The sequence below is a fragment of the Neorhizobium sp. DAR64860/K0K1 genome, from assembly GCF_050500205.1.
Taxonomy (GTDB): domain Bacteria; phylum Pseudomonadota; class Alphaproteobacteria; order Rhizobiales; family Rhizobiaceae; genus Neorhizobium; species Neorhizobium soli.
In genome coordinates, this window is sequence record NZ_CP191458.1 from 778848 (window position 1) to 894190 (window position 115343).

98 protein-coding genes and 1 pseudogene (2 of these 99 cut by a window edge) are annotated in these 115343 nt (G+C 59.0%); 52 read left to right on the forward strand and 47 right to left on the reverse strand.

Annotated features, from left to right (window positions below):
- Together ACQY1J_RS03470 and ACQY1J_RS03475 are read right to left on the reverse strand one after the other, a co-directional pair.
- Positions 1–1361 carry the 5' portion of a sigma-54-dependent transcriptional regulator gene (locus ACQY1J_RS03470; protein ID WP_430249387.1) on the reverse strand. It extends 7 nt beyond the left edge of the window, so 1361 of the gene's 1368 nt are visible here — the first part of the coding sequence; its start codon is at positions 1359–1361; its stop codon lies beyond the left edge, outside the window.
- On the reverse strand, positions 1348–3237 hold the full coding sequence (locus ACQY1J_RS03475; RefSeq protein WP_430249389.1) for a sensor histidine kinase: 1890 nt from the start codon (positions 3235–3237) through the stop codon (positions 1348–1350). Before ACQY1J_RS03475 ends, ACQY1J_RS03470 begins: the two co-directional genes overlap by 14 nt.
- A 214-nt stretch (positions 3238–3451) precedes the next feature.
- On the opposite strand from ACQY1J_RS03475, the gene ACQY1J_RS03480 reads away from it, so the two are divergent.
- Positions 3452–4780, forward strand: a complete 1329-nt coding sequence (locus ACQY1J_RS03480) for a dicarboxylate/amino acid:cation symporter (RefSeq protein ID WP_062458822.1) — start codon at positions 3452–3454, stop codon at positions 4778–4780.
- A 63-nt stretch (positions 4781–4843) separates the two neighbouring features.
- Here the strand turns inward: ACQY1J_RS03480 and eutC are convergent, their stop codons facing one another.
- The 5 genes from eutC to ACQY1J_RS03505 all read right to left on the reverse strand — a co-directional run bounded on the left by eutC (position 4844) and on the right by ACQY1J_RS03505 (position 10536).
- Entirely contained in the window at positions 4844–5623 is a 780-nt protein-coding gene (gene eutC, locus ACQY1J_RS03485; protein ID WP_430249390.1) for an ethanolamine ammonia-lyase subunit EutC, read from the reverse strand.
- On the reverse strand, positions 5620–7017 hold the full coding sequence (locus ACQY1J_RS03490; RefSeq protein ID WP_430249392.1) for an ethanolamine ammonia-lyase subunit EutB: 1398 nt from the start codon (positions 7015–7017) through the stop codon (positions 5620–5622). The genes eutC and ACQY1J_RS03490 overlap by 4 nt, the downstream gene beginning before the upstream one ends.
- 74 nt (positions 7018–7091) lie before the next feature.
- Positions 7092–7346 carry a hypothetical protein gene (locus tag ACQY1J_RS03495; protein WP_244631534.1) on the reverse strand — a complete coding sequence of 85 codons (255 nt, stop codon included), beginning with the start codon at positions 7344–7346 and terminating at the stop codon, positions 7092–7094.
- Between the two features lie 608 nt (positions 7347–7954).
- On the reverse strand, positions 7955–8245 hold the full coding sequence (locus tag ACQY1J_RS03500) for a hypothetical protein (protein ID WP_430249393.1): 291 nt from the start codon (positions 8243–8245) through the stop codon (positions 7955–7957).
- Positions 8242–10536 carry an FdhF/YdeP family oxidoreductase gene (locus ACQY1J_RS03505; protein ID WP_430249394.1) on the reverse strand — a complete coding sequence of 765 codons (2295 nt, stop codon included), beginning with the start codon at positions 10534–10536 and terminating at the stop codon, positions 8242–8244. Before ACQY1J_RS03505 ends, ACQY1J_RS03500 begins: the two co-directional genes overlap by 4 nt.
- Positions 10537–10750: 214 nt before the next feature.
- Here ACQY1J_RS03505 and ACQY1J_RS03510 point away from each other — a divergent pair, with 214 nt between their 5' ends.
- The 3 genes from ACQY1J_RS03510 to ACQY1J_RS03520 all read left to right on the forward strand — a co-directional run bounded on the left by ACQY1J_RS03510 (position 10751) and on the right by ACQY1J_RS03520 (position 14200).
- On the forward strand, positions 10751–11770 hold the full coding sequence (locus ACQY1J_RS03510; protein ID WP_430249395.1) for an Ldh family oxidoreductase: 1020 nt from the start codon (positions 10751–10753) through the stop codon (positions 11768–11770).
- Positions 11771–12002: 232 nt separating this feature from the next.
- A complete protein-coding gene (locus tag ACQY1J_RS03515) occupies positions 12003–13307 on the forward strand; it encodes a UDP-glucose dehydrogenase family protein (protein ID WP_062458806.1) in 1305 nt (434 codons plus the stop codon).
- Positions 13308–13408: 101 nt separating this feature from the next.
- Entirely contained in the window at positions 13409–14200 is a 792-nt protein-coding gene (locus ACQY1J_RS03520) for a metallophosphoesterase family protein (RefSeq protein WP_430249396.1), read from the forward strand.
- 144 nt (positions 14201–14344) lie between these two features.
- Here ACQY1J_RS03520 and ACQY1J_RS03525 read toward each other — a convergent pair whose 3' ends face one another.
- Positions 14345–15256, reverse strand: coding sequence for a hypothetical protein (locus tag ACQY1J_RS03525; RefSeq protein ID WP_062576535.1), 912 nt, complete (start codon positions 15254–15256; stop codon positions 14345–14347).
- A gap of 216 nt (positions 15257–15472) precedes the next feature.
- Between ACQY1J_RS03525 and ACQY1J_RS03530 the strand changes: the two genes are divergently transcribed.
- Positions 15473–16399, forward strand: a complete 927-nt coding sequence (locus tag ACQY1J_RS03530) for a manganese catalase family protein (RefSeq protein ID WP_113110092.1) — start codon at positions 15473–15475, stop codon at positions 16397–16399.
- Positions 16400–16448: 49 nt separating this feature from the next.
- Here the strand turns inward: ACQY1J_RS03530 and ACQY1J_RS03535 are convergent, their stop codons facing one another.
- From ACQY1J_RS03535 to ACQY1J_RS03555, 5 genes are all read right to left on the reverse strand, one after another.
- A complete protein-coding gene (locus tag ACQY1J_RS03535; RefSeq protein WP_430249397.1) occupies positions 16449–17753 on the reverse strand; it encodes a glycoside hydrolase family 130 protein in 1305 nt (434 codons plus the stop codon).
- 33 nt (positions 17754–17786) lie between these two features.
- Positions 17787–20075, reverse strand: a complete 2289-nt coding sequence (locus tag ACQY1J_RS03540; RefSeq protein ID WP_430249398.1) for a glycosyltransferase family 4 protein — start codon at positions 20073–20075, stop codon at positions 17787–17789.
- Positions 20072–21019, reverse strand: a complete 948-nt coding sequence (locus ACQY1J_RS03545; RefSeq protein ID WP_430249399.1) for a class I mannose-6-phosphate isomerase — start codon at positions 21017–21019, stop codon at positions 20072–20074. Before ACQY1J_RS03545 ends, ACQY1J_RS03540 begins: the two co-directional genes overlap by 4 nt.
- 437 nt (positions 21020–21456) lie before the next feature.
- Positions 21457–21966 carry a recombination regulator RecX gene (gene recX / locus ACQY1J_RS03550; RefSeq protein ID WP_062576544.1) on the reverse strand — a complete coding sequence of 170 codons (510 nt, stop codon included), beginning with the start codon at positions 21964–21966 and terminating at the stop codon, positions 21457–21459.
- 142 nt (positions 21967–22108) lie between these two features.
- Complete coding sequence (locus ACQY1J_RS03555) at positions 22109–23119, reverse strand: HWE histidine kinase domain-containing protein (RefSeq protein WP_430250017.1); 1011 nt, start codon at positions 23117–23119, stop codon at positions 22109–22111.
- Positions 23120–23216: 97 nt separating this feature from the next.
- Here ACQY1J_RS03555 and ACQY1J_RS03560 point away from each other — a divergent pair, with 97 nt between their 5' ends.
- Positions 23217–23378 (forward strand): hypothetical protein, encoded by a 162-nt coding sequence (locus ACQY1J_RS03560; protein WP_430249400.1) that lies wholly within the window; start codon positions 23217–23219, stop codon positions 23376–23378.
- Here ACQY1J_RS03560 and ACQY1J_RS03565 read toward each other — a convergent pair.
- From ACQY1J_RS03565 to ACQY1J_RS03575, 3 genes are all read right to left on the reverse strand, one after another.
- Entirely contained in the window at positions 23363–24274 is a 912-nt protein-coding gene (locus ACQY1J_RS03565; protein ID WP_430249401.1) for a hypothetical protein, read from the reverse strand. The two genes, ACQY1J_RS03560 and ACQY1J_RS03565, sit on opposite strands and share 16 nt — an antisense overlap.
- Positions 24275–24436: 162 nt before the next feature.
- On the reverse strand, positions 24437–26260 hold the full coding sequence (gene malQ, locus ACQY1J_RS03570) for a 4-alpha-glucanotransferase (protein WP_430249403.1): 1824 nt from the start codon (positions 26258–26260) through the stop codon (positions 24437–24439).
- Between the two features lie 174 nt (positions 26261–26434).
- Complete coding sequence (locus tag ACQY1J_RS03575; protein WP_113110097.1) at positions 26435–26836, reverse strand: NUDIX hydrolase; 402 nt, start codon at positions 26834–26836, stop codon at positions 26435–26437.
- Positions 26837–26935: 99 nt separating this feature from the next.
- On the opposite strand from ACQY1J_RS03575, the gene ACQY1J_RS03580 reads away from it, so the two are divergent.
- Positions 26936–27667, forward strand: coding sequence for an MOSC domain-containing protein (locus tag ACQY1J_RS03580; protein ID WP_430249404.1), 732 nt, complete (start codon positions 26936–26938; stop codon positions 27665–27667).
- Positions 27668–27671: 4 nt separating this feature from the next.
- Here ACQY1J_RS03580 and ACQY1J_RS03585 read toward each other — a convergent pair whose 3' ends face one another.
- A complete protein-coding gene (locus ACQY1J_RS03585) occupies positions 27672–29345 on the reverse strand; it encodes an FAD/NAD(P)-binding protein (RefSeq protein WP_430249405.1) in 1674 nt (557 codons plus the stop codon).
- 216 nt (positions 29346–29561) lie between these two features.
- Between ACQY1J_RS03585 and ACQY1J_RS03590 the strand changes: the two genes are divergently transcribed.
- From ACQY1J_RS03590 to ACQY1J_RS03605, 4 genes and pseudogenes are all read left to right on the forward strand, one after another.
- Positions 29562–30704 carry a glycosyltransferase family 4 protein gene (locus ACQY1J_RS03590; RefSeq protein ID WP_209898448.1) on the forward strand — a complete coding sequence of 381 codons (1143 nt, stop codon included), beginning with the start codon at positions 29562–29564 and terminating at the stop codon, positions 30702–30704.
- 71 nt (positions 30705–30775) lie between these two features.
- Positions 30776–31942: pseudogene (locus ACQY1J_RS03595) on the forward strand (glycosyltransferase family 1 protein); the annotation flags it as partial.
- A 52-nt stretch (positions 31943–31994) separates the two neighbouring features.
- On the forward strand, positions 31995–35228 hold the full coding sequence (locus ACQY1J_RS03600) for a glycosyltransferase (RefSeq protein WP_430249407.1): 3234 nt from the start codon (positions 31995–31997) through the stop codon (positions 35226–35228).
- A complete protein-coding gene (locus ACQY1J_RS03605; protein ID WP_430249408.1) occupies positions 35225–37462 on the forward strand; it encodes a glycosyltransferase in 2238 nt (745 codons plus the stop codon). The genes ACQY1J_RS03600 and ACQY1J_RS03605 overlap by 4 nt, the downstream gene beginning before the upstream one ends.
- Positions 37463–37547: 85 nt before the next feature.
- Here ACQY1J_RS03605 and ACQY1J_RS03610 read toward each other — a convergent pair whose 3' ends face one another.
- Positions 37548–38210, reverse strand: coding sequence for a sugar transferase (locus ACQY1J_RS03610; RefSeq protein ID WP_430250020.1), 663 nt, complete (start codon positions 38208–38210; stop codon positions 37548–37550).
- Between the two features lie 1114 nt (positions 38211–39324).
- Between ACQY1J_RS03610 and ACQY1J_RS03615 the strand changes: the two genes are divergently transcribed.
- A complete protein-coding gene (locus tag ACQY1J_RS03615; protein WP_156461709.1) occupies positions 39325–39465 on the forward strand; it encodes a hypothetical protein in 141 nt (46 codons plus the stop codon).
- Between the two features lie 14 nt (positions 39466–39479).
- Here the strand turns inward: ACQY1J_RS03615 and ACQY1J_RS03620 are convergent, their stop codons facing one another.
- Positions 39480–40145 carry a DUF6030 family protein gene (locus ACQY1J_RS03620; protein WP_430250022.1) on the reverse strand — a complete coding sequence of 222 codons (666 nt, stop codon included), beginning with the start codon at positions 40143–40145 and terminating at the stop codon, positions 39480–39482.
- Positions 40146–40568: 423 nt separating this feature from the next.
- The gene (locus tag ACQY1J_RS03625; RefSeq protein WP_430249409.1) at positions 40569–40775 is read right to left on the reverse strand and encodes a hypothetical protein; all 207 of its coding nucleotides are present in this window, start codon (positions 40773–40775) and stop codon (positions 40569–40571) included.
- Between the two features lie 272 nt (positions 40776–41047).
- Here ACQY1J_RS03625 and ACQY1J_RS03630 point away from each other — a divergent pair, with 272 nt between their 5' ends.
- The 6 genes from ACQY1J_RS03630 (at position 41048) to ACQY1J_RS03655 (ending at position 45677) form a co-directional block, all read left to right on the forward strand.
- On the forward strand, positions 41048–41821 hold the full coding sequence (locus tag ACQY1J_RS03630) for an amino acid ABC transporter substrate-binding protein (protein ID WP_062460378.1): 774 nt from the start codon (positions 41048–41050) through the stop codon (positions 41819–41821).
- A 94-nt stretch (positions 41822–41915) separates the two neighbouring features.
- Positions 41916–42596 (forward strand): amino acid ABC transporter permease, encoded by a 681-nt coding sequence (locus ACQY1J_RS03635; RefSeq protein WP_430249410.1) that lies wholly within the window; start codon positions 41916–41918, stop codon positions 42594–42596.
- The gene (locus ACQY1J_RS03640; protein WP_113165070.1) at positions 42593–43354 is read left to right on the forward strand and encodes an amino acid ABC transporter ATP-binding protein; all 762 of its coding nucleotides are present in this window, start codon (positions 42593–42595) and stop codon (positions 43352–43354) included. The genes ACQY1J_RS03635 and ACQY1J_RS03640 overlap by 4 nt, the downstream gene beginning before the upstream one ends.
- A gap of 78 nt (positions 43355–43432) precedes the next feature.
- Entirely contained in the window at positions 43433–43969 is a 537-nt protein-coding gene (locus ACQY1J_RS03645) for a hypothetical protein (RefSeq protein ID WP_184655272.1), read from the forward strand.
- Between the two features lie 188 nt (positions 43970–44157).
- Positions 44158–45258, forward strand: coding sequence for a PAS domain-containing protein (locus ACQY1J_RS03650; RefSeq protein ID WP_430249412.1), 1101 nt, complete (start codon positions 44158–44160; stop codon positions 45256–45258).
- Between the two features lie 11 nt (positions 45259–45269).
- Positions 45270–45677 carry a response regulator gene (locus ACQY1J_RS03655; RefSeq protein ID WP_430249414.1) on the forward strand — a complete coding sequence of 136 codons (408 nt, stop codon included), beginning with the start codon at positions 45270–45272 and terminating at the stop codon, positions 45675–45677.
- A gap of 134 nt (positions 45678–45811) precedes the next feature.
- On the opposite strand, the gene ACQY1J_RS03660 is transcribed toward ACQY1J_RS03655, so the two are convergent.
- Together ACQY1J_RS03660 and ACQY1J_RS03665 are read right to left on the reverse strand one after the other, a co-directional pair.
- Positions 45812–46216 (reverse strand): host attachment family protein, encoded by a 405-nt coding sequence (locus ACQY1J_RS03660; protein WP_062576571.1) that lies wholly within the window; start codon positions 46214–46216, stop codon positions 45812–45814.
- Positions 46217–46415: 199 nt separating this feature from the next.
- Positions 46416–46751 carry a hypothetical protein gene (locus ACQY1J_RS03665; RefSeq protein WP_430249415.1) on the reverse strand — a complete coding sequence of 112 codons (336 nt, stop codon included), beginning with the start codon at positions 46749–46751 and terminating at the stop codon, positions 46416–46418.
- 276 nt (positions 46752–47027) lie between these two features.
- Between ACQY1J_RS03665 and ACQY1J_RS03670 the strand changes: the two genes are divergently transcribed.
- The 3 genes from ACQY1J_RS03670 to ACQY1J_RS03680 all read left to right on the forward strand — a co-directional run bounded on the left by ACQY1J_RS03670 (position 47028) and on the right by ACQY1J_RS03680 (position 48511).
- Complete coding sequence (locus ACQY1J_RS03670) at positions 47028–47228, forward strand: hypothetical protein (RefSeq protein ID WP_062576573.1); 201 nt, start codon at positions 47028–47030, stop codon at positions 47226–47228.
- 46 nt (positions 47229–47274) lie between these two features.
- Entirely contained in the window at positions 47275–48156 is an 882-nt protein-coding gene (locus ACQY1J_RS03675) for an MBL fold metallo-hydrolase (RefSeq protein ID WP_430249416.1), read from the forward strand.
- Positions 48157–48301: 145 nt separating this feature from the next.
- Positions 48302–48511, forward strand: coding sequence for a hypothetical protein (locus ACQY1J_RS03680; protein WP_062458716.1), 210 nt, complete (start codon positions 48302–48304; stop codon positions 48509–48511).
- A 32-nt stretch (positions 48512–48543) separates the two neighbouring features.
- Here the strand turns inward: ACQY1J_RS03680 and otnC are convergent, their stop codons facing one another.
- Genes otnC through ACQY1J_RS03695 form a run of 3 tightly spaced genes read right to left on the reverse strand, consistent with a single transcriptional unit; the run spans position 48544 to position 51491 of the window.
- A complete protein-coding gene (otnC, locus tag ACQY1J_RS03685; protein ID WP_062458713.1) occupies positions 48544–49191 on the reverse strand; it encodes a 3-oxo-tetronate 4-phosphate decarboxylase in 648 nt (215 codons plus the stop codon).
- Positions 49188–50450 carry a 3-oxo-tetronate kinase gene (gene otnK / locus ACQY1J_RS03690; RefSeq protein WP_430249417.1) on the reverse strand — a complete coding sequence of 421 codons (1263 nt, stop codon included), beginning with the start codon at positions 50448–50450 and terminating at the stop codon, positions 49188–49190. The genes otnC and otnK overlap by 4 nt, the downstream gene beginning before the upstream one ends.
- A gap of 33 nt (positions 50451–50483) precedes the next feature.
- Positions 50484–51491 carry a LacI family DNA-binding transcriptional regulator gene (locus ACQY1J_RS03695; protein WP_430249418.1) on the reverse strand — a complete coding sequence of 336 codons (1008 nt, stop codon included), beginning with the start codon at positions 51489–51491 and terminating at the stop codon, positions 50484–50486.
- Between the two features lie 159 nt (positions 51492–51650).
- Between ACQY1J_RS03695 and ltnD the strand changes: the two genes are divergently transcribed.
- Both ltnD and otnI read left to right on the forward strand, forming a co-directional pair.
- Positions 51651–52565 carry an L-threonate dehydrogenase gene (gene ltnD, locus ACQY1J_RS03700; RefSeq protein ID WP_325264411.1) on the forward strand — a complete coding sequence of 305 codons (915 nt, stop codon included), beginning with the start codon at positions 51651–51653 and terminating at the stop codon, positions 52563–52565.
- 4 nt (positions 52566–52569) lie between these two features.
- Entirely contained in the window at positions 52570–53337 is a 768-nt protein-coding gene (otnI, locus tag ACQY1J_RS03705) for a 2-oxo-tetronate isomerase (RefSeq protein WP_062576584.1), read from the forward strand.
- A gap of 41 nt (positions 53338–53378) precedes the next feature.
- On the opposite strand, the gene ACQY1J_RS03710 is transcribed toward otnI, so the two are convergent.
- Entirely contained in the window at positions 53379–54425 is a 1047-nt protein-coding gene (locus tag ACQY1J_RS03710; protein WP_062458703.1) for a LysR family transcriptional regulator, read from the reverse strand.
- A gap of 135 nt (positions 54426–54560) precedes the next feature.
- On the opposite strand from ACQY1J_RS03710, the gene ACQY1J_RS03715 reads away from it, so the two are divergent.
- From ACQY1J_RS03715 to ACQY1J_RS03745, 7 genes are all read left to right on the forward strand, one after another.
- Entirely contained in the window at positions 54561–55880 is a 1320-nt protein-coding gene (locus ACQY1J_RS03715; protein WP_430249419.1) for an MFS transporter, read from the forward strand.
- Positions 55881–56858, forward strand: coding sequence for an amidohydrolase family protein (locus tag ACQY1J_RS03720; RefSeq protein ID WP_184655277.1), 978 nt, complete (start codon positions 55881–55883; stop codon positions 56856–56858). It begins immediately after the preceding gene.
- A gap of 618 nt (positions 56859–57476) precedes the next feature.
- Positions 57477–58466 carry a Bug family tripartite tricarboxylate transporter substrate binding protein gene (locus tag ACQY1J_RS03725; RefSeq protein WP_113165061.1) on the forward strand — a complete coding sequence of 330 codons (990 nt, stop codon included), beginning with the start codon at positions 57477–57479 and terminating at the stop codon, positions 58464–58466.
- Between the two features lie 70 nt (positions 58467–58536).
- Complete coding sequence (locus ACQY1J_RS03730; protein WP_062458685.1) at positions 58537–59031, forward strand: tripartite tricarboxylate transporter TctB family protein; 495 nt, start codon at positions 58537–58539, stop codon at positions 59029–59031.
- A 17-nt stretch (positions 59032–59048) separates the two neighbouring features.
- Complete coding sequence (locus ACQY1J_RS03735) at positions 59049–60563, forward strand: tripartite tricarboxylate transporter permease (protein WP_430249421.1); 1515 nt, start codon at positions 59049–59051, stop codon at positions 60561–60563.
- 44 nt (positions 60564–60607) lie between these two features.
- The gene (locus ACQY1J_RS03740) at positions 60608–61990 is read left to right on the forward strand and encodes an NAD(P)H-dependent oxidoreductase (RefSeq protein WP_430249423.1); all 1383 of its coding nucleotides are present in this window, start codon (positions 60608–60610) and stop codon (positions 61988–61990) included.
- A gap of 86 nt (positions 61991–62076) precedes the next feature.
- Positions 62077–62805 (forward strand): sulfite exporter TauE/SafE family protein, encoded by a 729-nt coding sequence (locus tag ACQY1J_RS03745; RefSeq protein ID WP_430249424.1) that lies wholly within the window; start codon positions 62077–62079, stop codon positions 62803–62805.
- Between the two features lie 22 nt (positions 62806–62827).
- Here ACQY1J_RS03745 and ACQY1J_RS03750 read toward each other — a convergent pair whose 3' ends face one another.
- The 3 genes from ACQY1J_RS03750 to ACQY1J_RS03760 form a co-directional block, all read right to left on the reverse strand.
- Positions 62828–64540, reverse strand: coding sequence for a dihydroxyacetone kinase family protein (locus tag ACQY1J_RS03750; RefSeq protein WP_430249425.1), 1713 nt, complete (start codon positions 64538–64540; stop codon positions 62828–62830).
- A gap of 11 nt (positions 64541–64551) precedes the next feature.
- The gene (locus ACQY1J_RS03755; protein ID WP_430249426.1) at positions 64552–65490 is read right to left on the reverse strand and encodes a sugar phosphate isomerase/epimerase family protein; all 939 of its coding nucleotides are present in this window, start codon (positions 65488–65490) and stop codon (positions 64552–64554) included.
- Between the two features lie 164 nt (positions 65491–65654).
- On the reverse strand, positions 65655–66692 hold the full coding sequence (locus ACQY1J_RS03760; protein ID WP_430249427.1) for a 4-hydroxythreonine-4-phosphate dehydrogenase PdxA: 1038 nt from the start codon (positions 66690–66692) through the stop codon (positions 65655–65657).
- Positions 66693–66861: 169 nt separating this feature from the next.
- On the opposite strand from ACQY1J_RS03760, the gene ACQY1J_RS03765 reads away from it, so the two are divergent.
- From ACQY1J_RS03765 to ACQY1J_RS03805, 9 genes are all read left to right on the forward strand, one after another.
- Complete coding sequence (locus tag ACQY1J_RS03765; RefSeq protein WP_092664351.1) at positions 66862–67542, forward strand: GntR family transcriptional regulator; 681 nt, start codon at positions 66862–66864, stop codon at positions 67540–67542.
- A gap of 110 nt (positions 67543–67652) precedes the next feature.
- Positions 67653–68432, forward strand: coding sequence for a DeoR/GlpR family DNA-binding transcription regulator (locus tag ACQY1J_RS03770; protein WP_430249429.1), 780 nt, complete (start codon positions 67653–67655; stop codon positions 68430–68432).
- Complete coding sequence (locus tag ACQY1J_RS03775) at positions 68429–69199, forward strand: triose-phosphate isomerase (protein ID WP_430249430.1); 771 nt, start codon at positions 68429–68431, stop codon at positions 69197–69199. Before ACQY1J_RS03770 ends, ACQY1J_RS03775 begins: the two co-directional genes overlap by 4 nt.
- A 12-nt stretch (positions 69200–69211) precedes the next feature.
- Positions 69212–69667, forward strand: a complete 456-nt coding sequence (locus ACQY1J_RS03780) for an RpiB/LacA/LacB family sugar-phosphate isomerase (protein ID WP_062460374.1) — start codon at positions 69212–69214, stop codon at positions 69665–69667.
- Between the two features lie 254 nt (positions 69668–69921).
- A complete protein-coding gene (locus ACQY1J_RS03785; RefSeq protein ID WP_274604884.1) occupies positions 69922–70050 on the forward strand; it encodes a hypothetical protein in 129 nt (42 codons plus the stop codon).
- Positions 70051–70141: 91 nt separating this feature from the next.
- Positions 70142–72013 carry an ABC transporter ATP-binding protein/permease gene (locus ACQY1J_RS03790; protein WP_062458656.1) on the forward strand — a complete coding sequence of 624 codons (1872 nt, stop codon included), beginning with the start codon at positions 70142–70144 and terminating at the stop codon, positions 72011–72013.
- A 122-nt stretch (positions 72014–72135) separates the two neighbouring features.
- A complete protein-coding gene (locus ACQY1J_RS03795; protein WP_162237932.1) occupies positions 72136–72498 on the forward strand; it encodes a response regulator in 363 nt (120 codons plus the stop codon).
- A gap of 591 nt (positions 72499–73089) precedes the next feature.
- Entirely contained in the window at positions 73090–75525 is a 2436-nt protein-coding gene (locus ACQY1J_RS03800) for a PAS domain-containing protein (RefSeq protein ID WP_430249431.1), read from the forward strand.
- Positions 75526–75847: 322 nt separating this feature from the next.
- Positions 75848–77395, forward strand: coding sequence for a cryptochrome/photolyase family protein (locus ACQY1J_RS03805; RefSeq protein WP_430249432.1), 1548 nt, complete (start codon positions 75848–75850; stop codon positions 77393–77395).
- Positions 77396–77634: 239 nt separating this feature from the next.
- Here ACQY1J_RS03805 and ACQY1J_RS03810 read toward each other — a convergent pair whose 3' ends face one another.
- From ACQY1J_RS03810 to ACQY1J_RS03830, 5 genes are all read right to left on the reverse strand, one after another.
- Positions 77635–78330 (reverse strand): hypothetical protein, encoded by a 696-nt coding sequence (locus tag ACQY1J_RS03810; RefSeq protein WP_430249434.1) that lies wholly within the window; start codon positions 78328–78330, stop codon positions 77635–77637.
- Positions 78331–78332: 2 nt separating this feature from the next.
- Complete coding sequence (locus ACQY1J_RS03815; protein WP_430250024.1) at positions 78333–80591, reverse strand: polysaccharide biosynthesis tyrosine autokinase; 2259 nt, start codon at positions 80589–80591, stop codon at positions 78333–78335.
- A gap of 72 nt (positions 80592–80663) precedes the next feature.
- On the reverse strand, positions 80664–81215 hold the full coding sequence (locus tag ACQY1J_RS03820; protein WP_062458645.1) for a hypothetical protein: 552 nt from the start codon (positions 81213–81215) through the stop codon (positions 80664–80666).
- 241 nt (positions 81216–81456) lie between these two features.
- On the reverse strand, positions 81457–82659 hold the full coding sequence (locus ACQY1J_RS03825; RefSeq protein WP_174197882.1) for a polysaccharide biosynthesis/export family protein: 1203 nt from the start codon (positions 82657–82659) through the stop codon (positions 81457–81459).
- A gap of 225 nt (positions 82660–82884) precedes the next feature.
- Positions 82885–84420: an O-antigen ligase family protein gene (locus tag ACQY1J_RS03830; RefSeq protein WP_430249436.1), complete on the reverse strand. Its 1536-nt coding sequence runs from the start codon at positions 84418–84420 to the stop codon at positions 82885–82887.
- Between the two features lie 244 nt (positions 84421–84664).
- Here ACQY1J_RS03830 and ACQY1J_RS03835 point away from each other — a divergent pair, with 244 nt between their 5' ends.
- From ACQY1J_RS03835 to ACQY1J_RS03845, 3 genes are all read left to right on the forward strand, one after another.
- Positions 84665–86089 carry a phosphomannomutase gene (locus tag ACQY1J_RS03835; RefSeq protein WP_430249438.1) on the forward strand — a complete coding sequence of 475 codons (1425 nt, stop codon included), beginning with the start codon at positions 84665–84667 and terminating at the stop codon, positions 86087–86089.
- A gap of 39 nt (positions 86090–86128) precedes the next feature.
- Complete coding sequence (locus ACQY1J_RS03840; protein WP_184655292.1) at positions 86129–87556, forward strand: mannose-1-phosphate guanylyltransferase/mannose-6-phosphate isomerase; 1428 nt, start codon at positions 86129–86131, stop codon at positions 87554–87556.
- A gap of 178 nt (positions 87557–87734) precedes the next feature.
- Positions 87735–89453, forward strand: coding sequence for an ABC transporter ATP-binding protein (locus ACQY1J_RS03845; RefSeq protein ID WP_430249439.1), 1719 nt, complete (start codon positions 87735–87737; stop codon positions 89451–89453).
- Positions 89454–89491: 38 nt separating this feature from the next.
- On the opposite strand, the gene ACQY1J_RS03850 is transcribed toward ACQY1J_RS03845, so the two are convergent.
- The 5 genes from ACQY1J_RS03850 to ACQY1J_RS03870 form a co-directional block, all read right to left on the reverse strand.
- Positions 89492–90190, reverse strand: a complete 699-nt coding sequence (locus tag ACQY1J_RS03850) for an ABC transporter ATP-binding protein (protein ID WP_430249441.1) — start codon at positions 90188–90190, stop codon at positions 89492–89494.
- Between the two features lies 1 nt (position 90191).
- Positions 90192–90926: an ABC transporter ATP-binding protein gene (locus ACQY1J_RS03855; protein WP_430249442.1), complete on the reverse strand. Its 735-nt coding sequence runs from the start codon at positions 90924–90926 to the stop codon at positions 90192–90194.
- Complete coding sequence (locus ACQY1J_RS03860) at positions 90914–91876, reverse strand: branched-chain amino acid ABC transporter permease (protein WP_430249443.1); 963 nt, start codon at positions 91874–91876, stop codon at positions 90914–90916. The genes ACQY1J_RS03855 and ACQY1J_RS03860 overlap by 13 nt, the downstream gene beginning before the upstream one ends.
- Positions 91873–92754 (reverse strand): branched-chain amino acid ABC transporter permease, encoded by an 882-nt coding sequence (locus ACQY1J_RS03865; protein WP_062458623.1) that lies wholly within the window; start codon positions 92752–92754, stop codon positions 91873–91875. Before ACQY1J_RS03865 ends, ACQY1J_RS03860 begins: the two co-directional genes overlap by 4 nt.
- A gap of 122 nt (positions 92755–92876) precedes the next feature.
- A complete protein-coding gene (locus tag ACQY1J_RS03870; RefSeq protein ID WP_430249445.1) occupies positions 92877–94184 on the reverse strand; it encodes an ABC transporter substrate-binding protein in 1308 nt (435 codons plus the stop codon).
- Between the two features lie 314 nt (positions 94185–94498).
- On the opposite strand from ACQY1J_RS03870, the gene ACQY1J_RS03875 reads away from it, so the two are divergent.
- On the forward strand, positions 94499–95884 hold the full coding sequence (locus tag ACQY1J_RS03875) for a hypothetical protein (RefSeq protein ID WP_430249447.1): 1386 nt from the start codon (positions 94499–94501) through the stop codon (positions 95882–95884).
- Positions 95885–95900: 16 nt separating this feature from the next.
- Here the strand turns inward: ACQY1J_RS03875 and ACQY1J_RS03880 are convergent, their stop codons facing one another.
- From ACQY1J_RS03880 to mdoH, 5 genes are read right to left on the reverse strand one after another with little or no spacing between them, the layout of a single operon-like run.
- Entirely contained in the window at positions 95901–96686 is a 786-nt protein-coding gene (locus tag ACQY1J_RS03880) for a class I SAM-dependent methyltransferase (RefSeq protein ID WP_430249448.1), read from the reverse strand.
- Entirely contained in the window at positions 96683–97747 is a 1065-nt protein-coding gene (locus ACQY1J_RS03885; RefSeq protein ID WP_430249450.1) for a glycosyltransferase family 4 protein, read from the reverse strand. Before ACQY1J_RS03885 ends, ACQY1J_RS03880 begins: the two co-directional genes overlap by 4 nt.
- Positions 97744–98142: a 6-pyruvoyl trahydropterin synthase family protein gene (locus ACQY1J_RS03890; protein ID WP_062458601.1), complete on the reverse strand. Its 399-nt coding sequence runs from the start codon at positions 98140–98142 to the stop codon at positions 97744–97746. Before ACQY1J_RS03890 ends, ACQY1J_RS03885 begins: the two co-directional genes overlap by 4 nt.
- A gap of 20 nt (positions 98143–98162) precedes the next feature.
- On the reverse strand, positions 98163–99140 hold the full coding sequence (locus ACQY1J_RS03895; protein ID WP_430249451.1) for a zinc-dependent alcohol dehydrogenase: 978 nt from the start codon (positions 99138–99140) through the stop codon (positions 98163–98165).
- Positions 99137–101041, reverse strand: a complete 1905-nt coding sequence (gene mdoH, locus ACQY1J_RS03900; protein ID WP_430249453.1) for a glucans biosynthesis glucosyltransferase MdoH — start codon at positions 101039–101041, stop codon at positions 99137–99139. Before mdoH ends, ACQY1J_RS03895 begins: the two co-directional genes overlap by 4 nt.
- 397 nt (positions 101042–101438) lie before the next feature.
- Between mdoH and ACQY1J_RS03905 the strand changes: the two genes are divergently transcribed.
- The 4 genes from ACQY1J_RS03905 to ACQY1J_RS03920 are packed head-to-tail and all read left to right on the forward strand — an operon-like array spanning position 101439 to position 105495.
- Entirely contained in the window at positions 101439–102599 is a 1161-nt protein-coding gene (locus tag ACQY1J_RS03905; RefSeq protein ID WP_430249454.1) for a fumarylacetoacetate hydrolase family protein, read from the forward strand.
- Between the two features lie 29 nt (positions 102600–102628).
- Positions 102629–103162: a TRAP transporter small permease gene (locus tag ACQY1J_RS03910; RefSeq protein ID WP_062458592.1), complete on the forward strand. Its 534-nt coding sequence runs from the start codon at positions 102629–102631 to the stop codon at positions 103160–103162.
- The gene (locus tag ACQY1J_RS03915; protein ID WP_062458589.1) at positions 103163–104440 is read left to right on the forward strand and encodes a TRAP transporter large permease subunit; all 1278 of its coding nucleotides are present in this window, start codon (positions 103163–103165) and stop codon (positions 104438–104440) included.
- Between the two features lie 50 nt (positions 104441–104490).
- Positions 104491–105495 carry a TRAP transporter substrate-binding protein gene (locus ACQY1J_RS03920; RefSeq protein ID WP_062458586.1) on the forward strand — a complete coding sequence of 335 codons (1005 nt, stop codon included), beginning with the start codon at positions 104491–104493 and terminating at the stop codon, positions 105493–105495.
- Between the two features lie 56 nt (positions 105496–105551).
- Here ACQY1J_RS03920 and ACQY1J_RS03925 read toward each other — a convergent pair whose 3' ends face one another.
- The 3 genes from ACQY1J_RS03925 to ACQY1J_RS03935 form a co-directional block, all read right to left on the reverse strand.
- Positions 105552–106466: a DMT family transporter gene (locus ACQY1J_RS03925; RefSeq protein ID WP_062576646.1), complete on the reverse strand. Its 915-nt coding sequence runs from the start codon at positions 106464–106466 to the stop codon at positions 105552–105554.
- An 11-nt stretch (positions 106467–106477) separates the two neighbouring features.
- Positions 106478–107680: a mandelate racemase/muconate lactonizing enzyme family protein gene (locus ACQY1J_RS03930; protein ID WP_430249455.1), complete on the reverse strand. Its 1203-nt coding sequence runs from the start codon at positions 107678–107680 to the stop codon at positions 106478–106480.
- Between the two features lie 127 nt (positions 107681–107807).
- Positions 107808–108896: an RHE_PE00001 family protein gene (locus ACQY1J_RS03935; protein WP_430249456.1), complete on the reverse strand. Its 1089-nt coding sequence runs from the start codon at positions 108894–108896 to the stop codon at positions 107808–107810.
- A 385-nt stretch (positions 108897–109281) separates the two neighbouring features.
- Here ACQY1J_RS03935 and repA point away from each other — a divergent pair, with 385 nt between their 5' ends.
- The 5 genes from repA to ACQY1J_RS03960 all read left to right on the forward strand — a co-directional run.
- Positions 109282–110478: a plasmid partitioning protein RepA gene (gene repA, locus ACQY1J_RS03940; protein ID WP_430249457.1), complete on the forward strand. Its 1197-nt coding sequence runs from the start codon at positions 109282–109284 to the stop codon at positions 110476–110478.
- Between the two features lie 3 nt (positions 110479–110481).
- Positions 110482–111507 (forward strand): plasmid partitioning protein RepB, encoded by a 1026-nt coding sequence (gene repB, locus ACQY1J_RS03945; protein ID WP_430249458.1) that lies wholly within the window; start codon positions 110482–110484, stop codon positions 111505–111507.
- Between the two features lie 157 nt (positions 111508–111664).
- Complete coding sequence (gene repC / locus ACQY1J_RS03950; RefSeq protein ID WP_430249460.1) at positions 111665–112993, forward strand: plasmid replication protein RepC; 1329 nt, start codon at positions 111665–111667, stop codon at positions 112991–112993.
- Positions 112994–113325: 332 nt separating this feature from the next.
- Positions 113326–114960: an ABC transporter substrate-binding protein gene (locus ACQY1J_RS03955; protein WP_113110141.1), complete on the forward strand. Its 1635-nt coding sequence runs from the start codon at positions 113326–113328 to the stop codon at positions 114958–114960.
- A 72-nt stretch (positions 114961–115032) separates the two neighbouring features.
- Positions 115033–115343, forward strand: partial view of an ABC transporter ATP-binding protein gene (locus ACQY1J_RS03960; protein WP_092664640.1) — the 5' portion only. The gene runs 703 nt beyond the window's last position; only the first 311 of its 1014 coding nucleotides appear in the window; it begins with the start codon at positions 115033–115035; the stop codon falls past the right edge of the window.

A 115343-nucleotide genomic window follows, 5' to 3' on the forward strand; every position in this document is an offset into this window, starting at 1 on the left:
AGGCGCTTGTCCGCGAATTCGCTTCTGACGATGCCGTGCCGCTGCAGCTTGTCGTAGAAGGTCTTGCGGGGAATGCCGAGCGCTGCAATCGTCTGCTGCACATCGCCATCGCACGCCGTCAGCGTTTCACGAATGATCTCGGCTTCGTATCGCTCCAGCCGCTGGGGCAGCGAACCCGTTTCCGGATCGGCTGATTGCCGAGCGGGAGAGCTTGTCGGATCGAGCCCAAGAACCACACGCTCGGCAAAATGGGACAACTCGCGGACGTTGCCGGGCCAGTGATGGTCGCGCAGGTATTGGCCGATTGTTGGCGTGATCGAGGGCGCTTCCCGATTGAAGCGGGTTGCGGCACGGTCCGCGAAATAGCTGAATAACAGGGGAATATCGTCCCGCCGCTCCCGCAGGGGCGGAATGGCGATCGTGACGACGTTCAACCGGAAATAGAGGTCCTCCCGAAACGTCTCGCGCTGAGCCTGATCGCCCAGATCCACCTTGGACGCGGCGATGATCCGCAGATCCACGGGACGCACTTCGTTTGTCCCGAGCGGCATCACCTCGCGCATCTCCAGCACGCGCAGCATCTGCACCTGCGCAGACATCGGCATGCTCTCGATCTCATCGAGAAAAAGCGTGCCGCCGCTCGAGTGCTCGATGCGACCGATGCGCTTTTTTTGCGCGCCGGTGAAGGCGCCCGGTTCGTGACCGAACAGCTCGCTTTCGATCACCTGCTGCGGCAAGGCGCCGCAATTGAGCGCCACGAAGTTCCCGGCGGCACGGCGGCTCCATCCATGCAGAAGACCGGCAACGATTTCCTTGCCGCTTCCGGTCTCGCCGGTGACGAGGACATCGATATCGGTATCGGCGATCTGGCGAAGCATGTTGCGTAGTCGCTGCATGACGGGTGTCTGGCCGATCAACGGGGATTCCTGGCTGGAACTTTGAGCTGCTGCGCGCAGCCGGCGGTTTTCCAGTGTCAGACGTCGCTTTTCAGCAGCGCGCCGGACGCATTGCACAAGCCTGTCCGTCGCAAACGGCTTGGCAAGGAAGTCGTAGACGCCGCTTTGGATGGCCTTCACAGCCATTGGAATATCGCCGTGGCCGGTCATCAGAATGACCGGCAGCTCTTCGTCCAGACTGCGGAGGCGGTCGTAAAGTTCGAGACCATCGAGCCCCGGCATTCGAATGTCGGAGACGACGATGCCCGGGAAGTCTGCGGAAATTTTAGACAGGGCGTCCGTGGCCGAGGTGAACGCGATCGGCTCGAAACCGGCAAGCTCCAGCGTCTGGCCTGTGGCGCGCAGGAGATCGGCGTCGTCGTCTATCAGAATGACCGGCACCGCGCCCATGTCAGGCTCTGTCATGATCGTTTTCCTCATCAGCTCTCACGAGCGATATTGTAAAGCAGGTCCGTCCATCGCGGCTCTCGACCTCGATGCGCCCGCCGTAATCGGTGACGATGTCTTTGGAGATGACGAGGCCGAGCCCCAGCCCTTTTTCCTTCGACGAGTTGAAGGGCTCGAACAGGGCCTCGAGAATCTGCGGCGCGATGCCGGGACCGTTATCGCAGACATGCACCAGCACCCGATCGGGAGACACATCCGTCGTCACTTGGATCAACGCATCCGGCCGGCCCTCAACAGCCTCTAGCGCATTCTGGAACAGATTGATAAACACCTGTTCCAGCCGCAACCGGCTCCCCATCACGACCAGCCCGCTTGGCGGCGGCGTGATCTTCAGCGTATCCATTCGTCCGGTGAAGCGGCTGCGAACCAGCATGGTCGCACCGTCGAAGACTTCCTGCAGCAGGACCGGTTCCGGAGCCGGTCGACCTTTGCGCGCAAGTGCCTTCAGATCATCCGTAATCGCACCGATCCGTTCCGTGAGAGACGCGATGTGATCCAGATTTTCGACCGCAGTCTCGGCACTGCCCCGTTCGAGCAGTACCTTGGAATTGTCCGCATAGGCGCGGATCGTCGCGACAGGCTGGTTGATCTCGTGGGCGACACCGGCTGCAACCTGACCGAGGATGGCAAGCCTGTTGGCCTGCACCAGATCCTGCTGGACGGATTGCAGCCGGCTTTCGGTCTGCTTGTGATCCGTGATCTCCGCCTCCAGCCTGTCACGCGCCAGACTGAGATCGATCGTGCGCGCCGCAACCCGATTTTCGAGATCTTCCCGCGCAAGCCTCTGCTGTGCAATCGCCATCTCGGTCACCTGCCGACGTCGCAGCAGGAAGGCTGCCAGCGCGAATAGTGTCGTTACGGCCAGGATCGCCATCAGCCGTGTTTCGCGAAGCGCGTCGGACAGCGCCTTGGAAATTGGCAGAAGATATTCGAAGCGCCAGGGGGTCGACGGGATCGGGGTCGTGATCTCCAGGAAGTCTTCTGCTCCCGCGCCTCCCGGAAGAATAGCCTGCAGCGTCCGCGCGTTGTCTCCGACCGGCTGCTGGCGGATGAATGGCAGGGGAAGAAGCGGCGCATCGCCGAATTGCAGACTTTGGCGAATGGCGCCGAGATCGTCCGGATCAAGCGGCTCGGTCGTCATGAACCGCCAGGATGGGAGGCTGGTGATCAGTACGACGTTGCTGGAATCAACAACAAACGAAGGGCGCTGCGAGTTGCGCCAGTCCGCTTCCAGCTGATCGAACTCCATCTTTGCAACGACCACGCCGAGCGGCGCTTCGGCCGGACCGACGCGTTGCGAGATGTAGAGACCGGGCCGTTTGCTGACGCTTCCCAGTGCGAAATGTTCAGCCGCCCCCTCCTGCATCGCCCGCGTGAAATAGGCACGGAACGTATAGTCGTTGCCGACGAAGCTTGTTGGCTCCCGCCAATTGCTCGACGAGATCGCAATCCCGTCCGGGCCAACGACATAGATCACGCTGGCATTGGTCTTAACGACCAGGTCTTCGAGTTTGGCATCCAGTGCCTCTCTCTTCGCAATAGCCGCATCGGCGCTCAAGTCGACCAAAGCGTCGCGGACCTCGCGGTCACCGGCCAGAAGCAACGGTAGCGCCCGCGGTCGCTCGAGGACGGCCTGCAGGAGAGCAACCTTCAAGTCCGCATCCGTTCGAGCCTGCGCTTCCAGTCGCGTTAAAGCTGATGCACGGCCGTAGCGCTCGACCGCAAACCCTGCGGCGACCACGATGCTGATCGCAGCGACGCCAAACACGATCCAGGCCAGCCGAAATTTCCGAACCAGGTGCTCAGCAGGCTGAGGATCGTTTGTGTAGGACATCGCCCCTATGAGCATGATTTCGCACAAACATCAAGGATGGGTGCGGTAGTTCGCACAAATCGTTTTGCGTGACTCCGGGTTAGGATAGCGCCGTCAAGTTAATTCAATAACTTAGTCGATCCGTGCGGATCTGGCACGTCCCTTGCTCGCCTCAAGTTCGATTCTAAGAACATGCCCCGGGTGGGAACCTAGAGCGGGGCGACTGGAGGACTTTATGGATATCTCGACACCCGCAGCCGGCAAGCCGGCGGCACTGCCATTCTATCGCCACCTGTATTTCCAGGTTATCGTCGCGATCATCGCGGGCATGCTGATCGGCCACTTCTGGCCTGAATTCGGCGCCAGCCTGAAGCCGCTTGGCGACGCCTTCATCCGGCTGGTTAAGATGATCATCGCTCCCGTGATCTTCCTCACTGTGGCAACCGGCATCGCCGGCATGTCCGACCTGAAGAAGGTTGGCCGGGTCGCCGGCAAGGCGATGCTCTACTTCCTGACCTTCTCGACGCTCGCACTGATCGTCGGCCTGATTGTCGGCAACCTGCTGCACCCAGGTGCCGGAATGAACATCGATCCGTCCACGCTGGACGGCAAGGCCGTGGCGACCTACGCAACCAAGGCGCATGAGACGACGATCACCGGCTTCCTGATGAACATCATCCCGGAAACCATCGTTGGCGCGTTTGCCCAGGGTGACATTCTCCAGGTCCTGTTCTTCTCGGTCCTGTTCGGTATTTCGCTCGGCATGGTCGGCGAAAAGGGCAAGCCGGTCACCGACTTCCTGATCTCGCTCACTGCCCCGATCTTCCGTCTGGTCGCGATCCTGATGAAGGCCGCTCCGATCGGTGCCTTCGGCGCGATGGCATTTACCATCGGCAAATACGGCATCGGCTCGGTCGCCAACCTCGCCTACCTGATCCTGACATTCTACATCACCGCACTTCTGTTCGTGATCGTGGTGTTGGGCGCCGTGGCGAAGTATAACGGCTTCTCGATCTTCTCGCTGATCCGCTACATCAAAGAGGAACTGCTGCTCGTTCTCGGCACCTCGTCGTCGGAAGCAGCGCTTCCCGGCCTGATGCAGAAGATGGAACGTGCAGGCTGCAAGCGCTCGGTTGTCGGCCTGGTCATCCCGACCGGTTACTCGTTCAACCTCGACGGCACCAACATCTACATGACGCTGGCAGCGCTCTTCATCGCTCAGGCGACGGGAATCGACCTGTCACTTGGTGATCAGATCCTGCTTCTGCTCGTGGCCATGCTGAGTTCCAAGGGTGCAGCCGGCATCACCGGTGCAGGCTTCATCACGCTGGCTGCAACGCTATCGGTTGTTCCCTCCGTCCCGGTCGCCGGCATGGCGCTCATCCTCGGCATCGACCGCTTTATGTCGGAATGCCGCGCCCTGACCAACCTCGTCGGCAACGCGGTTGCGACCATTGTCGTCGCACGCTGGGAAAACGAGCTGGACAAGGACATGCTGGACAAGGCGATGGCCGGTGAGCTGACCGGCGATCCGGTAGCCCCGGTCCTGCAGCCGGCGGAATAAGATACGCTCCCAAGCGTCAAAAGGGCGGTACCTTTCTAAGGTGCCGCCCTTTTGATATGTGGCCTAACCCAGGAGCGCTGCTGCGTCGCGCAGCGCAACGCCGCTTATACCGGTCTGCAGCATTGCCTTGACCAGAGCCGAGATCGCATCGGCCGCGCTGGCAATCGACATCCCGCCGTCGCGGATGTTCGATATGCAGTTGCGTCGGGAATCGGGCGTGCCTGACCTCGGTTCGTAGGTGACATAGGCGCCGAGACTGTCGGCTGCCGAAAGCCCCGGTCGCTCCCCGATCAGAATGATCGATAGCTTGGCACCCAGTGCCTCGCCGACCGGGTCTGCCAGCGCAACCCGCGCATTTTCAGCCAGAACGATCGGCGCCAGGGAAAGATTGAATTCCTTCAAGCGTGTTTGAAGCGCCTCGATCAGCGGCGTTGCGTTGATTTCCACCGCATTGGACGACAACCCATCGGCGACAACGATGACCACATCGAAATTGTCGCCGCTTTCGGGTCTCACCGAACGAAGCAAATCGACAGACGGTCCGGAAAGTTGCCGGCCAAGATCCGGGCGACGGACGTATGTTCCGCGATCTTCCGCAAGGCTTGCGACCTCGATTGCGCCAAGGCCCATCGACTTCAGACGCTGCGAAAGGCCATGGCGATCCATCCCGCTCCACACCGCCTCGCGAGCCCGTGCGTGATCCATCAGGAACGCGAGTTGCACCTTTGTCGGCTGACCGGCGCCGAAGCGTCCGAGCGATACCCGGGCCGCGGTCATCGACCTGAGATCGAGGCTGCGCTTTTCGGTGTCTTCCACCGGGACAGGCTGATCGCGATCCGTCATGCCGAGGCTCCAAGAAGAGCAAGCTCGGACAGGTGCCGGGTCAGCCGCACCGGATCGTCCTTCAAATAGCCTGCCGGATCGGTGAGCCCCATCTCGTTCAACCATGCTTCGAATTCCGGTGCAGGCGGGCGTTTTAGAGTCTCGCGGCAGTAAACGGCGTCGTGGTGCGACAGAGACTGGTAATTGAGCATGATATCGTCAGCGCCTGGCACGGTGATGACGAAGTTCACATTGGCGGCACAGAGCAGGGTCAGGAGCGTATCCATGTCTTCCTGGTCAGCATCCGCATGGTTTGTGTAGCAGACGTCGACCCCCATCGGCAGACCCATGAGCTTGCCGCAGAAGTGGTCCTCCAACCCGGCGCGGATGATTTGCTTGCCGTTGAAGAGATATTCGGGTCCGATAAAGCCGACGACCGTGTTGACCAGAAGTGGATCGAACGCCCGAGCAACCGCATAGGCGCGCACTTCCATCGTCTGCTGATCCACACCGAAATGCGCATCGGCGGAAAGCGCCGCACCCTGTCCGGTTTCGAAATACATCAGGTTCGCATCAACAGGGCCGCGTTTGAGAGCCCGCGCCGCGTCATGGGCTTCCTTTAGCATCGCCAGATTGACACCGAAACCTTCGTTTGCCTTTTGCGAGCCGGCGATCGACTGGAATACCAGATCGACAGGAGCCTGTTGCTCGATTGCCCGGATGGCCGTCGTGACATGGCCGAGGCAGCAGGTCTGGGTAGGGATCGACAGACGGGAGCGCAACTCATCGAGCAGGGAGACGATCCGGACGTAATCCTCAATGCTATCGGTTGCAGGATTGACGCCGATCACTGCATCGCCCGACCCCATCAGTAGACCGTCGACGGCGGACGCTGCGATACCGCGCGAGTCATCCGTTGGATGATTGGGCTGGTTGCGGGTCGAAAGCCGGCCCGAAAGACCGATCGTCGAGCGAAAGCGTGTCACGACCTCGCGTTTGGCCGCAACCGAGATCAGGTCCTGAACACGCATGATCTTGGAGACCGCTGCCACCATTTCAGGCGTCAGGCCGAACGTGATTGCCTCCAGCTGACGCTGCCCCGTCTCGGGCTTCAACAGCCATTCGCGGAACTCGCCGACCGTCAGCGACGAGATCGGTGCGAATGCCGAAAGGTCGTGCTGGTCGGCAATCAGTTGCGAGACCTCGTCGGTCTCGGCCGCGATCAGCTCCTCGGAGAGGAATGCCTCAAGCGGCAGGTCTGCGAGTGTGATCTGCGCCGCAAGCCGCTCTACCGGACCCTCTGCCGCCACCCCCGCAAGCTGGTCACCAGACCGCTCGGGCGTCGCCTTGGCCAAGAGATCCTTCAGATCACGGAAACGAAAGACCGTCTGCTCGATCGTGGTCTGGTAGGGCATCAGGCGATTTACCGGCTCAGAGGAACATTACGTCCATCATCACGCCAGGCTCCGACCGATGCAAGCGGCAAGCGTCATGAAATGAGATCGGCGAGCGCTTTGTGGCCGGCAAGCGCTGTTTCCAGTTCCGGAATCGTGTGATTGCCTTCCCGGAAGAGGTTGATCATGACCGCAGCCGCGATACTGACGTCCGGATCGCTCCTCTCGAGATGATACTTCGCTCGCCAATTCTCGAGTACGATATCGAGGACTTCAAGTTCCGTGGGGCCGAAGGTCTTTTCCATAAATGCGGGCATGACAAACTCAAACTTCTCAGTGACGGCCATCATTTGGTCGATGCGATGCAAGCTTCAAGAGGCGGGTCATCACTTTCTTACAAATGAGATAAGTTCCAGGTCCCTGCGGAAAAACCTCTGCAACCGCAAGAAGTTAGTTGCAACGCACAATCCTCGCGGTCACGAGCAACGCACCATCGACAGCGCCGACAGCCCTTTCACTCGTTGCTGCAATGCACAGATCTGACTGTCACGACTTTCAGGAACACAACCTCAGTCAAGATCGCAACAGAAACGAAGCTAGACGCAGAAAGTGCCATTGCGGCGACAACAAGCGTCGCAAGGTCGAGACAACTCGCCAGCTAGCACAGCACTTAGGGAGAGCATCAGCAACGAGGTTGGCGAACGTCGGGGGATACAAGACGAACGAACTCAAAGTGCACGGCAGGGCAATGTCCCGCCATTGAGCGATGCGAGAGATGGAGGCGACGGACGTTGCCGTGTGGATACCAGTCACCGACGCACAGAAGCCCGGGCTCGATCACCCGGACTTCGATTGCAGCACCTTATTAGCAATGGGACCATGGTGAGACATGACGTCTTCATACCCGCACCGAAGGTCAGCGCGGGAAGGAGGTTGCAACCGCCTCCACCAAAGCTTTTTATTCGACGGGAACAGTCGCCCCGTCGTCAGGCCGGCGGTAAAATGTCCTGAGCGTGCGTTCGTCCTTGCTGGTGACCTGAAGCCAGGCACCCGGAATGTCCGTCAGTTCACGCAGCACGATCGAATGCTCGATGCCGAACAGCCGCGAAAAGCTGCGGCTGTCCCTGGCAACATCGAGATCGAGGGCAATGATCATCCCCGCCTGAATGCCGCTGAGGCGGGGATCCTGCTGCTGCAGCCTAGCAGTGAGCGCTATAAACCGGTCTGGATCCGGCGGGTTGCCCGTCACGCCGCCTCGCGACGGCGAACGGAGACCATCACCGATTTGGATGTGGGCGTATCGCTCTCTTCGCCCGCGCTTCCGATCGGCACGAGAACATTCAGTTCGGGGTAATAGCCGGCGATGCTGCCCCGCGGAATGTCGTAGGGAACAAGGCGGAAATCAGATGCAACGCGGGCGATGCCGTCAGTGTACTCGCAGACGACGTCGACGCGTTCCCCAGCCTTTGCGGACAGCGCCTTTACGTCATCAGGGTGCATGAAGATGACCTGTCTTTCGCCGTAAACGCCACGATAGCGATCGTCGAGACCGTAAACCGTCGTGTTGTACTGGTCATGCGAGCGGAACGTCTGCAGCGCAAAGTGATCGTGCCGCTTAAGGGCGGCCTGATTAACAGTCTCGGACGGCAGGGCGATATCAGAGAAGGATGCCTTGCCCGTCGGGGTGACCCACTCGCGATGGGCAGCCGTGTTGCGCAGGTGGAAGCCGCGCGGCTTGCGCAGACGCGCGTTGAAATCCTCAAAGCCCGGAATGGTCGCCTCGATATGCTTGCGGATCAGGTCGTAATCGTCGGCCAGAGCCGCCCAGTTGATCGTGTCCGAGCCGACGGTGGACGCGGCCATGCCGGCAACGATCGCGACTTCCGAGAGAAGATGCGGCGAGGCAGGCCTGTTGATGCCGGCCGAGCCATGCACCATGCTCATCGAATCCTCGACGCTGACGAGCTGCGAATTGCCGGCAGAGTTAAGATCGATCTCGGTGCGGCCAAGGCAGGGCAGGATGAACGAGACATCGCCCGGCATCAGATGAGAATGGTTGGGCTTGGTTGCGACATGCACGGTGAGTTTGAGCTTGCGAAGCGCCTGCTCGACCAATGCGCTATCGGGCGTGGCGCGGGCAAAATTGCCGCCGAGCCCGATGAACGCCTGTGCGGAACCATCCAGCATCGCGCCAATTGCGGCGATCACGTTATGACCATTGGCGCGCGGCACCGCGAACCCGAATTCTTTCTCGAGCGCGTCGAGGAAGGCAGCCGGAGGCTTTTCGTTGATACCGACCGTCCGGTCGCCCTGAACATTGGAATGACCGCGCACAGGGCACAGTCCGGCTCCCGGCTTGCCGACATTGCCGCGCAGGAACATGAAGTTCGAGATTTCGCGAATGGTCGCGACCGAGTGCAGATGCTGGGTAATACCCATGGCCCAGGTGCAGATGACGCGCTCTGCCTGCATGTAGACGTCTGCAGCGCGTTCGATCGCTTCGCGGGTCAGGCCAGACTGCGAGATGATCTCATCCCAGCTGGTTGCCTCGACCGCGGCCAGATAGGCGTCGAAGCCTTCGCAGTGTTCGGCGATAAACGCGTGATCGAGCACGGACGGACGGCCGGCTGCAACAGCTGCTGCTTCCGCGGCCAGAACCGCTTTCGACATCCCACGCACGGCGGCCATGTCGCCGCCCAGTTGCGGCTGAAGATAGTCGCTGGCGATATCGGTCGCGCCGCCACGCAGCATCTGCAGCTTGTCCTGCGGGTCCGAGAACCGCTCCAGACCGCGCTCCTTGACCGGGTTGAAGACGACGATCTGGGCACCGCGGACTGCGGCGCGCCTGAGGTCCCCCAGCATGCGCGGATGGTTGGTACCCGGGTTCTGGCCAATCACGAAGATCGCGTCGGCCTTCTCGAAATCCTCGAGCAGGACCGTTCCCTTGCCGACGCCGATCGACTGGCGAAGAGCCACGCCGCTCGCCTCATGGCACATGTTGGAACAGTCGGGGAAATTATTGGTGCCGTAGGCGCGCACGAACAGCTGGTAGAGGAATGCCGCTTCGTTGCTGGCGCGGCCGGACGTGTAGAATTCAGCGCGGTCTGGGCTGTCGAATCCCTTGAGAATGTCGCCGATCTCGGCGAACGCGTCCTGCCATGTGACCGGGAGGTAGCGATCGCTTGCCGCGTCGTAACGCATCGGATGAGTGAGACGACCGTTGAGCTCAAGCTCATAGTCGGACTGACGGCGCAGCTCGGAAACGGTATGGGCAGCAAAGAATGCCGGTGTTGCGCGTTTTTCGGTCGCCTCCCACGAGACGGCCTTCACGCCGTTCTCGCAAAATTCGAACGAGGAGCCATGCTCCGGATCGCCCCAGGCGCAGCCGGGACAGTCGAAACCGTCAGGCTGATTGGCCTTCAGCATTGCCCTTGCACCGGACAGCGGCGAGCCGCTGTTCAGAAGCTGCTTTCCGCAGCTTTTCAATGCGCCCCAGCCGCCTGCGGCCGACGATTTTTTACCGATAAATCCTGTATCCATGCTGCATCTATTTGTCGCGGGGACGATTTGATCAAGCGGCAGAACAGCATGGCTTGATAGGAAATATCTATCGTCGTGATAAGGGGCTCCGATTTATGGTGGTCCGTCGCGGAACTTCTCATCACCGGGATTGAAAGCGCGGCGTCTGCGGCTATTCTCGCGCCGACTGAAGCGACATCTAGATACCGAGCGGAACGGCTACGCAGGAGAGAACATGACAGAAAGTGCCGCCATCCATATCGGCTTTGACGATCTGGTCGCTTTGCTGAAGACGATTTTCGTTCGCAACGGCGTATCTGAGCCAAATGCCCAGATCCTTGCCGAAAACTGTGCCGGCTGTGAGCGGGATGGCTCTTTGAGTCACGGGATTTTCCGCATGCCGGGATATGTATCCTCTCTGAAGAGCGGCTGGGTCGATGGCAAAGCCGTGCCGGAGGTGGAGGACGTCGCCCCGGCCTTTCTCCGCGTCGATGCCAAGGGCGGATTTACCCAGCCGGCGTTCTTCGCCGCGCGGTCCCACCTGATCGAAAAAGTCAAAGCCAACGGCGTTGCGGTCCTTGCTATCCGTCGCTCGCATCACTTCAGCGCGCTTTGGCCGGATGTCGAACCGTTTGCGGATGAGGGGCTTGTCGCCCTGAGCGTCGTCAACAGCATGGCATGTGTTGTACCGCACGGTGGCCACAAGGCGGTGTTTGGCACCAACCCGATTGCCTTCGCCTCGCCGCGCGCGGGCTCTGCTCCATTCGTATTCGATCAGGCATCTTCTGCGATCGCTCACGGCGACGTGCAGATCGCGGCACGCGCCGGGCATGACCTGAAGCCCGGCATGGGTGTCGACCGCAACGGAGAACCGACAACCGACCCGAAGGCAATTCTTGACGGCGGTGCGCTGCTGCCATTCGGCGGGCATAAAGGCAATTCGATCGCGTTGATGATAGAAATCCTCAGTGCGGCCCTGACCGGCGGCTATTTTTCAGGTGAGTTCGACTGGAGTGGCCACAAGGGTGCGCAGACGCCATTCACGGGCCAGTTTTTTGTGGTTATCGATCCCGAGCGGGGCGGCAATCACGCCTTTGCCGACCGTGTTGCGCAGATCTGCGACCTTGTCCTCGATGCCGGTCAAGATCGTCTTCCCGGGGAGCGGAGACATAACACTCGAAAGGCTGCCCTCGCACATGGCATACCGCTCTCGCCCCAAAACCACGACATGCTGATGGCTCTCGCTACACCCTGATGCCTCGTATTTGCAGATGCAATTTCGCGAATATGAACTTCACTGCGCGGAAGAGAAAAAACTTGTCATCGGGGGTAACTATAACGCAGCAAACCCTTTGCCTTTTGCTTGCAAGAAAACATAAGGAGGCATGTAAGGAATGCTTGGAATCAATTTACATCGACAATCTTTAGCCTGACCTACTACATTTTAACTTGCGCAAATATAAGCGACCCAATTCTCAGGAGATTTCATGCGTATCGTAATGGTTGGATCGGGCTATGTCGGGCTTGTGTCCGGAGCGTGTTTTGCAGATTTCGGCCATGACGTGATCTGCGTCGACAAGGCCGCGGAAAAGATCGATGCCCTGAAGAATGGCGTCATCCCGATCTTCGAGCCCGGCCTTGATGCCTTGGTCGAAAGCAACGCCAGGTCCGGCCGTCTTTCCTTCACGACCGAGCTTGCGCCGGCTGTCAGCGAAGCCGACGTCATCTTCATCGCTGTTGGCACCCCCTCGCGTCGTGGCGATGGTCATGCCGACCTCGGTTACGTCTATGCTGCCGCAAAAGAGATCGCAGCTTCGATCAAGGGCTTTACCGTCGTCGTGACGAAGTCCACCGTGCCTGTCGGCACCGGCGACGAAGTCGAGCGGATCATCCGGGAAGCCAATCCGGATGCGGATGTCGCCGTTGTCTCCAACCCGGAATTCCTGCGCGAAGGGGCAGCGATCGATGACTTCAAACGTCCGGACCGCATCGTTGTCGGCCTCTCGGATGACCGTGCCAAGGCTGTGATGACCGAGGTCTACCGGCCGCTGTTCATCAACCAGTCGCCGCTGCTGTTTACATCACGCCGCACATCCGAACTGATCAAATATGCCGCCAATGGTTTTCTCGCCATGAAGATCACCTTCATCAACGAGATGGCGGACCTTTGCGAGAAGGTCGGAGCCGACGTTCAGGACGTCTCGCGCGGGATCGGCCTCGACGGTCGCATCGGATCGAAATTCCTGCACGCAGGTCCGGGCTATGGCGGATCCTGCTTTCCAAAGGACACGCTGGCGCTGGCAAAGACCGCACAGGACTTTGACGCACCCGTGCGTCTGATCGAGACCACGATTGCTGTCAACGACAGCCGCAAGCGTGCCATGGGCCGCAAGGTGATCGCCGCTGCCGGTGGCGATGTGCGCGGCAAGAAAGTCGCTCTGTTCGGCCTTACCTTCAAACCGAATACCGACGACATGCGCGACAGCCCGGCAATCGCCGTCGTTCAGGCTTTGCAGGATGCCGGCGCGATCGTGTCCGGCTATGACCCCGAAGGCATGGCAAATGCCAAGCAGATGATGGACATCGAGTTCGCAGCGGGACCCTATGAAGCAGCTGAAGGTGCCGATGTCGCCGTGCTCGTGACCGAGTGGAATGCGTTCCGAGCCCTCGACCTCGACCGCCTGAAGTCCATCATGAAAACGCCGGTTCTCGTCGACTTGCGCAATGTCTATCGCGCTCAGGAAGTTGAAGCACACGGCTTTGCCTATACGGGTGTGGGCAAGAGCATCTGAACCCGGGATCCGGCACATGGCGGTGTTGCCTTGAGCGGGACAAGCAAGAACCTTCAAAGCGACCGTAATCCCTGGCGGATTTCGAACGGGGATTACGGCGCATGCGAAAGATGATCCGCTGGTTGACCTTGCGCGCCTCACCGCAACTTGGCGAGCAGCGCAGGCGAAGGCTCGACCTTGGAAGCGAACCGTTACCCTACCCGCTCTACGCGATCGGCGATGTTCACGGCTGTCTTGACCTGCTGAAAAGGGCTGAAGCCGTCATCGCGGATGACATGAGGCGATTGGGACGCCCCGGGCTCGTTGTTCTCCTCGGCGATTACGTCGATCGTGGACCCGCATCGGCGCAGGTGCTCGAACATCTCTCGAGCCCCGGCGCTCTCGGTTTGAAACGCGTGACGCTTTGCGGCAACCACGACGATCTGTTCCTGCGCTTTCTGGAGCGTCCCGAAGCGTACATGCACTGGCTGGAAATGGGCGGCGACAAGACGCTCGCATCCTACGGCGTGGATCTGCAGCATCTGAGCCTCCGCCGCAAAGGTAGCGGCGCGTCTCTCATGCACGTCTTGCAGGAGGCGGTACCTGAAACGCACCGATCATTTCTTATGGATCTGCCTGTCAGCCTCAAGGCCGGCCAAGTCCTGTTCGTTCATGCGGGCGTGGCACCAGCCATACCCATCGAAGAGCAGCGCGATGAGGATATGATGTGGATCCGCGGGGCGTTCCTCAAGCAAGGGCCTGAACTTCCACATCTCATCGTCGTCCACGGGCATACGCCGCAGGAAGATCCTGATTATGGGATCGGTCGCATCGGGATCGATACCGGAGCAGTCTATTCCGGAAAACTGACAGTTCTGCGTATCGATGGTGAGGAGATCTCGATTCTGCAGTGAGGACCAAGCCTTCTGCACTCGTTACCAGCGGATGCGCTGGCGAGGACGATCTGCGCCACGACTTCGAGCAGACATTGTTCGCATGAAAAAACCCGCGCCATCGGCATCTACCGTTGGCGCGGGCTCGTTGTTTTGCTTGTCAGATCAGACCGTGCGGCGACCGACAGTCTCCGTTACGACCACGTTCTTCTTCGTACCGAAGCTGCCACCGACCCAGCCGGCGATTGCACCGAGTGCCAGGGCGATGAAGCCAAGGATTGCACCAGCAGATACGGCAGTTGCCGTGGCTTCTGCGGCTTCGAGTGCCTGCTGCTTTGCAGCTTCGACGTTCTCGCGGTACGTTGCCTCATACTGCTGAACCTGCTGGCGAGCCTGTTCGACCGGGATGTTCTGCGAGCGGGCAATTGCTTCAGCGGCACGGTTGCGGGCATCTTCTGCCTTTGCCTGGTCGCCGGTTACGGCTGCCTGAACAGCGGCAACTGCAGCGTTCTGGAGAGCCTGCGGATCGTTACCGGTTGTGCTGCGGATCTGCTGCTCGATACCGGCCATCGGGTTGGCGGAATTGGCAATTGCAGGCGCTGCGGTCGACGCAGCCGTTGCTGCCGTCTGGCCAACGCCACCGATGACGCTCGACAGGCCGCTGAATGCGCCGCCGACGAGAGCGCCGATCGAGGTTGTCAGCATGTAGAGGACCACGAGCGTTGTAACAGCCCAGGTCGTCAGACCATGGTAACCGCCCGTCGAGTTGCTCGGTCGGCCGGACAGGCGGCTCGAGACGTAGCCGCCGACGAAGGCCGCAATGATCCCGGCGATGACAAACCAGATGCCGCCGGCGATTGAGAAGGTGCTGGCAGTCGGGTTGTCGGAGGTGACCGGATCAAGCACCGCGGCACCAAGACCGACGCCGAGAAGATTGAGCAGGAACTGCACTGCAAGCGCGATGACGACGCCTGCAAAGATTGCTCCCCAGGATACTTTGTTCAGTGCCGACGTCGCATTGACTGAGACGCCATGAGTGGTTTCGTGCGGTAGATGGGTTGTGACTGGTGTTACCATGATGGTGATCCTTAAAGCGCCTCACAGACGCGTGAGTGCGCCGTTAACAGTTTCGCCTCATTCAAGTTCCGTCAAAATCGTCGGACAACACGAAATATTGGAACAAAAGCAACATAATCACCTTCGACGGTTAATTCTGAGCATGAGTAATATTTCCGGGGAACAAGCATCTTGCCCGGTGGTTGGGACGAGACCTACAACCAAAGGAATACCTCAATGTTCATGCGAGTTGATCAGCTGCAGGCAAACCTGCCGGCACCGAAACGTGCTGACCCCAATGCTGCCGCAGCACTCCAGGAATTGCTTGGCGGGAAATATGGAGAAATGTCGACGCTTGGAAACTACATGTTTCAGAGCTTCAACTTTCGGTCCAAGGAAAAACTGAAGCCGTTCTACAGCCTTGTTGCCAGTATCACTGCAGAAGAACTTGGCCATGTCGAGCTTGTCAGCAATGGCGTTGGAATGCTCAACAACGGCCCGGACATTCCAGGGGGCGACGAAGGCGACGGCGGCGATATTTCGGGCGCACCCTTCGAGGATATGAAGGATATGCGGTTGGCCGCGGCTTTTCTGTCCGGTGGCGGTGGAGCGGCTCCGATCAACAGCAACGGCGTATCGTGGAATAACGATTTCATCACCAGCACGGGCAATGTCGTCGTCGATCTCTTGCACAATTTCCATCTGGAATGCGGTGCCCGACTGCACAAGCTGCGCGTCTACGAAACGTTGACGGACCCGACGGGTCGCGAAGTCTGCGGCTATCTTCTCGTGCGCGGTTCGGTTCACGCCCATGCCTACGCATTGGCGCTGAAGAAAATCACCGGCGTTGAAATCGAAAAGTTCCTGCCGACGCCGAACATTCCGCTTTCCAAGATCCCGGAATGCCAGAAATACCTGGATGAGGGTTCGCATCGCCGGCTCTACACGTTCAGCCCGAACGACTACAAGGAAATGGCTGGCATCTGGGGGAATGGCGAAGTCGCTCTTCCGAACGATCCTCCGGGCGAACTCGAAGTGATCGATGGCATGCCCGACGGTGGCAAGATCCATCAGTTGACCGGCGTTCCCTCGGCATTCACACCGGATTACGCGCCGGAAGAAATGTTCGAGATCGCAGAAAAGCTTTACAAGAAGTCGCGTTAATTCAGTCGGCGGCGGGGACTTTGGTCCCCGCCGTTTTTCATTCAACGTGTCACCCGTCCAGAGTCTGCAGCAGCTCCGAAATCCTGATCGTCGAGAAGTTGGAAACCGTATCGCAGACTGCGTATGGCAAGATGATCAACTCACCGTGCCGCATTCCACCGCATGTGTAGACGACGTTCGGGACGTACCCCTCACGTTCCGACTTTTCCGGACGAACGAGCGGATCGCGTGACCGGGCGAGAACCTTCGAGGGATCCTTCTTGTCGAGAAGTGCGGCCCCGATCGCATACCGACGGACCGGGCCCACACCGTGTGTGAGCAGCAACCATCCTTCGTCGAGCTCGATTGGGGATCCGCAATTTCCCATCTGCACGAACTCCCAGGGAAATTTGGGGCGCAGGATCGCTTGGCCGCCGTTCCATTCGTGCAGGTCGTCGGAATAGATCAGGTAGAGATTTTCGTTGTCCTGCCGACCGATCATCGCGTAGCGACCATCAATCTTCCGCGGAAACAGCGCCATCCCTTTGTTCATCGCCGCCGTGCCGGTCAACGGCGTCATCTTGAACGAGATGAAGTCGCTGGTCTGCAGTAACTCCGACCGGATGGCCTTGCCGCTGTAAGCGGTATAGGTCGCATAGAACGTCTTTTCCTCATTCTCCTCCGTCTCGAATTCGACAAAGCGTGCATCTTCGATGCCGTTCGACTGAGCTGGTGTCACCGGAAAAATGACGCGTTCGCTGATATGCTGGTCGGCGCTGAAACTGAGTTCGACGCTCTCATCCGATGAGCCGGACAGCGGCGTTTGGATCGTTGGGGTGGATGCAAGCCGTGCAGTCGGTTCTATATCCACGCCGCCATCGGGCGCGATCAGTCCCGTGCGGAACGTCAACGAGGAGACATGCCCCTCGCCGACGGCGCGCAGGCTCAAGACAAACCGGCGGCTACCCTCCGGCACGCCCGATTGGTCCGGGTGAGCGACGATACTGGGGTTGAACAGTGCCGAGGCTTCAAACGAATATTCGTTGAGGAAGTAGGCCCCGATCAGCTGTCGCTGCGTCGGGCTGAAAACCGTGTGCGGCGCAAAGGCTTCTTCCATCTCCTTCGCGCGTGCTTCGAATGTCGCCAGGAGGTTACGGTGGCGGCCCTCAAAATTCTCGAGCACGTCCGCAAGAAGAAGATCGGCGGCCTGCGGCTCCAACGCCAGCACCCGATCGACAATAAGGTTCGCCCGGGTTTTATCCGTCGGATTCAGATCCCGGGGTTCGGTGGCGGGCTTGAACGGACGCACGACCACGCGCGAGGAATCGGGTCGCAGGAAGAGCGATTGGCGGTTGACAACAACGGCTTTTGACAAAGCGATCTCATTTCATTTGAACGGAATTCGGGTTCAGGCACTCAGAGCGTGCAATTGGGAGGAGGTTGCCGATTGACTGCCGCTTCGCACGATCCTGCGGTATTCGACGAGGCCTAAGAGGTAAGCGAGCACGGACTCGGCCCCCCTGTTCTCGTTGGGGCGTGCGCGATGCAGCCCATCGCGACAACTTCCGGTGTCGATGTCCACGAGCGGGAGGGAAAGATCATTGGCACCCGTAAACCAGTCCAACGCCATCCGCGCATTGCTTTGCCATTCGGGGCGTTTCTCGGCATGCCAGGCCGTCAGGCAGGCAGAGATGGTTGCGGCCGCCTCGACCGGCTGCTGGTCGAAATGCTGTGGCGGCAAGCCGACATCACCGAAACCATCCGAACCGACCGGGCGGAAATGCCCTGTCCGTGCAGTCTGCATCGTCATCAGCCAGCGCAGGCTCTGCAGGCCAGCGGAGATATGGGTTGGCTTCTCAGCGGCCAGACCCGCAAGGATCAGAGCTTGCGGAAGACGGGCGTTGTCATAGGACAACCCCTCTTCAAACCACGGCCGATCCGGTGTGGCCACATGCGAAAAAAGCGCCATCAGCCGATCTGCAAAAGTGGACCGAATCCGTCGCGCATTGATGTCGTGGCGCCGGGCCGCGCAATATCCGTCCAATCCCAGCAACGTGAATGCCCAGGCGCGAGGAGAGGTGAAATCGACTGCTGTCGGCAAGGCTTCGGCAAACAGATCGGCAGCCCAGTTGCGTCTCGCCGAACTGGTGTCGTTGAGCGCGCACTGTCCAAGCGCCCACAGCGTGCGGCCATGGCTGTCTTCCGAGCCCTTGTCTTCCAGCCATCGCCGGTCAAAACCCATGAAATTGCGAAAGTGCTTTTGATCCGGGTTCCACGCATGCTGGACAAAGGACGCAAACCGCGTGGTCAGGATATCGGGCAACTGGGTTTCGCCGGAGGCCATGAGAGTGACTGAAAGCAGCAGCGCCCTGGCATTGTCGTCGACGCAGTAACCATGCGACCGGTCCGGGACAGAATGGACGGCATGCTGGAATAGTCCGGTGTCGTCACACATCGACAAGAGGTACGCGAACTGGAGCTCGGGCACACCGGGCGAGCCGAGGGCCGACGGCTTGCGGCCAACTGGCGGGACAGCACCGGGCCGGATTTTTGGCTGGATGACCGCCTCAAACAGCGAGAGGTATCGCTGGCCCGTGCGCTGCCAGGTCATCGAGCGACTGGCGGCATAGGCCCGACGGCGTATCGCGTTGCGACTGTCATCGTCGGTCAGCAATGCTGCGATTTTCTGACCGATCGCCTCGGAATCGCCGAACGGTACGAGAACGCCGGAGCCATCCGCAAGGAGCTCGCTCGCGTGCCAGTACGGGGTCGATACAACGGCTTTGCCGAGCCCGAAACTGTAAGCAAGCGTGCCTGAGGTCATCTGGGCTTCGTTGAGATAAGGCGTCGCGTAGACGTCGCACATCGAAATGAAGTCGAGGAGGGTCGGCAGGTCGACGAAACGGTCGAGGAAGACCACATGGTCTTCGATGCCGAGATCCTCCGCACGCGCTACGAGCGACTGTCGATACGTCTCGCCCTCGGTCCGCACAAGATTCGGGTGGGTCGCGCCAAGCACGACGTAGACTGCGTCCGGCCTGCTCTGCAGGATCACCGGCATCGCGTCGATCATGACCTCGATGCCCTTGTTGGGTGACAACAGGCCGAACGTCAGGATAACGGATCGCCCCTCAAAACCGAGTTTCGTCTTCGCCTCGTCCGGCTCGCTGAAGGCGATTTCCGGGATTCCGTGCGGGACGAACTCGATTTTCTCCGCCGGCACATCATAGACTTCCTGCAGCAGCTCGCGCCCCCGCGCGGCCATCACCACCACCTTCGACGAGATATCGACGATATTGTTGAAGACCCGGCGCTGAGATGGTGTCGGTTCGGCAAGGACCGTATGCAACGTCGTTACGACAGGCATCGTCAGCCGTGACAACAGCGCCAGGATATGACTTCCGTCATTGCCTCCGAAGATGCCGAACTCGTGCTGGAGGCAGACGATATCGAATTTCTCAGCGTTCAGGTATTTCGCGGCTGCGACATATTCCGCAAGGTCGTCGTCCGCGATCTGCAGATGGACGCTGTGCGGATAGTCATACACCTGGCCATGATCCGTCATGGCAACAATCGCCGTTTCGACGTTTGCCGAGGTTTTCGATACCGCTTGCTCAAGATCCGTCGTGAAGGTCGCGATGCCGCAGCGGCGCGGCAGCGAGTTGCCGACGAAAGCGATTTTCCTGGTCTGGGTCATGACAGCGTCTCCGTTGAAGGGAACGCTGGAACGTCCGCTAAGGGTTGAACAATGGTCGTCGTGTTGGGATCCGGCATGTCCCGGAGCGGACCGACTTCGCGCAGCAGATTTTCCCGGGCGTCGTCGCCGGCATAGGCGAGCAAAGCTGTGATCGGAGCAGCACCGACTTGTATCGATGCGTCTTCCGCTTCCAGGAAAGCGGCATCACCAAGCTTCAGCGGCATTGATCCTATCGACGCTTCGCCCGCAAGGAGAAGGAGCCAGCATTCGCTTTCGGCCCTGAGTTGCCACAGCGTGTTTGCAGCAAGTGTCACCCGCTCAAGCACGAAGAAGTCGCAGGAGACGAGTAGCGTTCTCTCTTTCGTCAGATGACGCATCGGTTCCTGGCGCGGTGCCGGTCCCAGCTGCGCCACGGAAACTGCCTGTTCGATATGGAGTTCACGCGCGCTTCCATAGTCGAAAAGACGGTATGTCGTGTCACTCGCCTGCTGGATTTCGGCAATGACGAGCCCCGCACCGATCGCGTGGATGGTTCCGGCAGGGACGAAGAACGCATCGCCCGCATAGGCTTTTTGCCAGTTGAGCAGGCCACCGATCGAACCGTCGGATATGGCGTCACGCAACACCTCCGTGGACACGGGCGTTTTCAACCCGATCCCCACTTCGGCGCCGTCGTCAGCAGAAAGGACGTACCAGGCTTCCGTCTTGCCGTTCCTCATGCCGACTCCCTGCGCGGCCGCGTCATCCGGATGAACCTGGATCGACAGCGCCTGAGACGTGAACAGCAACTTGAGCAGCAGTGCAGAAGCGTCACGGTCTGGACCGTTGCGCGCGTAGCGCAGCTCGCCAATGACAGTCGTGCCGTCCGACTGGCTCCACGGCTTCAGTTCACGACGGCCCCACGGCTTTGCTGCGGGCTGCACGCCTAGATGTTCTACCGTCATGATACCTCATGGGTATGCCGCTAAGATCAGTTCGATCTGAGGTCGGTAGCTGCGCCAGCAAATCAGGTGGAACGGTCGCTATCGCAACGATGTCAGGTTTTGAAACGCGCCCTGGGATATCGGAACCCGCCGGGCCATTCGCGCCGGCAGCCTGTCAGGCTTTGCGCAGGCATACCTGATATAGGGTTATGTCCTACGGATTTCAATTTTTAAATAAAATCAGCCACCAACCGCAACAAAATCAAATTCTTCACGCATCAGAGATTTTATAAATTATAAGTATATTGGTAATTTACTTAGCTGGTACTGATGAGATACGCTTTAAAAGCGCAAAAAATGCAAAAGTGTACTATCGACACGCATTTCTACGACTTAGGAATACGCTGCAACATCTAGCCAGCATCGCCCCAATGACCGGAGAGCTGTTCGGCGCTCCTTCACACCACGTCTTCGCTCAGGACTACCTCAGCATCGTCGCGATGCATCTCGAAAACCTGCCTCCCGATTTCCGAGCTGAAGCCTGCGCGTGCAAACGATGCGAGCTCCTTGGCCTTGCGTTTCTGATCGAGCTCCACTCTCCTGAACGGGCCAAATGCCCGCTTTCGCGCGAGCACGACCGCGGCACGCAGATCGTTCACGTCAGCGACTGCCTCGGAGGCGGTTTCCCGGTCTATTCCCTTGATCACGAGCCGCTGCGAAATCGCGCGTTTCGACCGGCCGCTTCGTTGCGCAGAACGGGTCGCGACTTCTGCGTAAGCCTGATCATCGAGAGCGCTGTTGTCATATCCGAACTTCACGGCAAACGCCGCAAGCGCCTCGACCTGCGCATCGCCGATGTCTTCGAACTTTTCCCGCGCCTTGCGCGTGATCGCTTGCCGGAGCTGCTTTTCCGTGTGCATCCTTTTGGACAGACGATAGATAGCGGAGTTCCGCGCCCATGACAGCATACGCGTCGTCGGGATATCCGATACGGGTTTTTCAGCAAGCTCGTTGCTGCTATCGTCTGGTAAAGGCTCCAAAATCAAGTCCTTGTTCCAGTTGTATCACGCGATAACTGACAATCAGAGAACCTTGTTGTATCAACCGCGGTCAGGTTTTTTCGAACTGGATCCTGGACAAGGGCATTGCAGTTGTCACGACGACACCATCCGGCTCGTAATCGGTCGTGGCGGTTCCGTAAGAGTTCAGACTGGACGCGATGAGCCGAGAGCCAAATCCCTTTCTGGTCGGGATAGCGACGGGTGGCCCGCCGACTTCCCGCCAAGACGAGATTAGAAAATCCTCTCCCTCCCGGACTTCAATTCTCCATGCAATATCGATGTGACCATTGCTCTCGGAGAGTGCGCCGTATTTGGAGGCATTCGTGAAAAGCTCGTGCAGCACCAGCGAAAACGACAAGGCGGCCTGGGGATCAAGCTCGATCTCCGGTCCCTCGATTCGGACGCGGTCTGAACCCTCAAGACCGATGTTGATCGTTGCGGCGTTCACGATCTGGCCAAGCGTTGCGCTAACCCAGTTCTTCTGAAGCAAAATATCGTGTGCCGAGGCATAGGCCGACATGCGCGACTGGAGCTTCTCGCCGGCATCTTCGAGCGAGGCCGCATTGCGGATCGACTGCGTTGCAATCGACTGCACCACCGAGATGGTGTTTTTCATCCGGTGACCGAGCTCAAGCATGAGCAGGCGTTGCTGGTCGGCCTGTTCTCTTTCCTGGGTTCTGTCGCGAAGGATTTTGATGAAGCCTATGACGGTATCGTCATCGGATCGCAACGCCATCATCTCGCCGGACGCCCAGAAGGTTGAACCGTCCTCGCGCAGATGCCATCGCTCGTCGCTACCACGCCCCTGGCTCAGGGCGGCAGTCATCTCCCGTTGCGGAATGCCCTGCTCGCGATCCTCGAGCGTGAAAAAAGCTGTGGCCGGCCTGCCCACCATCTCGTCTGCATCCCAGCCGAGAACACGCCGAGCACCCTCGTTCCAACTGGTCACGAGACCATCGAGATCCATCGAAATGATCGCGTAATCGATCGCGCTCTGGACGATGGCTTCGAGATACCGCTCTCTTGAGGAAATCTTGTCTGTGGGTATCTCGATCTTCATCAACTGGTCTTTCGCCATATCGGTCCCAACGTGGTGGCACGAACCAGCTCAACTGGGGAATTTTAGCACTATCTGCAATCCCTATTCAAAGAGGATCGTGGAAATCGTGTGGCACAAGATCGGCCTCCCGTCGAGCCGCCATAGGCGACCCGATCTCGAAGCTGGCGGCGAGACGACGGTTCACATCGTCGGCGTCTCCCGCCCGAGCCATACAGCGGAGGAAAGCACCGACAGCCAGTCTTACTATTCGCCCTTATGAAGAAGGGTGCGAACATCGTCGGAGACCTGGTTGGCGGCTCCCAGCGTCTCGATCAGCTGCGCCTGTCGGCTTCCTCTCAATCCCGCGGTCGTCAGCTGCTTGTCGCGGACATAGGTATAGATGCCGCTTACTGCGAAGGCAGTCGCATGGCTGATCTGGGCTTTCTGGTCGGAGAGCGTGCTCTGGAACAGATCGCCGCCGTAGAACTGCCGACGAGCAAGCGGGCTGGCGAATGCGAGCTCCAACACCGCAATGTGCCGGCGCTCGTCTGGAACAGTATGATCGACGCCGGGAGCAGGCGGTGCGGGTTTTGCGTTGTCGTAGACATCGGGCAGGTGCAGACGCACTTTCATAGCGGCAGGGTCTGAGGAAATCTTCTCGGCAAGGTTCGTCATGAACGTTACAAAGGCGAACGCATCGCCTGTCCTGGAGCCGAGATGGACATGGATGCGATCAAGTCCGTCGTCTCCGTTGGGAACTGGCTCGGCGCTGCGATCGATGAGTGTGGTTGAGCCCTTGGGAAGGGCATAGGCAACGGTTGCTGCAAACATGTTCTGCTCGTCCGCAAACAGGATCGAGCAGGCGTCATTGAATTCCTCCTGGTCGGCCGCCGTCTCGAAGCCGATCTCGACGCCGCCATCCAGGACATAGTTTTCAAATGGCAAAACTCCTTCGATTTCAGGCCAGAGATGCGCGTCCTGTTCACGGTTGAAGTGGTTTTGTACATACCATCCAAGCCCGGGGATTCGAGAACAGAGCGGGCCATGCACATCGCGCCAATAATTGGCGAACGTTTCGTGCGGCACTTTTGGACGACGAAGGACGGTCGTGTAGGTGTTGATCGCTATGGCGGCATCGCGCGCCGCAAAATTCGTGTCGTTCGATGAAATGGACAAATGAAACTCCGATTCGTTGCACGGGGAGAACATGCAGCGGTTTCGGTTGTTCCTTTTGCCCCAACATTAGAGCCGGCAGACGAGCGGACGCAGGATCATCGCATCGGAAGCGCACCGGTCACCGAGTGACGGCGCGCCTCTATTGCTCCCAAGACCTAGCTTTTATTTTCGCCGCGCGGCCGCGACCTCACCCAGGATGTCATGCAGTTCCGGAAGTGCGTCGAGCTCTTCCAGCATGACGGACAGTTTCGGTTTCCAGTTCGGATAACTGTCGCTCGTGCCAGGGACGTTGGTGGGCTGCTTTTCGTCCGTGAGATCGGCGAGCCGTACAGCCATCAGGAGGGATGGCGTTCTGGCAACGAAGGCATGGGCAGTCGCCGCCAGATTTCTACGACTGGAGTGATCGACCGCTTCCGACCCCATAAGATCGGCCGCCCGAAATGCGGAAAGCACGTCGCGCCTTTCGCTCTTTCTCTCGCTCTTCTGCTGACGGGCAGCGTCTTCGGGCACGAGATCGTTCTTTTCCCGCATCATGACGTCAGCTGCACGCCACCAGCCGGAAAACGTCTGGTGGTCATGGGTTGATACACATGCCAAGGCCAGCGCCGGATACTGGTCGGGCGGATGGAAGCCCTGCTTTCCCTGCTCGTAGGAGAGAATTCTGTAGGAGAGAATGTTGGCAGCCTCCAATTCTCCCTGCAGCCCTTGCGGCAGATTGCCGAGATCTTCTCCGATGACGAGGCAGCCATATGTGTTGGAGAGGTCCGCAAGCGTCTTGATCAACGCTTGTTGGGGGTAGCCGACATAGGCACCCTCTTCGGGGCTTTCTCCCGATGGCACAAGGAAAAGGCGCCGCAGAGCTGCTGCATGGTCGATGCGAACCGCGCCCGCGTAGCGCATGACACCTTCCATCGTGGTCTCAAATGGGGACGGATTTCCCGAAGCGATCGCCGAAGGGTGAAACGCTGCAAGCTGCCAGTCCTGACCATAAACCGCCATGGGATCTGGCGGACTGCCGATGCTGGCACCTTCGACATAGGCATGACGGCTGCTCCAGGTGGCCGATCCGTCCAGTGCCTCGCCGACGGCGACGTCGAGATAGAGGCCGACGCGCATGCCTGCAGCCTTTGCACGAGCTGAAGCCTCGGTGAGCTGCCCATGTGCCAGATACTGGAGCCACAGGTGGAAATCGACGCGATCGCCGTGCGTTTCCGCAAACAGCTTTACCGTCTCCGACTGCGGATCCTGATATTCTTGCGGCCACGCCTTCCAACCGACGCTGCCCCCAGATGCGACAAGGGTCTCCGAGATCGCCTCGAACAGGGCGTGCAGCCTCAGTTCAGCGTCGCCTTCCCTGCAGAAATCCTGAAACGCGGGGTCCTCTCGGCGTTTTTCTGTCGTCCAGATTCTGTAGAGCACCTCGCGCTTGATCCGCGCGACATTCCCGTAGTCGACCAGTTCCGTTCGTTGCAACCTGGCAATATCTTCCTCCGGCTCAGGCGAGCTTGCGAAGCCGTCGATCCGATCGACAGCAATGTAGAGGGGATTGAGAAAACGCCGGTTGGAGGGTTCGTAAGGACTGCACCGTTCGGCAGCGGCCATGAACGGCGCATGGAGCGGATTGAGACCGACGAAGTCGGCACCCCAGCCTGCGGCGAGATCAATGAAAGTGGACAGGTCGTCAAAATCGCCGATCCCCCAGTTTCGGCGCGATCTCAGTTCGTAAAGCTGCAGCGCCACGCCCCAGACCCGCTCGCCTTGGAGATCAGGAAGAAAGCACTGGGGTTGACCGGAGGCTTCGACCGAGGCGGTCTGGTCCTGGTCGTTGTTTTGCGGGTACCGCTCCAGCGACGCGAGGATTTTCGCCCGGCCGGCTGTCGAAACGGGCACGTCATTGCCCTGGGGTGAGGGTCTTTTGTTTTCGATATCGTAGGCCTCGGAGCTCTGGCCCCGATCGAGCATGGCGTCGTCAATATTCTGCTTCATTAGCCCACCTCGTCAATATTACACGGTCGGCAGGCAAAGCATGCAGCTTTCCTCCAACGTCGATTTCTGAGCCCAAACCGTCTGCGGGTTGAGGAAGTTCCCCGGCGCAATGCCCGGACTAGGAAAGAGTTTCTGCTCTGCGAGGTACATCACGCTGCAGCGGACGAAATTGCGCTACGAGTCCTGCAGCATTTGCAGGATGACAGAGCGGTACTCCGGCATGGCCAGTTCCATTGCCTCGAGGTCTTCCCGGCCAAACCAGCCCAATTCGGAATGCTCGGTGCCGAGCAGGGAAGCCTGTCCACCTTTCCAGAGCGGTACCGCATAGGTGTGGAAGGGCGATTTCTGCTTTTCGTCACGGCTCTCGTACAATGTCGCGACCTTGTTGAAGGCAAGTGGCGTGAGCCCCACCTCTTCCTCGCATTCCCGCACCAGAGCCTCGTCCAGGCCCTCGCCTTTTTCGACATGACCGCCGACCAGATCCCACAAATTTGCCGACCACTTTCGGTGCAATGCGCGCCGGACAAGCAGGATCTTTCCATTTTCGACAAAACCTGCGCATACGATCTTTGCCATTGTTTCTCCTCTGTCCTGTCGAAGCGTTCGCAGGCATTGAGGGAACCACCTGTGGCAAATTCAGTTCCCTGCCCTTGAGACGCATTGACGAGGGAATGAATGGCACCGCCGCAATTTGGGACTATCGAAGAGATCTGGCGCTACCCGGTAAGCTCGCTTGGCGGCGAGCGTTTGACCTCCGTCGAGCTGGGAACGGACGGAATCGAGGGCGATCGTTCATGGTGCGTTGCTGATGCGCAGTCCGGCCATCCGGCGGCGCCCGAGAAAGAAGCTCGCTGGAAACCGGCACTTTTCCTCCACTCGAGATCAGGTCGAGACCGGCCTGAAATCGGATTTCCGGATGGGGAGTGGCTGCGTGTCGGAGAGAGAGATACCGATGCGAAGCTGACCCTCTATTTCGGCTTCGAGGTCGAAACGCGTCCCTATGTCGCGACCGGCGATGCACAGACGGCCGTCAACCGTTATGAAGTGAGCCCGGTCCATCTCGTGACGACCAACTCCCTTCGACACTTGTCCACGATCGTCGGAACCGACGATATCGACAGCCGCCGGTTTCGCCCCAACGTCGTGCTGCGAACGCCTGCGGCCGAGGGCTTTGAGGAGAAGTCATGGCTTGGATGCAGGTTGCAGATGGGAGGAGCGACCATCCACATCTGCGAAGAAGCCAAGCGGTGCGGAATGACGCTGATCGCGCAACCCGGGCTTCCCGAAAACCCCGACGTGCTTCGCTCGCTGTTGCGACAAAACAAGCGAAACTTCGGCATCTACGGCGATGTCGAGATATCCGGGAAGCTGACATTGGGTGACCCGGTCGAGATCGTGACGGGCTGACGCCTTAAGCTTGCGCGATGATCAGAGGCGGCGCGTTCGATTTCAGGATCGCTTTCGAAATCACCTCGCCGATATCGCGTGCGCTGGTGATTCCCTGCACGAACGGAAGCTTGTGCAGCAGAAAAGCGATCGAACCGCAGTAGAGGTTGTTCGAGAGATTGTCTTCGAACACCAGACGGAAATCGTCGTCTAGATCGATCCCTCCTGTCCGGACGATCTCCTGCTCGGCGCCATCAAGAGAAAACGCAGCCTTTGTTGCCGCTTTTCGAACGACACCCTGGCCAACGAGCGTCGGGAACGGAATGTCGCGGGCCGACAGCTCGTGCTGTCCTGTGGCGTCGATGAAAGCCTCAAACCGAAGCTCCCGGCCTTCCGTGCGAACGACAGCTCCGCGCTCGACGCTCTTGTTGTCGATCTCGCTGCTGTTTCCGAGCGCTACGATCTCAAGCTTGCCGGTGCGATGGAGAGCGAGCAATCGGCGGATCGATTCATGCGGAACCGTCGCGTAGTCATCGATGAAGACGGTCTTGAAGTGCTTGTGGAACCGCTTGAGGTCATCAGCGTCCAGATGCGGTATCGCCTTCGCAATCACCTCATGCATCCGCAGGATGGCATAGCGCCATTCCACCGTCTGCTTCAGCTTCTTGTTCAGGTCGGCTTCGGCGAGGTTGCGAGCAGCCCAGGCAAACGGGTCGTTGGTTTCCCGAGCGCGGAAATAGGCAGGCGCAATCGTCTCAACGGTCAGAAATGACAGGCCGATGCTTGCTGCATAATCCGGATCGCAGGCCACTAGCTCCTGCTTGAACAGGTCGAAGATCGTATCCAGAAGATCGAGCTTCCGCGTGGCGATCGCGTTTTCGATCGCCGGTTCGGTACAGAATGTCAGCGGGCGGTACGGGATCTCGCAGTAGAAGTCGGCTTCTGGCAGCACCCCTTTGCGCGACATCATCGTTGCGCGGAAGGCTTCGGTTCCCGGCAGGGGCTCGTATTGAAGATCACCCTGCCCATCGAGCATGAAGGCACCATGCGCAGTCGAGACGGTGATCAGCGCATCGATGCCGCTCAGCGACGTGCCCAGAATGCCGAGATTGCATGGAGGGATGGTTTTGAGAAGCGGTGCCGGCCAGGGCGAGATGAAGTATCCGGGCCGCACCTCGGTGGTCTCCGGCCAGTCGTGGCCCGTTGCCATCACCACGTGATCGAAACCGAATTCCGCCGGTTCGTCGTCCAAGGCTTTTACGCTCAACCGGATATCGTCTGCGCGCAGCTCGATATCGACGACACGATGCCGCGCCTTGAGGTGGATGGCGTGGCCGTTGGCGGTGGCGGCATTCAGAAGCTGCTGAAACTGCGCGTGCAGGAACTCTCCCAGAACCACGCGCGGATAAAACTCCCGCTCGCTGATGGCATCGCGTTCGACGCCGAGATGCTGCAACTCCATATCCGTCTGACGGCGAAGCCACTCGGTCAACGTTTCGCAGATTGGCGGCAGCTCGATGCTGGCAATGTTGGAGAGCATCGCCGCATCGTTAAGATCGGGGCGATAGGGGGTTCCCTTGCCGGGTTCCGCGTCGCTTTCGAAGATGGTGATCTCAAGCGGTTCAGACTTCCCGATGAGGCCCTTCAGCGTGTAGATGCCGGTCGGACCGGATCCGATGATTGCAACTCTCAAAGCCATATGCCCGATCTATCCTTGCAGGAACCAGAAAGTCTGGAGACTGCGCCAACAAGGCTGATGCCTCGAGGTTCCGTCACGACGCAATGATCGCCGCTCCTCGTCAGAATTAAGGTGCGGCTGTATGTCTGCCTGACAGTGGAACCGTTCCCATTTCCGGAAGTTGGTGACGTCGAACATCGCCATCCCGTTCTTCAGTGTCAAAGATTAGAGACGTGCATGAGACCACGGCGTATTGTCGTCATCAGTGATTTTCAGGATGGAAGCTGGAGCGGCGAAGACCTCCCGTCCCCTCGAAGCTTTGAAACGCTATGGTCATCAGGTTCACGCGGATCTCCTCCCCTGTCCATTCCGGATACGAACGACGTGGTTGTCGACGGCGGCTATATCGAGCGGCTTCCACTCGCAGCCCTCAAGGACGGGCTGGTCGATTGCGCGGAAATCTGGACGCATTGGCGCGGCGGTGATCCTCCGCCAGAGTGGCGTTCCGGCAATCCGTCGCTGGTGCGCCGTTCATTCCGGATGAACGGTCCGGAGGCTCCCTTTGCCTCGAACGATATGCTCGGGCATATCGAGGCGTTCGGCGCTCCTGACATACTGTGTGTCTGGGGACTTGGGGTGAGCGAGGAGATCATGCTTGCCTGCCGCGACAGCTTTAAGATCTACAACTCCATCGACGCTCCGGCACTTCGCGTGCCGTTCGAGGTCAGCCGTCATTTCGATCTCGTGATCACGGGAGCGGAGTGGCAGTCGGAGGTTGTTCGCGCCCGGCATCCTGACATGCGCACAGTCGTGATGCCGATCGGACCCGAATTCGCATCCGAGATGACATTCCGGCCGCTGAACCTTCCGAAGATCTATCACGTGATCTATGTGGCCGCCGCCCAGCCCTACAAGCGCCACGACATGCTCTTCGAAGCGCTGGGTAAGCTACCGCGGTCGCTTCGGACCCTTTGCGTCTTCGGTTACGGAGAACTCGTACCGGAGCTGAGGCGCCATGCGGACGCGCTGGGCATCAATGTCGATTTCATTGAGCCGCCGGGAATAGCCTTCGATGACGTCAACCGGTTGATGAATCAGTCACGGATCGGCGTCGTCTGCGGTGTCGACGATGGGGCACCTGCCATTCTCACCGAATATATGCTGGCCGGCATTCCCGTCCTCGCCAACAGCGCGCTTCGGTGCGGATTACAATACATTATGCCGGAGACGGGCCGAATGGCTTCGGAGCAGGACTTTCACGACGGTATCCGGGATCTGCTCGGGCTCGCCGACGGGATGAAACCACGCGAGACAGTGCTGGAAAACTGGACGTGGCAGCATAGCATTAGCCGCCTGCGAGATTTGATGAACGACAGGTAACAGAATTATGATGAGCGTCCGGAACTTTGCTGCCCAGGCTTTGTTTGGCGGCATCTGTTTCGAGGTGCTTGATGAACGTTCTGAATTCCTTCCCGCAAACGCCTGATGCCTCCCTGCCTATCGATACGCCGCTCATCTGCTTCTCGCATCTGCGCTGGGACTTTGTCCTGCAGCGGCCGCAGCACCTAATGCAGCGCTTCTCTCAGGATCGTCAGGTCTTTTTTTTCGAGGAATTCATTCCAACCGATCATCATCTTGCCTACCTGGAAATTCACCCATTCGCCGATACGTCTGTCAAGGCGATCCGGCCAAGAGTTCCGCATTGGTGGAGCGAAGCCGAGCGGGATCGGGCGCTTAGCCGCCTGCTCGACGATCTCATCCTGCTTCACGGTGGGCGGCGGCCGATACTCTGGTTCTACACGCCGATGATGTATTCTTTCGCGCAGCATGTGGACGCGGCCGCGGTTGTCTACGACTGCATGGACGAGCTGGCCAACTTCAAGTTTGCGCCGCCTCAGCTGAAGGATATGGAAAACGCGCTGATGGCGCGCGCGGACGCGGTCTTTACCGGAGGGGTGAGCCTCTACGAGGCAAAGCGCGATCTACATGACAACATCCACGCCTTCCCATCCAGTGTCGATTCGCACCATTTCCGCGCAGCACGAAACTCGGTTGCCGATCCAAGCGATCAGGCAAAGATCCCTCACCCACGGTTAGGCTTCTACGGCGTCATCGACGAACGCCTCGATCTCGACCTGATCCGCGCAGCGGCTGCAGCGCGACCGGACTACTCCTTCGTTTTTCTCGGTCCGATCGCCAAGATATCGCCGTCCGATCTGCCTCGCGCGGCCAATATTCACTACCTCGGGCACAAGTCCTATGCCGACCTGCCGTCCTATCTGGCGGGTTGGGATGCGGCGCTCATGCCGTTTGCACTCAATGAGGCAACCCGTTTCATCAGCCCCACCAAGACGCCCGAATATCTGGCGGCAGGGCGACCGGTCGTCAGCACAAAGATTGCAGACGTCGTTCGTACCTACGGTGATACGCCGGGCGTGTTTTTTGCCGACGATGCCGACAGCTTTGTCAGCGGATGCGATGCCGCGCTTGCCATTGCCCGCGCCGATACGTCCTGGCTCGAAGCGGTTGACAAGATGCTCGCGCGCTCGTCCTGGGATGCCACGTTCAAGAGCATGGCGATGATCGTCGACCAGACGGCTGTAGATCCTCCATTGCCATCTGCGCTGCTCGGCAAAAACGACATTCTGGTGCATTCCGAGCGTGACTAGGATGCCGCGGATAGTCCTTGCGACGGATAGCCTGGACCCATCGGGCATGGGCGAGCATATGCTTGCCCTGGCGCGCGGGCTGTGCGGGCAGGCTGATGCGTTCATTGCGCTATTGTCGGAAGACCGGGCAGGATTGCTCCCGCGCGCTGCCCGTCTCGGCCTCGGCATCAAACTTGCGGATGACGTCGATGACTTTGCTCAATGGCTGTCCAGCAGCAATGTCGACCTCCTGCATGTCCATGCGGGGATCGGATGGGAGGGGCACGCGCTTGTCGAGGCCGCGAACCGCGCCGGTATCCCGGTCATTCGCACGGAGCATCTTCCTTATCTACTCACCGACCGCGACCAGCAGGACGAGTATCAGCGATGCACGCGGGATGTCGCCCATCACGTCGTGGTTTCGGAAGCCTCCCGGGACAGTTTTCGCGGGCACATTGCGCCCGACCGACTGACGGTTATCCACAACGGTATCTTCGTGCCGCAGCAGACGGCAACAGGCGACGCACTTCGTCGGGACCTCGATGTGCGTGACGAGATCGTGCTCGTGACCATTGCCCGGTTGACCGCGCAGAAGGATCACAAGACCCTCCTCGAAGCGATGCCGCAGATTCTGGAGGCGCATCCCTCCTTGTGCCTTCTTCTGGTCGGATCCGGCGAGGAACGCTTGAGGCTCGGGGCTTTGGCGGATGAGCTCGGCATCTCCGACCGCATTCGATTTACCGGACATCGCCCGGATGTCGCCAACATCATCGCTCTTGGCGACCTCTTCGTTCTGCCATCGCTGTTCGAAGGCCTGCCGCTTGCGGTGCTCGAGGCGATGTCGCTCGGCTGCCCGGTCGTTGCCACCCGGATCGGCGGCACCGTCGAGGCGCTCGGGGAGGACCACCCGCTTTTCGCCACACCCGGCAGTTCCGCTTCGATGGCCTCTGTCGTCATCGCGGCGCTTTCGGATCGGCAGAGACTTGCGCATGTCGCCGAGGCTGCGCGCGTCCGCTTCGACAATCACTTTTCCGCACATCGCATGGCGAGGGAAACGAGAGCGGTCTACGACCGGTTCATTTCCCAGCCTGCCAATCTCACGCAAAAGGACCTATCCATGCAGAAGACACGCCTCGCCTTTATCGGCGTTGGAGGTATCGCGCACCGCCATCTCGATGTCATCTCCGGCTTCGACGATGTGGAACTCGTAGGGTTCGCGGATCCGGATATCGGCCGCGCCGATCAGGCCGCAGCGCGCTTCGGAGCGAAATCCTTCGCCCACCACCGCGACATGCTGGACGCCGTCCGCCCCGATGCCGTCTATGTCTGCGTGCCGCCGTTTGCGCACGGGGAACCGGAGCGGGACCTAATCGAGCGCGGCATTCCTTTCTTCGTCGAAAAGCCGGTTTCGCTTGACATCGAGACGGCCGAAGAGATCTCGGCTGCCGTGACGGCGAAGGGTCTCGTGACCGGCGTCGGCTACCACTGGCGCTACCTCGACATCGTCGATGAGGCCCGCAATCTCCTAAAGGACAATCCCGCCCAGCTTCTGTCCGGCTACTGGCTGGATAGCACGCCTCCGCCGCAGTGGTGGTGGAAGCAGGACAAGTCCGGCGGACAGATGGTGGAGCAGGCGACCCATCTTCTCGACCTTGCGCGCTTTCTTGTTGGTGAGGTGACCGAGGTTTACGGACGTGCCGGTCACACGGACAGGCCCGAATTTCCGGGCCTCGACGTGCCCACCGTGACGACGGCCACTCTGACATTCGAAACCGGCGTCGTAGCAAATGTTGCCTCCACCTGCCTTCTCGGCTGGAGCCATCGCGTCGGGCTTCACATCTTCGCAGACCGTCTTGCGATCGAGCTTACCGACCGCGACATCATGGTGGATGTCGGCCGAGGCCGACCGGTCCGTGGCGCAGACGGCGACCCCGTGTGGCGCGAAGATCGCGACTTCATCGATGCCGTTCGCGGCGGGGAAAACCGGATCCGCTGCCCCTATTCCGAAGCCCTTGCAACGCACCGGCTGGCGCTGGCTGTCGTTGCCTCTGTGCAGGAAGGCAAGCCGGTTTCGATCGCGCCGCCGGCCATGCGCCAGCCCGAGCCTTTGCCCCTGCAATTCCAGCCTCGGCCGGAAGCACCCGCGCCAGGCTTGGCACCGGGCCACCGGATCATCCGCTCGCTCGGCGTCGAGGCCCCCGGGCGGTCCTATTTCTTCGAATACGAGGAAGGCCCTCCCGGCGATGGCCAGGTTCGGCTCGACACGCTCTACACCGGTCTTTCCGCAGGGACCGAACTGACGTTCCTCAAAAACACCAACCCCTATTTCCGCTCACGCTTTGATGGCGAGCGCGGGGTGTTTATTGAGAACGAACCGGACCTGCACTATCCGGTCCCGTTCCTTGGCTACATGGAAGTTGCCAGGGTCTCGGAATCGCGCACCGGCGGTTTTGCGCAAGGCGAGGTGGTCGCATCCGCCTACGGCCATAAATCGGGCCACACGGCCAACCCGTTCCACGATCTTCTGGTGCCGTTGCCGGCCGACATCGATCCCGTGCTCGGCGTCCTCGTCGCCCAGATGGGACCGATTGCCGCAAACGGCATTCTGCACGCCGATGCCGAAGCCTATGGAGCTCACGTGCCCTTCCTCGGTGCAGGCGTGAAGGATCGCCCGGTTATCGTGATCGGCGCCGGCACAGTGGGGCTGATGACTGCCCTGTTTGCGAAATCCCTGGGTGCATCCGAGGTTATCGTGACCGACCCATCGGAGTTCCGCCGTCAAAAAGCGGAAGCGATGGGCCTTCAGGCCATGACCGAGGAGCACGCGTGGCAGCATGCCAAGGCCCGCTGGCATGATGGCGCGATGGGACGCGGTGCAGATCTGGTGTTCCAGACACGTGCGTATTCAGGCAGCCTCAACACGGCGCTGAAAGCCCTGCGGCCTCAGGGCACGGTGATCGACCTTGCCTTCTACCAGGGCGGCGCTGATCTACTGCGGTTGGGCGAAGAGTTCCACCACAACGGCCTCAACATCCGTTGCGCGCAGATCAACCGGGTTCCGCGTGGTCTTGGTGCGCTCTGGAACCGCGGCCGCCTTGCCCGCGCAACGGTCGATCTTCTCCGGACGCATGGCGACATCATCCGCGAGCAGATGATCACCCACGTCATTCCGATGGACGACGCGCCGGCCTTCCTGACGGACCTGATCGAAAACCGTCCGGAATTCCTGCAGGTTGTGTTCAAGGTGGGCGAATGACACCTGAACCTCAGCCTGTACGGATTCTGTTCGTCTTCGCGTGGTTGGTGGTCGGCGGCGAGGAGACCGAAGTGCGGCTCCTCGCGGGAAACCTCGATCCTGATCTCTACCGGATCGACGTCGTTGCCTGCTTCCGCAAGCCCGGAATGCCCGAGCAGACCCACGAGCAGCTGCGGGCGCTCGGGGTCGATGTCGATACGACGCCTTACGATCTGTCCTTCGAAGATACGGTTGGCTATCTCGCCGGCAAGGTTCCTGGATACGACATCGTCGTTTCCAGCCAGAACGTTGCCGACATCTATCCGGCACTCGAACGGCTTCATCTCCGCCCCCCGCTGATCGAGCATGGCGGTCTTGTTTCGGAGGCGGAAGCTGGCCCGAAACACCTCACGAGCCGGTATGTCGGCGTCTGCCGCTCCATCCGCGACGCGGCTGCGTCAAGAATGCCCGGCCGCGAGCAGCACGCGCTCGAGATACCCTCGATGGTCGATCTCTCCGAGTTCAATTCGGCGAACCGCTCGGTCATGCGGTCAAAGCTTGGGTTCCGGGATGAGCAGGTCGTCATCGGCTGGGTCGGTCGGCTGGATCCGAAAAAGAATGTCGAGGACTTCATCCATGCCGCCGCACTGGTCGTCAGAGATAATGCGCATGCGCAGTTCGTCATTGTCGGCGGACCCGATGCTTTCATGCCGGACTATGCCGATCACTTGAAGGATCTCACCCGCCGGCTGGGCTTGGCAGACAGGGTCACGTTTTTAGGCGATCGCAAGGATGTGGCCGAGCTTCTGTCGGCGTTCGACATATTTGTCTGGCTGTCGCGCGGCGAAGGCATGCCGCATGTCATTGCCGAGGCAGGTGCCGCCGCCCTGCCCGTCATCGCAACACCTGACAACGGCGCCCAGCAGCAGATCGACGACCAGGTCTCCGGCCTCTTCGTGCCCTATAACGATCCGGCCGCCGTCGCTGACAAGATCCGCTTACTTGCGGGCGACGAAGGTTTCCGCCGTTCTCTCGGACAAGCGTTGCGGCGCAAGGTCGAGGCGAGCTACTCGATCGAGGCCGTGTTGCCGCAGTGGACACAGCTTTTCAGCGACGTCCTTGCGGAGAAATCGCCGCAGGGGCCGACCGGCATCTTCAAATCGTTTCTGATGGGCGGTTTCGAATGCTCGACGCATCGGCTACGTCCCGCTGACGGCGAAACAACCGGTCGACGCCTGGATATGATTGCGGCAATCGAGCACGATCGCTTTGCGGAGCAGGATTATCGTCAGCTTGCAGGACTTGGAATCCGTACGGTCCGCGATGGTTTTCGCTGGCATCTGATCGAAAAGTCCAGGACCTATGACTGGTCGAGCGTATTGCCGATGATCGAAGCCGCGCAGAAAACCGGCACGCAGGTCATCTGGGACCTCTTACACTACGGATGGCCTGACGATCTCGATATCTGGTCGCCGCAATTCGTCGATCGGTTTGCAGCCTTCGCCGGCGCCTGCGCACGGTTGGTTCGCGACAACACAAGCGAAGTGCCGTTCTACTGCCCCGTCAACGAAATCTCATTCTTCTCGTGGGGCGGCGGAGATGCCGCCTATCTCAACCCGTTCGCGCGTGGTCGAGGATTCGAGCTCAAGGTTCAGCTTGCCCGGGCCGCAATCGCTGCCATGGAGGAAATCCTGTTGGTCGACCCCCGCGCGCGCTTCGTTCACTGCGATCCGGTTATCAACGTCGTGGCGGACCAATCGAGACCTTTCGAGTCCGGCGTTGCCGAAGGTCACAGGCAGTCGCAGTTCCAGGGATGGGACCTCATCGCGGGCCGCATGTGGCCGCAGATCGGTGGTCAGGAGCGGTATCTCGATATCATTGGCGTCAACTACTATTTCAACAACCAATGGATCCATGGCGGGCCGCCGATCGACATCGGTCATCCCAGCTACAAGCCGCTGAGCAGGATCCTTGCCGAAACCTACGCGCGTTATGGCAAGCCGATTTTGATCGCAGAAACCGGCATCGAGGATGAGCGGCGTGGGCCTTGGTACCGTTATGTCTCGGATCAGGCAAAACGTGCCATGCAGTCCGGTGTCCCGTTCGAGGGAATTTGCCTTTACCCGATCGCCAATCATCCTGGATGGGACGACGGACGGGCTTGTCAGAACGGATTGCTAGCAAGCAGCGTGTCTGTCGGTGGGCGAGCGGTCGATGCAGGACTGTCGTCGGCTATTCAAGGCAGCGTTGGTTGAGACCCAACCGCCGAAATATCAAACAAGCGACGGCGGCAGCAGTGTGCCGCCGTTTGCTATTGGATCGGTTCGAAGAACGGTTGGCTTAGAAGCCCTTGCCATTCGTCAGTTCCATCCTGATGGTTTGGAGGATGATGTAGACGTCAAGCCAGATCGAGAAATTGGCAACATAATAGAGATCGCAGGCTATGCGAGCCCGGGCTTTCGAAGCACGATCCGTTGGCCCTCGCAGGCCGCGCATTTGCGCCAGCCCGGTAAGACCAGGCCGCATGCTGTGTCGCTGGTGATAATCCGGAACGAGTTCCTCATAGGTAACGCCGGCCGCAAGCATGCCGACGGCGTGGCATCTCGGACCGACAAGAGACATGTCCCCTTTGAGCACGTTGATGAGTTGCGGCAGTTCGTCGATATTGGATTTGCGAATGAATTGGCCGACCCGTGTAATCCGGGGATCGTTCCGAGTTGTCTGTGCGACGCCAGACACATCTCCCCGATCGGTAAACATCGATCTGAACTTATAGATTTTAATCTTGCGACCGTCCTTCCCCCATCGGATCTGGGAAAACAGCGGTGACCCTCTGCTCTCCGCACGGATGATCGCGCATATCAGGACGAACAGGGGAAGAAGCGTAACCAGGGCAATCAGGGATATCAGCACGTCGACTGCGCGCTTGGCCGCAAATTCCCAAGCCGCAGGCTGATCACTATATGTAAGCTTATAATTATCATTCGCCGAACTACCGGCGATGTACTCACTAGCATCCAGTTGTACCACCAGCTCCACAGCACTCAAGGGAACCATCCAATATACGAGAGTTAATATATGATCGTCTTATCAATACTCCATATCTCGATTCTAAACACGAGTCAGCCCGGAACTTAATAAATGGTTAAATATAAAACAAGCAATATTGCTTTATTATTACATATGAAATTAGATTTGATACGTGGATTCGCAGCAACGTGCGGCGAAACCCTCCGGTTCGTTCGAGAGAACCGTGATATTTTGCGGTCGACGACTTGAGAGATCGATCAAATTATGCGCTGCACAGTTTTGCTATCATTGCCGCAATAAATTCGTCGCTTCCCGCACAGTACGCACATACCGAGATGTGCGTTGCTTCCAAACAGAAATCCCCGGGCGCATGAACGAAGGTTCGGGGAACGCTGCAAAAAAAGGGAACGGGTATACTTACCAAACGGGTAAGACGATCGGGTACAAGATCGACAACGGCAAGATCTGCCTGCAATTTCCGAACGGACAGAAAGATTGCGTAAGCGCCGAAACTGACGGCAAGCGCTCTGAAATGATCATTAGAAAAGGTGATCGCTCCGACCTACAATCAGGCTCTTGCCGCAGCCCTCCTGGACGAGGGTCACATCACTCGCCAACAGCTACGATCCATTCGGCGTGATGTTATTTGTGCCTTGCGTTTTAATCTGAAAAATATACTAGATGTAGATGCAAAATACGGGTGATTGGAGAGGTTGAGGTGGCCGCTTTACACGTAATTTCGAAGTTAACTATTGCGACATTACTCCTCGCAGCTTCGCTCGGGGCGTCGGCATACGCGGCGGACATCATTCAGCGGTCGAGGTATAACGAGACGCAACCGAACACACATCTTGTCCGCTCGAGCTACGTCACAGAGGAATGCGAACTGCTTGAGATCACCTACCGAGAACCGCGCCAGATCGAAATCGTCAGGGTCTGTTACCCGCCGATTTTCTGAGCGCGAAGTTTCTCGGCGAGCGTTTTCATGGTCGATCGGCGGGCGCTACAGTTAGGTTCAATTTGACCGATCACACTAACTGTATTCGAACTATTGTGCGGTACATATTCCTCATCTTGTGAGGGAAAAATGTCGCGTCGTTTCAGAAATCTGTCATTTGCTTTCGGTGTCTCCATTGCTCTCTGGGCTGTCATCATCCAGGGCATCAGCCAGATTGCCGAGCACATCGGCACGCCTCACGACACGACTGTCACGGCAAGTATCAAGTAGATACGAAAATCAACTCAGTTTGTGACTTGCTGAGCAGGGGCTTTCGGAAGCGGATACGTTCCAACGAGATTGTATCGACTTTCATCCAGCATTTCCCGCTTATATGAAATGGTTGCCGCCGCAATCTCTCTGCGAAAATCCTGCCCTCGCGCCAAGGCGTCTCCGAGCGAAATGGACAGATACGCATCGAGATCGAGCAAGCGTGCTGCAATTGCGGACGCCTGATAGGCGAGCGCTTCCCGTTCGGACAAAGGTCCGAAGCTTATTTTCAGCCGAAATGTCGCGTTCCCTGCAGCCTCCCTACCCCGGATCTGGACGAATATCGATGACTGACGTCCCAAATCCGCTCCCGTCACGAGATAGCTGCATTCCCATTTGGCGCCACCGTCTTCGCGGGTAAACACAGGCTCCACCTCGGCAAGGGCTGCAAGAGTAGCGCACTGCTCGTCAGCACGTATCGGGGCGCGGCCCTTCAAAAGGCGGGCTTTCTTTGCAAAGACCACCGACACCCCCATGCTTGCCTGTGCGGCGGACTGTGCATTGACAAAGGGCACGCTCAGGTTCGCAACGCTGCTTTGCTGGAAACCCAGCCGCAGCAACAAAAGCTTGAGACGCATGTGATCATTGGACAGGAGAAGGCTTGCGCCGATTGCGCTTGAGAAGGCGGCGAACAGGAGCATGAACACGACGAGACCTCCCGGCCCCCGATGCCTTGCCCCTTCCGCAAACCGCCTATCGTTGTAATATCTGCTCAAGCCAAGAAAACCTCGTGAGCACTGCAAAAAACAGGAAAGGTACTTAGGAAATAAAAACTGAGAACAATCTGGCGTGCATTAGAATTGCGCGAACCCGACTTTCTTATTTACAAAAATGGCAATATCGATCGTTTTATTATTCCAATATTACGTTGGCACTGACCCGAGCGCATGCGCTAACGGAAAGCATAATATCTCGCTACCGCAGCGCACGCTAGAGGCGTTTTATTATTCAGCTGCTACTGAACGAAGAATGATCCGAGCCTAGACGTGGGTCATCACAGCCTCCGGCCAAAATCCGTTGGCGAGGGCGTTGGTACAGTTCGAAGGCTTTAGATGTTCAGACGCCTAATCCGCCTTATCGTCTGAACTCATCGGCTTGCTGGTTGGTGGCGAAACACCTCCGCCGTGATCGGCCGACCACGTCTGCGGCGAGCTGTTATGAGACTTTGAATCGCCCGCGGTTTGCTCCCGCTCCTGGCTATGCTCACCCTGCGTGCTCCCTTCCGCCTGTGGCTCCTCATTGCCGGTTTCGTCGCGTTTTTCGTCGGTCATGATGTTGCTCCTGTTCGGCGAAACAACAGCTAGAGAACGCAAGGGTTCCGCCCGGGTCTTCCGGGACAACAGATTGCGGCACGATGGCGTCTTGCCGGAAATCCTGCGCAAAGGCTGTGTCGTGGTTGCGTCGGGTCATGCGCGAACAAAAATGAGCAAAATAATCTCATTTGCCTGTTTTATTTGCTCGATCCTCTCCTCCAACAGCACAGGTTTTCCTAGATAACACCGCATCGAAAGGCCATCAGGCCTGATGCCCGAAAGGAATGACCATGAACTGGCTGAAATCCATCGCTGCTGCCGCCCTTCTGCAGGCCGTTGCCATCACCCCATCTGTCGCTGGCGAAAACCTCGACCAGATCAAGGCCGCCGGCGTGATCAAGATCGGGACGGAAGGCACCTATGCGCCCTTCACTTTCCACGACAGCGCCAACAAGCTGACCGGCTTCGACGTCGAGATCGGTGAGGCTGTCGCCAACAAGCTTGGCGTGAAGGCAGAATTCATCGAAGGCAAGTGGGATGGCCTCATCGCTGGCATCGATGCCAAACGCTATGATGCCGTCATCAATCAGGTCGGCATCACCGAAGCCCGCAAGCAGAAATATGCCTTCTCCGACCCCTATATCGCGTCCAAGGCCGTGCTGATCGTTCGCAGCAATGATGAGGAGATCAAAGGGTTCGAAAGCCTCAAGGGCAAGAAGTCGGCACAGTCGCTGACCAGCAACTTCGGCAAGCTGGCCGAGGCGTCTGGAGCAGAGCTCGTCGGCACCGACGGCTTTGACCAGTCGATCCAGCTGGTTCTGACCCGCCGCGCCGATGCCACGATCAACGACAGCCTCTCCTTCCTCGATTTCAAGAAGAAGCAGCCTCAGGCTCCCGTGAAGATCGTTGCCGAAAAGGCGGATGCGGATTTCTCCGGCATCATCGTTCGCAAGGGCGACGACGAGCTGGTTTCAGCCATCAACAAGGCGCTCGCCGACATCAAGGCGGACGGAACCTACAAGACGATTTCTGACAAGTATTTCGGTCAGGACGTCTCGAAGTAAGAACGGACTGTTCCGTTCTTGAAACTGCGCCATATGTATCGAGATCAGAGCGCTCGGCGACCATCGCCGGGCGTCATATGTTTTGAGGTTCGCCGTGCCGCACTGGCTTCAATTGATGATCGATTCGTTGCCGACACTTCTGTGGGCCGGCGTGAAATTTACGATCCCGCTGACACTCCTTTCCTTTGTGCTGGGCCTATCGCTGGGGCTTGTCACCGCGGTCGCACGGTTGTTCGGGCCGTGGCCGGTTTCAGCAATCGCTCGCTTCTATGTATGGATCATTCGCGGTACGCCACTCCTTGTGCAGCTCTTCGTGATCTTCTACGGCCTGCCGAGTGTGGGAATTCTGCTTGATGCCTTTACGGCGGCCCTGATCGGCTTCACGCTCAATGTCGGTGCCTACACGTCGGAAATCATCCGTGCAGCCATCTCCTCCGTCCCCAAGGGTCAGTGGGAAGCCGCCTATTCCACCGGCATGAACTGGCGCCAGGCGATGCGGCGCACGATCCTGCCGCAGGCAAGCCGGGTATCCGTGCCGCCTCTGTCAAACACGTTCATATCGCTGGTCAAGGATACCTCGCTTGCCGCGGCAATCACCGTGCCCGAACTTTTCCAGTCCGCGCAGCGTATCGTTGCCACGACGTATGAGCCGCTCATCCTCTATATCGAGGCCGCCGTCATCTATCTCGCTTTGAGCTCCATCCTGTCTCACCTGCAGTCCCGGCTCGAATTTCGCTTTGCCCGATACGGCGGCATGCTGGAGGCCAACCGATGATCGAACTGTCGCATATCGAAAAGCGTTTCGGCGACGCCGTAATTCTGAAGGATATCTCTCTCAGCTTTCCGGAGGGCAGCGTTTCGGCTCTGGTCGGACCGTCGGGCGGCGGCAAGAGTACCTTGCTCCGCTGCATCAACCTCCTGGAGCAACCGACCGCCGGAAGCGTCCGCATCGGCGCTGAGAGCGTCGACTTTGAACCCGGCCGCAAGGCGCCGTGGCAATCCATTCAGAAAGTGCGCAGCCAGACGGGAATGGTGTTTCAGAACTTCCAGCTTTTCCCACATCGCACGGCCATCGAAAACGTCATGGAAGGGCTGCTTGTCGTCCAGAAATGGTCCCGCGAAAAAGCCAGGGCGCGCGCCATGGAATTGCTGACGAAAGTCGGCATGGAACACAAGGCCGATGCCTGGCCCGCCAATCTCTCAGGCGGCCAGCAGCAGCGTGTGGCAATTGCACGGGCGCTCGCGCCCTCGCCGAAGGTTCTTTTGTGCGACGAACCGACTTCGGCGCTTGACCCGGAGCTTTCCGCCGAGGTCGTCGACGTGCTCGGCACCCTTGCCAAAGAGGGCACGACCATGGTGATGGCGACGCACGATCTGCGACTTGCCTCGCAGGTTGCCAATCTCGTTGTCTTTCTCGAGGCGGGGCAGGTCGTCGAGATCGGCAGCGCCGAACAGGTCTTTCGCAACCCTGTCCACGAACGCACACGTCAGTTCGTGTCGTCGATCAACGCCGCGCAGACCTTCTCGGCGTAGCCATTCCGGTGCTGCACGCCACTGCTGAAACCGCGTGCGGCCGTTGTTTGCATATTCAAAGACAGGGGCTGCCGAGCGATGACACAGACACGACCGCCACTCGATCCCCTCACCCAGGCGACGGTCACGATCGCCTGGGTGATCGTATTCAACAAGCCATTCTATCCCGTCTATGTCTGGTATCTCGTCGGCAATGGCGTGGCTGCCTCATGCGCTACCTTGCTTGCCGCCCCCCTGTTTCTCGCGATCCCTTTCATTGCTCGCCAATCACCTTTCATGGCGCGGTTGGCGTTGCCAATCGTCGGCACGCTCGACACGTTGTTCGAGACAAAACTGTTCGGGCATGGTTCGGGGACGGCGCTTTTTTTTGGTGCCTGCTTCATGCTTTCCGCACTGTCCTTTTTTGCCCAGGAGAAGTGGTGGCAGCGCGGCATGGCGGCCTTTGTCTTCGCTGTGTTTCTATTCGCACAGTATCTTCTCGGTCCTCCATTGCGGGTCTGGAGCGATCCTGACCTTGCCATCCTGCTCAGGCTCAACATGTTCTCGGTCGCATGCCTGATGGCCTTTATCGCCATACGTTATGCCGGTCTTGAGACGAGACGTGAGCGCCAATAACCTTTGGTGATCCCGCGACTGCACAGTGCCTAATCTCCGCAACATCTCGAAACACGGAATTTTCAGGTTTTCCCTAGAGAATGGAGCGGATCGCTGACGACCGTCAATTTTAACAGGATGTCGGAACCTGTCCGCGGTTAAAGCATTATTTTTCGCAACGCTTATGAGGGGCGACGGACTTTATGGCTGTGGAAAAAGATGTTCGCGGCGCACGAGACGCAGGCGACCGGCTAATCGCCGCCCACGCATCCGGAGATCCGTTCGCAGCAGCTTTCAAAGCAACACGCATGCCGATGATCATCACCGATCCACGCCAGGTCGATAACCCGATCATCTTTTCCAATCGGGCGTTCTCGAAGTTAACCGGGTACTCGGCGCAGGAACTTGTTGGGCGCAACTGCCGCCTCTTACAGGGTCCGCAAACTGACCCTGCGGCCGTTGCCAAAATTCGGGAAGCGGTGTCGCAAGAGCGGGATCTTGCGATCGACATTCTCAACTACCGGCGAGACGGCACGACCTTCTGGAATGCTCTCTTCGTCAGCCCGGTTCGAAACGAAAATGGGCAAGTCATCTACTTCTTCGCGTCTCAGTTGGACTTTACCAACATCAAGAGCAAAGAGGCAGAGTTAGCGGCGGCTCGGCATATCGCGGAAGAGGAAGTCGCAAGGCGCACAGCGGACCTGACGGACGCGCTAACAACAAAGACCGCGCTCGTTCACGAAGTCGACCACCGCGTCAAAAACAATCTCCTCACCATCGCCTCGATCGTCAAGCTCCAGGCGCGGATGGCGGAGGACGAGGTAGCAAAGCGGACCCTGTTTTCCGTCCTCAGCCGCGTCGAAGCGCTGAGCACTGTTCACCGTAAGCTTCTGAATGACGATGATGTCGGCCATTTCGATGTTGCAGAGTTCGCAGGCGACCTCATCGTTGATGTGGTCGGCGCGCTTAGGCGATCTGACATTGTGATGACAACCGACCTGCACGAAGTCATCGTCCCGGCTGACAAGGCATCACCTCTCGCTCTTATCTTGAACGAGCTGATCGGTGATGTCGTTCGACGCGGCCTGAGCGATGGCGGCGGCGAAATTCACCTGGAAGTGAGACGCCTGAACGGACACTTCTTGGTAAGGGTCGTCGACACGGTCACCCCCGTTGTCTTTGACCAGCGCGAACACGACTTCGGCAGACTGATGCTGGAGACCTGTGCCAGGCAGCTGGGCGCTGAAATCGAACGGAAAACGGATGGCAAGCGCACAGAAGTGAGCGTTACCCTGATGGTCAATGAGTAAGGAACAGAATTTTGCGCGTGATGATCGTGGAAGACGAGGCGCTGCTGGCGCTCGAACTTGAAACTGAGGTCGAGGCTGCGGGTCACGATGTTGTCGGCCAGGCGGCTTCAAGCTCGACCGCATACGAACTTGCTGAAAAGACTGCGCCTGACTTCGCTTTCGTCGACATCCAACTTCTTGATGGCCCGACAGGGATCGACGTCGGAAAATTCCTTGCTTCGAAAAACGTCCCTTACATATTTGTTTCAGGAAATTTGAAGCGGATCCCGGACGATTTTGCAGGCGCGCTCGGCGCAATCGAGAAGCCGTACACGATGAACGGACTGCAGAACGCCTTGGATTATCTGGCGCTACGGGTCAAAGGTGGGGAAGTACCGAGCCCCCCTCCTGGCCTAATCCTGGCCTCCGAGGTCGCCTGACTGTCTAGAAGCATGGGCGCCGCCCTGTCTAGCAGTGTCCATCAATCCGCAGAGATCGGATACTGATGGCCTTCACTTCTCGAAAGTAGGGCCCCGCTGCTGCAGGGCCTCCACTTCTGGTGCTGGTCTAGCGATCAGGCTGCAGCCAGCGCCTTTTCGATATCCTGGATCGAATGGCCCGTAAGGTCCTTGTCGAGTTCGCCAATCAGAACGTCAGACAGCGACTTGTGGTAGCTCTTGCGCATTTCGCCGAGTGTGCGGGGAGCCGCCACGACAACAAGATTTTTGATCTTTCCATCCAGCACATGCTTGTTCAGCATGTCGGCAATGCCGTTGCTGAAACCGTCTTCGTCCTGCTGGCTGTCATCCGGGTTTGCGGAGCTGCTGGAATGGCGCGCACCGGAAGCGATTTTCGAGCTGTCGATGTCCGTGGCCGGCATCGCTCTCAGCTTGACGTTTGCTGCGTCACCTTCATTCTTGAAAAGGCTGAGCTTTTCGCCATCGGCAACGGCAACGATCGTGTTCTGTGGTAGCTGCATAAGGGTCTCCATAGTCAGCACCGCCTGCTTCCTTCGAGGAACCAGCCGGTGCATGTTTCGAGGCCTACAGTAATCCCGCAGCGGCGGATCGGTTCCGAGCAAATGACGTGGATAGCGCTGAGTTAGCTGATCCCTGACACCCGCCGTACCTCGCCGAACTGTCGCAAATCCGGCACCGGCTGCGACGCGGCTCCGTCGGCTACTGCGCGGTAAAAAACGTCAGAAGCACTTTTCCTTCTTCGCCCAGAAGGCAGACGAAACGATCAGGCTTACCGGTTTCGCCGCCGCGTGCGATATAGGCATCGCCCATGACGACGGTCTTCACCGCGACATTCTCGACTTTGGTATCCGCGGAGCTCACGGCCAGGGTTTCCATGTCGAGCACCAGGTCGGTGATGGCGGACGATTTTTCCTGCAGCGCCAGCAAGCCGGTCGACTGGCATGCCTGGGCTGCCTCGTCGTTGTTCGTCTGCGCGTAGGTTGCTCCGGCGGTGAGGCAAAGAGCGGCAAAGGCGGTCACGGAAAGTCGTTTCATAAGGGCCCCCAAGAAAAGTCGGCATTGACTGCGACCTCGAATGCATTTGACCTCGATTTGTTCCCTTCGATCCTGAGGCTAAGCCGCGCCGATTGTGGCACGACAGGATACGCATGGCGTGGTGGCCTTATCGATTTCCTGCGCCGATCAAGCACTCGGCTGCCGCTCGGTCATGATTAGGCGTTTGAGCGTGTACCTGTTAGACCTTTGCCAACGGATCGACCGTCATGACATCGCGCTGACCGTCGTGTCAGCTTTCAAGAAAGAGAGATCGATATGGGTTGGAAAACGCCAAAGGTCGAATACGTGAACGGTTACAAGATCGTCGAGGTCGATGGGCCATCCTTCAAGGTGTACGAAGGCGATCGCCAGCTGGGCGATGACTTCCCTTATTCCGGCGAGGCTGCGGCTCTCGCGAATTCTTTGCCGAAGCTGGATATGCCGAAACCTAGTCATGGGTTGCCCTCGTTCCGCTGACGGCGGGCCATCGCCTTTTCAAGTGATGCATCGCAAGGGATTGGCGATGGATATTTCGGTTCGGCTCACGACTTACCCTGGCCTCGATGATCGGATTGTCATCGTGAGGGCTGGCGACGAGGTCGATGCCGTCTTCGTGCGGACCGATCGGTTCAATGTCCTCGTCGATACGCTTGGCACCCCATCCCTGTGTCGGGAGGCGCTAGCACTGCTCGACGACCAGATGGGCGACCGGCCTCTGCTGGTCATCAACTCCCACATGGACTGGGACCACTTTTGGGGCAATTCCGGGCTTGACGATCGCATACCGATCATCGCGCACGCCAAGGCGCTGGAGCGGCTAAACGATCTCGCTGCACGAGATAAGCTTGTCGAAAAACAGCGCGACGCACGATTTCGGGATGTCGAGATTGTTGCCCCCAATCTATGCTTCGCTGGCGAGAGCATGATCCTGGATGGCGGCGATCTGGTCCTCGAATTGCTTCACACGCCCGGACATACGCCGGATCATATCGCGGTCTGGATCCCTTCCATCCGAACCTGTCTTGCGGTCGATGCCGTCGAGTGGCCGATCCCCGAAGTCTGGAGCAAGGATCCTCACGATCTCAAGGCGCTTTGCTGCTCGTTGAAAACAATCCGTGATCTTGATGCCCGCCACGTCGTTCTAGCTCACGGCCAGACCTCCGCGCCGTCGATCGTCGAAGCGAACCTTGCTTACTTCTCACGACTGCACGACCGCATCGCCGCTATTGACGGCCCCGCGTCGGCCAATGCTGATCTCGACCAGAAAGACGGCTTGCGCCTGCGGGACTTCCTGAGCCTGCCAGAGCATATGCCGGGCGAAATGGCAGCGTTTTACGAACGCTGCCATCGGTCCAACCTTTATGCGGCAGCGGAAGCCCGGAAGGCCGGTGTCGCTTATATCTGAACCGTCCATCCTCCGGCACGCGTGTTTGCTCGAACCGGACGGAGCGAGAGCACAATCTTCGTTCCCCTTTCGCGACTATCACGCTGATCGTCACGGAACTCCTGCTCTTGCTACCTGTTGGATAGGACAGAAGAGGAGCACTGCAATGAGTAAACCGGAAGACGATGCAAAGGGTCAGTACGCCCCGTCCCAGGCCGATCGCAAGGCGACAGGGGTTCACAGCGCAAAGCCGACAGTCGTGACGGGCTCTGAAGACGCGACCGTTCACCGCGATGCGCCGGGAAAGAAATCCGAAAAGGATTTTGATCTCAACTATGATCCCAAGGACATGAACGAAGGCAGTTTCCGCGGCTGAAGCATAGCACGCGGTCACCTACCCCAGCAGGATCAGCCGTGGCGCTCCATAAGATCGTCACGCTGCTCCTGCGTCAGTGGCCTGATTTTCTCGCCACGCAGCATCAGGAACAGTTTCGCCGTTTCTTCGAGCTCCTCGGTCGCGTATTGCGCCTCGCGCAGCGATTTCCCGGCAACTACCGGCCCGTGATTGGCGAGCAGGACGGCGTGACTGTCGCGAGCACGCTCCCGCACCGCCTCCGCCAAAGCGGCATCGCCTGGCGGGAAATACGGAGCCATCGGCAGTTTTCCCACCCGCATGACGTAATAAGCCGTCAGTGGCGGAAGAAGATCCTCCGGGTTCAGTCCTTCGATGAGGCTGATCGCGACGGCATTCGTCGAGTGAAGGTGAACGACCGCTGAAGCCGTGCTGCGTTCGCAATACATGCACTGGTGCAGAAACGCTTCCTTGGTCGGTTTGTCGCCGGAGACATGCACGCCCTCAGCCGAGAATTTCGAAAGGCGCGCCGGATCGAGCGCGCCAAGCGATGCGTTTGTCGGCGTCATCAGCATATCGCCATTCGATAGCCGCGCACTGATGTTGCCGGTCGATCCGAACGTGAAGCACCGGTCGAAAAGCGACTTGCCAACCGTGACGATCTCGTCGCGAAGCTTTGTTTCCTCGGAAAGAACTGCCGTCATTTCAAAAGCTCCCACGCCTTGAGGAAGAAGTCGGCGGTGCCGAAATTGCCGGATTTGAGTGCAAGCGCCATAGGTGCGCCATCACCCATCGTCAGTGTCCAGGGCACACCCGGGTCGATCTCGCGGCCGATAAACAAGGCGGACGGCGCCAGTGCTCCAACGACGGCGCCTGACGTTTCTCCGCCGGCAACGATCAGCCTCCGGACCCCGTTTTCGCGCAGTCCGATGGCGGTTTTTGCGAGGAACTGCTCGACGATCTCGCCAGCCTTTTCCTGTCCAAGGCTGTCTTGGGCTGCCAGAACATCCTTGGGATCGGCGCTCGAGTAGATCAGAGGAACGCCTTCCTGCGCCAGAGCCCATCTGATCGCTTCGTCAACGTCCATACACCCTTGTGCGATATCGACCGGATCGAGCTTGAGCGTTGACATGCCGGCCTCGATAGCGGCCTTGATCTGGCCCCGTGTCGCCTCTGAACAGGAACCGGCAAGAATGGCGGCTCTCCCGTCCGGCGGTTCAAACTGTCCTGCCGTGATGTCTCGTCGCAAAAGCCCCGCGCGCCGAAAGTTCTCGGGCAGACCGATTGCGATGCCGGAACCGCCGGTGATCAGCGGGAACTCTGCGACTGCCTCACCGATCACGCGCAGATCCTGGTCGGTAATCGCGTCGACGACCACGACGCCGTCACCACGCCGACGCGCCTCGTCGAATGCCGCACGAACGCTCTCGGCACCCTTTGCGACGTTCTCATGTGAGACAAGGCCGACCTGAAGTTTGGATTGTGTCGCCATCAGACGCACCAGCGACGAATCCGTCATCGGCGTCAGGGGGTGATGGCGCATGGGGCTATCCGACAGCAGTTGATCTGCCACGAAGAGATGACCCTTGTAGATCGTCCGGCGGTTGGCAGGGAAAGCAGGGCAGACGATCGTCAGATCCGTCTCAAGCTCGCGTGCGAGCGCATCGGTAACCGGCCCGATATTGCCCTTCGGCGTCGAATCGAAGGTCGAGCAGTATTTGAAGATGATCTGGCGGGCACCGGCCGTCTTCAGCCAACGCAGTGCCTCGAGCGACATCGCGACCGCCACGTCAGCGGGATTGGTACGGGATTTCAGGGCGACGACGACCGCGTCGACATCGCTCAGATCGAAATCGGCGGGCGGAACGCCCACCGTCTGGATCGTGCGCATGCCCTCCCTCGACAGCATCAGGGCAAGGTCCGTTGCGCCGGTCAGATCATCGGCGATTGCGCCAAGCAGCATATCATTCTCCCGTCTTGAGGATGGGCTCCGCCTTCAGGCGGTTGCCCCCTCTATAATTGAAAATCCCGTGTCAATGATCCGTGCCTCCTGTGGACGCTGAGGCGTCTCCAGCAAGGCTTCGATTGCCGTCTTGCCGATGGCAAAGCGATTGGAAAGCACCGTCGTCAGCGGCTTTGGCAGAACCTGTCCGATCTCGAGCCCGTTGAAGCCCATCAGCGCGAGACCGTCCGGCACCGGCATTCCGGCCGCCATGCAGTGCATGAAACCGCCCACCGCCATGTCGTCGTTGGAAAACGCCGCCGCATCGATGGCGGCACCGTCGGCAAGAAGACTGGCCAGAGCTCGACGTCCTTCGAGCGTCGAACTTGGCGCCTCTGTCCGATACTCTGCGACCAGCGACAGGCCCGTCTCAGACAAACCTTCGCAAAGCCCCTCATACCGTAAACGCGCGCGCCGATCCGCAGTCCAGTCATGGCCGACATAGCCGATCCTCGAATAGCCGCGCTGAACGAGATGGCGTGCCATCGCGCGGCCGGCCTCGCGATGCGACAGGCCGACCGCAAGGTCGATGGGCCGGTCATCGATATCCATCAGTTCGGCGATCCGCACCCGGCTGCCTTCAAGCATGCGTCTTGCGGCCGTGGTATGCTCGAAACCTGTGGTGATGATCGCCGCCGGATGCCAGGCCAGAAGCGACGAAATAATATCCTGCTCGGTCTCGAGACTGTAATCGGTCACACCGATCATCGGGCGATAGGACGTGCCGATCAGCCCAGCATTTATACCCCTGAGCACTTCGGGAAAAACGATGTTCGACAACGACGGCAAGATGACGCCGATGATCGGCGAAGACGAGGACGCAAGCGAACCGGCAGCCCTGTTAGGGACATAGCCGAGTGCGTCGATTGCCGCATTGACGCGGAGCCTTGTCTCCGGTGCGATCGGTCCCTTGTTGCGGATCACGCGCGAGACGGTGTTCTCGCTGACTTTTGCCAGCCGAGCGACATGCGCAAGCGTCGGTGTCTCAGCGGCCGAGGGCACGCTATCGTCTGCAATGGACCTCCCCTCCCCGTCCAAGTCGTTCTCTCCTCCATTTATCTCAGCGCTAACATATGTCGCTTGAACAGGGCAAGAGGATGTGGTTGAAAACATGTTAGCGCTGAGATTCTGACTACACAGCGCTTCATGGAGGTGCCGCTCATGTCCAGCCCAACCACTATCGCCATCATTGGCCTCGGCTCAATGGGACTAGGCATGGCACGCTCAGTGCTGAGCGCCGGTCACAAGGTTCGCGGCTTCGACGTCAACCGGGACGCGCTTTCGACCCTCGAAAATGAGGGTGGCGTTGCTGCCTCCTCGCCGGGCGATGCTGTTGAAGGCGCTGACATCGCGGTCGTCGTGGTCGTCAATGCGGCACAGACGGAAACAGTCCTTTTCGGCAAGGCCGGGATCGTCAGCGCGATGCATTCCGGCGGCGTCATCGTCTGCTGCGCCACCGTCTCGCCCAGCGATGCGAAATCCTTCGCCGCACGGACCGAGGCAGCCGGGCTGCTTTATCTCGACGGCCCGATCAGCGGGGGCTCGAAAAAGGCGCATTCGGGAGAACTGACCTTCATGGCATCGGGCTCGCCTGAAGCATTCAAGGCGGCGCGGCCGGCGCTCGATGCGATGGCGGCCACCGTCTACGAGCTTGGCGACCAGCCGGGTGTCGGCTCCTCCTTCAAGATCGTCAATCAGTTGCTGGCAGGTGTCCATATAGCGGCCGCCTGCGAAGCGATCACATTCGCGAAAAGCCTCGATCTCGACATTGCCAGGGTCTTTGACGTCATCACCAAATCGGCTGGCAATAGCTGGATGTTCGAAAACCGCATACCGCATGTGCTCGATGGCGATTACAGCCCTCACAGTGCGGTCTCGATCTTCACCAAGGATCTCGGCATTGTCTCCGACATAGGCCGCCAGCAGAAGTTTCCGCTTCCGATCACCGCGGCCGCATTGCAACTCTTCATCATGACCGAGGCCGCCGGGATGGGTCGCGATGACGACAGTTCGGTTGCGCGGCTGCTCGCCCAGATCACCGGGCTTCACCTGCCCGGCATGCCAGAGAAAGAATAGGCCCATGCCGAAGTTTGCCGCAAACCTGTCGATGATGTTCAACGAGCGACCGTTCCTGGAGCGGTTCGCGGCTGCGGCCACGGCTGGCTTTAGCGCCGTCGAGTATCTCTTCCCTTACGACTATCCAGCCGAGGTCGTCGCCGAGAAGCTTCGTGATGCCGGGCTAAACCAGGCCCTGTTCAACATGCCACCCGGGAATTGGACAGGCGGCGATCGGGGTCTTGCGAGCCTTTCCGACCGGCGCGAGGAGTTCGAGTCGTCGCTGGTCAAGGCGATTGCCTATGGCAAGGCGCTCGGAACGCCGCTTCTTCACATGATGGCCGGGATCGCGCCAGCGGATGATCCCACCGCTGCATCCTGCTATGTGGACAATCTGAAAAAGGCGGCCGATGCAACGGCCGAAGCCGGTATCGGTCTCGTCATCGAGCCTATCAACAAACGCGATATGCCGGGATATTTTCTCAACGACTTCAATCGCGCATTCGATCTCGTCGCCGATCTCGATCGCCCCAATGTCAGTCTGCAGTTCGACATCTATCACCGCCAGATCATGCATGGAGATGTCATCACAGCCTTGAGGCAGATGGCGCCGCGCATCGGGCATATCCAGATTGCGGCGGTTCCTACCCGGCATGAACCCATGACAGGCGAACTCAACGACCGCATGATCTTCGAAGAGATCGACGCCCTCGGCTATCAGGGTTATGTCGGCTGCGAATACCGGCCTGCGGGAGTAACCGAGGACGGACTGGGCTGGATGAGTTCGATCTGAACCCGGCTCACCCCTTTACCGAAGTATGCATCCGGCTTGCATCATCCGTCGCTCGTCAGTTCCGCCCTGATCCGTCGCTGTTCTTGCAGCGCCGTCTGGAGTTGCGTCAAGAACGCCTCGACGCCGGGCGTCATCGGGCGATCTCGACGCGTGACGATCCCGTATGATCCCATCACCGCAGGCAGCGTGACCGGGATCTCGACCAGCAGGTTATGGCGGATGTAGAAGTCCGATACGTCGCCGGGCATCACGGCCAGCATGTCGCTCTCGTGCATCAGCGCCACCATCGTCATCATTGACGAAGTTTCGACGATGTTTTGGGGACCGGACAGTCGCATTTCGGCAAAGACGGGCGCCAGAACCTTTCGCATCGGGCTTCCGGCCGGCAGAAGCGTCCAGGGCCATTCGCCGAGCTCGCGCACCGTGACGGACGACCTGCTCGCGAGCGGATGGTCCCGCCGGCCGACGACTTTCAGCGGTTCGTCGATGAGATCGACGTAATCGAAGTCGTTGCGATCGCCGAGCACGATCGGTCGTGCCAGCAGCACATCGAGGTGACCGTTCAACAGGGAGCCAACGAGCGCATCGCTTGTCCCAGCATCGATCGAGACCTGCAGGCCGGGATGCTCGCGCTTGAGCGCAGCGACAGCCTTTGCCAGCAGAAACGGAACGGCGCTGATGACAGCCCCGATCCGCAACGTGCCGGATGCGCCCGACGACAGCGAATCGAGATCCTCCCTCGTCCGGACGATTTCCATCTGCATGAGCCGCGCATGTCTGATCATCACCTCGCCATAGGGCGTTGCGCGCATGCCCCTGGAACTGCGCTCGAACAGCGGATGGCCGACGGCCGCTTCCAGATCCTGAATCAGTTTCGTCGCCGTCGGCTGCGTCATGTTGAGAGCCGACGCGGCTTTTCGCAGGCTCGCGACCTTTCCAAGCTCGACGAGAAGCAGGAGTTGCGTGCTTTTCAGATGGCGCAGGAGCGACAGCCCGCGGTCGAAACGCTCTGATGTCATTGGCGCAATCCATTTCAGCCGGCGGATGCCGTGATCGGAAAAGCCGATCACATGATCTGTATATTTCATTATTTCGGCATAGCCAGTCAACTATATTCCCGGGATGCACGGTGGAGAGGAACGCCGATCAAGGAGGTCGGTGACAACCGGGTGGATGCAAGCCTGATGAGGCCCGCGCCGACAAGTCAGGGAGGATTTGTATCTATGTCCGAAATTGAACAGCAACCCGTTGCCGCTGGCCGCGTGGAGCTAAAGGGTAAAGCGGCAACGAATGTACGATGGTACATCTTCGTCGTCGTTTTCCTGCTTGTTGTCATCAACATGGTCGACCGTACGGCTCTGTCGATCGCCATGCCCAGTATTGCCGCCGAATTCTCGCTCGGCCCCGCCATGCAGGGTCTTATCCTGAGCTCCTTCTTCTGGAGCTATGCATTGATGCAGATCCCCGGAGGCATGCTGATCGACCGCTTTGGCGCACGCTCGGTCATCACGGTGTCCACACTCGGTTGGGGTATCTTCCAGACCATTGCGGGCTTCACGACCGGCGGCATCTCGCTTCTGTTGACCCGCATCGGTCTCGGCGCGGCGGAAGCGCCTCTCTTCCCGGCCGGAGCAAAACTCAATTCGATCTGGCTTTCGAAACGGGAACGGGCACGCGGTGCCGTTTTCATGGATAGCGGTGCCCCGCTCGGGGCTGCCATCGGCGGCGTCCTGATCAGCTGGCTCATCCTTACGCTCGGAAGCTGGCGGCTTGCCTTCATCGTCGCCGGGCTCGTGACCATTCTTTTGGGCTGGCTCGCATGGCGTTACCTCCGTGACAATCCGTCCACGCATCCGGGCATCAACGCTGCGGAAATGGATATCATCAACGAAGTGGGGCAACCGACGTCCGAGGCCACGGAAAGCGAACCGACCGAAATCCTTCGCCGGTCGATCGTCAGCCTCGTGGCAGGTCGCGCCGGGTGGGCGATGATCAATTTCGGTCTGCTCACCTGGGGGCCTAGCTACCTTGCGCAGGCACGCAACTTCAATCTCAAGGAGATGGGCGGTGCGACTTTCGTCATCTTCCTCGCTGGCATGCTGGGTTCGCTCGCGAGCGGCTTTGTCGCCGACAAGATGGTGGCCGCAGGGTTTAAACGATCCGTCGTCTACAAGCTTCTTCTGGGCATCACTGGCCTCGGCGTCGCCGCGACATTCATTGCTCTGCCGCATGTGAGCAGCCCGGTTGCCGCGGTCGCGCTTCTCTCCGCCACACTATTCCTGCTCTACTTCGGCAGCCTTTACTGGAGCCTCCCCTCGATCCTCGCGCCGAAGAGCCGGGTCGGCGTCATCGGCGGCACAATGAACTTTGCCGGCAGTGTCAGCGGCATCATCGTCCCGATCCTGACAGGCTTCATCCTTCAATGGACTGATGGCTCCTATGGCACCGTGCTCGGCTTCTTTGCGGGCTGCGCCGTCGTCTATGTCATCGCCACTCTCACCATCGACTTCAACGAAGGTACTCGTGAACGGAAGGGCAGCTAATTGGACGACTTTCCTCTTTGGGACGGCCCTATCGTCGATGCGCATCAGCATTTCTGGGACCCCGTCGCCAACGACCATCCCTGGCTAAAGCCGGAGGCTAAAATCCCCTTTCGGTATGGCGACTACAGCTCGATCAAGCGGCGCTATCTTCCGCCCGACTACCTGAAGGACGCGGAAGGTCACAACGTCGTGCAGACAGTGTATGTCGAGACCGAGTGGGATCCGACAGATCCCATTGGCGAAAGCCGATACGCAACCAAGGTCGCGGATGAATTCGGGCTTCCCAACGCCATCGTGGCTCAGGCATGGCTCAACAGAGCCGATGTCGGCGACGTGCTCGCCCAGCAGGCAAAGTTCGAGCTGGTGCGCAGCGTGCGTCACAAGCCGGGCGGCGCCGAAAGCGCCGCTTTCGCTGCCGATCACCGAACTCTCATGACCGACGAGACCTGGCGCAAAGGCTACGCCCTTCTCGAGACGCATGGACTGAGCTTCGATCTCCAGACGAACTGGTGGCATCTCGACGAGGCCATGCTGCTGGCACGGGATTTTCCTTCCACGACCATCATCCTCAACCACACGGGTCTGCCATCGGATCGATCCAGCGAAGGGATGAAGGGATGGCACGCGGCGATGGGCAAGTTTGCGGATATGCCCAATGTCTGCGTCAAGATTTCGGGCATCGGCCAGAAAGCACGGCCCTGGTCAATCGAGGACAACAGCGCCATCATCACCGAAACCATTGCTATGTTCTCAGCCGAGCGGACGATGTTTGCCAGCAATTTCCCGGTCGATAGTCTATGCGGTTCATTTGACACGATCTATTCGGGTTTCAAGCAGGCCGCTGCACGCTATTCCCTGAGAGATCAGGCAAAACTCTTTGCGGGGACTGCACGCAAATACTACCGGCTGCCGATGGCGAACGAAGCCGGCCTGACCGGCACCGCGCCTGAGGTCGCCCGGACGGCTGCCTTTGGGTAGCACGCAGTCGAAGGCCGCATAGACCTCGCTGCGATTGCGAATCGGGACCTGAATTTAAGGTTGCTGCTTTGCTATCCGCATGACGGTTTCCGGTGCCGATCAGCCTAAGTTCTCTAAAAAAAAATCTTGTGATCCGTTCAAACTCGTGTTCGCAAACGCGAGTTTGAACAGTCGAGCTATGGCGTAAATCAAAAGCAAATCGATTAGATCACGCTGATTGATTGTATCGCCGCCGGCGTCTCGCTGTCCGCAAAATTTTGTATACAAAATTCTGAAGACTTGATGTGTGCTAATAGATGGCCTATGATTTTTCTTTGGATGGAGGAGATTATGGCGTCAGGACGAAGCCCAAAATCAGTCGGACTTGCGCCCGCAAGAGGCGTCTCGGCGAGGCCCAACCGCCACGATCAGAGTGGCTTCAGCGCGCTCGCTTCTTTCTCATTCGAATTCAAAGAACTGCCCGACATCACGAGATCGCAGCCGGCGTCTGCCTGGCCGCTCATTGCCGGGTCGATCTCACGAGGTGCGCCGAGGACGCAGTTCGCTGCCGCTTCGTGAACACGAAGACCGATCGGCTGTAGGCAAACCTGCAGCCATTTCATCTAAAGGAGGAATAAGATGAAGAAGCTATCCGTAGGATTGACATTTGCGGCCGCGGTCGTGCTGGCGGGACAGGCGCTTGCCTTTGAACCGACACGCCCCGTCGAGTTCGTCGTCGCATCCGGCCCTGGCGGCGGCACCGACAACTTTGCCCGCACCATCCAGTCGATCATCGCCAAGCACAAGCTGATGGAAAAATCGATGGTGGTCCTCAACAAGGGCGGAGGCAGCGGTGCGGAAGCGTTCCTCTACGCTCGCAAGAATGAAGGCGATCCGAACAAGCTCTACTTCGGAACCAACAACGCCTATCTCCTGCCGCATGTCGCAAAGCTCGCCTATTCGATGGAGGACCTACGTCCCGTCGCAGCGCTCGCATTCGACGAATTTCTGATCTGGGTGAAGGGCGATTCCGAATACGCGACGCCGACGGATCTCATCGAAGCCGCGAAAGCTGCGCCGAACAAGCTTTCCTTTGCAGGCAGCCAGTCGAAGGACACGGATGAAACCCTGGTCGCTCTGATCGAGCAGACGACAGGCACCAATTTCAAGTATCTGCCCTTTAACGGCGGTGGCGAAGTCGGCGTTCAGCTGGCCGGCGGCCATGTCGCTGCCAACGTCAACAATCCCAACGAAAATGTCGGCCAGTGGCAGGCGGGCGCGATCAAGCCGCTTTGCGTCTTCTCCGACAAGCCGATGGCCAAGAGCGATCCGGTCCATGACGGCAAGGGCTGGGGCGACATCCCGACCTGCGCCTCGAGCGGCGTCAACATTCCGTCCTACAAGATGCCCCGCACGGTCTGGACCGCGGCAGGAACGCCTGATGATGCGGTCGCCTACTACAGCGACGTTCTGAAAAAGGTCAGCGAGACCCCGGAATGGGCCGACTATGTCCGCAAGACCTCGCAGACCGGCGATTTCATGTCCGGCCAGAAGCTGCAGGACTTCATTGTTACCAGCGAGAAGAACGCCGTCGGCGTCTTCGAAGCCGAAGGTTGGCTGGTTAAGTAAAATCCTGACGCCAATGCGATTTTAGGTCCGGCATTTTCATGCCGGATCTTTCGATCGAGGGAAATCAATCATGCGTATCAAGCGACTCCATGTCGAGATCGTCACCGCCATCACGCTTGCCGCCGTTGGCGCGCTGGGTGCAACAGGTGCCCTGGAACTCGGCGTCAGCTGGAGTGAATCCGGCCCCATGCCGGGCTACTTTCCGTTTTACGTCGGCATCATCCTGATCGTTGCAGCGTTTGCCAGCGCGGCCCAGGCCATTTTCAGGTTGAAAATGGGCAGCGAGGAGATGCGCGAGACGTTCCTTGAGCCGGAACAGACGCGAAGGGTTCTTTCCTTCCTTCTGCCGATGATCGTCTTCGTCATCGTGACTGTCTTTCTCGGCACCTATATCGGGACGGCGCTGTATCTCTTCTACGTTGCCTGGCGCAACGGCGGCTACAAGCCGTGGATCGCGATCCTGATCGGTGTTGTCTTCTCCATCGCGCTTTATTTCGTCTTCGAAAAAGCGTTCCAGGTGCCGCTGCATAAGGGCCCGATCGAAGAAATGCTCGGCATTTACTAAGCACCCGGAGCTTGATCATGGAAAATTTTGAACTGCTTATGGGTGGCTTTGCGACGGCACTTACGCCGATGCACATCACCCTGATGATCGTCGGCGTCCTTCTCGGGCTGATCGTCGGCGTCCTCCCCGGCCTCGGGGCTCCGAACGGCGTATCGCTGCTCATTCCGCTGACATTCACAATGGACCCGGTCTCGGCGATCATCCTTCTGGCGTCGATGTATTGGGGCGCGCTGTTCGGTGGCTCGACGACCTCGATCCTCTTCAACATTCCCGGCGAGCCGAGCTCGGTGGCGACCACATTTGATGGTTATCCGATGGCGCGATCCGGGCAATCAACCCGCGCACTCACGCTTGCCTTCATGTCGGCCGGCATCGGCGCTTTCGTCGGTATCGTCGTCATCACGCTTCTGTCCACCTGGGCGGCCCGCTTCGCGCTTCGCTTCGGCGCGGCTGAATATTTTGCCGTCTATTTCCTCGCTTTCTGCGCCTTTGTGGGGATGGGCAGCGCTTCGCCGATCAAGACGGCCGTCTCGCTTAGCCTCGGACTTCTCCTTTCCACTGTCGGTATGGATACGGTCACCGGATCGCTTCGCCTGACATTCGGCATCGAAGCCTTGCTCAGCGGCGTCAGCTTCCTAGTGGTCGTCATCGGTCTGTTCGGGATCGGCGAGCTTCTGGCAACCGTTCAGGACGGGCTGAAATTCCGTGGAGTCGCGTCCCGTATCGATCCGCGCGACGTCTTCAAGGCCATGCTGGAGCTGCCGAAATACTTCACCACGATCGTGCGCTCGTCTGCCGTCGGGATCTGGATGGGCATCACGCCCGGCGGCCCGACCGCAGCATCGTTCATGAGCTATGGTCTTGCACGCCAGTGGTCGAAGCCGGGCGAAAAGTTTGGTACCGGTCGTCCGGAAGGTATCGTAGCACCGGAAACCGCCGACCATTCGGCTGGCACCTGCGCCATGCTGCCGATGCTTGCCTTGGGCGTTCCAAGCTCTGCAACCGCCGCCGTGATGATGGGCGGCCTGATGATCTGGGGCCTGACGCCCGGCCCGATGCTTTTCACCACGCAGCCAGACTTCGTCTGGGGCCTGATCGCCAGCATGTATATCTCCAACTTCGTCGGTGTCATTCTGGTCCTGTTGACCGTTCCGTTCTTTGCAGCGCTGCTTCGCATCCCGTTTGCAATCATTGGTCCGATGATCGTGGCGATCTGCTTCGTTGGCGCCTATACGGTGGCGAATTCGACCTCCGACCTCTGGCTCGTACTGATTTTCGGCGTCGTCGGTTTCGTCTTCAACAAGCTGGAATTTCCGCTGGCACCATTGGTTCTCGCCATGGTTCTCGGCAGCAAGGCGGAAAGCTCGTTCCACCAGTCGATGATCGCCTCCGACGGATCGCTCGGGATCTTCTTCTCGAACTATCTGGTCGGCTCGATCATGACAGTGGCACTCGCGCTTCTCATCATTCCGCAGAGCCTGAAGTTCATCAAGTACCTCAGAAGCCACAAGAACGTGGACGCGGCGGCATAAGCCGCGCCCACGCCTTTTTCGTTTCGGTTTAGGAGGGGAACACCATGAACTATCACACCTATTTCGGCAGAGAGTCCGCCCCGGTGGAATGCTGCATCGTCGGCACCGGCGGCTTCGGCCGCAGCTTCATCGCGCAAAGCCTGAAGACGCCGCTGATCAGCACCCGCGTTGCGGTCGATCTGAAGGCGCAAACCGCGACAGACGTTCTGCGGGGCCTTGGGATCGATCCGTCCAGGATTGCCCAATGCGCAACCGCGAGCGAGGCGAAGACGGCCTGGGAGAACGGCCAGTATATCGCGGCGGGAGACCTTTCCGTCGTCCTCGACCTTCCGATCTCCGTGGTTGTCGAAGCCACCGGTCATCCGGAAGCCGGGGCGAAACACTGCCGGCTTGCGATCGATGCGGGCAAGCATGTCGCGCTCGTCTCCAAGGAAGTCGATAGCGTCGTCGGTCCCGGCCTTGCGCTGCGCGCCCGCAACAACAATGTCATCGTGACCCCGGTCGATGGCGATCAGCCGAGCCTGTTGATGGGTCTGGTGACCTGGGCCGAAGTGCTCGGACTGGATATCATCGCCGCCGGCAAGGCCAGCGAATACGATTTCATCTACGACCCAAAACAGAAGACATTGAGCTCCAACGGCAAGACTGCGTCTGCACCTGATTTCGGCGACTGGATCGAACCGGCTTCGCTTGACCTGGCGACCATCGCGGCAAGACGATCGGAAATCGCAGCGGAGTTTCCGCAGCGGGCAGTTCCGGACTTGTGTGAAATGACGCTGGTTGCCAATGCCACGGGCTTCCTGGTCGACCGGGCCGACCTGCATGTTCCGATCGCGCGGATCACCGAAGTAGCCGATTTCTTTTCCGAGCGTTCGAGCGGCGGATTGCTCGGCACGCCGAAGATGCTCGACGTCTTCCACTGCCTGCGGCTTCCCGGCGAATTGAGCTTTGCCGGCGGCGTCTTCGTGACGGTGCGTTGCGACGACGCGGAGACCTGGCAGATGCTGGCGGAAAAAGGCCATGTCGTGAGCCGCAAGGGCGATGTCGCCATGCTCTACATTCCACGCCATCTTCTGGGCGTCGAGGCTGCAACGAGCATTCTCGAAGTCGGCGTGCGCGGCGTCTCCAGTGGTGCGGCCGAGCCGCGGCCGGTGATCGACCTCGTCGCGCATGCAGATGCCGATATCGAAGCCGGAACAGTTTTGACGGCAAGCGGCCACCATCACTCGATCGTCAACGTTTCAGCACGGATGATCCCGGCCGGCCCGCTCTCGGATGACAGGGCCGTTCCCTTCTACCTGGCAGCCAATCGCACCCTGAAGAGAGCGGTCAAAGCGGGCCAGCCTATCCTGTGCGGCGATGTCGAACTTGACGAAACCTCGGCATTGCTCGAACTGCGGCGCGAGCAGGACAAGGCATTCTTCTAAGCCTCCCAAGGCAATGCGCGGCCGGCGCGAACGCCGGCCGCGCTTTCTCTACGGCCCTGTGGCCGAACTCACGTCGAGGATAAGCCTTGCTCTCCTATATCCTCGTCTGCGCCATAGGTTTCGTCGCCGGTTGCCTGAGCGGGGTGATCGGCACCGGCGCCAGCCTCATTCTCCTGCCCGTTCTTGTTCCGATGTTTGACCCCGCGCGCGCCATTCCCGTCATGGCGATCGCCGGGCTGATGGCGAATGCCGCGCGTGTGATGGCTTGGCACAGGCATGTCAATTGGCGGGCTGTTCTCGCTTATGCGCTCCCCGGCATGCCGGCAGCGTCCTTGGGCGCTGTCAGCCTGGTCCATCTGCCGGCAGCCATCAGCGGCACTTTGCTCGGCCTCTTCATCATGCTGCTCGTCCCGTTCCGGCGATACATTCGCCACCGCAACATGACCATCGGGCTGGGCGGAATGTCGATCGCCGGTGCCGGTATCGGGTTTCTGACCGGGATGTTCCTATCCACCGGCCCACTCAGCATTCCAGCCTTTATGGCCTTCGGGCTGACCAAGGGCGCCTTCCTGTCGACGGAAGCGGCGGCCTCGATTTTCGTGCAGGCCGCAAAGGTTTTCACGTTCTATCAGGCAGGTGCGCTGACCCATGATCTCGTGATCAGCGGTCTCGTGATTGGTTCGTCACTGATGGCCGGAACGTTCTTTGCAAAACGCTATGTCGTCAGCATGTCCGAGCGCAAGTTTGGCCTTATGATGGATGCCATTACCCTGGCATCCGGCCTTTGGCTCACATGTGTCGGTCTGTTCGGCTGAAACCGAACAGACCTTTTCAGGGTTAGCCGCGGTCGGCGATAAAGCCGGCAGCAAGCTGCGCGACCATGGACAGCGATACAGCGCCGGCATCCGGATGGCCGATGCTCTTTTCCGCAAGCGGACGCGCACGGCCCAGCCGCGGCGTCAGTGCAGCTGTTGCTTCGGCAGCCGCGCTCGAAGCGTCGGCTGCAGCCTTGAAGGCTTCCGGCAGTGACTTGCCGGCCGCGGTCTTCTCCGTCAGCGTCTCGACGAACGGAATAAGCGAGTCCACGAGCGTCTTGTCGCCGATCCGGGCGCGGCCGAGACTGGTGACGGCATCGAGCGCCCTGCGCGCGCCTTTGGCAATCGCTGCTTCATCAGGCACGTCGTTGTCGCTCAGTGCGCTACTCCACGACCGCAGCAACAACCCCCAGATCGCGCCGGATGTGCCGCCGGCCCGGTCAGCCCAGGCATCGCCGCCCAACGCAAGCGTCGTCTGGGCGCCGGCGCCAGCCGATACGGCAGCGGCCATCGCCTTGGCCGCGGCATCGGAACCACGCTGCATTCCCTGCCCATGGTCGCCGTCGCCGGCGATCGCATCGATGCGGCCAAGCTCGGACTCCTTATCCCTGAGCATGGCGGCAACCCTGCCAAACAGATCGGATATGCAGGCAGCCGACGTCTGCGACGCTTCGGAGGCCGCCGGGATCACCGGAGCAGCTTCCTCATCGGTGATGACATCGGTGCGCAATTCGGCGACTTCAGGCCGTCCGCGACGAAATGCCGGCGCATCGCAGGGTGCCGCCCAATAGCGCTCAAGCTCTTCATCGAGCCAAGTCAGCGTCAGCGAGCAACCCTGCATATCGAGGCTGGTGACGAACTCACCGGCTTCCGGCAGGACGATCTGAAGATCGGACCCGGTAAGTTTCTTCTGGACGGCGGTCCACAGCACGAAGAGTTCTTCGTATTTTGTCGAACCGAGACCGTTGAGAATGGCCGCGACGCGCGTGCAGCCCTGCGGCCTTTCGGCCAGCAGTTTGTCCGTGAGCACATCTGCAAGATCCGTCGCGCTCGCGATGTCCTGCTCGCTGATGCCAGGTTCGCCATGGATCCCGAGACCGAGTGCCATCCGGCCTTTGGGGACCGTGAACAACGGCTGCTTTGCACCTGGAAGGGTGCAGCCTGCAAAGGCGACACCGAACGACACTGTCCGCTCATTGGCAAGCCGGGCGATACGCTCCACCTCATCCAGCAAAAGCCCCGCTTCCGCCGCCGCTCCCGCGATCTTGAAGACCATGAGGTCGCCGGCGATGCCGCGGCGCTTGGCGTGTTCGTCCGCCGACGCACTCGCAACGTCGTCGGTCACGGCAATGATGCGCACATCGATGCCTTCGGCACGAAGGCGCTCTGCGGCGACCCCGAAGTTCAGCACGTCGCCTGCATAATTGCCGAAGCCGAGAATGATGCCGCCGCCATTGTCGGCATGGCGGCAGACACGTGCAACCGCTGCCGTCGATGGAGACGCAAACACGTCACCGGCGACCGCTGCATCGGCCATGCCCTGGCCGACATAGCCCGCGAAAGCCGGATAGTGACCCGAGCCGCCGCCGACAACCACCGACACTTTGCCATCAGGCACTTTCGTGGCGCGCACGACACCGTTGGAAATGAGACGCACGTGGTTGGGATAGATCTGGCAAAAGCCGGCAAGCGCAGTCGAGGCGAATTCGTCTGGAGCATCAAAGATCGTCGTCATTTTAGCGGTCCTCAATTACGCGGCAGAATGCGCCGGAGATAGTCGCGGTTGGTCGCGCTGACGGAAAGGCCGTCGCCACCATAATGCTCGCACAGGAACGGGCTGTTGAAACCGTGTTCCAGCGCAAGCTTGATTGCTGTGCGATAGTTGATCAAGCCGGATTCGAGCGGAACCGGGTGGCTGGCGATCAGGCCCGCCTGCTCGTCTTCGATTCGCATGTAGTTCTTGACGTGCCAGTATTTGGCGAAAGGCGCGACTTTCGTCATCATTTGCAGCCAGTGCTCGACAGGCCGATGGAGACGGATGAGATTGCCGAGATCGGCGTTGATGCCGACATTGTCGAGACCGACTTCCTCAACGAAGCGGACAGAACTGTCCGCTGTTCCAAGATAGGTGTCCTCGTACATTTCCAGGGAGACCTCGATGCCGACCTCTGCGGCGTGCCTGCCGAGTTCGGCTATGCGGGCCACCGCCTTGTTCCACGTTGCGGGGTCATCCGGGTTCTTGGCGCCCTGTTCGGTCCAGAACCACAATGCACTTTTCTGCTTGTCCGTCAGCGGTTCGAAAAAGCCGAAGGAAACGCTCTGCGCACCGATCTCTGCGGCAGTCTCGATGACGCGGTGACTGTAGGCGAGATACTCGTCGCCGTGTTTCTCGTCGATGACGCTGCGCCGCGATGTCGAGATTGCCGGGATGGTCATCCCTGCATCTTTCACGACCTCGCAGAACGCACGACGGCGATCAGCCGAAAGATCGGCGACGCGGAGCCAGCTGTCCGTGGGATCGAGTTCGGTAAAGCCTGCATCTGCGACTTCGGCGACAGTCTTGGCCCATTCCTCGACGGTCTGATCCTGAACCGAACGACCGTCCGGCAACATATTGGGGTATTGAATCATTGCGGCCGCGATCGGCCAGGTCTCACGCGTCCACTTGGGAGCTGAACTTGTCATTGTCGTCCTCCAACCGCGACGCCACCGCGCTCTTAATGGCGCAGGGAAGCCGCACACTCTGACATTTGGCAGCCGGCGTTCAAGCCGACCGACATGCGCCAAGCCCGCGTCCTCTCGGGCTGAGATGACCGGCCATTCACGGCCGGTCATTTATGATCAAGTGATCACGCGGCCTGTGCTGCCAGGCGCTGGCGCTTTGCCATACGAGTCGCAAGCAGGATCGCTTCACGGGTCGCGCCGATATCGGCTATTCCCTTGCCTGCGATGTCATAGGCCGTGCCATGAGCCGGCGTGCAAAGCGGGAATGGCAGGCCACCCATCATCGTCACGCCCTTGTCGAAGCCAATCAGCTTCATGGCGATCTGACCTTGGTCATGATACATGGTGAGGACGGCGTGATAGCCTTCCTTCATGGCGCGAAGAAACACGGTATCGGCCGGGAACGGACCCTCGACGCCGTAACCGCGCGCCTTTGCTTCGGCAACGGCGGGTTCAATAATCTCGATTTCTTCCATTCCGAAGCTGCCGCCATCGCCCGCATGCGGGTTGAGACCGGCGACCGCGACGCGCGGCTCATCGATACCGGCGGCCCTCAGGCAAGAAACAGTCAGTTCGAGTTCCGACAGAAGCCGGTCCACGGACAGGTTGGCAGCCACTTCCTTGAGCGGGATGTGCGAGCTGACACGTGCGTTCCAGATCTTTTCGAGAACGTTGAACTCGCGGATCTTGCCGGTGAACGACAGAACGTCCGAGACGAAACGGATTTCGTCATCGTAGCCCGGATAGGCAAAGCGCATCGCCTTCTTGTTGAACGGCGTGAAGCAGACCGCATCGGCCTTTCCGGCATGGGCGAGCTCAAGGGCGGTGCGGAAGTTGCGCGTGGCGAACGTGCCGCCGGCCAGCGTCGCTTCGCCGCGCTCCACCTCTTCCGGAGCGAGATGGCCCAAATCGATAAATGCGTGCTTCGAGTGATCGAGACCCGAAAGATCATCGAGCGAAGCCGAGATCAGATCTGGCTGAACGCCTGCTTCCTGCGCGCCCTTATCGAGAATGCGCCGATCGCCGATCACAACGATATAGGCCTGCTCTCTGATGTCATCCAAAGCCAGAAGCTGTGCGGTCAGTTCGGGGCTGATACCGGCCGGGTCTCCCATCGCAAGCGCAATGGTTGGACGGCTATCGTGATGCTGGGTGATATCCATGGGTCAATTCTCCTACCTCGGTGAGGACGTTTCTAAGCCATCCGGAATCTCAGGACAAGTCTTTTGCATTTTGTATGCAGCATTTTTACGTTTGGTGCCGTTCGGGTTCTGGTATAATCCTGGCGAGACGCTTTGATCATCAAGGCGGTCCAGAAATCGAGCTTTCAAAATGAGTGATACACTGCCCGAATCGCCTGTCTCGCCATCCGGCCCCATCCGGCGGACGGCCTTGCACGACACGCTCGTCACTCGGTTGCGCGACATGATCATCGAGGGAGAGCTTGCCCCCGGTTCGCGGATGCACGAAAGCCAGCTCGGCGAACAGCTGGGCGTTTCGCGCACGCCGCTGCGGGAAGCGATCAAGTACCTTGCCAGCGAAGGGCTCGTCGAACTCATTCCAAGCCGCGGCGCGATCGTCAAAAGGTTCAGCGGCAAGGATGTGCACGACATGCTCATCGTTCTGAAGAACCTGGAGGAGCTTGCCGGAAGCCTTGCCTGCGAGACCGCGACGGATGACGATATCGCCCGGGTCAGGCAACTGCATGACGAGATGCGGGCCTGCTACGACGTGAAGGATCGCCTGCGCTACTACAAGCTCAACCAGGCCATCCATACCGAAATCTGTCGGATCGCGGACAACCAGGCACTTAGCAGCGTTCAAGCGCAACTGCAGTCGCGCTTGAAGAGAATCCGGTTCATCGGCCACGAGGGTCCGGACAAGTGGTCGGCGGCCATGGCCGAGCATGAGGAGATGATCGTCGCGCTCGAAGCGCGGGACGGAGAAACCTTGTCCAAGGTATTGGGGCTTCATTTGCTCAATGCGTGGCAGCGCGTCAAAGACGCGATATAGCGCAAGTCGAAATCTCCAGAGCCAACATGGCTGCCACAAAATCACATCCATAATGTTGATTATAACAATATAGGTGTTATATCCGTTTCATCCCACGCGGACGGTCTCGGATGAAGCGCAAAGAACGACACCAACGGATCATCAATCTGCTGATCGAAAAGCGAACCGTCGATCTCGACGATCTGGCGGAGCTTTTTGCCATCTCCAAGATGACCGTTCACCGTGATCTGGACGAGCTTGAGCAGGCAGGGGTGCTTCGCAAAGTGCGCGGCGGCGCAACGATCGACGCAGGTACCCAGTTCGAGAGCGATTTTCGGATCCGCGAACGTCAGGATCATGCCGCCAAGCACGCCATCAGCAAGGCAGCTGTCGATCTGGTCGAACCCGGCATGACCGTCATGGTCAATGACGGATCGATGGCGGCCGTGCTCGGCGAGGCACTGGCCGACAAACGTCCGCTGACGGTTATCACCAACAACGCGGCCGTCATGGAGCGGCTGAAAACCGAGACCGGCATCACGCTGATCGCCCTCGGCGGCGTCTATTCGCCCAAGTTCAACGCATTCTTCGGCGTGGTCACGGAAGAGGCTTTATCGCGGCTGCGAGCTGACGTTGCGTTCATCTCAACTCCGGCCGTCGCATCGGGGCAGGCCTATCACATGGACGACGCCGTGATCCGGGTTAAACGGGCGATGATGGCATCGTCGGCGCGCGCTTACCTGCTCGTCAACCACGAGCGGATTGGCCAAACGGCGCTACATGTCCTCGCCGGTCTCGATCAATTCGACGCCGTCATCACCAACCATCAGCCTGAGGCCCAACTGCTTCGAGACATCGAAGACACGGGCGTCACACTGACCATCGCATCGTCGGGAGGATCACATCCATGAGCACATCGCCAAGCTTCTGGATCGGCACCAGCTGGAAGATGAACAAGACGCTTGCCGAAGCTCTGGAATTCGCGGCTGCCGTGAAGGCAGCTGATGAAGACAGGGATTCGCGCATCCAGCGATTTGTCATTCCGCCATTTACCGCCACGCGCGAGGTCAAGGCTGCCCTTGCCGGAACCTCCGTCAAGGTCGGCGCGCAGAACATGCACTGGGCTGATCAGGGTGCCTGGACCGGCGAGATCTCGCCGCTGATGCTGAAGGACTGCAAGCTCGACATCGTCGAGCTCGGCCATTCCGAGCGGCGCGAGCATTTCGGCGAGACGAATGAAACAGTCGGGCTGAAAACCGAAGCAGCGGTTCGCCACGGGCTCATCCCGCTGATCTGCATCGGAGAGACGCTCGCTGATCGCGATAGCGGCAACGCACAGCAGGTCCTTGCGGATGAGGTTCGCGGTGCCCTTTCCAAACTGTCGGGCGACCAGAAGAATGCCGAGATCCTGCTCGCCTACGAACCGGTCTGGGCGATCGGCGAGAATGGCATTCCCGCCACCGCAGATTACGCATCCGCCCGCCATGCCGAGATCATTGATGTGGCGCAGTCCATCCTTGGACGCCGCATCCCCTGCCTCTATGGCGGGTCGGTCAATCCCGGCAATTGCGAAGAACTGATTTCGAGCCCTCATATCGACGGGCTCTTCATTGGCCGTTCCGCCTGGAATGCCGAGGGCTATCTCGACATCCTGGCAAAATGTGCCGCCAAACTCTGAGGAGACATGACCATGAAGCTTGCAATTGCAGGAGACAGCGCCGGCGAAGGCCTGGCAAAGGTTCTCGCTGATCATCTGAAGGACCGTTTCGACGTGCACGAAGTATCGCGTACCGATGCCGGTCCCGATGCGTTCTACGCGACGCTTTCCGACCGGGTCGCCTCCGGTGTCATCGACGGCACCTATGACAAGGCCATCCTGGTTTGCGGAACCGGCATCGGTGTCTGCATCTCGGCCAACAAGGTCCCCGGCATCCGCGCCGCACTGACACATGATACCTATTCGGCTGAACGCGCCGCCCTCTCCAACAACGCCCAGATCATTACCATGGGCGCCCGCGTGATCGGCACCGAACTGGCCAAGGCGATTGCGGACGCCTTTCTGGCGCAGACTTTTGACGAGAACGGTCGCTCGGCCGGAAATGTCCAGGCGATCAACGAGGTAGACGGGAAGTACAACGCCCGCTGAACCTTTTCCGTGACCGGACAATGTCCGGTCACGCCCTCCTCCCCGACTGACAGATGTCGACACAAGATTCACGTGTCCTTTTCCGCGGCCATACCCCGTCGAAGCTCGCTCAACGGGCAGGCCTACGGGCGACTGGAAACCTAGTCCCCACACCCCTCAAAAATCCTAGTGTCTATCGTCTTTCCGGCGGTAGGAACCTTAATGTTCCAAACTACGTTTCTGCGCCACCTGCGGGTATCAGGGGAGGAGAAACGATGATTGAACATAGCGTTTTCGCACAACGCCACTTTGGCACTCCAGCAAAGCAAATCATGTTTGACACGAGAGCGATGGCCGCAGCGCAGCTTGTCGCTTTAGCCGCGCCATTCGATCCGCAGGCATAGGCCACACCTACCCCACCTGCTTTCCGTTTCCGTCAATCTTTCTACAGTTTCTAAGTGCGCTGCCCAGCGGACGATCTCGACCGGAGTGTCAATGTCAGAAACCACCTCGACCAAGCCAGGCGCAACAGCCGCCACCCTTACCCCGGAACAGGCAGAACAGGCACGACGCGCCTATCTTCTCAAACGTTTCTGGGTCAGCGCTCGCGGCTATTGGGGTCGCGATGGCGACAAGATCGCCTGGGTATGCTCGATAACGCTTCTCGCGCTCATCGGTGTCAACGTCGCTTTCCAGTATGGTATCAACGTCTGGAACCGCGGACTATTCGATGCGATCGAGCAGCGGAATGCCGATCAGGTCTATTCGCTAGGCCTTCTGTTTCCGCCCCTCGTGCTTGGAAGCGTCGCGCTCGTCAGTTCGCAGGTCTATCTGCGCATGCTGATGCAGCGCCGCTGGCGCTCGTGGCTCACGAAATCATTGATCTCGCGGTGGCTTACGAATGGACGCTACTACCAGCTGAACCTGATCGGAGGCGATCACCAGAACCCGGAAGCCCGCATCTCCGAGGATATGCGGATCGCGACGGAATCGCCCGTGGATTTCACGTCAGGGGTGATTTCGGCTTTCGTGTCGGCGTCGACCTTCATCGTCGTCCTGTGGACGATCGGTGGCGCGCTGACCATTCCGATCGCCGGAAATTACGTCACCATACCCGGCTTCCTCGTGATTGCGGCGGTCGTCTATGCCATCATCACATCGAGTTCGATCGCGGTCATCGGCCGGAACTTTGTGAAAGTGTCCGAGAATAAGAACCAAGTGGAGGCCGAATTCCGCTATACTCTGACCCGCGTGCGCGAAAACGGCGAGAGCATCGCGCTGCTGGGCGGCGAAGAGGAAGAGCGCAACGATCTCGATCGGACCTTCGCTAATGTCCGTCAGCAGTGGCGTCTGCTTGCGTGGCAATATATGCGCACGTCCTTGGTCTCGCACGGATCGATGCTCATTGCACCGGTAGTTCCGGTCCTGCTCTGTGCCCCAAAGTTCCTCGATGGCAGCATGTCACTGGGTCAGGTCATGCAGGCGGCATCGGCATTCACAATCGTTCAAGGTGCGTTTGGATGGCTGGTCGACAACTATCCCCGTCTCGCCGACTGGAATGCCTGCGCCCGTCGCGTAGCCTCGCTGATGGTTTCACTTGATGGTCTGGAACAGGCCGAACAGAATGAAACTGTCGGACGGATCAAGCATGGCGAAACTGAGGGCGACACCATGCTCAGCCTGAACGAGGTCTCCGTCTCGCTTGGCGACGGCACTGCCGTTGTCAAGGAAACGCAGGTGGAGATCGGGCCCGGCGAACGCGTCCTCGTGGCGGGTGAATCCGGTTCGGGCAAGAGTACGCTGGTGCGAGCCATTGCGGGGCTGTGGCCATGGGGAGAAGGAAGTGTCAACTTCCGCAAGGGCCAGGAACTGTTCATGCTACCCCAGAAACCATACATCCCCTCGGGCACCCTGCGTCGCGCCGTCGCCTACCCGAAACCGGCAGACACGTGGTCGGCAGAAGAAATTCATGTTGCCCTCGACAAAGTCGGGCTCGGGCACCTGCGCGACAGGATCGAGGACGAAGCGCCATGGGACCACACGCTGTCAGGAGGAGAGAAGCAGAGGTTGGCGTTTGCCCGGCTTCTCCTCAACGACCCTGACATCATTGTCCTTGATGAAGCGACCTCCGCTCTCGACGAAAAGACGCAGGACAAAATCATGGAGATGATGATCGACGAGCTGCCCAACGCCACAATCCTGAGCGTGGCACACCGCGTAGAGCTTGAACAGTTTCACAGCCGCAAGATCACGCTCGAGCGCCGGGAAGGCGGGGCAAGGCTGGTTAGCGACGTCGATCTCGCGCCTTACACACGCGGCCGAAACGTCTTGTCGCGACTTCTCGTTCGCCCCATCATCAAGCCGTAGAGGATGTGAATGAGAGTTCGGCTCAGATTCAGACAACGCCCTGTGTAAAAGTCGGAACTGATGCCTCGCCAAAATGTTCAATTGTACGGTAACGTACAGAGAATGTGATGCCGAGGTCCGAAATGAGCCAAGCCGGAGTTATTCTCGTCGTTGAAGATGAGCCCGTCCTCCGATTCATATTGGTGGAGGAGTTGCAGGATGCCGGGTACGAGGTGTTTGCCGCGGTCGATGCAGCCCAAGCCATAGACATCCTGGAGAGCAACTTCGATATCCAACTTCTCCTGACGGATATCGACCTGTTTGCCGAGGGTGAAGGCGTGGAACTCGCTCGGATGGTGCGCGATAGATGGCCCCCGATCCGGATCATCCTCACGTCGGGAAACTGGACGCTTCAACAATCCGAGCTTACGTTTGCAGAACGCTTTATCCCCAAACCCCATGGGCCGGGCGTACTTCTCCAGACCATCAGAGAGTGTATGCTTTGACATGCTCTTATGGAACCAATTTGCGCAAACGGCGTTATGCAGAGCGACCAAGGGATGACTCCGCCTTTACCGTTACGACGCGAGGGATTGCTTGAGGCGACGAATTCGACTGAGACCTTTGCATAAATGACAATGACCGGGGCCCCGTCCGACGCACGGGATGGAGATACGAAACCCATGCACCGCAAATTGCTTGAATCGTTTTACGGCTACGGTGCCGCAACAACAGTCGTCGCTGTTGGTCTTTTGGCGGTGTGGTTAATTCGGTGACCTCTTGCGCCGTACCGAGGGCTCGCTGACTCATACCGGTCCGCCAAGACGCCGCCTCTGGTTTTGCCGGAGACAGCAGTTGCGCGAGAAGACCGGCTTCTCGGGAATATTCTGCGGAAACAACTCTTCGCCTTAGAGGTTGAACACAGACTGTGGCCACCATCCTCCACGCGTCAAACACCGTCTCCCCACCCCTCCCGTTTTCTGTTAGACCCGATCTCCAGACTGAAGCCACTAAACTGAAATGAGCGTAGCCTTCATGTGCCGAACAGCCAGTGAGCCTCTGACGTGATGCAGATCCTTTCAGAGATAGAAGGCGAAATGGCTTCGCGGATTCGCGCGGTCGATTGGAACACAACCAGCTTAGGACCTATCGAGGACTGGCCGATAGAGCTGCAGACCACGCTGGCCTTGTGCCTCAATACCGACCTGCCAACTGCCATCTACTGGGGAGACGAAATGCGTCTCCTTTATAACGATGCGTGGTCGCCGATCGCTGGAGAGAAACACCCGTGGGCATTGGGTCGCCCCGCGTCGACCGTCTGGGCGGACATCTGGGATATCATAAAACCGCAACTCATGGCCGTCGTCGAGACGGGCAAGGGTTTTCGTGTGGCCGATCAAATGCTGCCGATGCTTCGCGGCGGACGCGTTCAGCATACGCATTGGGACTACAGCTTCGCACCGATCTTTTCGGCGGAAGGTCGTGTCGTCGGGGTTTTCAACCAAGGTACCGAGACGACCGCCCGCCTCTCTGCGCAACGGGCGTTGCGGGCGAGCGAAGAGCGACTGGAATACGCACTCGGCGCCTCAGAAACTGTCGGGACGTGGGACTGGGACATCCCGAACGACAGCGTGGTGGCCGACGCGCGATTTGCCAAGATCTACGGCGTTGAGCGGAGCGTTGCCGCCAGCGGCGCTCCGATCGGTGCTTTTTTCCGTCTGGTTCATCCCGATGATCTGCCGGCCCTTCAATCCGCGATCGACGAAGCGCTGAAGACGGGCACTATATTTTCGCAGGAATACCGGCTCGTCGACGCGGATGGTTCCGTCCGGTGGGTGACTGCCCAAGGCCGCGTCACGCTTGCGCCGGACGGTACACCATTGCGGTTTCCGGGTGTGTCATTTGACATCACCGATCGCCGCGTTGTCGAAATCGCGCTGCGGGAGAGCGAGGAACGCTTCCGTGCGATCACCAATTCGATCGACCAGATGATCTGGGCCACGCAACCCGACGGCCACCACGATTATTACAACCAGCGTTGGTACGACTTCACGGGCGTCCCGCAAGGCTCGACAGACGGCGAGGAATGGAACGGCGTATTCCACCCTGACGATCAGGATCGCGCCTGGTCCACCTGGCGTCGCAGCCTCGTCACAGGAGAGCCCTACCACATCGAGTACCGCCTCCGACATCGTAGCGGTAACTATCGATGGGTTCTCGGCCGCGCGCAGCCTGTGCGGAAGGAGGATGGCGAAATCAGCCGCTGGTTCGGGACATGCACCGATATCCAGGACATCGTCGATGCACGCGATATTCTGTCGAAGTCCCGCGAGCAACTGGCGCGTGAAGTAGAAGAAAGAACCGCGAAGCTGGTCGACGCGCAGGACCAGTTGCGCCAGGCGCAGAAAATGGAAGCCGTTGGTCAGCTCACGGGCGGCATCGCGCATGACTTCAACAATATGCTGGCCGTCATACTGGGTTCGATCAGCCTGCTCGAAAAGCGGTTGGCGCGCGGTGAGGTCGATGTCGGCCGCTACATCGAGGCCGCAAAGGATGGCGCAACGAGAGCTGCGTCGCTGACGCACCGCCTGCTCGCTTTCTCGCGACGGCAACCGCTTCAGCCGGAGGTGATCGACCCCAATCGCATGATTGCCGGAATGTCGGAATTGCTGACCCGCACGCTCGGAGAGCATGTTTCCGTGGAAACCGTCTTGGCGGCCGGACTGTGGAAAGTCTATGCCGACAGCAGTCAGCTGGAAAACGCCATTCTCAACCTCGCCGTCAATGGCCGCGATGCCATGCCCCGCGGCGGCAACCTGACGGTCGAAACCGCAAACTCGTATCTTTCCGACGAATACGCGCAGGACAATGCAGTGGCAGCCGGGCAATATGTCATGATTGCCGTATCGGATACCGGAACGGGGATGACGCCCGAGGTTATGGCGAAGGCTTTCGATCCGTTTTTCACCACCAAGGAGGTCGGCAAGGGATCGGGTCTGGGACTAAGCCAGATCTTCGGCTTCGTAAGGCAGTCGAGCGGGCACGTCAAAATTTATTCGGAAGAAGGCGTCGGGTCATCCATCAAGATCTACCTGCCGCGGCATCACGGTGAGGTCGAAGCTCCCGTAAACACCCAGGGCGTCGTCAAGCAGCCGGGCCGGGGCAGCGTTTCCGAGACGATCCTTGTCGTAGAGGACGACCAGCGCGTGCGCGTTTTCTCCACCGAGGCGCTTCGGGAACTGGGATATACCGTCGTCGAAGCCGCATCGGGCGAGCAGGCGCTCACCTTGATCAGGGCAGGTCTCAAGCCGACCTTGTTGTTTACTGATGTCGTGATGCCGGGGATGACAGGCCGCGAATTGGCCGACGCCGCCAAGGTTCTGATGCCGGAATTGAATATTCTCTATACGACTGGCTACACCCGCAACGCCGTTGTCCATAACGGCGTGCTGGAGGGTGGAACGCACCTCTTGCAAAAACCCTTCAGCCTCGATCAGCTTGCTGATAAAATACGGAAGGTGCTGGACCAGTAGCCTTCGGGACTGAAGCGGGGGCGGCGTGAGGAGCGTTCGAACTCGGGGGCTGGACCGACGGGCAAGCCTGCCTGCGCACAGCTCGCGGTCCGATCAGAGATTGGACAATCGACGAGCGAAATGGGAGGCGGCGGCGCGTACACTCGCGCCGTCATCATTGGCCTGTGATTTTCGCGTATAGCAATGCAACGCTTCGACCCCGTCGGCATTCACCGGATAGACAAGATCGACATGCTCCCTCTTCGATCCCGACCTCCGCTCTTGCAGAGTTTTGGCGGAAAGGCACGGTATCCGTCACTATAGAAGAGGGTCAAAGCAAGCTGTGAAGCCAACCCGCAACCTCATTTTCATTCTTGGCGATCAGCTATCCTTGTCGCTATCGAGCCTTAAGGGTGCCGATCCCACGCAGGATATGATCCTGATGTGCGAGGTGGTGGAGGAGGCGACCTATGTCGAGCATCACAAACTGAAACTCGCCTTCATCTTTTCCGCAATGCGCCATTTTGCCGATGAGCTGCGTGCGAAGGGCTTCTGCGTCCGGTACGTGCGGCTTGATGATCGCGACAATTCAGGCTCCTTCACGACCGAGCTTTTGCGCGCGATTGCAGAGACGTCACCCCGATCGATCATCGTCACCGAAGCTGCCGAGTGGCGCGTTCTTTCGGCCATGGAAGACTGGCAAGGTTTGGTAAATCTGCCGGTAGAGGTGCGGCAGGACACGCGGTTTATCTGTTCGACGACGGAGTTCAAAGCCTGGGCCAAGGACCGCAAGGCTCTGACGATGGAGTATTTCTATCGGGACATGCGGCGCAAGACCGGCCTGTTGATGAACGGTGACCACCCCGAAGGTGGCCGGTGGAATTTCGACAGTGAAAATCGCAAACCTGCCAAACCCGACCTGTTTCGCCCGAAGCATCATGTCTTTCCGCCCGACGCAGCAACGCAGGAGGTTCTTGCGCTCGTCGAGCGCACGTTCCCGAACAATATGGGTTCGACGGAGAATTTCTCGTTTGCAGTGACCCGCACCGATGCGGAGAAGGCAGCCGATGGATTCATCCGCGATTTCCTACCGAATTTCGGCGAAACGCAGGACGCGATGCTGGCCGAAGAGCCGTTCCTGAACCACGCGCTTCTCTCCTTCTACATCAATGTTGGACTGCTCGATCCGCTCGCACTATGCCGGGCTGCGGAGCGCGCGTATTTCGAAGGACACGCGCCGCTGAATGCGGTCGAGGCTTTCATCCGCCAAATCATCGGCTGGCGCGAATATATCCGCGGCATCTATTGGCTGAAAATGCCGGGATACGAGACAAGCAATTTATTCGCCGCATCCCGTCCCCTGCCGGACTTTTTCTGGAGCGGTGAAACGGACATGGCCTGCATGTCCACAGTGATCAAACACACGATTACCCATGCCTACGCGCATCATATCCAGCGTCTGATGGTGGTCGGAAATTTCTCGATGCTGGCAGGTCTTGATCCCTACGCGGTCCATCGCTGGTATCTGGAAGTCTATGCCGACGCCTACGAATGGGTTGAACTGCCCAATGTGATCGGAATGAGTCAGTTTGCCGACGGTGGGTTTATGGCCTCCAAGCCATACGCCGCAGGCGGCGCGTATATTTCTCGTATGTCCAATTACTGCGAAAGCTGCCGGTATGACGTGTCGCAGAAAACTGGCGAGAAAGCCTGTCCCTTCAATGCCTTGTACTGGGATTTCCTCGCCCGTAATGCCGAGTCACTGTCGGGCAACCACCGTTTGGCGCAGATGTATGCGTCATGGCGACGGATGTCGGCAGGAACGCAGCAGGCCTATCGCAACAGCGCTTCTGCATTTCTCGGGAAACTGGATGACGGAAGCCGTGTTTGACCGTGTGGCAATAGGCCGGCGACGGAGCATCTGAGGAGCGCCCTCGCAGAATGAATGGATCCGATCGCCGACGGGTTCCGTGTCTCTACCCGCAAGAGTGAGCCGGGATCATGCGGAATGGTCCTCCGCTCTCGGAAGGAAAAACAGGGCAGAGGCGAACCGGGTTCACTTGTTCCTTCGAGAACTGGTCGCGACCGACCGTCCTCGAACGATCTGCCGCCCGGTCCGGATGGACGAACCTATCTCCCCGTTTTGTCGCTCGACGATCGACCGAGATGACAATCTTGCGCGTAAGATTGGACCTCATGGGCAAGGACTGGGTTCGCCAAAGGCAAACGCCGCCGCAGGGCAGCGCCTTTCAAGGAGCATACCACCGCAAGATCCGCTTTCAGCGGTGCTGCCGCGAGGGTAAGGCTCGGCTGCGTCAGGCGATTGTACAAGCGGAACCGCGCCGCAATCGTGTTTTCTTCTGCGGGGGCGTAAAGCTGCGACAGCGTGACGAGCTTTGCGATTTCCTCTGGCTGTTCCCCGACCGCTTGCCTGACCATCGCATACCGGACCCAGAAGTTTCCATCACTCGGGAGGCAGTGAACCGCAAAGCGCACCACGTTCTCTGCCTCCCCAAGCGCGCTCGACCAGTTGTCGTAATCGACATCCGGGCTTTGCGTATCCAGCCGGACGAGCGCAACCGTTACAGCTGCTTTGACGAACTCGCTTTGGCAAACATCGTCTCTGAGAAGCAGTCTCATCTGCGGTAGAGTTCCTTCGAGCAACTCCCGCGAGACCGGTCTGTCGCGTTCAATCTGGGCCGCGATGTGTCGCATGGTCCCGAACCGGGCGTAGCGTGAGATCTGTGTCACCGAGATCGCCAGGCTTCCCATGCAGAGCAGGACGACCGCTCCGATGAGAAGCGGTCTGCGACCACGCCGCGTCATTCTCAGCCTTCCTGGTAGTACTGGGAGTATCGCGAGTAATAATATTCGCTGGAGCCATAGGCTCGGTAGAGCTTCATCCGTTCCTGGTCGACCTTGTTCAGCACAACACCAAGACACTTGTCGCGGACATAGGGATCGGAAGCGAGAACCTGACGAACGACCCGGCGTGCTGTCTTGCCCCATTCGGTGACGAAGATGAACCCGTCAATTCGGCCTGCAATGGCGCGGGCATCGACGACCGGGCCGAGAGGCGGCAGATCGATAATGATATAGTCTGCGGTATTGCTGATGTCTGCGAGTACCTGGCGCATGCGCGCGGACGATAGCAGTTCGGACGAATGCGGAATGCGGTGACGGACAACTGCAGGCAAAAACGCAAGTTTAGTCCGATCGTTTCGGAGGAAAAGCGACTGCGGATCCCTGTTGTCGATGAGCACTTCAAGAAGGCCGGATTCCGCATGTCTCCCGATCGCCCGCGTCGCGCCCGGGTTGCGCAAATCGCCGTCGATCAGGACGGTTCTGTTTCCTTGCCCCGCCAGCAACTCGGCAAAATTCACCGCAATCGTTGACTTGCCTTCTCCAGGCAATGACGAAACGACGCCGATGATCTTGCAACTCTTGCCGGTAAGCGCGAGGTCTGCAGCAATCTTGGCGCTTCGAAGCGTTTCCGCGAAGGCGGAGAGTGGGTGATCGATGACGTAATTCGAAACGGCATGGGTCTTTCGAACCTGGCCGATGCCACGACCGTCAGAGCTATCCGGAGCATCGACGGCCTTTACCGGAGCCACTATTGGCGCAATGCCCAGAAATTCCAGATTGAGAACGTCGCGAACCTGTTCGCCGGTTCTGAAGAAACGGTCCCGGAACTCGCGAAACGCGCCAAGGCCACTCCCGACCGCGGCACCGATAATCACGAACAGTGCCAGCACCAATGGCTTGCGGGGATGGCTCGGACTGTCGGGTGCAGCTGCTCGCGTGATGATACGTGCTTCTGTGACCGGGAAGGACTGTTGCTGTATGGCCTCCTGATACCGCTGCAGGAAGGTCTGGTACATGTTCTTGTAGGTGTCAGCTTCCCGCTCGAGTTCTCTCAGCTGTACCTGGGTCTCGCTCGCGGTGGCGCTGATGCCTGTGGCCTGCGCGACCGAATCCGTCAGGCTCTTTTCCCGGGCCTTGGCAACGTTGAGATCGCTCTTGTAGCTTTCGGCGATACGATTGACCTCTTCGAACATCAGACGGTTGTATTCCGTCATTTCGCTGCGCAGCCTGATCGCTTGAATATGATTGACTCCGAGACGATCGGATATCTGCGCTTCCCGCTTGGAGGCATCAAGATATTTCTGGCGCAGTTCGTTGGAAATGGAACTGTCGAGAACATCCGTAACGATCGCGTCTCCTTGGCCCGAAGCGATGATCTGCGCGATCCGCTGCAGGCGCGCCTCAGCTTTTGCGGTATCGGACTGCGCGACGATCAATGCGCTGTTGAGTTCGGACAACTGCTGGTCAGCAACCAGAACCGAGCCGGCAGCAACGAGGCCGTTGGAACTGCGGAACTTCTGGACGGCAAGATCCGAGTCCAAAGCCTTCTGGCGCAGTTCGGCTATGCGATCCTGCAGCCAGCCGCTTGCGCGCCTGGTTGCCTCATATTTCGAATTAAGCTTGTCAACCAGATAGGCCTCTCCGATCGCGTTGGCGATCTTCGCAGCGAGAGAAGACGATGGAGAGGTGTAGCTGATGCTCAAAACATAAGTGCGACCAACGCGGCTGATCTCCATGTTCCAAAGGAGCGTGTTCGCAGCGGCGCGGCGTTTCGCCTCCACCTGATCGCTGGTTTCGGGTTCAACAACGAACCAAGAAGAGACATTTGCCAGCGACCGGAGCGTTCCGACCATCGTTCCAATGACAGACCCTCCGGCACTCGCAAACGCCGCATCATTCGTAAGGTCGAGCTTATCCACGACGGACATTGCAATCGTGTCCGATTTCAGGAGTTCAACTTGACTGAGAACGGAACCCTCGTCGTCGACCACGCCACCAATTGTCGAAAGCTGCTGAACGACTTCTCTATTGCCTTGGTCGATCAAGACGCTGACGTTGGACGTATAAAGAGGAACTGCCGTGAATATATACGCCAATCCTAGGACAATAGCGGCCGCCACTGCGGCCGCTACGATCATCCATTGTCGTCTGGCGATCGCTAAAACAGCGTCGAAATCAATTCCTTGAACGGAGCGCTCTAAATCGACATCGTCGCCTTGCAGGCCACCAGAGAAACTCTTGTTATGAATCTGCAAGAAAAACCTCGCTCAATGAAATGCCAGACAGTAGCCGCCTCAGAACGACGCCGTGGTCGAACTGCCTTCGACGATCGTCGTCGAGCCGCCGTCTTCGCTCGCGTAATATCCGCTACCGCCGCCGGAAGAGAAGCTGGACGAGCCCGAGCCGGTCGACGCAGTCGTTCCCGCGCCACCATTGCTGCCGCCACCCGGCGTGCCGCCGCCGCCAATCGCGCCAGCGCCACCGGTTGCCGAGCCGCCACCGCTGAGGCCGCCGCCAAGAGACGCAGTCTGCGTTTCGCTGTTGGCCGCGAGAAACGCTGTCTCGAGGGCGCGATTGCCGCTGTCCGCGATAGCGTCCTGGATACGGGAGGCATATTCGGGATTGACGGTAGCGCAGGCCCTTGCGGCACGAGCAAGCCCCGCGCCGATCGCGGCAGCCTGACCGGCATTAGCCTTTGCAGCGATGGCAATCAGCGGGGACAGTGCGTCGGCGCTGGATCCGGCGAGCGAACGAGCCTGATTGGAAAGTGGAAGTCCGCCAGACGAGAACTGCGACAACAGACTTTCTGGAGCTGCGAGAAACGCGCTGATCTCGGCATCAGACATCCGGGCCGGCGCGACGAAGCATCCCGCCGTTGGCAAAGCCGACTGTGCATGAGCCGAAGAAAGGTCAGCAATACCTGAAACTAGAGCAGTGACAAGCGCGATAGCTGCAATATTACTTATAAAAAACTTATGCATGACTGTCTCCCGAAGATTACTAAACTAATCAATCCATCGCACAGAAGTAAAAAATCATCAATAGAGAGATTAAATTACTGTTAACTTGTGAATTTGAGGCCAAAACTCACGGGGCGAGTTCTCGAACAGCATCGCGGGTGGCGATGGCATCCGACGGAACACCAGCGACAGTCGACGTCACAGAATTCAGGATGTTGAGGAACTTCAGCGTTTCGACGGAGTCGGAGTTGGACACATAGATCGTGTCCTTATCCTGCATCGGGAACTTCTGGACAGCGAAGAGAGCCGAAGGATCTCTCATATTGGCTCTGAAGATGACGGGAACCATTTCGCCGCTGAACCGACTGGTATCTACGCCCAGCTTAGCCAGGAAGTCTTTCTTGACTGTGCGGTAGAGCATGACCTGCGCCGGATTTGCACGCGAGTCCAGCAATCCGCCCGCCTTCCCCAGTGCTTCACCAAGGGTCAGCTTCGATTCCTCGAAGTCAAACCTGCCATTGAGACCCGAGGCGCCAAATGCAAGGTAGGTTCGACGTTCACGATCGACCAGAATGGTGTCGCCAGGTGCGACATAGATGTTTTCAGACGGCGTGGCGACCAGATAATCGTAAAGGACAGTCGCCGATTTTCCGCGTCTTTGCAGCGTAATATAGGTTTCGATGCCGGGCGAGCTCAGGCCGCCGGCTTCTGAAACGACGTCAAGCACGCGCTCACCAGCTTCCGTCAACTCTATCTTCGCAGGCGAGCGTACGTCGCCCAGAACCGCGACCTGAGCAGATCGGCTGCTGACCTTCGTGATCAACACCTGCGGCTCAATCGCGCGATTGGCGAGTGCATCCTCAACTTGTCGCTGGACGTCCTCCACCGGACGCCCGGCGGCCGGGATACGACCGGCGTAAGGGACGCTGATCGTACCCTCCCGATCGATTGTCTGGTTCGGTAGCGACACGTAGTTACCAGGACGACTCCCGGCGTCGTTGGGAATAAACAGGCCGCCGGACTGAGATTCAAAGACGGAGACCTGAACGACGTCACCAACGCCGAGCGGCAAGCTCGGGGCTCCGCCACGACCGCCGCCGAACCCCCCTTTAAGGGATGTCGCCTTAGTATCCTCTACATAAGCAAGCACAGATTTACTAATGTCGACCAGAGCATAGTCGATCCCGACGGCCTGTGCCTTTTTGGCTGATGTAACCTTTGCAGTTGCCTGCGCCTCCACCTGCCGAGAATCTGGTCCAGAGTTTGGCAGCGCCGTGCATCCCGACAGGAATGACGTCGCCACAAGAACAAAAGTCGATGCGGTTTTGATTTTCACGTGTGTCCCCTTAGAAGCCCCAAGCGAAACTTGCACACGAGATTATTTATTTCTAGTTTAGATTGGACAGTAACAAATGAATCCAGAACGAAACGAAGCTTTGTTGCTGATAAATCACAGATTTAACTAATAATTATATATATTATTTGTGCCTAAGCTATAAAATAGTACAATAGAACTTATCTTACTAATGTAGATGCTTTGGATAAGCTGCATATTTCAAGCAGGCAACTGTTTATCTCGCAGGCTGGGCGCCGACGACAATTGCCCCGCCACACTTGTTTGGATCGTTCGATTTCGCCTGTTTTTCGACCCGACTTTTGGATCGGCAGCGCAGACAACGACGATCGGCGCCAAGGTCGCAGCCACGAAAATGGCGAGGCCGGAGATCTGGATCGAGAAGTCGAAAGCGGAGTGAACGACAAGCAGCAACACCACCGCGAAGCCGGATTCTGGGACATAACGAAGGCGACGCCTCGCTGCCATTCCTCTAACGAGGCACGATAAGATAAAGGCCAGTCCAAACGCGATAATGAGTATGCCAGCGACGCCCAACGTGAAGACTGCTTCGAGATAGACATCGTGGGCACGATTCCAAACCGTGTAGACGCCGCAGTCCGGATCGCGATACGCTGTAAAAGCGGTTTCGAAACTTGCCAGTCCGGTCCCGAACGGAAAATGATCGGATACCCCCGAGGCCAATCCCGGCATGATGCAAAAGCGGCCGTCGCTTGCGCCCTGCACTTCTGCTCGGAGCAAAGCTCTGCCAGAAAACGACAGGAAGCCTGCTGCGAATAGGCCGGTTAAAGCTATCGCTATCAGAAATGCGCCAACGCGGATGGATCTAAGGCCGGTACCTCGAAGCGCAGGGACAGGATGCTTGTTCTGCGAAGGTCTGAACACGAACAACAGGGTCATCAACAGAAGCGCGGCAAAACTTGCCGCAACCCCGGCCCGGGACTTCGTCAGCACAAGAGCCGTGACCGATACCATAAACAGTATCGCAAAGCTTAGTGCTCCTCGAATTGCCTTTCGTTGATCGAATGGAAGACCCCTGCCTTGATCCAGCGACGTGAGAATTCGCCGGACCTCAACACACCGCAGGTGAGACGAAAGGATCCCATAGTTCAGGATGGCGACAATCCCGAAATAGGTTGCGGCGGTGTTCCGATTGACAAAGAAGCCGGTTAGGCTGTCGAGGTAAGCCGTCTTTGCGATGAAGAGGAGTGTATTGGGCGCGATCAGGAATTGGGCGATGGACAGAAGAGCGACAACTGCTCCTGCTATCGCCAGGCCTCTGAGGGTGGCGATCGCTCGTTCGTCGCTGTCGCACAGAATAATCCCGATCAGAAAGACCTCAACCGGCACGAGGAAACGAAGCAAAGATGCCCAGTCATCCGCAGGCGTCAAGGATATTACCGGGGAAGCATCGAGCTGAAACTCGACCAGGTCTCTCCACGACGGTTGACTGAAGATTGCTTCAGGCAGCGGAGTAGTCTGGAACATTACCCATGCGAAGGCGACCAGAGCCAATACGATAGCCGCTTTCACTGCCGGCTCCCCTACCTTGGGGATCCCTCGGACGAAGACGGCGCTACAAAGCAGGAGAGCACTTGCTAATCCGTAGATCGCGAGAGTGGAAATTTGCACGGCGCCAAAATTCAAAAGCGCCAACGCGAATGCTGACCAGTGCAACATTAAAATGGATCGACAGCTTAAATCTTTTTGGAGCAAATTTTCTTGACGATCTTGCACGATCTCTCCTAATCCTAGATTTTCGATATTGGATAGCACTCGTAAACATACGGCACACGAGATAGACTATACTTTAGAAATTGATCAGTATTGAATGAACCACGGGATTTCGCACTCCACCAGCGTTAACTATATTTAATTATATACTCTCGCTTTTAACAAGCGGGCATCTATAGCTACCTCCCATATTTTTATGGTATTGGCTCCCGCAACCATTGATCCATCCAATCGAAACAGACGCATCATGAAATTTGGAACAAGCGGCCTTCGCGGTCTTGTCGTTGACCTCGAGGGGAGAGCCTCGGCGCTCTATGCGACGGCGTTTGCGCGCCATCTTCTTGAGGCCGGGCTTGCGAAACCGGGTGATCCGGTCTTGGTTGGTCGTGACTTTCGCGCTTCGAGCCCCGGTATATCGGCAACATGTATCGGCGCCCTGCAGCGAGCAGGACTCTGCGCGATCGACTGCGGTGCCGTTCCCACACCCGCGCTTGCACTATACGGTATGAAGCTCTCGGCTGCCTGCCTGATGATCACAGGATCGCATATCCCGGACGATCGCAACGGCATCAAATTCTACCGTGCCGATGGTGAGATCGACAAACAGGACGAGATCCGGATCACGGCGATCGCCGGCGCCATGGCAGATGAAGAGATCGACGCCACTCCGGGCGAAGCTTCGGATCAGCACGTGAAGGCCGAAGCACTTTTCGTCGAACGCAACGCCATGCTGCTTGCTCCCGACGCATTGGCGGGATTGCGTGTCGGCGTCTATCAGCATTCCACAGTCGCGCGCGATCTCTTCGTTCAGGTTCTTGAAAAGCTGGGGGCGCAGGTCGTGCCGCTCGGACGCTCTGAGCGTTTCATTCCCGTCGATACGGAAGCCGTCTCTGCCGAGACGATTGCGCTGCTGCAGGGTTGGGCCCCACAATATCATCTCGACGCGATCGTCTCCGCGGATGGTGATGGCGACCGCCCACTCGTCGCAGACGAAAAGGGGCAGCCGCTCAGAGGCGATCTGTTGGGCCTGATCACGGCAAACTTCCTCCATGCCCAAGTGGTCGCCACCCCGGTCACGTCCAATTCACGGATAGAGGCTGCCGGCGACTATACGGTTGTAAGAACAAAGGTCGGCTCACCATTCGTCATTGCCGCCATGCAGGCGGCAGCCAAGGAGGGCAAAACGGCGATCGTCGGGTTCGAGGCCAATGGCGGCACACTCACCGGCTCCGACTTCACAGTTTCTGGAGGCACATTGCAGGCGCTGCCAACCCGTGACAGCTTCCTGCCGGCCTTGGCAACGCTTTCGCTTCTCGCGAATGCCAAGCAACCCCTATCGCGCATCGTTGCCGATTATCCGCTGGCATTTGCAGCGGCAGACCGGCTGGAAAACTTCCCCGTGGAAACGAGTGCGGCACTGATGGCGCATCTGCGGGCATCCGACGACAATCTTTCCGCTTTCCTCGCGCCCATCGGCTCGGTCACTGCGAAAAGCGAAATAGACGGGCTTCGCGTGACACTTGAGGACGGGCGCATCATCCATCTTCGGCCGTCTGGAAATGCGCCTGAAATGCGCTGCTACGTCGAAGCGCCGGATGAACGGGCCGCCTCGGAATTGTTGGATCAAGGGCTTGATCTCATTCGGCGTTGGGCGGCAGAACGTAACCGATGACAAATCTCAAAAGCAAAAGCGTCAGTGGAGACTGAGACTATGGTTGGCAAGATCATTCCCGTAATCATGGCAGGCGGCAAGGGCACGCGGCTGTGGCCGTTGTCACGGTCTTCTGCACCAAAGCAGTTTATACAGTTCGTCGGCGACCAGACGCTGTTCCAGTCCACGCTTGCGCGTGTTGCCGACGAGACGCTCTATGAGCCTGCAATCGTCATCACCAACGAAGATTTCCGCTTCCTTGCCGCCGAACAGGCACGCGAGCTTGGCCTGCCACTCACGGCGATCATGCTGGAGCCGTCCGCGCGCAACACGGCACCGGCCGTTGCCGCAGCCGCTGCCTTCGTCGCCGAGAAGTTCGGCGACGACGCGATCTTGCAGGTGCTGGCCTCCGACCACGAAATCGAAGCGGGCAAGGCCTATTTCGATGCCATTCAGACCGCACGCAAGACGGCAGCAAGCGGCAAGCTCGTCACCTTCGGCATTACACCGACCGAGCCTTCGACCGGCTATGGCTATATCGAGATCGGTGACCAGCTCTCAAGCGGTGCGAACACAGTAAAGCGCTTCGTCGAAAAGCCTGCCCTGCCGGACGCTGAAAAGATGCTGGCGAGCGGTGGTTTTGTCTGGAACTCCGGCATCTTCATGTTCCAGGCCGGCGTGGTTCTCAGCGAGTTCGCCCGCTTTGCGCCCGCTGTTGCTGAAGCTGCAAGCGCTGCCGTTGCAAAGGCATCCGGTGACCTCGATTTCTTGCGCCTAGACGAGGCATCGTTTTCGGCCAGCCCGAACATCTCGGTCGACTATGCGATCATGGAAAAGACAGCAAACGCTGCTGTCGTGCCGGCGTCCTTCACTTGGTCAGACATGGGCAGCTGGGATGCGGTCTGGAAGCTGGGCGAGCAGGATGCCGATGGCAATGTCGCGCTCGGCAACGCGACGCTGATCAACACGAAGAACTCGCTCGTCCTGTCGCGCCACGGTCATATGGCCGTGCAGGGTGTGGATGGAATTGCCGTCATCGCCAGCGAGGACGCTGTCTATGTCGGCCGCCTCGACGACAGTCAGAACGTCGGCAACATCGTCAAGCAACTCGCCGCCGCCAAGGCGACTTCGGCTCTCACCGAAACACATCCAACCTCCTACCGCCCCTGGGGTGGCTATACCTCGATCCTCAACGGCGATCGGTTCCAGGTGAAACGGCTGTTTGTGACGCCAGGCAAGAAGCTCTCTCTCCAAAAGCATCACCACCGCTCGGAGCACTGGATCTGCGTCAAGGGCACGGCCGAGGTGACGATCGGTGACACCGTGCAGACGGTCCGCGAAAACGAGAGCGTGTACATTCCACAGGGTGAAGTCCATCGCCTGGCCAACCCCGGCAAGATCATGCTTGAAATGATCGAGGTCCAGACCGGTTCCTATCTTGGGGAAGACGACATTATCCGCATCGTCGACGAGTTCGGACGGGGCTGATCAAGACCCCGCAGACGGCGACGTGCTGCTTGCAGACCGCCTGAGCGAAGTGAATGGCGTGCCGTGGCATAACGGCACTATCCTTTCCGGCGGCTTTTCGAATATGAGAAGGTTACTCATGTTCTCACATCCGGCCTGCATCGCTGCAGGCCAGATGTGACATCGTCTGCAGGTCAGCATGCTTCGTCGCTTCTTCTCTTATTATCAGCCCTATAAAGGCCTATTCCTCCTCGACTTCGGCTGCGCCATCGTGTCCGGCCTCCTCGAGCTTGGATTTCCCATGGCGGTGAAGCTGTTTGTGGACAGGCTTCTGCTGAGCCAGGAATGGCTGCTGATCATCCTCGCGTCGGCTGGCCTTCTCGTCATCTATGTCCTCAATACCGGGTTGATGGCCGTCGTCACCTATTGGGGCCATATGCTCGGCATCAATATCGAGACAGACATGCGGCGGGCGGCGTTCAACCACCTGCAGAAGCTGTCGTTCGGCTATTTTGACAATCAAAAAACCGGTCATATCGTCGGGCGCCTGACCAAGGACCTGGAGGAAATCGGCGAAGTCGCGCATCACGGGCCTGAAGACCTGTTCATTGCGCTGATGACCTTTGTCGGCGCTCTGCTGCTGATGTTTTCAGTCAATTGGCAGATGGCGGTCATCACTGCGACCATCGTTCCTGTGACCGCCTGGGCAACAAGCCATTTTGGCGGCCGCATGACTGAAAATTTCCATCGGCTTTTCAGCCGGATCGGCGAGTTCAACGCACGCATTGAGGAAAACGTCGGTGGTATGCGTGTCGTGCAGGCTTTCGCCAACGAGGGTCACGAGCGCGCGCTGTTCGAAAAGGACAACCAAAGCTATCGCCGCGTGAAGCTGGAAGCCTACAAGCTGATGGCCGCCACCAGTTCCATGAGTTACCTCAGCATGCGGCTGACCCAGATGGTGGTGATGGTGACCGGCGCCTATTTCGTGCTCGCCGGCGACCTGACGGCGGGCGGCTTCATCGGTTTCCTGCTTCTCGTCGGCATCTTCTTTCGTCCGGTGGAAAAGATCAATTCGGTGATCGAGACCTATCCGAAGGGGATCGCGGGCTTCAGGCGGTTTACCGAACTGATCGATACGGAGCCCGATATTGCTGATGCACCGGATGCGGTCGCCGTTGATCACCTGAAAGGCGAGATCGCGTACCGGTCCGTGACCTTCGGATACACCGCGGCAAAGACTGTCTTCGAAGAGATCAACCTCGATATCCTCGCTGGCGAGACGATCGCGTTCGTGGGGCCCTCGGGCGCCGGCAAGACAACCATATGCTCGCTTCTTCCGCGGTTCTACGAAGTCGTGTCGGGGAGCATCACGATCGACGGGATCGACATCCGCAAGATGACGAAGGAATCCCTTCGCCAGCAGATCGGCATCGTGCAGCAGGATGTCTTCCTGTTCGGTGGTACGCTGCGGGAAAATATCGCCTATGGAAGACTGGGCGCTTCCGAGGCTGATATTGTCGAAGCCGCGCACCGCGCACGTCTTGAGGACATGCTGGCAAACCTGCCGGAGGGTCTCGATACGGTCATCGGTGAGCGCGGTGTGAAATTGTCCGGCGGCCAGAAGCAGCGGGTGGCGATTGCCCGCATGTTCCTCAAAAATCCTCCTATCCTGATCCTCGATGAAGCGACTTCGGCGCTCGACACTGAAACCGAGCGCGCGATCCAGCGATCGCTTGCCGAACTGTCGCAGGGGCGGACGACGCTGATCATCGCCCATCGCCTCGCCACGATCCAGGGCGCCGATCGAATCGTCGTCATTGATGATTCTGGAATTGCCGAACAGGGCACCCATCAGGACCTCATCGAACGTCGGGGCGCTTATAACCGGCTGCATTCCGGCCAGGTCGGCATGGTCTGATCGGTGATCAGGATCGAGCCGCGCAAGATCGCCCGACTTTAGCCGACACCGACGTAGCGGGACAGAAGAGACGGATCGGCCCTCAGCGCCTCAACCGGCATGACTGCCTGCGCCTTGCCGTTCTCGACGAAACAGACGCGGTCGGCGATCGATAACACGGCCTCGACCCGCTGCTCGACCAGCAGGATTGCTTTTCCCTGATTGCGCAGCGTCACCACGACATCACGGATCGTCGCGATCATCGAGGGCATCAGCCCTTCGGTCGGCTCGTCGAGCAGGATGACCTTCGGATCGAGACATAAGGCGCGCGCGGTCGCCAGCATCTGCTGTTCGCCGCCGGACAGCGTTCCGGAAACCTGGCCGAGGCGCTCCTGCAGCCGGGGAAACAGCGAAAGCGTTTCGTCGAGCACGCGCTGCGGACTGCGTCGTGTCATCATGCCGATTTCGAGATTTTCCCGCACGGTCAGCTCTGAGAACAACCGGCGGCCTTGAGGCACGTAGCCGATGCCGAGGCGTGGCCGTTCGTGCGCCGGCAGCGCCGAAATTTCGGTGCCATCGAGCCGGATACTTCCGGCACCGGCCGTTGCGAGACCCATGATCGCACGCAGGGTCGTCGTCTTGCCCGCACCATTGCGGCCGAGCAGGCAGAGAACCTCACCCTTTTGCAGCGTCAGTGACATACCCTGCAGCGTCTTGCTGCTGTCGTGGTAGACATCGAGATTGGAGACTTCGAGCATATCAACCGGTTCCCAGATAGGCTGCCTGCACGGCTGCGTTGGCACGGATGTCACTGGGCGACCCCTCGGCGAGGATTTGACCGTGGTTGAGCACCGTGATCGTGTCGGCGAGCTGCATGACGACGGGCATGTTGTGCTCGATCAGCAGCACCGTTGCAGACCTAGCGATTTCCTTCACCAGCCGGCAGAAACTTTCAATCTCACTATCCGACAAGCCTTGCGTCGGCTCATCGAGGATCAGGAGTTTCGGCTCCAACGCCAGTCCCATTGCGACCTCAAGAAGCCGCTGGTGGCCATAGGCCATGGTCCCGGCCTTTTCTCCCATTCGATCGGCAAGTCCGACGCGGTCCAGGGCTTCACTTGCCTTCTCGGCAATGTCAGACTGTTTCGAGCCGGGGTGACGCCTCAGCGCGCTTTGTGCAGACAGCGCCACGTTGTCGAACACGGTCAGCGTCGGATAGATGCTGGTGATCTGGAATGTATAGGCAATGCCGTCGCGCACGCGCTTATGCGCCGGTCGGTCGGTGATGTCCTTGCCCAGGAACTCGATCGACCCGACGCTCGGCGCGATACGGCCGGCGAGCAGCGAGACGAACGTCGTCTTTCCGGCACCGTTCGGTCCGATCAGCGCGCGGATCTCGCCTTCTATGATGGTAAAGTCGACATTGTCGACGGCTTTCAGCCCTCCAAAATGGCGGCTGAGTCCTTTTGTCGAAAGCAGGCTCACGGAAGCCATGACAGCCACCTTTCGCGGATCGTCCCGAGAATGCCTTTCGGAAAGAAGAGGACCAGAACCACAAGCGCGACGCCGGTCACGAGCAGATAGGCCTGGGTGTATTCGCTGGTGATGTCGATCATGTAGAACATGAGGATTGAGCCGAGCAGCGGACCAAGGATCGTTCCGGCACCGCCGAGCAACGTGAAGAGCAGCGCTTCGATCGAATACTGGACGGTGGCAAAGGTCGCGCCGACATAGGCGAACATCAGCCCGTAGGCGGCACCGGCCATGGCGGATATCGTGCCTGACAGGACGAGCGCACCGAGCTTCAGCTTCAATGTGTCGAAGCCCAGCATCAGCGTGCGCGTCTCGTTTTCGCGGATCGCGATCAGCACCCTGCCGATTGGTCCCCGCACGACGACGAAGATGACGAGCAGTGTCAAAGCCAGAAGGCCGAGCGCCAGATTGTAGCGCTGGACGGCATTCGTCAGGTCGACGTGGAGACCGAGGAGATCGAAACTGCGGGCGGCTGCCGGCATCGTCAGGCCTTCTTCGCCGCGGGTATAGTCGGTGAAGTAGGTGATCGTGAGATAGGCAACCTGGCCGAACATCATGGTGACAATCATGAAGGCCACGCCTGTCGTGCGCAGCGCGATCACGCCGATGACGAGCGACAGGGCTGCGCCACAGATAATTCCGATGACAAACGCGAGCGGCACGCCGAGATCGGTGTAATAGGCCGTCATGCCGGCGCCGTAGAGACCGGCGGCAAAGAACATCGCATGTCCGAGGCTCAGCAGGCCCGTATAGCCGAACAGCATGTTGTAGCCCATGGCATAGATCGCCAACAGCATGACGCGGGTCAGGGCGAGGTGGTGATAATCGGGCAGCACGAACTGGACAAGAAAGAGGGCTGCCAGCACGCCGACGTGAAGCGCGATGACGCGGATGGTGTTTTCGCTTCTCATCGCGCCTTCGCCCCGAACAGACCTTCCGGCTTGAACACCAGAACAAGGGTGACAAGCAGGGTCGAGATGATCTTCGCAAGCGTCGGTGAGAAGAACACCGAAATGATGCCGTCGCTCAATCCTATCAGCAGCGCGGCGATAACGGTGCCTCGCAGACTGCCAAGGCCGCCAAGGATGACGACGATGAAGGAGAGAAGCAGCGGATCGAGCCCCATCAGGTAATGGGCCTGACGGATCGGCACGATCAGCACCGCAGCAATCGCCGCCAGCATGGCCCCGGCGGCAAAAACGAAGGCATAGACGCGTTCGATCGGTATCCCGAAGGCCTGCGCCATCTCGCGGTCGAACTGCGTGGCACGCATGATGAGCCCGAGCCGTGTACGGCTGAGCACGAACCAGACCGCCAGCAGCAACACGATCGCCGCTGCGATGACGAACAGGTTGTAACCGGAATAGCCGAACCACGGCAGCTGGATGCGGTAATAGAACGGCGCGGACACCGGCCGCGCATCCGGACCATAGGTCAGAAGCACCGTCTGCTGGATGATGTAGAGCATGCCGATCGTGGCGACGATGGTGGATTCCGGATCGTAGTTCAGCCGCTTCAGGATCAGCCGCTCGCTGGCAAAAGCGATCGCCCCGACAATCAACGGGCTGATGACGAGCGCCGCGAAAAAGCCGACTGCCGGATGCAGCGAGAACATCGACGCCACCCACCAAGCGACAACGGCGCCGAGCATATAGAATTCGCCATGGGCGACATTGACGACGCGCATGACGCCGAACACCAGAGAAAGGCCAAGCGCCGTCAATGTGAGGACCGCGGCCTGGAGCAGTCCTTCCAGTGTCGCCAACAGCAGAAACGGACCGAACGCCAAACCCTAGCTCCTATGCACGGACACGACTGTCCCCTTGCCTGATTTGCTGCGGTTAGACAGGAAAAACGACGCGGGGTGAAGAGCGAAGGGACCGGTCAACCGATCCCTTCCGAAAGCAGGGGTCAGAGGGACATCTTCGTGTAGTCCGCCGTCACCTCGTACATGCCGTCTTCGATCGAGGTCCGGTGCACGACATCCATCCGGCCGCCTTCGACCTTGGAGATGTTCTGGTGGCCGTAAACCTGATGGTTCTTGCCGTTGAAAATCTTGTTGCCCTGCGGATGGTCTCGGCCTTCCTCGAATGTCTCGATCGCTTCCAAGGCTTCGATGAACTTGGCCTTGTCCTGCGGGCCGTTGTATCCGGCCGTCTGCATCGCCTGCTTGATGGTGAACAGGGTTTCCCAGACCCCGTACATATGGGCGTAGGTGGCGATGTCCTTCGGATCGGCGATGCTTGCACCATTCTCGTTGACGCCGACTGCCGTGCGATAGAACTTGTCCCATTCGCTCTGGTCCTTCTGGGCGTAGCGGGGCATGCCCTCCCAGAAATAGGTCCCATCGAGGAAGCTCAGTTGCGGCGTCGAAAGATCGACGGCCTCGACGCTATCGATGAAGCCGAAGATCTGGGGTCGCTGCGAGCCGTAGAACTGACCGAGCTCGGTGACGAAGGTGAGAACCGCCGGACCGACCATGATGTGGTAGAGCACGTCGGTGTCTGCGGGAATTCGCGGCAGGTAGCGCGTAAACGATGTTTCCGTCGGGGGAACGGCGATCATCTCGACGACCTCACCACCCTGCGCCTTGATGGCGGGCGGAAGATTATCGCGGTGGTCATAGCCGAAGGCGTAGTCCGGGAAGATCATCGTGACCTTCTTGCCGAGGTTTTGCGTAATCCAGGGTGCCACTGATGTGACCTGGCTGCGGACATCGGTAATGCCGGGCTGGAAGCAATATCGGTTGAGGCTGCCTGAGGACACGTGGGTGCCTTCCGACACCACGAGATAAGGCATCTTCAATTCGCCCGCCCGCGGCGCGGCGGCGACGACAACGTGTGAAAACAGCGTCCCGAACACAGCATCGACCTTATGCTGGGTCGCGAACTTCTCGACGACTTCGGCGCCTCGTTTCGGATCCGTGCCATCGTCTTCAACGATCAGTTTTACCGGACGGCCGTTGATGCCGCCCTCCTCGTTGATGATCTTGACGGCAGCGCGTGCGACGCGCTCGTACCAGCGACCATAGGATGCGCCGATACCGGTGCGGTGGCATTCAAAGCCGAGCTTGATCGGGGCGGAGGTCTGGGCGTGCGAGTATCGGACGAAGCCCGGCGAGACGGAAGAAAGAATGCCCGCACCCGTTGCCGCGCCCATTCCAAGAAGGGTCGTCCGGCGGGTCACCGAGGATTTCGGTGCTGAAGTCTTGTCGGTCATTCGAAATTTTCCTCTCAACGGTACTGACGCCCATCATGCTGATGCGATAGTCGATGGTCTACCAGGTGCCACCGACAATAAGAGCCCTACCATGTCCTATAGCAAAGAATTCCGCTGATCAGGAGACCTGACAGGAGCGGCACGAGGCCCAGTCTGAGCGAAGATGTCGTGGTATGGGATACGCTTCTCCATCCCGGCATGATGTTTCAGCCGATCACGCCACCAGACGCAGGATGAACCCGTTGCCGTCATTTCCCCGAAAACACCGGTTGCCGGCCTGTCCATCGGCGACGGCAGCTCTCTTGTGGACGCTCATGCCCGGCACGGCCAGCGCGCACGGGACGGAACGCGGGCTGGTGATGCTGCTGCCGACCGAATATTACCTGACAGGCGGCGCGATCGTCGTCGCAGTTACCTTCGTCGCATTGTTGCTGGTTCCGTCGCGTTGGTTCACACAGGCCGGCAGTGCCTCCATCACGCTCGATCGCCGGCCGGTGCCGCCGATCGCGATCGTCAGCACGCTGAGCTTCCTGCTTCTGCTGGTCCTGATCGCCGCCGGCCGCTATTCGACAGCCGATCCGCTTGAAAATCCTTTGCCGCTTGTCGTCTGGACGCTATTCTGGGTCGGCCTGACCTTGCTGCAGGCGCTGGTCGGGAACCTGTGGCCATGGCTCAATCCCTGGACGGGTCCTCTTCGTATCCTGCGGCGAGCGACAGGCGGCAGGCTTGGCGAAGCTCCCCTGTTGAAGCTGCCGGAGGCCGTCGGTTACATCCCCGCGATCCTCCTGTTTCTGATGTTTGCCTGGTACGAGCTGGTTTCGCTCGCCCCGGAGGACCCTCCCCGTCTCGCCATCGCTGTCTCGGTCTACTGGGTTCTCAATTTCATCGCCATGCTGGTTTTCGGAGAGCGAGATTGGACAGAGCGGGGCGAACCATTCTCGGTGTATTTCCGCATGATCGGCATGATCGCACCGTTTGAGATCAAGCCGCCGAAATCAGGAATATGGGCGAGTGTCCGTTTCCGCTGGCCGGGACAAGACTGCGTCGCGGCGGAGCCGCCGCCGATCAGCGCCGCCCTGTTTCTGCTGCTGACGCTCGGAACGGCGTCCTTCGATGGCTTTGCAGAGACCTTCACCTGGCTCTCGATGATCGGGGTGAACCCGCTGGAATTTCCCGGCCGCAGCGCTGTGACCCTGCCGAATACGCTCGGCTTGATCGCCGCTCCGGCGGTGCTCGCAGTGATCTATTTCGCGGCTGTCATATCAGGAGCCCGGCTTGCCGGAGAGGCACGATTAGTCGCTGATCGAGGGCTGATCACGCATCTGGTCTATTCGATCATTCCGATAGCGGTTGCCTTCCATGCAGCCCACTATCTCAGCCTGCTTCTGATCAACGGGCAATATCTCTACTCTGCGATCTCGGATCCCTTTGCGCTTGGCTGGGATCTGTTCGGCACCGCCGATCGCCACGTCACGGCATCGATGCTGATCGACATCAACAGTGTCGAAAAGCTCTGGATCGCACAGACCGCGATCATCGTCGCCGGGCACTGCATCGGCATTCTGATCGCCCACATGATTGCGCTCAAGCACTTCGTGAAACCGGCAAGCGCCACCATCAGTCAGGCTTTTCTGGCCCTTGCGATGATAGGCTATACCGTCTTCGGCCTCTGGCTTCTTTCCACCCCGACAGCGGGATGATCGGGGTGGCAACCAATCAGCGGAGGAGAAGCATATCCCAGTGCCCGACTTCGCAGGCCGAACGCGATACCATCTCGAGACGCATCCGTCGCCAGTCGTCCAGCATCGCCTTCTCTATTCGGTCCGTCTCAGACGCAGCGTTTGCCATGCCGTCAATGAATTGACGCTGCAATTCGGCTTGATCTCCGCCGAGATGCCAGGGGCTCTGACCCGTGAGAACCTTGAAGCCCGCCTGCTCTGCCAACCGGGACAAGACCGGTTCCGCCGTTGGACCAAGCGCCGGTCCAAAGCCCTTGTCGCGGCGTTGGTGGGCGTTGAACGCTTCGACAACCAAGGCATCCGCTTCGTGCGCGATTTCCCAGCTGCAGACGCCATCGTAGTTGAGCGCCGTATAGAGGCCGATGTCACGCTCCGCGAGGAGATGAAGGAGACGCTCCAGAAACTCGGCTGAGACGAGGTCGAAAAGCGCAGATGCTGTGACCAGCCTCGCATCCGTGAAGAGCTCAGGCGCCAACTGGCTAAGGTCGGCCTGCAGGCATTTCACCTGGTTGGGCATGTCGAGCCTGTTTGCGGCTTCTTCGAGCAGTTGCAGATCGTTGTCGACAAGCCGCCAGTGCCAGGACAAACTCTGGGGCGCAAGTGCGCGGACAGTGGAGCCGGTTCCGCAGCCGAGATCGACGACCGTCGCGCCGTTCCCGTCTGCGGTCACACTTTCGATGGCAGACCGCCGGAGCTCGGGTTCACGCGCAGCATTGTCCGCGGGCTCGCGCAGATCGAGCCAGACTGTGTCGAAGCCACTCATCGCATTTCCTCCAGGAAGTCGGAAAGCACCTTTGCCGTTGCGGGCCAATCGGGCAGCTGCTGGCCCACGGCAAGTGCGCCCGCAGAATAAGCTTGTCGCGTTTCCGGCTGGTCGATCAGCAGCGCCAGAGCTTCGGCGAGCCCGGCAATGTCGCCCGGTTCCACGAGGATCCCGGCATCGTCAGTCACCAAATCCGGTATCGCCCCGCCGCGACAGCCAACGATCGGCAGGCCGCGCACCATGGCTTCCGCAAAGGCCATGCCGTAGCCTTCATATTGGCTGGCGAGTGCAAAAATATCCGCTTGGGCATATTCGACCGCTACATCATCAAGCGCGCCCGTCAAAGTCACCCGGTCGGAGAGCCCGCACGCCTCGATCTGTCGTCGCAGATCGGCAGCGCATTGACGATCCATGTCATCGCTGCCTGCGATCCGGCACTGCCATGGGCGATCGGAGATGCGCTCGAGCGCTGAAATCAGCGCCGCATGATCCTTGCGCTGCGTCAGCGATCCGACCGACAGGATCATCACCCCGTCACCGGCCGTGCTGCCCGATGCAGGCTTTGCCTGCTCCGTTCCAGGCACGGCGACACGCACGAGATCCGGGGCCACGCGGAATTGCGATACCAGAGTTCGCGCCGTGCTGGGGCTTGTGACGACGACACCTTTGGCTGCACCTAGCGCTGTCATCTCGCTTTTTCGCAACCGCTCGGCAACGCCGGCCGGAATGCCGCTTTCGAGTGCCAACGGATGATGGACGAGCGCAATCATGCGGAGGCGGGTCGCCTCCTCCATGGCAATTGCCGGCATTGCCCCAAATGCAAGGCCATCGATCAGAACGAGACTATCGGCGGCGAGGGCTGCGAGTTTTTCGGCTGTTTTGGCAAGCTCGCTTTCGCTCGGTTCCGGAAAGCCGCCGGGAAGCTGCAGGTGCTCGACTGTCCAGCCGATTGCCCTAAGCTCCTCGATCATCCGCCGGTCATAGCCATACCCGCCGCTGCGGGTGTCGATATCGCCGGGGATGGCGAATACCAGCCGTCGCTCCCTTGATGCGGCGTTCAAATCGCAGCCTCATACCAGGCTCGGGCCACATGGCTTTCATGCAGGGTTACCTTGAGGCGGCGGATGCGCACGCCACCCGGACCAAGATCGCCGGCAGCGATACCGGCTTTCAGCTGATCGAAGACGTGCTTGGCGAGCACCTCCGTCGTGGTGACCTTGCCGCGAAAGATTTCGAGTTCGTCGAGGTTCTGGTAGTTGAGCGGCGCAACGATTGCTTTCAGCACCGTCGTTGCAAGGCCGATATCGACGCCGAGCCCGTTTTCGTCGAGATCTTCGGTCATGAAGGCGGCATCGACAATAAAGGTCGCGCCATGCATCGCCTGGGCCGGGCCGAATACCTCCCGTGGCAAGCTATGGGCAATCATCATGTGGTCGCGAACTTCAACTGCAAACATGCGGGGAATGTCCTTTCAGACTAACGGTATCGGATACGGTGGCAAAGGGTGCCGGGATCGGCGAGAATTTGGCAATAGTCTTGGGCAAGGTCGGGAAAGTCCGTCTCGCCGGAGAAGAGTTTGTCGAGGCGGTCATCCGCAAGCAGTGCAAGTGCCGCGGCCAGACGCCGCGAAAAAGGCCACCTTGCGCGCCTTTGAACCGGTACGTTGCCGACCTGCGAAGCGACGATCGACAGGCGTTGACTGTGGAAACGACCGCCCAGCGGAATATTCACGCTGCCTTCGCCATACCAGGACATCTCGACGATCCGCGCCTCGAAGCCGGCGAGCGCAATGGATGTGGCAAGACCTGCGGCCGTGGCCGACGTGTGGATCACCACATCGCATCCGCCGGCACGGTCGTTCGCCTGTTCGGGTGATGCAAACCGGCATCCGAAATCTTCGGCAAGACCGCGGCGATCGCCATTGACGTCCACGACGGTGACTTCGGTGCCCGGGATCCTTGCGGCGAGATAGGCAATCAGAAGCCCGACGAGCCCTGCACCGACGACCGCGACCTTGTCTCCAGGAAGAATGCCGGCATCCCAAACGCCGTTGAGGGCCGTCTCCATATTGGCTGCAAGGACGGCGCGCGAGGCGGGCACGCCTGCTGGAACCGGCACGACCATCTCAGCGGGGGCGTGGAAGGCATCCTGATGCGGATAGAGGCAGAATACTGTCCGGCCCACAAGCGCTTCCGGGCCGTCCTTTACGGTTCCGACCACCGCGTAGCCGTACTTGATCGGAAACGGGAATTCTCCATCCTGCAACGGCGCCCGCATGCTGTCGTATTCGCTTTCGGGGACCAAGCCGGCTGCCACCAGCGATTCCGTGCCGCGGCTGATGGCGCCGAAGAGGCTCTCCACCAGAACATCGCCGTGCCCGAGCGGACCAAGCGGCGTCTCCCGCAATTCAGGCTGGTTCTCTCGCACCAGCCACAATGCTTGGGCTATCGTCATGCCTGGCCATCGCGTGCCGGCTTGGGAAAATTGCCTTCAACTCTGACGGACGGACGACGCCAGAGACGGGCTTCATGCGGAACGAGGCGGGTGAGGACCCGCGGAAGACAGCCCTCCTCGGGAATTGCGAACAGTCCGAAACGGGTCGTCCAGTAACCGAACCGCTGCGAGGCCGTGAAGACCGTGAACGGGATCGCCAGACAGAGACCGGCGACCACAGGCAGAGCCCAGAAGATCGCGTACCCACCGATCAGGCCCGTTATGATCGTTGCGAGGACAACGCCGATCAATGTCTGAAGGCCCATCGCCTTGACGGCGGTGCCGAGCGTAACGCCGAGCCGGTCGCGGTTCTGACCGCTCCAGGTGACCGAACGTCCAAACAGAAGACCGATGAGGAACACCGAGACATAGACGGCAACGATCGGCGCCATGATCATCGAGGCCAGGAGTTCGATCACCGCCGACAGACCGAAGCGCAATGGTCCGCCATAGGAGCGGATCGCGCCGGGGGTAAGCAGCACATCGACGACGCCGGCGATCTTGGGGGTGACCGACAGAAGAAAGATGGTGATGAACGACCAGAAGCCGAGTTCGATATAGGTCGCATCAAAGCCGCCGGTCACACCCTTCCATGCGGCGGCAAACGTCGCGACGATCCAGGCCGGCGGTGCCACATACATCAGGACCGCCTGAAAAAGCTGGAACCTGCTCAGCGGCTTGAGGCCCGGCTCAAAAAGGAAACGCCAATACTGCATGTTGCCCTGGCACCATCGCAGATCTCGCTTGGCAAACTCCAGCAAGGTCGGTGGGTTGGCTTCGAAGCTCTGTGTCTCGATCGGCAGCACACGAACTTCGTAGCCGCCCCGACGCATATAGGTCGCTTCCAGCTGGTCGTGGCTCAGCACATGGCCGCCCAATGGCGGCGATCCCGGGAGAACGGGCAGATTGCAGTGGGCCTCAAATGCCGCGGCGCGGATCAGGGCGTTGTGCCCCCAGTAAGGCCCGCAATCAGCGCTCCACCATGCGGAGCCGAGCGTGAAAGACCGCATTCCGTGACGCATACCGAACTGGAACATCCGGGCAAAGCCGCTTTCGGCGGGCACTCCGACGACCAGGGTCTGCAGAATCCCGAGCTCAGGTCGTGCCTCCATGGCAGCCACCAGCCGTATCATCACGTCGCCGGACATGACGCTGTCGGAATCCAGCGGCAGGAAAAAGTCGTAGCGGCTTCCGTGTTCCTTCAGGAAGTCCTGAATATTGCCCGCCTTGTAACCGGCATTGTCAGCACGACGACGATAGACCGGCCGGTTACCGCCATCCGCCACGACATGAGCGGCAACGAGATCGAAGCCCGCTTCTTCCAACTGGATGATGTCGGGCTCGGAAGTGTCGCTGAGGACGAAGAACCGAAAGTGGCGTTGAAGGCCGGTCGCCTGAAGGCTCTTCTGCATCGCCTCTATCCGGGCAAAGACGGGCCGCGGATCTTCGTTGCGCAGGAATATCGTCAGCGCTGTCCGCGACGACAAAGCGATCGGCTGGCTTCCCTGACCCTGCGGATAGAAGGGGTAGATGCTTTTGGAGGGGTCGCCGGGGCCATGCTGGAGGACGATCCCGATCACGGCGTTCCAGAACCCAAGCACCGTCCACGGCGTTGCCAGCATGAACCCGATCAGCATGACGGCTTCCGCACCATCAATGCCATCTGGGGAAAGAAGTCGGTAGACGACATACCCAAGCCCCGCGATCGTTGCGAGGTTGAGCGCCAGAACAATACGACGGCGCCACCGGACTGGAAGTCCGGAATATTGGAAGTCGGGACTTCGTTCGGGATCCGACTGCCAGCCCGTTGCACTTTGGTCGGCAGCCATCGCGTTGAGAACGCCTTCTTTTAAATTGCCCATGCGCAACACTTAGGCTGAACCTCCGTCCTAGCAAGCGCCGAGCGATTTCAAATGAAGTTTACCGACGCCGTTGCCCCGCTCCATATCCGCGCCAGTGCGCAAACAGCCGCAGGTTTTATCGAGATCCTTTTGGATCGTCCGTCACCGCTCGAGGTAGGACGATCCTTCATCCGTCGCCTGGTCAGCTTGCATCGACTTCATTGAGGCGCACCGGAACGACACCGTGCGTCGGCGTTCTTTGCCCGCGTATATTGTATAGATGATCCCCAGAATTGACAGGGTTGCAGTACTGGACACAAAGAAAAACACTCAGTAGAAAGCTCAAGCGACGTTGTCAGACATCGGACAACAGATTGACGGGTGGAGGCCTGATCGATCGGCCGCTTGGAGGATCATAATGACTATACATGGCGGGCTGACGCCCGAACTGATTTTGCCGCAGGATTCCGAGACCGCCACTCTGGTTGGTCGTGTCTGGTCGAAGGCTGCGGACGGCCCCTGCCCTGTCCTTTACCGGAATGGCAGGCTTCTGGATCTTTCGTCGCTCGCTGCGACGCTGTCAGCACTGCTTGAGATCGACGGCCTGGTGGAGCGCCTGACGGCCGCTACCGATTGGACGGATCTCGGCGCTCTCAATGACTTCCTAGACGGCACTGCCGGAACGCTGCTGGCGCCTGTTGACCTGCAGGCGATCAAAGCCGCAGGCGTAACTTTCGCAGACAGCATGCTGGAACGGGTCATCGAGGAACAGGCCAAGGGCGATCCGCTTCGGGCCCAGGAGATCCGCGGCCGCCTGGCGCCGGTTCTGGGCGACAGCCTGAAGGGACTTGTAGCCGGCTCAGAAAAGGCGGCAAGCGTGAAAGCGCTGTTGCAGGATATGGGGCTATGGTCGCAGTATCTCGAAGTCGGGATCGGTCCGGATGCGGAAATCTTCACCAAGGCTCAACCCATGTCGGCCGTCGGCTGCGGGTCGCTGGTCGGCATTCACCCGAAGTCGGATTGGAACAATCCCGAACCGGAAGTGGTGCTTGCTGTCACATCCACGGGTGCGATTGTCGGTGCGACGCTTGGCAATGACGTCAATCTTCGCGATTTCGAAGGACGGTCCGCCCTGCTTCTCAGCAAGGCAAAAGACAACAACGCATCCTGTTCTCTCGGTCCCTTCATCCGACTGTTCGACGGCGAATTTTCGCTCGAAGACGTCAAGAAATCGGAGATCTCGCTTGTCGTCGAGGGCCCTGAAGGTTTCGAGATGACGGGCGTCAGCCCGATGCAGGCAATTAGCCGCACGCCGGAAGATCTCGTGTCGCAGCTTCTCAACCGCAACCATCAATACCCTGATGGCGCCGTATTGTTTCTCGGCACCATGTTTGCGCCGGTCAAGGATCGGCGCGGCAAGGGTCTGGGCTTTACCCACGAGATCGGCGACCGCGTCGAGATTTCGTCGCCAAGGCTCGGGCGCCTGGTGAATTGGGTGGAAAATAGTGAAGCCTGCCCGCCCTGGGACTTCGGGCTGACGGCTTTGATGAAGAACCTCGCGAAGCGCAAGCTCTTGTAGCCGCCGCGGTTGATGGGAGGAGGAACCCGATGCAACGAATAAACGATCTCTTTTATCGCTTCCTGGAACTGCTGCTGATCCTGCTTTTGGCAGGCATGGCAATCATGGTGTTCCTCAACGTGGTGCTGCGCTACGGTTTCAACTCCGGCCTCAACATATCGGAAGAGCTGTCGCGCTACTTCTTCGTCTGGCTGACCTTTATCGGTGCTGTCGTTGCGTTTCGCGAACATTCCCACCTTGGTGTGGAGTCGCTGGTCGCCATGCTCGGTCGCTCGGGCCGTATCGCCTGCATGATCATCTCGAACCTGCTGATCATCCTGTGTTCGGCAATTTTCTTCTGGGGCACATGGGTCCAGTTGCCGATCAACGCCAGCATGGTCGCACCTGTGACCGGGCTTTCCATGGCGTGGGTCTACGGCATCGGCTTCTTCACCGGTGGAGGATGCGTGCTGATCGCGCTTGAACGGCTGTTCCGCCTGATCACCGGTCGTGTCACCGACGCGGAAATCGCAGCCTTCACGGGTGAAAACATGACGATCGAACAACTGGCGGAGCGGACCTAAATGACTCTTTTCGTCTTTGTTGGATCGCTGCTTGGGGCGATGGCCGTTGGCGTACCCGTCGCGTTCTCGCTGATTTTCTGCGGCGTCGTGCTCATGTGGTACATGGACATGTTCAACAGCCAGATCATCGCGCAGAACATGATTGCCGGCGCAGATACATTTACCCTGCTTGCCATCCCCTTCTTCATTCTCGCCGGCGAATTGATGAATTCCGGCGGTTTGTCGAAGCGTATCATCGATTTCGCGATCGCCTGCGTCGGTCACATCAGAGGTGGTCTCGGGATCGTCGCGATTTTCGCAGCGCTCATCATGGCCAGCATTTCGGGTTCGGCCGCTGCCGATACGGCCGCCCTTGCCGCCATCCTCATCCCGATGATGGCCAAGGCCGGCTACAATATTCCCCGCTCTGGCGGTCTGATCGCTGCCGGCGGAATCATCGCCCCGGTCATTCCGCCGTCGATGGCGTTTATCGTGTTCGGCGTTGCCGCGAACGTGTCGATCACCCAGCTCTTCATGGCGGGCATTTTTCCCGGCATCCTGATGGCCGTCTCACTGATCATTACCTGGCTGATCGTGGTGCGCAAAGATAACGTCCAGGCGCTTCCGAAGACTACCTACAAGGAACGCCTGCACGCAACCGGACGCGCTGCCTGGGCGCTCGGCATGCCTGTGATCATCCTCGGCGGCATCAAGATCGGCATCGTGACGCCGACCGAAGCTGCCGTCGTTGCCGCCGTCTATGCGATGTTCGTCGGCATGGTAATCTACAAGGAACTGAAGCCGAGAGACCTTCCGCACGTCATTCTGCAGGCCGCCAAGACGACTTCGGTCATCATGTTCCTCGTCTGCGCGGCACTCGTATCGGCATGGCTCATCACGGCTGCGAACATACCTGCAGAAATCGCCGGCTATATCGAACCGCTGATTGATCGCCCGACGCTGTTGATGTTCGTCATCATGATCCTGGTTCTGGTTGTCGGTACGGCACTGGATCTGACGCCGACCATCCTGATCCTGACGCCGGTTCTCATGCCGATCATCAAGCAGGCGGGAATCGATCCGGTCTATTTCGGCGTGCTCTTTATCATCAACAACTCGATCGGCCTCATCACGCCACCGGTCGGTGTTGTGCTCAACGTTGTCAGCGGTGTCGGGAGAATACCGCTTGGCAAGGTGACGGCTGGCGTATGGCCGTTCCTTCTGGCGCAGTCGCTCGTGCTTTTCCTGCTCGTGCTGTTTCCCGATCTTGTGATCGTGCCCGCACGCTGGTTGCATTGACGGCCTGCCATTCAACCTGTTCACATCAACGTCCAACTGGGAGGACTACTATGAAGAGACTGCTTCTTGCCACTACAGCGATCGCGCTTGCCTGCTCCACAGCAGCACCGGCCTTCGCCGAATTCAAGAGCCGCAACATTCGCGTTTCGAACGGCATCAATGCCGACCATCCCGTGGGTAACGGCATCAAGGCCATGCAGGAATGCCTGGACCAGAAGTCCGGCGGCAAGCTGAAGCTGACCGCTTTCTGGGGCGGCGCTCTTGGCGGCGACCTTCAGGCAACCCAGGCGCTGCGCTCGGGCGTTCAGGAAGCCGTCGTCACATCCTCGTCTCCGCTCGTCGGCATCATTCCGGCACTCGGCGTGTTCGACCTGCCGTTCCTGTTCCGCGATGCGCCGGAGGCCTACAAGGTGCTCGACGGCAAATTTGGCGACGAGATGAACAAGAAGCTCGATGGCGCCGGTCTGGTCAATCTGGCTTACTGGGAAAACGGCTTCCGCAACCTGTCGAATTCCAAGCGCGCCGTCACCAAGTGGGAAGATTTCTCGGGGATGAAGGTTCGCGTCATGCAGAACAACATCTTCCTCGACACCTTCCAGAACCTTGGTGCAAACGCGACCCCGATGGCCTTCGGCGAGGTCTATTCGGCGCTCGAGACCAACGCGATCGACGCGCAGGAAAACCCCTATGTGACGATCGACACCTCGAAGTTCTTCGAAGTGCAGAAATACGTCACCGAGACCAACCACGCATATACGCCTTTCCTCTTCCTCTTCTCCAAGGCGATCTTCAACACCTATTCACCGGAAGAACAGACTGCACTGCGTGAATGCGCAGTGGTCGGTCGCGATGTGGAGCGCCAGGTGATCGGCGATCTCAACAAGAAGTCTCTGGAAAAGATCAAGGCCGCCGGCCTGGAAGTGAACACGCTGTCGCCTGAGGAGCAGGCTCGCATCCGTGAAAAGTCGCTTGCTGTCTATGAAAAGCACAAGGACCAGATTGGTGCCGATGTGGTTGATGGCATCCTGGCGGAACTTAAGGAAGTCCGTAAGTAAGCATCAGGCTTAGGCAGACGAGCCCGCGACGTTACCGTCGCGGGCTTTTTTCATGGCTATTCGAGCGCGATCGGCTGCACCCTTTGGCGCTTCTTCAGCGTCTGCTCGCGCAGGAAGATGAAGACGCCGGAACCGACGATCAGTGCTGCACCGATCAGCATTCCGAATCTCGGCATATCGCCAAAGAACAGCCAGCCGAACAGAACCGCCCAGAGCAAAAGCGTGTACTGTAAGGGAGCGACCGTTGCCGCATCCGAGATCTTCAATGCTCTGTTTACGAGAACGTGAGCCGTCATTGCCACTATACCGAGCAATGCGAGCAGGCCAAAATCGCGGGTAGAAGCGATCGGCGACCAGTCGAAAGGCGCGAAAGCAAGGCCTGCAAGTGCCGCACCGACGATCTGGAAAAAGACCAGCGTCCGGTCTGGGGTGGCCCTCAGGAAACGACCTGAAATCATCATGAACGCGAAGGCGGCACTGCCGAAGATGGATACGATCGCTGGCGGACTGATCATCGCGCTCGACGGTTCGAGCGTGATGACGACACCGATAAAGCCGATGCCGATTGCAGTCCACCGACGCCAGCCGACTTTTTCACCCAGTAGCAGTGGCGAGGCCGCGGCGACATAGATCGGTGCTGCGAGCCAGTAGGTCATGACGTCTGCGAGCGGAAGATACATCACGGCATAGTAGAAGCAGAAAACCTCGGCGGTGGAGCAGAACACCCGAAGGGCCTGCATGCCGGGTCGTTCGACCTTCAGCAGCGAGCCGAATCCTTGAAAGAACAGGAAAGGCAGCAAGATGACAAGCGCGGCGAGGCTGCGCAGAAGCACGACCTGTCCAAGGCCGTAGCTTGAAACGAGCCACTTCCCCATGGCGTCGTTAAGCGCAAACATGACCATGCCGAGCAGCATGATGAGGGGCCCGGCCATGCGCGCCGAGACGATTTGCTTGGAGATGGATGCGATCATGCCGCGATGCCCTACATGTCTGCGAGGTTTGAGAAACGCCGTGTTACGGTGAAGACCTTGTCCAGGTCTGGATTGAGGTCCATTCCGAGGCCAGGACCAGGCGGAACCGTGATCATGCCGTTCTTCACCTCAGGCAGTGCGGTGACGAGATCGCGGTACCACGTCTTGTAGAAGGCGCGCACACTTTCCTGCACCAGCGCATTGGGTGCGTTAAGCGACAGGTGCGTCGATGCGCCGAGGACAACCGGGCCTGTGCAATCGTGCGGAGCGATCGGCAAATGCCAAGCCTCCGCCATCGATGCAATCTTGCGTGCTTCCGACAGCCCGCCGCACCAGGAGATGTCCAGCATGACGATGCCGGCGACGCCCGTTTCGAGATAATCCCGAAAACCCCAGCGCGTTGCCAAGGTCTCAGATGCTGATATTGGTGCGGGCGATACGTCGGCATAACGACGCAGACTCGACAGGCTATCCATCTTGATCGGGTCTTCATGCCAGAGCGTGCTGTAGGGCGTTAGCGCCTTGGCGATCTGCATCGCGGGCAGGAGCTGCCACATGGAGTGAAACTCCACCATGATGTCGATCTTGTCGCCGACAGCGTTGCGGATCTTTTCGAATGGCTGAAGCGCTGCGTTGAGATCGGAAGGCGAAATATACTGTCCCCTCGTCTTTTCGGCGGCGGCATCGAATGGCCAGATCTTCATCGCCGTGATCCCCTCCTCCAGCAGCGAATGTGCCAATTCGTCCGCCCGGTTGAGAAACCCGTTGAGATCGTCGTAGTCCGAGCCGGTCGACAGGCCATAGTTGCCCGTGGTCTGGCCAGTGGATTTCTTGATATACTCGGTGCCGGCGCAGGTATTGTAGGTGCGGATTTCCTTGCGGCTGAAGCCGCCCAACAACTGCGCGATCGGCTGGCCCGTGACCTTGCCGAACAGATCCCACAACGCGATGTCGAAAGCCGAGTTGCCACGCACCTCGGCACCCGAGGATCGGAACCCGACATAGCCCACGAGGTCCTGTGCGAGAAGATCGATGGCAAGCGGATCGCGGCCGAGCACCCGCGGTGCAACATATTCGTGAATGTAGCTTTCGACCGTCTCTGCCCCGAAGAACGTCTCGCCGAGACCGGTCAGACCTTCATCCGTATGAACCAGAACCCAGATCAGGTTTGCGCGCTCTGCAACTCGCACGGTTTCGAGTTTCGTGATCTTCATTGATACCTCCCTTAATGTCCTCCACGACATACCCTCATCATTAAGGGATCGTTTGGACGATAGAAAGGCCGGGAACACTCGTTTCAGTTCGCTTTTGTCTTTATTTGCAACGCGTTAACCCGTCAGATCAAAGTATTCCCCAGGCGCGAAAGCGCCCTCGCCCGGTAAATTCACGAAGATTGAGTTCGGCAGCAATCTTCAGCGCGCCCTGCGGGGTTATCTCCAGTGCGTCGGCAATCATCCCGCTCGAAACAAGCGGGCGCGACAAGACAAGTTCGATTAGCTGGGGAAGCCGCGACGACTGTCGCCGGCCCACCAGACGGCGCTCGAGTTGCTGCTTGGCGAGGAACAACCGCTGGTGCTCCTTCATGCCATGCTCGGACGCGAGCGCAATTGCTTCCGTGAACGCGAGAAGCCTCACCATGCGGTTCCTGGTCATTCTGCGCTCCCGCGACACCTGCCGGAGACCGAAGTTGACCGCGGACAACTGCGTTTCGGTTAACCCGGCTTCGCGCAACACCGCGCTCGCCAGCAAACGTCCAAGCCATGGCGCATGCTTCGACACCTGCAGGTTAGACCAAGCGTCCCACGCAACGGCGGCCCTGAGGAGGGGCGGCATGGACTGCGTTTCGTCCAACACCACCCGCCATTCCGACAGACGAGCGTCCTCGTCCCAGTCCTCGTCATAGATGAGAGCGTCCCGGCCTGGTATCTTCATCGCACGAACGCTTACGGCGTCCGCAAGCAACGCCTGGCTTCGCGCGAGAACGGCATCGATAGCTGCCAAGGGATCCTCGAGATCATCGTCACGCGAGATCGTTGCGAGCCCTCTCGGTGCCGCTTTGATCTCAATGTCTTGAGCCTCGTCATGACGACCGGACCTCAGCGCGACAAGACCGGCGGCGCTCAATGCCCATTCCGGTTCGCTCGCCGCAATTCGCCGACGCGTTCGCAGTACGTCATGGGCAACTGTCAATTCGTGAGTGGAGGCTCGAACTGCCATCCCTGCGTCATGAAGAACAAGGTCTTCGATATGGACAAGTTCCCCGTCGATCCACAGGGACGAGCAGGCTTCCGAGAATTGGGCGCGATCGATCCAGCCTTGCCGTACGGGGGAACTAGCGATCCGCTCATCGAGTCGTACAACGCCGGCTGTCGCTGCGGAGATCGGTCCGAACAACTCACCAAAGTCAATTTTTGAGAGATCGTAACGCATTGAAAGCGTTATAGTTCAATGCCGTTGTGAAAGCTAGCGTCACGTTCGGTTTCGCTACCGGACATTAGATGGATGCGTCCGCTTGATTGAACCGTTTAGCTTCTGGCGTGATGGATCAAGCTAGCATCTGTATGGTGATAAGCAAGCACCATAAACACTTATAGACAGGTTAAAGATGGCAAACGTTGAGCGATCCACTCAGCGGAATCTGATACCTTACCCCCGCCCCACTTCTCGTTGTCCGCGGACAACGAGCGCGACTTTTGCTCTCCACAGGCGCAAAATTCATTTGCATTGAATCATTTGTACAACTCGTGCGAATCGGGGCATATTCAACTGCGCAGTTTTCCGAAGAACTTCGCCAATTGCGCAGTTGGAGAGAAAGATGCCGCAGCCAAGCTTGAAAGTCGACGAACCCCAGGAGCACTTGCCAACGACTCTGGCAACAGATGCCCAGGAGCTTGCGCATCAACTTCAGATGCATCAAGCGAAAATCTTCGCACCGACATCTCAAAAGACGATCCGGCCCTTCCAGCCAGCCGAAGCCGCGAGCTTCATCGGGATCGGAGAAGGATATCTCCGTCAGGTTGCCGCAGAAGGATACGGGCCCGAGCCGCTGGCGAACGGCCGGCGTGTTTACCTACCGACCGACATGGATCGTATTCGTCATGTTCTCGACGAAAAGAACGGCGTGGCGAAATACGTACCGGCCCGCCGTCCTGGCGAAAAGCTGCAGGTCATTTCCGTCATGAACTTCAAGGGCGGAAGCGGCAAGACGACGACGTCCGCGCACCTGTCTCAATATCTTGCCCTTCGTGGCTACAAGACGCTCGCGATCGATCTCGATCCGCAGGCGTCTCTGTCGGCGTTGTTCGGGCATCAACCCGAGCTCGATGTGGGCGAAGGCGAGACGCTCTATGGTGCGATCCGCTATGAGGATCCGCGCCCTATTTCGGAAATTGTCCGCTCCACCTACACACCGAACCTGCATATCCTGCCGGGCAACCTCGAACTAATGGAGTTCGAGCACGAAACGCCCAAGGCCATGGCGTCGGGACAGGTTGCGACGATGTTCTTTGCCCGCATCGGCGAAGTTCTTGCCGATATCGAAGACCTTTACGATGTCGTCGTCATCGATTGCCCGCCGCAGCTCGGCTTCCTGACCATGTCGGCGCTTTGCGCCTCGACATCGACCTTAATTACCGTTCACCCGCAAATGCTCGACGTCATGTCGATGTCGCAGTTTCTCTCGATGACCAGCGAACTGATGTCGGTTGTTGAGCGGGCAGGGGGGCGGACAAGCTATGACTGGATGCGTTATCTTGTGACGCGGTTTGAACCCAATGACGGCCCACAGAGCCAGATGACGGGCTTTATGCGCGCCATCTTCGGCAATCGTATGCTTCACAACGCCATGTTGAAGTCGACAGCAATCTCCGATGCCGGCGTCACGAAACAAACACTGTATGAGGTCGAGCGCAACCAGTTCACCCGCGGCACCTATGACCGGGCGATGGACTCGCTCAATGCCGTGAACCTCGAGATTGAAGAATTGATCCGGTCCGTGTGGGGGAGGCGCTAACAGATGGCACGTAAAAACCTGATCGGCATCTTCGAGCCTCCGGCGCCGGACAACAGTTCAGCACCAGCGCCAACACCTGCCGCACCCCCGGCTGCTCAATCGTCACGTCCATTAGCCGGAATGGCACCGGCCGTGCGCAGCGGTGTCCCCGTTGGTGGCATCACGAGAACGCTTGGCAGCATCACGCAGAAGATGGAAAGGGCGCAGGATCTCGAGCGGCAGCTTTCGGAAGGTCTTTCCGTCGTTGAACTGGATCCATCGCTGATCGACAGTTCCTTTGTTTCCGACCGTATGCTGATCGATGGCGAAGCGCTTTCCCAACTGGTCGAGCAGGTTCGCGAGCATGGACAGCAGGTGCCGATCCTCGTGCGGCCTCATCCCGACCAGTCGGGCAGGTTCCAGGTCGCCTACGGTCACCGCCGACTTGCAGCCGTCCGACAGCTGGGCCTCAAGGTCAAGGCGGTTGTCCGCGTTCTGACCGATGACCAGCTGGTCGTCAGCCAGGGTCAGGAAAACAACGCCCGCACGAACCTCTCGCATATCGAACGCGCCTTGTTCGCCACCCGTCTCGAGGATCGTTCGTTCACGCGCGATATCATCATGGCAGCGCTTGGCGTCGACAAGGCAGCCTTGTCAAAAATGATCAGCCTGGTCCGGGCGATTCCGATGGAAATCATCGATGCGATCGGTCCGGCACCTGAGATTGGCCGCAGGCGGTGGACGGAGCTGTCGGAAAAGCTCAATGCCGGAAACATTCCAATGCTGCTCTCGTGCCTTCAGAAGGGCAGGGCAGAGGGAAAGACAAGCGACGAGCGTTTCCAGCTCGCGTTTACACAGTTGTCCGTGAAACCTGAGGATAGTGGCAAGCCGGCTCAAGCACAGCTGAGGGGTCTGCCCGTTGTCATACGCAAATCGGGAAACCGGTCGACATTCGTGTTCGATGCGAAAAGCGCGCCGGGTTTTGACGACTTCGTCAGCGAACGGCTCACAGAGCTTTTCGCAGAATTTAAACGCAACAAGGGAGTTTGATCAGCAAAAGAAAAAGGCCCCCGAACGACCAAGGTCGTGGAAGCCTCTCTCCGATTTCTAGCAAGATCGAGAATCGCACTTCCATGAATCACAGTCAAGAGTCTTTGGCACCGTTTCGGTGAGCGGCTTTCTTTTGCCTGAAAAAAGGTGAGAGAAAATGGAGAGTGGAACTGTAACGACGCCCTTTGGGCGGCGGGCGATGTCGTATGGACTGTTGGCAAACCAACAAAAAGCCAGCGAAATCACATCCGGAATCAAGAGATCGAAGTGGAAACTGTTTCGATCGATCTGCGAATCACGGTCATCCCTCGGGATCAGTGACCGGGCACTGACTGTGCTCGACGCACTTTTGACCTTCTATCCGGGCGATGAACTTTGCGAAGATGGCAATCTCATCGTCTTCCCGTCCAATGCCCAGTTGTCGCTTCGAGCGCGTGGAATGGCACCGGCAACACTTCGGCGCCATCTCTCGGTGCTGGTGGAAACCGGACTGATCCTGCGCAAGGACAGCCCGAACGGCAAACGCTATGCGCGCCGCAGTTCAGGTGGCAAACTCGATGATGCTTTCGGCTTCAGTCTCGCACCACTTCTGGCACGCGCACGAGAGATCGAAACGATGGCAGCGGAGATCGCTCTTAATCGTGAACAACTCAAGGCTGCAAAAGAGAGAATTACTCTTTGCCGAAGAGATCTCGCAAAGCTGATTACTTTTGCCGTGGATGAAAAGATTTCCGGTGACTGGGAGCAGGCACAGACAAATCTTCAGTGCGTCCTACAGGCAATTCCGCGCGTCCTCACTCTCGATATCGCAGAGCCGCTCCTCACAAAACTCTCGGTACTTCGTGAAGAAGTCGTCAACCAATTGAAATTAAATATGAAATCACCAGAGATGAGCGCCAATGAATCTCAAAGTGAGCGCCACATACAGGATTCAAAAACAAATATCATCTCTGAATCTGAACCGGTGTCGAAAGGGCTTTCATCCGAACAAGCACCGGAACACACTTTGGCGCACGGCACAGCAATCGAAGAGATTGACGATCAACGCGATACTCGACAAAGGCGCCCTCGTTTGAGCTCGATCACCACACACAAAGCTCTACCACTCCCATTCGTCCTGCAAGCCTGCACCCAGATCAACGATTATGGGCCAAGAGCCGGGATCACGTCCTGGAGGGATCTGATTACGGCAGCCTATGTTGTTCGTTCCACTCTCGACATCACGCCAGCTGTCTATGAACGCGCAGCAATCGTGATGGGGCCTGAGAACGCCGCAACAGTGCTTGCCTGCATGCTCGAACGCGCTGAGCAAATCACGTCTGCTGGAGGCTATCTGAGAGACCTGACCCGCCGGGCAGAGAAGGGTGAATTCGCGACCGCGCCGATGCTGATGGCTCTGATGAGAGGCAGTCGATCGAAGCCTGAAACATACCCCGGCACGACCTCACCCCGACAAGGCCCGACCAAAACCGCTTGGGTTTGCTGATGATGACATCAGGGAATTTTCGGTCGATCCCCGTCGACAAAGAGGTCCGCGGAACCATCGTTCGGAGTTTGTGAAACAAAGAGAAACCTATCCTTCCTGACGGCCAGCGCGTCTGGAGATCGCGTCAACGAGTGGAAATCGAACACACAGACAAACGTCACATCCGCGTAACATTGGTCCCCTAGAGCTACGCAAAGTCAGCGGCGCGGTTGAGGTCCTCCCGAAACACGCGGCCAGCTGGCTCAAACTTGTTTGTCGATTTCGAGTGGCACCTGACGCGGAAACCATTGTGTTTTCCGTGAACGCATTCACTCGCCCACAGGAGAGATCCAATGCTTTCTATCAACCGTCGCCACGCTTTGGGGCTGATGTCAGCTGCAGCAGGCACCATTGTCCTTCCACGCATGTCCTTTAGCCAGTCGACACGCCCATCGGTGACGATTGCCGTTCAGAAGATCACCAACAACAACACGTTGGACGTCTGGAACGAACAGTCGAACGTTGGCGAACGCGTGTTCTTCCCCAACCTCTGGGAAGGCCTGATCGGCCGCGACTGGATGGGCAATCAGGGGCCTGTTGCCAGTCTCGCCACCGAATGGAAGCGCATCGACGACAAGACGCTCGAACTGAAGCTGCGTCAGGGCGTGAAATTCCACAACGGCGACGAACTGACCGCTGAAGATGTTGCGTTCTCCTTCTCCAAGGAACGCCTGTTTGGTAATACCGAGCCGAAGGGCGGCAAGACCGTCTTTGAAGCCGACAACAAGCCGACCACGGTCAAGGAACTGCCGGCGATCGTTCCCGGTGTCGCTCGTCGCCTCTGGCCCGCACTGGCCGGTGTCGAAGTCGTCGACAAGCACACCGTGCGTTTCCACAACGCGACGCCTGACATCACGCTGGAAGGCCGCCTTTACTCGTTCGGCAGCCAGATCACCAACCGCCGCGCATGGGACGAAGCCAAGAGCTATACGGATTGGGCTCGCAAGCCGGTCACGACCGGTCCTTACATGGTCTCCGAATTCAAGCCCGACGTGTCGCTGACACTCGTCGCTTTCGATGAATACTGGGGTGGCCGTCCGCCGCTGCAGCAGATCCGTTTCGTGGAGGTTCCGGAAGTCGCTTCCCGCGTCAACGGCCTGCTCTCCGGTGAATACGACTTCGCCTGCGACCTGCCGCCGGATCAGATCTCCGCAATCAAGGCCGCTCCGGGCCTCGAAGTGCAGAGCTCGACCATCTGGAACCACCGCATTTCCACGTTCAACACGCAGAACCCGGTTCTTGCCAACCCGCTGGTCCGTCGCGCGATGACGCATTCGATCGACCGTCAGGCGATCGTGGAAGCACTGTGGGCTGGACAGACTGTTGTTCCAGCCGGCCTTCAGTTCGACTCCTTCAAAACATCCAACATGTATGTCGAAGGCTGGGCTGCTCCGGAATTCAACCCGGAGCTTGCTCGCAAGCTTCTCAAGGAAGCCAACTACAAGGGCGACGCGATCCCGTATCGCCTTCTCAACAACTACTACACCAACCAGACTGCAAACGCGCAGATCATGGTCGAGATGTGGAAGCAGGTTGGCCTCAACGTCGAGATCCAGATGAAGGAAAACTGGGCACAGATCCACGATCCTGCAGGCGTCAAGGGTGTGCGCGACTGGTCGGCTTCCAACTCGATCAACGATCCGATCACGCCACTCGTCGTCCAGTTCGGACCAAACGGCGAAGCGCAGCAGAAGAAGGACTGGACGAACGAGGAGGTCAACAAGCTTTCCGTCATCATGGAAACCTCGACCGACCGCGCCCAGCGCCACAAGGCTTTTGCCCGTATGCTGGAAATCTGCGAGCGCGAAGACCCGGCCTATCAGGTCCTGCACCAGAACGCCGTCTTTACCGGCATGAAGAAGTCTCTGAAGTGGAAGGCAGCACCTGCCTTCGCCATGGACTTCCGTACAGCCAACTGGAACGCCTGATCGTTCTGATGTCTCACGCCGGCCGCGAAAATCGCGGCCGGCGCATCTGCTTATAAAATGGAGGTGCGTTCCATGGTGAAAAACCTTGTGGAACTGCGCGGCCTGAAGGTCGCTTTCGACGGCGTTCAGGTACTGCATGGTATCGATCTCGATATCGCCCGCGGAGAGGCGATCGGCCTTGTGGGTGAATCCGGATGCGGCAAGTCCGTCACCTGGCTCGCGGCACTCGGGCTTTTGCCCGGAAAAGCAACGGTCAGCGGATCAGTCCGCGTCGACGGACAGGAAATCCTCGCACAGCCACGACACGTGCTCGAAGGCGTACGCGGCAAGCGGATCGCAATGATCTTTCAGGATCCGTCCAGCTCGCTCAATCCGGTTCTGCG

Bases quoted from the DNA above. Each gene is read 5' to 3' on its own strand.
- ACQY1J_RS03780 (WP_062460374.1), top strand. From the start codon at position 69,212: ATGAAGCTTGCAATTGCAGGAGACAGCGCCGGCGAAGGCCTGGCAAAG.
- ACQY1J_RS03475 (WP_430249389.1), bottom strand. From the start codon at position 3,237: ATGTCCTACACAAACGATCCTCAGCCTGCTGAGCACCTGGTTCGGAAA.
- ACQY1J_RS03625 (WP_430249409.1), bottom strand. From the start codon at position 40,775: ATGACCGACGAAAAACGCGACGAAACCGGCAATGAGGAGCCACAGGCG.
- ACQY1J_RS03640 (WP_113165070.1), top strand. From the start codon at position 42,593: ATGATCGAACTGTCGCATATCGAAAAGCGTTTCGGCGACGCCGTAATT.
- ACQY1J_RS03740 (WP_430249423.1), top strand. From the start codon at position 60,608: ATGAACTATCACACCTATTTCGGCAGAGAGTCCGCCCCGGTGGAATGC.
- ACQY1J_RS03670 (WP_062576573.1), top strand. From the start codon at position 47,028: ATGGGTTGGAAAACGCCAAAGGTCGAATACGTGAACGGTTACAAGATC.
- ACQY1J_RS03915 (WP_062458589.1), top strand. From the start codon at position 103,163: ATGACTCTTTTCGTCTTTGTTGGATCGCTGCTTGGGGCGATGGCCGTT.
- repB (WP_430249458.1), top strand. From the start codon at position 110,482: ATGGCACGTAAAAACCTGATCGGCATCTTCGAGCCTCCGGCGCCGGAC.
- ACQY1J_RS03790 (WP_062458656.1), top strand. From the start codon at position 70,142: ATGTCAGAAACCACCTCGACCAAGCCAGGCGCAACAGCCGCCACCCTT.
- ACQY1J_RS03850 (WP_430249441.1), bottom strand. From the start codon at position 90,190: ATGCTCGAAGTCTCCAATCTCGATGTCTACCACGACAGCAGCAAGACG.
- ACQY1J_RS03615 (WP_156461709.1), top strand. From the start codon at position 39,325: ATGTCGCGTCGTTTCAGAAATCTGTCATTTGCTTTCGGTGTCTCCATT.
- ACQY1J_RS03575 (WP_113110097.1), bottom strand. From the start codon at position 26,836: ATGGCAAAGATCGTATGCGCAGGTTTTGTCGAAAATGGAAAGATCCTG.
- ACQY1J_RS03890 (WP_062458601.1), bottom strand. From the start codon at position 98,142: ATGTTTGCAGTTGAAGTTCGCGACCACATGATGATTGCCCATAGCTTG.
- ACQY1J_RS03630 (WP_062460378.1), top strand. From the start codon at position 41,048: ATGAACTGGCTGAAATCCATCGCTGCTGCCGCCCTTCTGCAGGCCGTT.
- ltnD (WP_325264411.1), top strand. From the start codon at position 51,651: ATGTCCAGCCCAACCACTATCGCCATCATTGGCCTCGGCTCAATGGGA.
- ACQY1J_RS03855 (WP_430249442.1), bottom strand. From the start codon at position 90,926: ATGGCTTCCGTGAGCCTGCTTTCGACAAAAGGACTCAGCCGCCATTTT.
- mdoH (WP_430249453.1), bottom strand. From the start codon at position 101,041: ATGGGCAATTTAAAAGAAGGCGTTCTCAACGCGATGGCTGCCGACCAA.
- ACQY1J_RS03555 (WP_430250017.1), bottom strand. From the start codon at position 23,119: ATGAAGATCGAGATACCCACAGACAAGATTTCCTCAAGAGAGCGGTAT.
- ACQY1J_RS03600 (WP_430249407.1), top strand. From the start codon at position 31,995: ATGCCGCGGATAGTCCTTGCGACGGATAGCCTGGACCCATCGGGCATG.
- ACQY1J_RS03955 (WP_113110141.1), top strand. From the start codon at position 113,326: ATGCTTTCTATCAACCGTCGCCACGCTTTGGGGCTGATGTCAGCTGCA.
- ACQY1J_RS03505 (WP_430249394.1), bottom strand. From the start codon at position 10,536: ATGGATACAGGATTTATCGGTAAAAAATCGTCGGCCGCAGGCGGCTGG.
- ACQY1J_RS03910 (WP_062458592.1), top strand. From the start codon at position 102,629: ATGCAACGAATAAACGATCTCTTTTATCGCTTCCTGGAACTGCTGCTG.
- ACQY1J_RS03545 (WP_430249399.1), bottom strand. From the start codon at position 21,019: ATGACGGTAGAACATCTAGGCGTGCAGCCCGCAGCAAAGCCGTGGGGC.
- ACQY1J_RS03795 (WP_162237932.1), top strand. From the start codon at position 72,136: ATGAGCCAAGCCGGAGTTATTCTCGTCGTTGAAGATGAGCCCGTCCTC.
- ACQY1J_RS03735 (WP_430249421.1), top strand. From the start codon at position 59,049: ATGGAAAATTTTGAACTGCTTATGGGTGGCTTTGCGACGGCACTTACG.
- repC (WP_430249460.1), top strand. From the start codon at position 111,665: ATGGAGAGTGGAACTGTAACGACGCCCTTTGGGCGGCGGGCGATGTCG.
- ACQY1J_RS03925 (WP_062576646.1), bottom strand. From the start codon at position 106,466: ATGATCGCATCCATCTCCAAGCAAATCGTCTCGGCGCGCATGGCCGGG.
- ACQY1J_RS03905 (WP_430249454.1), top strand. From the start codon at position 101,439: ATGACTATACATGGCGGGCTGACGCCCGAACTGATTTTGCCGCAGGAT.
- ACQY1J_RS03585 (WP_430249405.1), bottom strand. From the start codon at position 29,345: ATGGCTTTGAGAGTTGCAATCATCGGATCCGGTCCGACCGGCATCTAC.
- repA (WP_430249457.1), top strand. From the start codon at position 109,282: ATGCCGCAGCCAAGCTTGAAAGTCGACGAACCCCAGGAGCACTTGCCA.
- ACQY1J_RS03765 (WP_092664351.1), top strand. From the start codon at position 66,862: ATGAGTGATACACTGCCCGAATCGCCTGTCTCGCCATCCGGCCCCATC.
- ACQY1J_RS03840 (WP_184655292.1), top strand. From the start codon at position 86,129: ATGGTTGGCAAGATCATTCCCGTAATCATGGCAGGCGGCAAGGGCACG.
- ACQY1J_RS03845 (WP_430249439.1), top strand. From the start codon at position 87,735: ATGCTTCGTCGCTTCTTCTCTTATTATCAGCCCTATAAAGGCCTATTC.
- ACQY1J_RS03880 (WP_430249448.1), bottom strand. From the start codon at position 96,686: ATGAGTGGCTTCGACACAGTCTGGCTCGATCTGCGCGAGCCCGCGGAC.
- ACQY1J_RS03520 (WP_430249396.1), top strand. From the start codon at position 13,409: ATGCGAAAGATGATCCGCTGGTTGACCTTGCGCGCCTCACCGCAACTT.
- ACQY1J_RS03870 (WP_430249445.1), bottom strand. From the start codon at position 94,184: ATGACCGACAAGACTTCAGCACCGAAATCCTCGGTGACCCGCCGGACG.
- ACQY1J_RS03680 (WP_062458716.1), top strand. From the start codon at position 48,302: ATGAGTAAACCGGAAGACGATGCAAAGGGTCAGTACGCCCCGTCCCAG.
- ACQY1J_RS03580 (WP_430249404.1), top strand. From the start codon at position 26,936: ATGGCACCGCCGCAATTTGGGACTATCGAAGAGATCTGGCGCTACCCG.
- ACQY1J_RS03645 (WP_184655272.1), top strand. From the start codon at position 43,433: ATGACACAGACACGACCGCCACTCGATCCCCTCACCCAGGCGACGGTC.
- ACQY1J_RS03785 (WP_274604884.1), top strand. From the start codon at position 69,922: ATGATTGAACATAGCGTTTTCGCACAACGCCACTTTGGCACTCCAGCA.
- otnK (WP_430249417.1), bottom strand. From the start codon at position 50,450: ATGCTGCTTGGCGCAATCGCCGATGATCTGACCGGCGCAACGGACCTT.
- malQ (WP_430249403.1), bottom strand. From the start codon at position 26,260: ATGAAGCAGAATATTGACGACGCCATGCTCGATCGGGGCCAGAGCTCC.
- ACQY1J_RS03525 (WP_062576535.1), bottom strand. From the start codon at position 15,256: ATGGTAACACCAGTCACAACCCATCTACCGCACGAAACCACTCATGGC.
- ACQY1J_RS03750 (WP_430249425.1), bottom strand. From the start codon at position 64,540: ATGACGACGATCTTTGATGCTCCAGACGAATTCGCCTCGACTGCGCTT.
- ACQY1J_RS03480 (WP_062458822.1), top strand. From the start codon at position 3,452: ATGGATATCTCGACACCCGCAGCCGGCAAGCCGGCGGCACTGCCATTC.
- eutC (WP_430249390.1), bottom strand. From the start codon at position 5,623: ATGACGGATCGCGATCAGCCTGTCCCGGTGGAAGACACCGAAAAGCGC.
- ACQY1J_RS03810 (WP_430249434.1), bottom strand. From the start codon at position 78,330: ATGACGCGGCGTGGTCGCAGACCGCTTCTCATCGGAGCGGTCGTCCTG.
- ACQY1J_RS03775 (WP_430249430.1), top strand. From the start codon at position 68,429: ATGAGCACATCGCCAAGCTTCTGGATCGGCACCAGCTGGAAGATGAAC.
- ACQY1J_RS03510 (WP_430249395.1), top strand. From the start codon at position 10,751: ATGACAGAAAGTGCCGCCATCCATATCGGCTTTGACGATCTGGTCGCT.
- ACQY1J_RS03495 (WP_244631534.1), bottom strand. From the start codon at position 7,346: ATGATGGCCGTCACTGAGAAGTTTGAGTTTGTCATGCCCGCATTTATG.
- ACQY1J_RS03875 (WP_430249447.1), top strand. From the start codon at position 94,499: ATGCCCGGCACGGCCAGCGCGCACGGGACGGAACGCGGGCTGGTGATG.
- ACQY1J_RS03760 (WP_430249427.1), bottom strand. From the start codon at position 66,692: ATGGATATCACCCAGCATCACGATAGCCGTCCAACCATTGCGCTTGCG.
- ACQY1J_RS03930 (WP_430249455.1), bottom strand. From the start codon at position 107,680: ATGAAGATCACGAAACTCGAAACCGTGCGAGTTGCAGAGCGCGCAAAC.
- ACQY1J_RS03710 (WP_062458703.1), bottom strand. From the start codon at position 54,425: ATGAAATATACAGATCATGTGATCGGCTTTTCCGATCACGGCATCCGC.
- recX (WP_062576544.1), bottom strand. From the start codon at position 21,966: ATGCTGTCATGGGCGCGGAACTCCGCTATCTATCGTCTGTCCAAAAGG.
- ACQY1J_RS03770 (WP_430249429.1), top strand. From the start codon at position 67,653: ATGAAGCGCAAAGAACGACACCAACGGATCATCAATCTGCTGATCGAA.
- ACQY1J_RS03860 (WP_430249443.1), bottom strand. From the start codon at position 91,876: ATGAGAAGCGAAAACACCATCCGCGTCATCGCGCTTCACGTCGGCGTG.
- ACQY1J_RS03515 (WP_062458806.1), top strand. From the start codon at position 12,003: ATGCGTATCGTAATGGTTGGATCGGGCTATGTCGGGCTTGTGTCCGGA.
- ACQY1J_RS03530 (WP_113110092.1), top strand. From the start codon at position 15,473: ATGTTCATGCGAGTTGATCAGCTGCAGGCAAACCTGCCGGCACCGAAA.
- ACQY1J_RS03935 (WP_430249456.1), bottom strand. From the start codon at position 108,896: ATGCGTTACGATCTCTCAAAAATTGACTTTGGTGAGTTGTTCGGACCG.
- ACQY1J_RS03540 (WP_430249398.1), bottom strand. From the start codon at position 20,075: ATGACCCAGACCAGGAAAATCGCTTTCGTCGGCAACTCGCTGCCGCGC.
- ACQY1J_RS03920 (WP_062458586.1), top strand. From the start codon at position 104,491: ATGAAGAGACTGCTTCTTGCCACTACAGCGATCGCGCTTGCCTGCTCC.
- otnI (WP_062576584.1), top strand. From the start codon at position 52,570: ATGCCGAAGTTTGCCGCAAACCTGTCGATGATGTTCAACGAGCGACCG.
- ACQY1J_RS03895 (WP_430249451.1), bottom strand. From the start codon at position 99,140: ATGACGATAGCCCAAGCATTGTGGCTGGTGCGAGAGAACCAGCCTGAA.
- ACQY1J_RS03800 (WP_430249431.1), top strand. From the start codon at position 73,090: ATGGCTTCGCGGATTCGCGCGGTCGATTGGAACACAACCAGCTTAGGA.
- ACQY1J_RS03755 (WP_430249426.1), bottom strand. From the start codon at position 65,490: ATGACAAGTTCAGCTCCCAAGTGGACGCGTGAGACCTGGCCGATCGCG.
- ACQY1J_RS03835 (WP_430249438.1), top strand. From the start codon at position 84,665: ATGAAATTTGGAACAAGCGGCCTTCGCGGTCTTGTCGTTGACCTCGAG.
- ACQY1J_RS03590 (WP_209898448.1), top strand. From the start codon at position 29,562: ATGAGACCACGGCGTATTGTCGTCATCAGTGATTTTCAGGATGGAAGC.
- otnC (WP_062458713.1), bottom strand. From the start codon at position 49,191: ATGACGGCAGTTCTTTCCGAGGAAACAAAGCTTCGCGACGAGATCGTC.
- ACQY1J_RS03605 (WP_430249408.1), top strand. From the start codon at position 35,225: ATGACACCTGAACCTCAGCCTGTACGGATTCTGTTCGTCTTCGCGTGG.
- ACQY1J_RS03730 (WP_062458685.1), top strand. From the start codon at position 58,537: ATGCGTATCAAGCGACTCCATGTCGAGATCGTCACCGCCATCACGCTT.
- ACQY1J_RS03665 (WP_430249415.1), bottom strand. From the start codon at position 46,751: ATGAAACGACTTTCCGTGACCGCCTTTGCCGCTCTTTGCCTCACCGCC.
- ACQY1J_RS03490 (WP_430249392.1), bottom strand. From the start codon at position 7,017: ATGCCCTACCAGACCACGATCGAGCAGACGGTCTTTCGTTTCCGTGAT.
- ACQY1J_RS03820 (WP_062458645.1), bottom strand. From the start codon at position 81,215: ATGTCTGATGCCGAGATCAGCGCGTTTCTCGCAGCTCCAGAAAGTCTG.
- ACQY1J_RS03725 (WP_113165061.1), top strand. From the start codon at position 57,477: ATGAAGAAGCTATCCGTAGGATTGACATTTGCGGCCGCGGTCGTGCTG.
- ACQY1J_RS03620 (WP_430250022.1), bottom strand. From the start codon at position 40,145: ATGCTCCTGTTCGCCGCCTTCTCAAGCGCAATCGGCGCAAGCCTTCTC.
- ACQY1J_RS03715 (WP_430249419.1), top strand. From the start codon at position 54,561: ATGTCCGAAATTGAACAGCAACCCGTTGCCGCTGGCCGCGTGGAGCTA.
- ACQY1J_RS03660 (WP_062576571.1), bottom strand. From the start codon at position 46,216: ATGCAGCTACCACAGAACACGATCGTTGCCGTTGCCGATGGCGAAAAG.
- ACQY1J_RS03675 (WP_430249416.1), top strand. From the start codon at position 47,275: ATGGATATTTCGGTTCGGCTCACGACTTACCCTGGCCTCGATGATCGG.